The sequence below is a fragment of the Acidisphaera sp. S103 genome, from assembly GCF_009765975.1.
GTDB lineage: Bacteria > Pseudomonadota > Alphaproteobacteria > Acetobacterales > Acetobacteraceae > Rhodopila.
This window is the reverse complement of sequence record NZ_LMUJ01000101.1, coordinates 62,685-146,587: the sequence shown is the minus strand read 5'-3', so window position 1 is coordinate 146,587 and position 83,903 is coordinate 62,685. Positions and strand designations below refer to the sequence as shown.

The 83,903-nt window shown below is 64.2% G+C and carries 86 protein-coding genes and 1 tRNA gene; 35 read left to right on the top strand and 52 right to left on the bottom strand.

Annotated elements, in window-relative coordinates; genetic code table 11:
* Positions 1–210 precede the first annotated feature (210 nt).
* The 3 genes from GSQ89_RS33220 to GSQ89_RS33210 all read left to right on the top strand — a co-directional run bounded on the left by GSQ89_RS33220 (position 211) and on the right by GSQ89_RS33210 (position 2,860).
* The gene (locus GSQ89_RS33220) at positions 211–1,554 is read left to right on the top strand and encodes an AarF/ABC1/UbiB kinase family protein (RefSeq protein WP_174254963.1); all 1,344 of its coding nucleotides are present in this window, start codon (positions 211–213) and stop codon (positions 1,552–1,554) included.
* A 47-nt stretch (positions 1,555–1,601) separates the two neighbouring features.
* Positions 1,602–2,156: a GNAT family N-acetyltransferase gene (locus GSQ89_RS33215; protein WP_158932390.1), complete on the top strand. Its 555-nt coding sequence runs from the start codon at positions 1,602–1,604 to the stop codon at positions 2,154–2,156.
* A gap of 224 nt (positions 2,157–2,380) precedes the next feature.
* Positions 2,381–2,860: a pyridoxamine 5'-phosphate oxidase family protein gene (locus tag GSQ89_RS33210; protein WP_158932389.1), complete on the top strand. Its 480-nt coding sequence runs from the start codon at positions 2,381–2,383 to the stop codon at positions 2,858–2,860.
* Between the two features lie 380 nt (positions 2,861–3,240).
* On the opposite strand, the gene GSQ89_RS33205 is transcribed toward GSQ89_RS33210, so the two are convergent.
* Together GSQ89_RS33205 and GSQ89_RS33200 are read right to left on the bottom strand one after the other, a co-directional pair.
* Positions 3,241–3,510 (bottom strand): DUF2442 domain-containing protein, encoded by a 270-nt coding sequence (locus GSQ89_RS33205; protein ID WP_158932388.1) that lies wholly within the window; start codon positions 3,508–3,510, stop codon positions 3,241–3,243.
* Positions 3,507–4,283, bottom strand: a complete 777-nt coding sequence (locus GSQ89_RS33200) for a glucose 1-dehydrogenase (RefSeq protein ID WP_158932387.1) — start codon at positions 4,281–4,283, stop codon at positions 3,507–3,509. Before GSQ89_RS33200 ends, GSQ89_RS33205 begins: the two co-directional genes overlap by 4 nt.
* A 305-nt stretch (positions 4,284–4,588) precedes the next feature.
* On the opposite strand from GSQ89_RS33200, the gene GSQ89_RS33195 reads away from it, so the two are divergent.
* A complete protein-coding gene (locus GSQ89_RS33195) occupies positions 4,589–5,242 on the top strand; it encodes a glutathione S-transferase family protein (protein ID WP_158932386.1) in 654 nt (217 codons plus the stop codon).
* A 3-nt stretch (positions 5,243–5,245) separates the two neighbouring features.
* Here GSQ89_RS33195 and ftsY read toward each other — a convergent pair whose 3' ends face one another.
* The 4 genes from ftsY to ctrA all read right to left on the bottom strand — a co-directional run bounded on the left by ftsY (position 5,246) and on the right by ctrA (position 9,280).
* Positions 5,246–6,181 (bottom strand): signal recognition particle-docking protein FtsY, encoded by a 936-nt coding sequence (gene ftsY, locus GSQ89_RS33190; protein ID WP_158932385.1) that lies wholly within the window; start codon positions 6,179–6,181, stop codon positions 5,246–5,248.
* The gene (mtaB, locus tag GSQ89_RS33185) at positions 6,181–7,410 is read right to left on the bottom strand and encodes a tRNA (N(6)-L-threonylcarbamoyladenosine(37)-C(2))-methylthiotransferase MtaB (RefSeq protein WP_158932384.1); all 1,230 of its coding nucleotides are present in this window, start codon (positions 7,408–7,410) and stop codon (positions 6,181–6,183) included. Before mtaB ends, ftsY begins: the two co-directional genes overlap by 1 nt.
* Complete coding sequence (gene dapF, locus GSQ89_RS33180) at positions 7,407–8,204, bottom strand: diaminopimelate epimerase (RefSeq protein ID WP_158932512.1); 798 nt, start codon at positions 8,202–8,204, stop codon at positions 7,407–7,409. Before dapF ends, mtaB begins: the two co-directional genes overlap by 4 nt.
* A gap of 338 nt (positions 8,205–8,542) precedes the next feature.
* Positions 8,543–9,280 carry a response regulator transcription factor CtrA gene (gene ctrA, locus GSQ89_RS33175; RefSeq protein ID WP_158932383.1) on the bottom strand — a complete coding sequence of 246 codons (738 nt, stop codon included), beginning with the start codon at positions 9,278–9,280 and terminating at the stop codon, positions 8,543–8,545.
* A 165-nt stretch (positions 9,281–9,445) separates the two neighbouring features.
* Between ctrA and GSQ89_RS33170 the strand changes: the two genes are divergently transcribed.
* From GSQ89_RS33170 to GSQ89_RS33155, 4 genes are all read left to right on the top strand, one after another.
* On the top strand, positions 9,446–10,801 hold the full coding sequence (locus GSQ89_RS33170; RefSeq protein ID WP_158932382.1) for a FliI/YscN family ATPase: 1,356 nt from the start codon (positions 9,446–9,448) through the stop codon (positions 10,799–10,801).
* 1 nt (position 10,802) lies between these two features.
* Complete coding sequence (locus GSQ89_RS33165) at positions 10,803–11,240, top strand: hypothetical protein (RefSeq protein ID WP_158932381.1); 438 nt, start codon at positions 10,803–10,805, stop codon at positions 11,238–11,240.
* Positions 11,241–11,430: 190 nt separating this feature from the next.
* Positions 11,431–11,829, top strand: coding sequence for a response regulator (locus tag GSQ89_RS39595; protein WP_158932380.1), 399 nt, complete (start codon positions 11,431–11,433; stop codon positions 11,827–11,829).
* A gap of 270 nt (positions 11,830–12,099) precedes the next feature.
* Positions 12,100–13,617 carry a hypothetical protein gene (locus tag GSQ89_RS33155; protein ID WP_158932379.1) on the top strand — a complete coding sequence of 506 codons (1,518 nt, stop codon included), beginning with the start codon at positions 12,100–12,102 and terminating at the stop codon, positions 13,615–13,617.
* On the opposite strand, the gene GSQ89_RS33150 is transcribed toward GSQ89_RS33155, so the two are convergent.
* Both GSQ89_RS33150 and GSQ89_RS33145 read right to left on the bottom strand, forming a co-directional pair.
* Positions 13,614–14,156, bottom strand: coding sequence for a carboxymuconolactone decarboxylase family protein (locus GSQ89_RS33150; RefSeq protein WP_158932378.1), 543 nt, complete (start codon positions 14,154–14,156; stop codon positions 13,614–13,616). The genes GSQ89_RS33155 and GSQ89_RS33150 overlap by 4 nt on opposite strands.
* Before the next feature lie 63 nt (positions 14,157–14,219).
* On the bottom strand, positions 14,220–14,774 hold the full coding sequence (locus GSQ89_RS33145) for a peroxiredoxin (RefSeq protein ID WP_158932377.1): 555 nt from the start codon (positions 14,772–14,774) through the stop codon (positions 14,220–14,222).
* A gap of 90 nt (positions 14,775–14,864) precedes the next feature.
* Between GSQ89_RS33145 and GSQ89_RS33140 the strand changes: the two genes are divergently transcribed.
* Positions 14,865–15,779 carry a hydrogen peroxide-inducible genes activator gene (locus GSQ89_RS33140; RefSeq protein ID WP_158932511.1) on the top strand — a complete coding sequence of 305 codons (915 nt, stop codon included), beginning with the start codon at positions 14,865–14,867 and terminating at the stop codon, positions 15,777–15,779.
* A 6-nt stretch (positions 15,780–15,785) separates the two neighbouring features.
* Here GSQ89_RS33140 and GSQ89_RS33135 read toward each other — a convergent pair.
* Positions 15,786–15,859: transfer RNA gene (locus tag GSQ89_RS33135), tRNA-Gly, on the bottom strand.
* 165 nt (positions 15,860–16,024) lie between these two features.
* Here GSQ89_RS33135 and GSQ89_RS33130 point away from each other — a divergent pair.
* The 3 genes from GSQ89_RS33130 (at position 16,025) to GSQ89_RS33120 (ending at position 20,754) form a co-directional block, all read left to right on the top strand.
* A complete protein-coding gene (locus GSQ89_RS33130; RefSeq protein ID WP_158932376.1) occupies positions 16,025–18,883 on the top strand; it encodes a winged helix-turn-helix domain-containing protein in 2,859 nt (952 codons plus the stop codon).
* Between the two features lie 94 nt (positions 18,884–18,977).
* Positions 18,978–19,298: a cupin domain-containing protein gene (locus GSQ89_RS33125; RefSeq protein WP_158932375.1), complete on the top strand. Its 321-nt coding sequence runs from the start codon at positions 18,978–18,980 to the stop codon at positions 19,296–19,298.
* A 331-nt stretch (positions 19,299–19,629) separates the two neighbouring features.
* Positions 19,630–20,754, top strand: a complete 1,125-nt coding sequence (locus GSQ89_RS33120; RefSeq protein ID WP_158932374.1) for a hypothetical protein — start codon at positions 19,630–19,632, stop codon at positions 20,752–20,754.
* A 382-nt stretch (positions 20,755–21,136) separates the two neighbouring features.
* Here the strand turns inward: GSQ89_RS33120 and GSQ89_RS33115 are convergent, their stop codons facing one another.
* From GSQ89_RS33115 to GSQ89_RS33095, 5 genes are all read right to left on the bottom strand, one after another.
* The gene (locus GSQ89_RS33115) at positions 21,137–21,946 is read right to left on the bottom strand and encodes a hypothetical protein (protein WP_158932373.1); all 810 of its coding nucleotides are present in this window, start codon (positions 21,944–21,946) and stop codon (positions 21,137–21,139) included.
* Positions 21,947–21,962: 16 nt separating this feature from the next.
* Positions 21,963–23,558, bottom strand: a complete 1,596-nt coding sequence (locus tag GSQ89_RS39920; RefSeq protein WP_158932372.1) for a GMC family oxidoreductase — start codon at positions 23,556–23,558, stop codon at positions 21,963–21,965.
* Positions 23,559–23,578: 20 nt separating this feature from the next.
* Positions 23,579–25,396, bottom strand: a complete 1,818-nt coding sequence (locus tag GSQ89_RS33105) for a TRAP transporter large permease subunit (protein WP_158932371.1) — start codon at positions 25,394–25,396, stop codon at positions 23,579–23,581.
* A gap of 16 nt (positions 25,397–25,412) precedes the next feature.
* Entirely contained in the window at positions 25,413–26,426 is a 1,014-nt protein-coding gene (locus tag GSQ89_RS33100) for a TRAP transporter substrate-binding protein (RefSeq protein WP_158932370.1), read from the bottom strand.
* 224 nt (positions 26,427–26,650) lie between these two features.
* Complete coding sequence (locus GSQ89_RS33095; RefSeq protein ID WP_158932369.1) at positions 26,651–26,875, bottom strand: DDE-type integrase/transposase/recombinase; 225 nt, start codon at positions 26,873–26,875, stop codon at positions 26,651–26,653.
* Positions 26,876–26,936: 61 nt separating this feature from the next.
* On the opposite strand from GSQ89_RS33095, the gene GSQ89_RS33090 reads away from it, so the two are divergent.
* On the top strand, positions 26,937–29,828 hold the full coding sequence (locus tag GSQ89_RS33090) for a winged helix-turn-helix domain-containing protein (protein WP_158932368.1): 2,892 nt from the start codon (positions 26,937–26,939) through the stop codon (positions 29,826–29,828).
* A 241-nt stretch (positions 29,829–30,069) separates the two neighbouring features.
* Here GSQ89_RS33090 and GSQ89_RS33085 read toward each other — a convergent pair whose 3' ends face one another.
* Positions 30,070–30,909 carry a LysR substrate-binding domain-containing protein gene (locus GSQ89_RS33085; protein ID WP_158932367.1) on the bottom strand — a complete coding sequence of 280 codons (840 nt, stop codon included), beginning with the start codon at positions 30,907–30,909 and terminating at the stop codon, positions 30,070–30,072.
* 90 nt (positions 30,910–30,999) lie between these two features.
* Between GSQ89_RS33085 and GSQ89_RS33080 the strand changes: the two genes are divergently transcribed.
* Positions 31,000–31,494, top strand: a complete 495-nt coding sequence (locus tag GSQ89_RS33080; RefSeq protein WP_158932366.1) for a DinB family protein — start codon at positions 31,000–31,002, stop codon at positions 31,492–31,494.
* Between the two features lie 10 nt (positions 31,495–31,504).
* Here the strand turns inward: GSQ89_RS33080 and GSQ89_RS33075 are convergent, their stop codons facing one another.
* The 5 genes from GSQ89_RS33075 to GSQ89_RS33055 form a co-directional block, all read right to left on the bottom strand.
* Positions 31,505–32,002, bottom strand: a complete 498-nt coding sequence (locus GSQ89_RS33075; protein WP_158932365.1) for a hypothetical protein — start codon at positions 32,000–32,002, stop codon at positions 31,505–31,507.
* 205 nt (positions 32,003–32,207) lie between these two features.
* Positions 32,208–32,660 (bottom strand): DUF1801 domain-containing protein, encoded by a 453-nt coding sequence (locus GSQ89_RS33070; protein WP_216856532.1) that lies wholly within the window; start codon positions 32,658–32,660, stop codon positions 32,208–32,210.
* Between the two features lie 295 nt (positions 32,661–32,955).
* Positions 32,956–33,930 (bottom strand): N-acetyl-gamma-glutamyl-phosphate reductase, encoded by a 975-nt coding sequence (gene argC, locus GSQ89_RS33065; RefSeq protein ID WP_158932364.1) that lies wholly within the window; start codon positions 33,928–33,930, stop codon positions 32,956–32,958.
* A 302-nt stretch (positions 33,931–34,232) separates the two neighbouring features.
* Positions 34,233–34,649, bottom strand: coding sequence for a type II toxin-antitoxin system VapC family toxin (locus GSQ89_RS33060; RefSeq protein ID WP_158932363.1), 417 nt, complete (start codon positions 34,647–34,649; stop codon positions 34,233–34,235).
* Positions 34,649–34,903 carry a type II toxin-antitoxin system Phd/YefM family antitoxin gene (locus tag GSQ89_RS33055; RefSeq protein WP_158932509.1) on the bottom strand — a complete coding sequence of 85 codons (255 nt, stop codon included), beginning with the start codon at positions 34,901–34,903 and terminating at the stop codon, positions 34,649–34,651. The genes GSQ89_RS33060 and GSQ89_RS33055 overlap by 1 nt, the downstream gene beginning before the upstream one ends.
* A 177-nt stretch (positions 34,904–35,080) precedes the next feature.
* On the opposite strand from GSQ89_RS33055, the gene GSQ89_RS33050 reads away from it, so the two are divergent.
* Positions 35,081–36,670, top strand: coding sequence for an ABC transporter substrate-binding protein (locus GSQ89_RS33050; RefSeq protein ID WP_158932362.1), 1,590 nt, complete (start codon positions 35,081–35,083; stop codon positions 36,668–36,670).
* A 105-nt stretch (positions 36,671–36,775) separates the two neighbouring features.
* Positions 36,776–37,159 (top strand): VOC family protein, encoded by a 384-nt coding sequence (locus GSQ89_RS33045; protein WP_158932361.1) that lies wholly within the window; start codon positions 36,776–36,778, stop codon positions 37,157–37,159.
* A 44-nt stretch (positions 37,160–37,203) separates the two neighbouring features.
* On the opposite strand, the gene GSQ89_RS33040 is transcribed toward GSQ89_RS33045, so the two are convergent.
* Entirely contained in the window at positions 37,204–38,196 is a 993-nt protein-coding gene (locus GSQ89_RS33040; protein ID WP_158932360.1) for a carbon-nitrogen hydrolase family protein, read from the bottom strand.
* A gap of 218 nt (positions 38,197–38,414) precedes the next feature.
* Here GSQ89_RS33040 and GSQ89_RS33035 point away from each other — a divergent pair, with 218 nt between their 5' ends.
* Positions 38,415–39,548, top strand: a complete 1,134-nt coding sequence (locus GSQ89_RS33035; RefSeq protein ID WP_254073478.1) for an OmpA family protein — start codon at positions 38,415–38,417, stop codon at positions 39,546–39,548.
* 51 nt (positions 39,549–39,599) lie between these two features.
* Here the strand turns inward: GSQ89_RS33035 and greB are convergent, their stop codons facing one another.
* A complete protein-coding gene (gene greB, locus GSQ89_RS33030) occupies positions 39,600–40,127 on the bottom strand; it encodes a transcription elongation factor GreB (RefSeq protein WP_158932359.1) in 528 nt (175 codons plus the stop codon).
* Between the two features lie 74 nt (positions 40,128–40,201).
* Between greB and mazG the strand changes: the two genes are divergently transcribed.
* Positions 40,202–41,005, top strand: coding sequence for a nucleoside triphosphate pyrophosphohydrolase (mazG, locus tag GSQ89_RS33025; protein WP_158932358.1), 804 nt, complete (start codon positions 40,202–40,204; stop codon positions 41,003–41,005).
* On the opposite strand, the gene alkB is transcribed toward mazG, so the two are convergent.
* From alkB to GSQ89_RS33000, 5 genes are all read right to left on the bottom strand, one after another.
* A complete protein-coding gene (alkB, locus tag GSQ89_RS33020) occupies positions 41,002–41,649 on the bottom strand; it encodes a DNA oxidative demethylase AlkB (RefSeq protein WP_158932357.1) in 648 nt (215 codons plus the stop codon). The two genes, mazG and alkB, sit on opposite strands and share 4 nt — an antisense overlap.
* Before the next feature lie 75 nt (positions 41,650–41,724).
* Positions 41,725–42,618, bottom strand: a complete 894-nt coding sequence (locus GSQ89_RS33015) for an alpha/beta hydrolase (protein ID WP_158932356.1) — start codon at positions 42,616–42,618, stop codon at positions 41,725–41,727.
* 121 nt (positions 42,619–42,739) lie between these two features.
* Entirely contained in the window at positions 42,740–43,537 is a 798-nt protein-coding gene (locus GSQ89_RS33010) for a DUF2066 domain-containing protein (protein ID WP_158932355.1), read from the bottom strand.
* A gap of 77 nt (positions 43,538–43,614) precedes the next feature.
* Positions 43,615–44,382, bottom strand: coding sequence for a siderophore-interacting protein (locus GSQ89_RS33005; RefSeq protein WP_158932354.1), 768 nt, complete (start codon positions 44,380–44,382; stop codon positions 43,615–43,617).
* Entirely contained in the window at positions 44,382–44,855 is a 474-nt protein-coding gene (locus tag GSQ89_RS33000; RefSeq protein ID WP_254073477.1) for a PadR family transcriptional regulator, read from the bottom strand. The genes GSQ89_RS33005 and GSQ89_RS33000 overlap by 1 nt, the downstream gene beginning before the upstream one ends.
* A 257-nt stretch (positions 44,856–45,112) precedes the next feature.
* Between GSQ89_RS33000 and GSQ89_RS32995 the strand changes: the two genes are divergently transcribed.
* Complete coding sequence (locus GSQ89_RS32995) at positions 45,113–46,000, top strand: NAD(P)-dependent oxidoreductase (protein ID WP_158932353.1); 888 nt, start codon at positions 45,113–45,115, stop codon at positions 45,998–46,000.
* Between the two features lie 144 nt (positions 46,001–46,144).
* Positions 46,145–46,507: a response regulator gene (locus GSQ89_RS32990; RefSeq protein ID WP_158932352.1), complete on the top strand. Its 363-nt coding sequence runs from the start codon at positions 46,145–46,147 to the stop codon at positions 46,505–46,507.
* A gap of 6 nt (positions 46,508–46,513) precedes the next feature.
* On the opposite strand, the gene GSQ89_RS32985 is transcribed toward GSQ89_RS32990, so the two are convergent.
* Positions 46,514–47,485, bottom strand: a complete 972-nt coding sequence (locus tag GSQ89_RS32985; protein ID WP_158932351.1) for a hypothetical protein — start codon at positions 47,483–47,485, stop codon at positions 46,514–46,516.
* Positions 47,486–47,570: 85 nt separating this feature from the next.
* Positions 47,571–48,356 carry a peptidoglycan editing factor PgeF gene (pgeF, locus tag GSQ89_RS32980; RefSeq protein ID WP_158932350.1) on the bottom strand — a complete coding sequence of 262 codons (786 nt, stop codon included), beginning with the start codon at positions 48,354–48,356 and terminating at the stop codon, positions 47,571–47,573.
* Between the two features lie 107 nt (positions 48,357–48,463).
* On the opposite strand from pgeF, the gene GSQ89_RS32975 reads away from it, so the two are divergent.
* Positions 48,464–49,348, top strand: a complete 885-nt coding sequence (locus tag GSQ89_RS32975; RefSeq protein WP_158932349.1) for a 2-dehydro-3-deoxygalactonokinase — start codon at positions 48,464–48,466, stop codon at positions 49,346–49,348.
* Positions 49,339–49,947: a 2-dehydro-3-deoxy-6-phosphogalactonate aldolase gene (locus tag GSQ89_RS32970; protein ID WP_158932348.1), complete on the top strand. Its 609-nt coding sequence runs from the start codon at positions 49,339–49,341 to the stop codon at positions 49,945–49,947. Before GSQ89_RS32975 ends, GSQ89_RS32970 begins: the two co-directional genes overlap by 10 nt.
* Before the next feature lie 121 nt (positions 49,948–50,068).
* Here GSQ89_RS32970 and GSQ89_RS32965 read toward each other — a convergent pair whose 3' ends face one another.
* A complete protein-coding gene (locus GSQ89_RS32965; RefSeq protein ID WP_256367368.1) occupies positions 50,069–50,404 on the bottom strand; it encodes a GFA family protein in 336 nt (111 codons plus the stop codon).
* A gap of 344 nt (positions 50,405–50,748) precedes the next feature.
* On the opposite strand from GSQ89_RS32965, the gene GSQ89_RS32960 reads away from it, so the two are divergent.
* Positions 50,749–51,207, top strand: a complete 459-nt coding sequence (locus GSQ89_RS32960) for a GNAT family N-acetyltransferase (RefSeq protein ID WP_158932347.1) — start codon at positions 50,749–50,751, stop codon at positions 51,205–51,207.
* A 258-nt stretch (positions 51,208–51,465) separates the two neighbouring features.
* Here the strand turns inward: GSQ89_RS32960 and GSQ89_RS32955 are convergent, their stop codons facing one another.
* From GSQ89_RS32955 to GSQ89_RS32915, 9 genes are all read right to left on the bottom strand, one after another.
* Positions 51,466–52,809, bottom strand: coding sequence for an adenylosuccinate lyase family protein (locus tag GSQ89_RS32955; protein ID WP_158932346.1), 1,344 nt, complete (start codon positions 52,807–52,809; stop codon positions 51,466–51,468).
* 64 nt (positions 52,810–52,873) lie between these two features.
* The gene (locus tag GSQ89_RS32950) at positions 52,874–53,605 is read right to left on the bottom strand and encodes a thioredoxin family protein (protein WP_158932345.1); all 732 of its coding nucleotides are present in this window, start codon (positions 53,603–53,605) and stop codon (positions 52,874–52,876) included.
* Between the two features lie 18 nt (positions 53,606–53,623).
* Positions 53,624–54,082 (bottom strand): SRPBCC domain-containing protein, encoded by a 459-nt coding sequence (locus tag GSQ89_RS32945; protein ID WP_158932344.1) that lies wholly within the window; start codon positions 54,080–54,082, stop codon positions 53,624–53,626.
* On the bottom strand, positions 54,069–54,416 hold the full coding sequence (locus GSQ89_RS32940; RefSeq protein WP_158932343.1) for a helix-turn-helix transcriptional regulator: 348 nt from the start codon (positions 54,414–54,416) through the stop codon (positions 54,069–54,071). Before GSQ89_RS32940 ends, GSQ89_RS32945 begins: the two co-directional genes overlap by 14 nt.
* A gap of 414 nt (positions 54,417–54,830) precedes the next feature.
* Complete coding sequence (locus tag GSQ89_RS32935) at positions 54,831–55,457, bottom strand: septation protein IspZ (protein ID WP_158932342.1); 627 nt, start codon at positions 55,455–55,457, stop codon at positions 54,831–54,833.
* A 58-nt stretch (positions 55,458–55,515) separates the two neighbouring features.
* The gene (locus tag GSQ89_RS32930; RefSeq protein WP_158932341.1) at positions 55,516–56,652 is read right to left on the bottom strand and encodes a TMEM43 family protein; all 1,137 of its coding nucleotides are present in this window, start codon (positions 56,650–56,652) and stop codon (positions 55,516–55,518) included.
* Positions 56,653–56,828: 176 nt separating this feature from the next.
* A complete protein-coding gene (locus GSQ89_RS32925; protein WP_158932340.1) occupies positions 56,829–57,701 on the bottom strand; it encodes an ABC transporter permease in 873 nt (290 codons plus the stop codon).
* A 268-nt stretch (positions 57,702–57,969) separates the two neighbouring features.
* A complete protein-coding gene (locus tag GSQ89_RS32920; RefSeq protein ID WP_158932339.1) occupies positions 57,970–58,911 on the bottom strand; it encodes an ABC transporter permease in 942 nt (313 codons plus the stop codon).
* On the bottom strand, positions 58,908–60,416 hold the full coding sequence (locus tag GSQ89_RS32915) for an ABC transporter substrate-binding protein (RefSeq protein ID WP_158932338.1): 1,509 nt from the start codon (positions 60,414–60,416) through the stop codon (positions 58,908–58,910). Before GSQ89_RS32915 ends, GSQ89_RS32920 begins: the two co-directional genes overlap by 4 nt.
* A 160-nt stretch (positions 60,417–60,576) precedes the next feature.
* Here GSQ89_RS32915 and GSQ89_RS32910 point away from each other — a divergent pair, with 160 nt between their 5' ends.
* Genes GSQ89_RS32910 through GSQ89_RS32900 form a run of 3 tightly spaced genes read left to right on the top strand, consistent with a single transcriptional unit; the run spans position 60,577 to position 63,430 of the window.
* A complete protein-coding gene (locus tag GSQ89_RS32910) occupies positions 60,577–61,602 on the top strand; it encodes a TRAP transporter substrate-binding protein (RefSeq protein WP_216856531.1) in 1,026 nt (341 codons plus the stop codon).
* A 5-nt stretch (positions 61,603–61,607) separates the two neighbouring features.
* Positions 61,608–62,123 (top strand): TRAP transporter small permease, encoded by a 516-nt coding sequence (locus GSQ89_RS32905; RefSeq protein ID WP_216856530.1) that lies wholly within the window; start codon positions 61,608–61,610, stop codon positions 62,121–62,123.
* 2 nt (positions 62,124–62,125) lie between these two features.
* Positions 62,126–63,430, top strand: a complete 1,305-nt coding sequence (locus GSQ89_RS32900; RefSeq protein WP_158932337.1) for a TRAP transporter large permease — start codon at positions 62,126–62,128, stop codon at positions 63,428–63,430.
* 32 nt (positions 63,431–63,462) lie between these two features.
* Here the strand turns inward: GSQ89_RS32900 and GSQ89_RS32895 are convergent, their stop codons facing one another.
* From GSQ89_RS32895 to GSQ89_RS32870, 6 genes are all read right to left on the bottom strand, one after another.
* Complete coding sequence (locus GSQ89_RS32895) at positions 63,463–64,191, bottom strand: DUF4410 domain-containing protein (RefSeq protein ID WP_158932336.1); 729 nt, start codon at positions 64,189–64,191, stop codon at positions 63,463–63,465.
* A 24-nt stretch (positions 64,192–64,215) separates the two neighbouring features.
* A complete protein-coding gene (locus GSQ89_RS40390; protein ID WP_371734324.1) occupies positions 64,216–64,557 on the bottom strand; it encodes a hypothetical protein in 342 nt (113 codons plus the stop codon).
* 183 nt (positions 64,558–64,740) lie between these two features.
* Positions 64,741–67,191, bottom strand: coding sequence for a hypothetical protein (locus GSQ89_RS32885; RefSeq protein WP_158932334.1), 2,451 nt, complete (start codon positions 67,189–67,191; stop codon positions 64,741–64,743).
* Between the two features lie 276 nt (positions 67,192–67,467).
* The gene (locus GSQ89_RS32880; RefSeq protein WP_158932333.1) at positions 67,468–68,727 is read right to left on the bottom strand and encodes a sodium:proton antiporter; all 1,260 of its coding nucleotides are present in this window, start codon (positions 68,725–68,727) and stop codon (positions 67,468–67,470) included.
* Between the two features lie 120 nt (positions 68,728–68,847).
* Positions 68,848–69,423, bottom strand: a complete 576-nt coding sequence (locus GSQ89_RS32875) for a peroxidase-related enzyme (protein WP_158932332.1) — start codon at positions 69,421–69,423, stop codon at positions 68,848–68,850.
* Positions 69,424–69,427: 4 nt separating this feature from the next.
* On the bottom strand, positions 69,428–70,522 hold the full coding sequence (locus GSQ89_RS32870; RefSeq protein WP_158932331.1) for an LLM class flavin-dependent oxidoreductase: 1,095 nt from the start codon (positions 70,520–70,522) through the stop codon (positions 69,428–69,430).
* Between the two features lie 114 nt (positions 70,523–70,636).
* Between GSQ89_RS32870 and GSQ89_RS32865 the strand changes: the two genes are divergently transcribed.
* Both GSQ89_RS32865 and GSQ89_RS32860 read left to right on the top strand, forming a co-directional pair.
* A complete protein-coding gene (locus GSQ89_RS32865; protein ID WP_158932330.1) occupies positions 70,637–70,978 on the top strand; it encodes a Lin0512 family protein in 342 nt (113 codons plus the stop codon).
* Between the two features lie 48 nt (positions 70,979–71,026).
* On the top strand, positions 71,027–71,371 hold the full coding sequence (locus tag GSQ89_RS32860; RefSeq protein ID WP_158932329.1) for a Lin0512 family protein: 345 nt from the start codon (positions 71,027–71,029) through the stop codon (positions 71,369–71,371).
* Positions 71,372–71,374: 3 nt separating this feature from the next.
* Here GSQ89_RS32860 and GSQ89_RS32855 read toward each other — a convergent pair whose 3' ends face one another.
* From GSQ89_RS32855 to GSQ89_RS32845, 3 genes are all read right to left on the bottom strand, one after another.
* Positions 71,375–71,770 (bottom strand): hypothetical protein, encoded by a 396-nt coding sequence (locus tag GSQ89_RS32855; protein ID WP_158932328.1) that lies wholly within the window; start codon positions 71,768–71,770, stop codon positions 71,375–71,377.
* A gap of 289 nt (positions 71,771–72,059) precedes the next feature.
* Positions 72,060–72,848, bottom strand: coding sequence for an enoyl-CoA hydratase/isomerase family protein (locus GSQ89_RS32850; RefSeq protein WP_158932327.1), 789 nt, complete (start codon positions 72,846–72,848; stop codon positions 72,060–72,062).
* 66 nt (positions 72,849–72,914) lie between these two features.
* Positions 72,915–73,682 (bottom strand): hypothetical protein, encoded by a 768-nt coding sequence (locus GSQ89_RS32845; RefSeq protein WP_158932326.1) that lies wholly within the window; start codon positions 73,680–73,682, stop codon positions 72,915–72,917.
* Between the two features lie 137 nt (positions 73,683–73,819).
* On the opposite strand from GSQ89_RS32845, the gene GSQ89_RS32840 reads away from it, so the two are divergent.
* The 3 genes from GSQ89_RS32840 to GSQ89_RS32830 are packed head-to-tail and all read left to right on the top strand — an operon-like array spanning position 73,820 to position 77,438.
* The gene (locus tag GSQ89_RS32840) at positions 73,820–75,865 is read left to right on the top strand and encodes an acetate--CoA ligase family protein (RefSeq protein ID WP_158932325.1); all 2,046 of its coding nucleotides are present in this window, start codon (positions 73,820–73,822) and stop codon (positions 75,863–75,865) included.
* Entirely contained in the window at positions 75,862–76,965 is a 1,104-nt protein-coding gene (locus GSQ89_RS32835; RefSeq protein WP_158932324.1) for a RuBisCO large subunit C-terminal-like domain-containing protein, read from the top strand. The genes GSQ89_RS32840 and GSQ89_RS32835 overlap by 4 nt, the downstream gene beginning before the upstream one ends.
* A gap of 11 nt (positions 76,966–76,976) precedes the next feature.
* On the top strand, positions 76,977–77,438 hold the full coding sequence (locus GSQ89_RS32830) for a cupin domain-containing protein (protein WP_158932323.1): 462 nt from the start codon (positions 76,977–76,979) through the stop codon (positions 77,436–77,438).
* Positions 77,439–77,593: 155 nt separating this feature from the next.
* Here GSQ89_RS32830 and GSQ89_RS32825 read toward each other — a convergent pair whose 3' ends face one another.
* Positions 77,594–78,163 (bottom strand): XRE family transcriptional regulator, encoded by a 570-nt coding sequence (locus tag GSQ89_RS32825; protein WP_158932322.1) that lies wholly within the window; start codon positions 78,161–78,163, stop codon positions 77,594–77,596.
* Positions 78,164–78,214: 51 nt separating this feature from the next.
* Between GSQ89_RS32825 and GSQ89_RS32820 the strand changes: the two genes are divergently transcribed.
* Positions 78,215–78,772, top strand: a complete 558-nt coding sequence (locus GSQ89_RS32820) for a hypothetical protein (RefSeq protein ID WP_158932321.1) — start codon at positions 78,215–78,217, stop codon at positions 78,770–78,772.
* Here GSQ89_RS32820 and GSQ89_RS32815 read toward each other — a convergent pair.
* The 3 genes from GSQ89_RS32815 to eno all read right to left on the bottom strand — a co-directional run bounded on the left by GSQ89_RS32815 (position 78,769) and on the right by eno (position 80,501).
* Entirely contained in the window at positions 78,769–78,945 is a 177-nt protein-coding gene (locus GSQ89_RS32815) for a hypothetical protein (protein WP_158932320.1), read from the bottom strand. The two genes, GSQ89_RS32820 and GSQ89_RS32815, sit on opposite strands and share 4 nt — an antisense overlap.
* 20 nt (positions 78,946–78,965) lie before the next feature.
* The gene (locus tag GSQ89_RS32810) at positions 78,966–79,148 is read right to left on the bottom strand and encodes a CsbD family protein (RefSeq protein ID WP_158932319.1); all 183 of its coding nucleotides are present in this window, start codon (positions 79,146–79,148) and stop codon (positions 78,966–78,968) included.
* A gap of 81 nt (positions 79,149–79,229) precedes the next feature.
* Positions 79,230–80,501, bottom strand: coding sequence for a phosphopyruvate hydratase (gene eno / locus GSQ89_RS32805; RefSeq protein WP_158932318.1), 1,272 nt, complete (start codon positions 80,499–80,501; stop codon positions 79,230–79,232).
* Between the two features lie 305 nt (positions 80,502–80,806).
* Between eno and GSQ89_RS32800 the strand changes: the two genes are divergently transcribed.
* From GSQ89_RS32800 to GSQ89_RS32790, 3 genes are all read left to right on the top strand, one after another.
* The gene (locus tag GSQ89_RS32800) at positions 80,807–81,547 is read left to right on the top strand and encodes a hypothetical protein (RefSeq protein ID WP_158932317.1); all 741 of its coding nucleotides are present in this window, start codon (positions 80,807–80,809) and stop codon (positions 81,545–81,547) included.
* A gap of 71 nt (positions 81,548–81,618) precedes the next feature.
* The gene (locus GSQ89_RS32795) at positions 81,619–82,701 is read left to right on the top strand and encodes an amidohydrolase (protein ID WP_158932316.1); all 1,083 of its coding nucleotides are present in this window, start codon (positions 81,619–81,621) and stop codon (positions 82,699–82,701) included.
* A gap of 331 nt (positions 82,702–83,032) precedes the next feature.
* Positions 83,033–83,536, top strand: a complete 504-nt coding sequence (locus GSQ89_RS32790) for a DUF2199 domain-containing protein (protein ID WP_158932315.1) — start codon at positions 83,033–83,035, stop codon at positions 83,534–83,536.
* Positions 83,537–83,903 lie beyond the last annotated feature (367 nt).

The following is an 83,903-nucleotide window of genomic DNA, read 5'->3' as shown; positions in this document are numbered from 1 at the left end:
CCCCCCGCCATGACGGGGTTGGGCAACCATCCCAACCTCAGGTACTTAATCCATCCGCAATGCCTTAGCACTGACATCGCGCAACCGAATCAGCGGGTTGCAATCGGGTCCGGGTGGCAAATATGAAGAGTGATGCAAACCCGGACGAGAGCAACCCAATGATACCGCCTGCCTGGTCGTGCCTTGTGCGACGCCTGTGTGGGCAACCCGATGTCCGGTAGCAACCTGTTCGGCGAAATCCGCCGGTTCGCGCGCACCTCCGGCGCCGTCGGCGGCATCGCTGCCCGCGTCGCCGGTGCGCGCGTGTTCGGCATCAAGACCGACAAGGCCGCGCATGCGGAGGACCTGAAGCTCATCCTCGGCGGCCTGAAAGGGCCGCTGATGAAAGTGGCGCAGTTCCTGTCCACCGTACCCGACGCGCTGCCGGCGGAATACGCCGCGGAGTTGGCGCAGCTTCAGGCGAACGCGCCCGCCATGGGCTGGAACTTCGTTCGCCGCCGCATGGGCAGCGAGCTCGGGCCGGATTGGCGGTCGAAGTTCACGTCGTTCAATCAGGAGGCGTCGGCCGCCGCCAGCCTGGGGCAGGTGCACCGAGCCACGCTGCCGGACGGAACGGATGTGGCGTGCAAGCTGCAATATCCGGATATGCCCAGCACGGTGGAAGCCGATCTGCGGCAGTTGAAGCTGGCGATGGCGGTCTATCACCGCATGGACAGCGCCATCCAGCACGACGAGATCTACAAGGAACTGCGCGAGCGCCTGCGCGAGGAACTGGACTACCTGCGTGAAGCCGCCCAGATGCGGCTCTACGGGCTGATGCTGCGCGACCAGCCCGGCGTCCACATTCCGGTCCCGCGGCCCGCGTTCAGCACCCACCGCCTGCTCACAATGACTTGGCTGGACGGCCGCCCGCTGATGCAGCGCCTCGCCGAGGATCCGCCGCAGGAGGAGCGTAACCGGATCGCCGAGGCGCTGTTCAGGGCCTGGTATGTGCCGTTCTACCGGTTCGGCGTGATCCACGGCGACCCGCATCTGGGAAACTACCAGGTGCGGCCCGACGGGTCGGTCAACCTGCTGGATTTCGGCGCCATCCGGGTGTTCGACGCCAGCTTCGTCTCCGGCGTCATCGCGCTGTTCGAGGCGGTGCGCGACAACGACGACGACAAGGCCCACCACGCCTACGAAACCTGGGGCTTCACCGACCTCTCCCGCGACAAAATGGACGTCCTGAACATGTGGGCTCGGTTTTTGTACGAGCCGCTGACCCAGGATCGCGTGCGCCGTATTCAGGAGACGGATGATCCCACCTTCGGCCGCGACGTCGCCGAACGGGTGCATGCCGGGCTGAAGCGCACCGGCGGGGTGAAACCGCCCCGCGAGTTCGTGCTGATGGACCGTTCCGCCATCGGCCTCGGCGGCGTCTTCCTGCGGCTGAAAGCCGAACTGAACTGGAGCCGGCTGTTCCAGGAACTGATCGCCGACTTCAACGAAGCCGCCCTTGCGGAACGGCAAGCGGCGGCACTGGCCGAGGCTGGGGTTCCGGCGGCGGGGTAGGGGCGGTTTGCTCGTCCGATTCATCAGGCGTGTTGTAGGATTGCGCCATGACCGTTCTGGACACGCCCCGGCTGACCCTTCGTCCCTGGACGGAGGAAGACGCGCCGGCGATGCATGTGATTTTCTCCGATCTGGAGGCGATGCGGTTCTGGAACGCGCCACCTTCGCGTAGCTCCGACGATCTGGTGCCCGGAATTCGTCGTTCGGTCTCCGCACCGCCGGAGTTCCACGCCGCCTGGGCGGTGATCTTGAAAGAAACCGGCCAGGCCATGGGCTTCCTGAACTACCACCATCGGGAAGTTCTTAATGAGCGTCTGGAGATCGGCTATATTCTCGCCCGATCGTTCTGGGGGCGTGGTCTGGCGACCGAGGCAGTATCGGCGGTGCTCGATCATTGCTTCGAGGACCTGCGGGTCAACCGGGTCGAGGCCTTGATCGATCCCGACAACCACGCGTCCGTGCGACTCGCCGAGGGCATCGGATTTAGACTGGAAAGTGGGCCGATGCGCGAACGCCTGAAAATGCCGGATGGGCGGTTCGCCGACATCCTGATGTATGGTTTGCTCGCGGCGGACTGGAAGCGGCGGGCGGCCTCGCCGTAGCATTGATCGATCGAACCGACCCGCAGCAAATGAAGAGATTCCGGGAAGTGAGGCACATCACGGTGAGCTCGGTTGCGATGTAGGGAGACAGACCAATGACCGAACGGCGCCCCTTCTACCATGACGGCATGCGCGCCTTGCAGGATCGATTCGACGGCCGCCGCGTCGCCGACGGCCTGGCCGCGCATCGGCGACGCTATGATTTCTGGCCCGACGATCGCGTCATGATCGAGACCACGCCGTTCTTCTTCATCGCCACGTCTTACGGTGACTATACCGATTGCAGCATGCGCTCCGGCATGCCTGGCTTCGTCAAGATCGTTGCTCCTGGAACGATAGAATTCCCTGAGTACGACGGCAACTCCATGTACCGCACACTCGGCAATATCAAATGCAACCCAAGCGTCGGGCTGTTGTTCGTGAAATTCGACGGCAAGACGACGCGCATTCGCATCAACGGCCACGCCACCATCCTGGACGATGCCGAAGCCTTGGCGCGGCACCACGCCGCCAAACTGGTCGTGCGCGTCGAGTGCGAGATGTTTTCCAACTGCCCTCGTTCAGTGCATGATCTGGAAGGCGGCCGCCTGTCCGCCTATCTGCCGCATCCCGGCTACGAACCACCCGCGCCGGACTGGAAAAGCCGTGATTATATCAAGAATATCCTACCGGCCAATGACCCGTATCGCCGCCAAGGAAACTGATCGTAATTTTCATTGAGACTGACACGGTATTTGAGTCGACACCTTATCGGGATCATACATCCGTTCAAAACGGGTGGGTTCCCAAAAAAGGAAGGCGTTAACACAGATTTTCGGATAAAGCACACAGATTTCACGGAAAGTGATGGCACCGTCGTGATTCTGATATCAACGCACGTGCCGCATAAAGCCTCGCCGGGGGCACTCCGCCGACCAGTTTGCCTCAGTGTAATCTGTGCACTTAATCCGCTAAATCTGTGTTAAATTCTTGCTTTCTTGAATATGGGCGCATCCGCGAATCACGCGCCCGTCCATTTCTTCCGAATGCGACTTGGCTTAACTGGCTTAAAAAACACCACGCCCAGTCAGCATTCCCAAGACCGTCATCGAGCGTTCGGCAATCCATTCGGAAACGCTACTTGCCGCAGGAAATCCGCCGAATAATCAACCTCCTCCGGCCACGTCAGCCCGGCCCCGGCCGCCAGCAAAACCATCGTCGCAACGAAGTAATCGCCGTCCCGCAGCGGAGTGAACCATCCGCCACGGTCGATGATCGGCAGGAAATCGACTACCCCGGCCACACCGTCCGACCACGTGATCGAGACGGTATGATCCGGACGGGCAACAGCCCCAACAATCTCGAACAGCGTCACTGCGTGAACCGCGTAATCCGCCCCGCGGTCATGCCACCGTCGATGACAAGCTCCGACCCGGTCACGTGGCTCGACATATCGGACGCCAGGAACAGGATGCCGTCGGCGATCTCCGACGCTTCGCCGGCCTTGCCCAGCGGCACCGTCGTTTCGGCCACGGCGTACGGATCGATCGGCCGGTTCTGCCCCACCGGCAGCTTGGTCCAGATCGGCGTCGCGATGATCCCGGGATGCACCGAGTTCACCCGGATCCCGTCGCCCGCCTGCGCGCATTCCAGCGCCATCGACTTCGCGAACAGCCGCACCGCCCCCTTGGTCGCGCTGTAGCCGGCCAGCCCAGCCGACCCGCGCAGCCCGGCGACGGATGACAGCATCACGATCGATCCGCCATTGCCGGCGCGTCGCATCGCCGGAATGCAATACTTCACCGAAAGGAACACACCGTCGACGTTGATCGTCATCTGCCGCCGCCAGTCCTTCAGCGACATGTCTATGGCGTTGCCCATGATGCCGATGCCCGCGTTGGCGACCATGATATCCAGCCGCCCGAACCGCTCCGCCGCGGCGATCACCGCCGGCCAGCCGTCTTCCTCGGCCACGTCGAGATGCAGGTAAACACCACCAAGTTCATCGGCCAACGCGGCGCCGGCGGCATCGTCGATGTCGGCCAGCACCAGCTTGGCGCCCTCGCGCGCCAGCGTGCGTGCCGTCGCCGCGCCGATGCCGGACGCCGCACCCGTGATGATCCCGACTTTCCCATCGAGCAGTGCCATGGTTTCCCCCGTTTGTGGCTCGCCAGAGATCATCCCGTGTCAGCGGACGGATTCCAAGCCTACGTCGACAAGGACCCTCGTGTTAGGGCTCGCCGGGGAATAAGCGAATTGTCCGGCGAACGCCGCCGGCCTCTCATCGTCATGGCGGGCGAAGGCCCGTCATCCAAGCCTTGCTGTGTAGGTCTCGGAAAAGGCGTGGATAGCAGGCCTACGCCTGCCATGACGGGACTGGGCGACAGTGCCAACATCGAAGCATTTGGTTATGCACGAAGCCTTAGGCTTTGCATCAAGCCGAGGAGGCAGCGATGAGCGATGGGTTCACGCTACACGGAAGCCCACATTCCCTACCGACTTACCGGGTGGCGCTGATGCTACGCCTGTGTCGCGAGGGCTTCATCTTTCGCTACGTGAGCTTTCAGCGCGGTATGCACCTGACGCCTGAATTCCGAGCGCTGTCCCGCTGGGGCCAGGTGCCGGTGATGGAACATAAAGGCAGGGTCTTCGTGCAGTCGGCGGCCATCCTGGAATACCTCGCGCATACGCTCGGTCGCTTCGGCGCGGGCGATGACGAAGCGCGTCAGCACATCCGGGAGTGGCTGTTTTGGGATGCCGACCGGCTGATGCCGCCGCTTTATGCGTGGTACAGCGTCGAACTGGGCCGTCGCAAACTGTTGCCGCTGTCGTTCGATCCGGTCCTGGTGGCGGAGTTTGACCGCAAGGGCAGGTCTGCCTTGGATCGCATGGACCAGCACCTGTCCGGTTGTCGCTTTCTCGTTGGCGACGCGACGACGATCGCCGACATCTGCTGCTACAGCGACATCGCTTTCGCGCGCCTTGGCGGGAAGGACATTACGCCTTGGCGGAACGTCGTTGCCTGGGCACGACGCATTGAGGCATTGCCCGGCTTTGCGGAACCGTTCGACCTTCTGGCGATGCAAGATGCCGAGATCGCGCCCTAGCCGCTACGTCGCCGCCATCTCCGCCCCGACCAGCCCGCGGGCGAAATCCCCCGCGTCGAACGGCCGCATGTCGCCGGCTTTCTCGCCCACACCCACGGCATGAACCGGCAGGCCGAACGCCTCGGCCAGTGCCACCACGATGCCGCCGCGGGCGCTGCCGTCCAGCTTGGTGACTACCAGTCCGGTGACCGCCACCATTTCCTTAAACACCTTCACCTGCTGTACCGCGTTCTGCCCCGTCGTCGCGTCCAGCACCAGCAGCACCGAGTGTGGGGCGGTCACGTCCTGCTTGCGCAGCACCCGGATGATCTTCCCCAGTTCGTCCATCAGCGCGGCCTTGTTGTGCAGCCGCCCGGCGGTATCGATCAGCAGCACATCGGCACCATCGGCCGTCGCCTTGGTCAGCGCATCGAACGCCAGCCCCGCCGAGTCAGCATTCTTTCCGCCCGCCACCACCGGCGTTCCCGTCCGCTCGCCCCAGATCTGCAACTGCTCCACCGCAGCTGCTCTGAAAGTATCCCCGGCAGCCATTACCGCCCGCTTGCCCTGTTCCCGGTAGAGCTGCGCCATCTTGCCGATCGTCGTCGTCTTACCGACGCCGTTGACGCCGACCACCAGCACCACATGCGGCTTGCGCGCCGGATCGAGTTCCAACGGCTGGGCGACGGGCGCCAGGATGGCGGCGATTTCCTCGGCCAGAGCCTGCTTGATCTCCTCGTCGGTCACTTCCTTGCCGAAACGGCTGCGCCGGAACGCCGCGATGACCTTGCGCGCCGCTTCCGTCCCCAGATCGGCCGAGATCAGCAGTTCCTCCAGTTCCTCCAGCGCCTCGTCGTCCAGGCGGCGTTTCTTGAACACCGCGGTAATGCCGCCGGACAGCTTCTGTGTGCTGCGCGTCAGGCCTTCCTTCAGCCGCGAGAAAAATCCACCGAGTGCCATCAGGCGGCCTCCGCCAGCAATGAATCGTCCGTGGCGCCGGTCACCGTCGCGCGCACCAGCCGCCCGGCGGCCAATGGTTCGGCGAGCCGCACCGGCGCAAAATGTTCACTATGGCCGGATTGATCGGCCTCGGTCAGCAGCGACACCATGCGGCCGACCTGACCGGCGAAGAAACGGCGGGCCTCTATCAGACCCGCTTCCCGCAGTGCGGCGGCACGTTCCTTGCGGACCGGCTTGGGCACCGAGGGCATGCGGGCCGCCGGTGTGCCGGGACGTTCGCTGTACGGGAATACGTGCAGGTAGGGCAGGGCGGCTTCCCGCACGAAGCGCAACGTCTCGTCGAACAGCGCGTCGGTTTCCGTGGGGAACCCGGCGATCAGGTCGGCGCCAAGCGCGATCCCCGGCCGCAGATCGCGCGCACGATGGACCACTGACATCGCCCCGGTTCGGGAGTGCCGACGGCGCATGCGCTTCAGGATCAGGTCGCTGCCGGCCTGCAGCGACAGATGCAGGTGCGGCATCAACCGAGGCTCCTCGGCGATCAACCGCCACAGATCGTCGTCGATCGCCGCGGGATCGATCGACGACAGCCGCAACCGGGGCAGCTCCGGCACCGCCAGCAGCACCCGCCGGATCATCTGGCCCAGCGACGGCGCCCCAGGCAGGTCCGGCCCGTAGGAGGCAATGTCGACCCCGGTCAGCACCACCTCCTGATACCCGCCGGCGACCAGGGTGCGTACCTGGTCGGCGATCACCCCGATCGGCACCGAACGGTTGGGGCCGCGCCCGAACGGGATGATGCAGAACGTGCAGCGGTGATCGCATCCCTGCTGCACCTGCACGAAGGCACGAGCGCGGCTGGCGAACTCGGTGACCAGGTGCGCAGCGGTTTCGCGGGCCGCCATGATGTCGGAGACGGCGGAACCGGCGTCGGGCAGCCAGCTTTCCGGCTTCAGCTTGTCGTCGTTGCCCAGGACGCGGTGCACGTTCGGCAATCCGGCCCAGGCGGACGGGTCGATCTGCACCGCGCAGCCGGTAACGACGATCCGCGCATCCGGGCGCTCCCTGGCGGCACGGCGGATCGCCTGGCGGGCCTGGCGTTCGGCCTCGGCCGTCACAGCGCAGGTGTTGACGATGATCGTGTCGGTCTGGGCCGCCGACAGGTCGCGCATGACCTCGCTTTCGTAGGCGTTCAGGCGGCAGCCGAAGGTGAGGATATCGACAGTCATGCGACCTGGCCGTGGAATGCGGTGGCGACGGGGCCGGTCATCAGGACGTGGCCGTCATCGCGCCAGGTAATTTCGAGTTCGCCGCCATCGACGATGACGCGCGCCGTCCGGCGAGTCAGTCCGCGCCGGTGCGCGTTCACCAGGGTGGCGCAGGCGCCGGACCCGCACGCCAGCGTCAGGCCGGCACCGCGTTCCCAGACCCTCAGCCGAATGGTGTCCGGATCGATCACCTGGGCGAAGCCGATGTTGGCGCGCTGGGGAAACAGCGGATCGTGCTCCAGCTTCGGACCCCTGACGGTGATCGGTTCGGCGTCCAGATCGGCGACGAAGAATGTCGCATGCGGGTTGCCCATGCTGACGGCGGCCGGTTCGCCGGGCAGATCCAACCGCAGCGTGTCCATCGGGCGAATTAGCGGAATATCGGTCCAGTCAAGCCCGGCCGGTCCCATGTCCACTTGGATCAGGCCGTCGGCGCGACGCAGGGCGGGCAGGTCGCCGGAGATGGTGCGGATGACGACGCCGGTGTGTCCGGTTTCCCGCATCAGGATATCGGCGACGCAGCGCGTGGCGTTGCCGCAGGCGCCGGCTTCGGACCCGTCAGGGTTGTAGATGCGCATGAACGCATCGGCGGCTTCGGCAGGCTCGATGACGATCAACTGATCGCAGCCAATCCCGGTATGCCGGTTAGCGAGCACAGCCGCTCGGGATGGCGTCATGCCGAGCGCGTGCGAGCGATCGTCGAGGATGACGAAGTCGTTGCCGCAGCCATGCATCTTCACAAACGGGGTAACCATGGCGCGCATATAGAGCATGATCGCCCCGAACGAAACGTCCACGGCGGACGGATCGTTCGATCGGACCCGGCGCAGTGCCAAACGGCGTCCTCGATCAGTGACGGACGCCCGGGGTCTGCGGGTCCGTTAATCAATAAGTGCTTCGATATGGGCGGTGTGCCCAATCCCGTCATGGCGGGCGCAGGCCTGCCATCCATGCCTTTTCCGAGGCCCGGGCAGCAAGGCGTGGATGGCAGGCCTTTGCCTGCGATGACGATGCGGGTTGGCGGCGCTCGCCAGACGGTTCGTTCTTTCGCCGCGAGGCCTCATCCCGTCCGGTCAGGCTGCATCCCGTTCGGTCAGGCCGCGGGCGACAGACGCGGAACGCGCATCGGCTCGAACACCGCCGGGAAGGCGTCCTGCGTCGCCGCCTCACGGATCATGTAGCCGCGGCCCCAGATCGTGCCGATAATTCCGTCGGCGCCGGCCCGGGCGAGTTTTTTTCTGAGCTTACATACAAAAACGTCAATGATTTTAACCTCTGGTTCATCCATCCCGCCGTAAAGATGGTTCAGGAACGCTTCCTTGGTCAGGACCATCCCTTTGCGCAGAACCAGCAGCTCCAGGATCGAATATTCCTTGCCCGTAAGGTGCACATCGCGGCCGTCCACCGTGACTTCGCGGCTGTCCAGGTTCAGTTCCAACCGGCCCAGGCGGACGGTGGGCTGGCTGAATCCCTTGCTGCGGCGGACGATCGCCTGCATCCGGGCGAGCAGTTCCGCCTTGTCGTATGGCTTGGTGATGAAATCGTCGGCGCCCAGGCTCAGCGCCTTCACACGAGCCTGCGGCATGGTCAGGCCGGACAGGATCAATACCGGCGTGTCGTTGCGCGCCACCCGCATGCGTCGCACGACCTCGAACCCCTCGATGTCGGGCAACGCCAGGTCGAGGAGGACGATGTCGTATTCGTAGTGCCGCAGCAGCTCAAGAGCGTCCTCCCCGCTGTCGGTCTGATCCACGACCGCGCCGGCGGCTTTCAGCATGAGCGTTATACCGCGTGCAGCGATCAAGTCTTCTTCAACCAGAAGGACGCGCATCCGGCTCTCCTTAACAAAACATGAATGAACGTATACCACCATAGCGTGTTTTTGGCTAACAGATTTTCAACATATTAGTGTATTTCTTACGAATAAGGGCTATCCGGGCACGTTTGAATGCGAATGTATGAAGAACATATATGTTATTTGGACACATAACTCTCAATGAGAGGATGTAATCTCACGAATCGCGTAGAGGCCTGCAAAGCGCGCCTTCGCCGCACCCAACTCGCCCAGATCAGCGGCACCGTGACCAACCTCCTCGGCCTTGTCGTCGAGGTCGAAGGGCTGACCGGCCTGGCCGCGATTGGCGATCGCCTGGCGCTGCGGACCCGCGACGAACGCCTGATCCCAGCCGAGGTGATCGGCTTTCGCGACGCCGCCTTGCAGGCAATGGCCTTTGGCGCGCTGGACGGTCTGGCGCATGGCGCGAAGGCGCTGTTGTACGACCGGTCGCATACCATGCTCGACGTCGCATCGTCCTGGCTGGGCCGGGTGATCGACCCGCTGGGCAATCCGCTCGACCGGGCAGGGATCTTGTTGGGCGGCTCTTCGCCCCGGCCGACCCGCATCGCACCACCGGATGCCACGGCGCGCGCCCGCCTTGGCCCGCGCATCGATCTGGGTGTCCGAGCGCTCAATTGTTTCGCCACGTGCCGGCAAGGCCAGCGCCTGGGGCTGTTCGCCGGCTCCGGCGTCGGCAAATCCACGCTGCTGTCGATGCTGACCCGCGGCACACAATGCGATGTGGCGGTCCTCGCCCTGGTCGGTGAACGGGGCCGGGAGGTCCGCGACTTCATCGAGAACGATCTCGGGCCGGACGGGATGGCGCGATCCGTGGTGGTGGTCGCGACCTCCGACGCGCCGCCGCTGATGCGCCGCCAGTGCGCCTACACCGCGATGACCGTCGCCGAACATTTTCGGGATCAGGGCCTGTCGGTCCTTCTTCTCATGGACAGCGTGACCCGTTTTTGCCTGGCATTGCGGGAAATTGGCTTGTCGCTGGGCGAACCGCCGGCGACGCGCGGCTACCCCCCAAGTGTGTTCGCCGAATTGCCGCGATTGCTGGAACGGGCCGGTCCGGGACCGATCCTGGCTGACGACAGCGCCGGGCAGATCACCGGTCTGTTCTCCGTCCTGGTGGAGGGTGACGACCACAACGAACCCGTGGCGGACGCGATCCGCGGCATTCTGGACGGCCAGGTCGTCATGGATCGCAAGATCGCCGAAGCGGGCCGCTATCCGGCGATCGACATCCTGCGCTCGCTGTCCCGCGTCGCAGCATCCTGCCTCGACGACGCCCAGGCCGCCACAATCTGCCGCGCCCGGGCGATATTATCGCTGTATGGCGACATGGTGGACATGGTCCGGCTGGGCGCCTACCGGCCCGGGACCGACCCGGCGGTGGACGAAGCCCTGCGCCTTACCCCGGCGATCGAGGATTTCCTGCGCCAGGCCCCCGGCGATCGGACCGGTTTCGATGAATCGTTTCAACGCCTGAACCAGGCACTGGGGGGTTAGCGTGGTACGCGACCCGTTGAAGATCCTGTTGTCGGTGCGGCGGCGATCGGTCGAGCAGGCGCGGTATGCACTGGGCGCGTGTCTGGCCGCGGAAGCCGCGATAGCCGACAGAATCAGGTCGCTCGATGGCGCGGCGGCACGCGACCGTCAGACCGGCAGGGCATGGCAGGACTCCCACCAATTCATGGAGATGACGGCGATCCACCTGGCAACCCTGCAGGCGGAACGCCGAAGCATCCTCGCGGACCTCGCGGTCGCCGAGGACCGTTCAGGGCAGGCACGTGGCGTTGTCGCGGCCGAACGCGCCGCGGCGGAGGCCGTGGATCAACTGATGCAGGAGCGGCAAGCCGCCGTCCAGGCCGAGGCGAACCGCCGGGAGCAGCATGTGCTGGACGATATCGCCCGGTTCGTGGCGCGGCGGCGGCGCAGGTCCTTCTGACCGCGTTCGGCTGCCGGGTTGGGGGCGGAACGATCTGGGGCTGATTCGAGCTGCCGGACGCCAGCGATTTCTGCATAGGAGACGGTCGCGTATGGAGTGGGTGGCATTGGCACATCACGCGAAATTGCCACGGTACGGGCCGCATTCCACTGACCGCGGCCTTACATTGCGGTCTATGAATGTGTTGTACATGCCCAGAGAATCGAACCACACTCAACAGAGCAACGCGCCTACCGTTCTCGTCGTCGAAGACGAGACGATGGTGCGGATGCCGATCGCCGAATACTTGCGCGACTGCGGATATAATGTCGTGGAGGCAGGCGATGCGAGTGAGGCAATCGCGGCCATGGCTGCCGAGACGCCGGTGAGCCTGGTGTTCACCGATATCCGAATGCCCGGAAAAATGGATGGGTTCGGGCTGGCGGAATGGTTTCGATCGCACTACCCGGATGTGCCGGTGCTGCTGACGTCGGGTTATCACGGCGGCCGCAGTTCGCCCGGCATCTCCATTCCCGGTACCCGGTTCATTGAGAAGCCATACTCGCAAAATCAGGTCGCCCGGCGGATCGCGGCGTTGCTCGATAGTTGATCGTTCCGGCTTGGGTGAACACAATTGCCCGTGAAACGGTCAATCGTCAAAAAACGCGAGTACGCGTAGAAAAAGCGTGATCCGGCGGTCACGTTGCCATGATTAAACCACTTGGCTCGGCTCTAACGATGTGGCAACAAAGCGTGCGATAGCCGCACGTTTCCCGACCGACCGCCTGCAGATCGAGCCTCGATGACCCCAGTTTCCAGCCGGGCAGTACGCCCGGTCGCCGCGCCCCACAGGCCGATGGTATCCGCTGTCAGCTTGCTTGTGCTTGCGTCCGTTATGGGTGTCGTCCTGTTCATCGCCTTGCGCTCACCCCTGAAGGACGACGTCGCCTGGCTGCTGTATGTCGCGCGGCGCTGGATGGCCGGACGTACGCTCTATATCGACGTGGTCGAGGTCAACCCGCCGCTGATCGTCTGGATATCGGCCATCCCGCTGGAAATCGCACGATGGCTGAAGGTCGATACGCAGTTCGTCGCGATGCCGGTTTTTATCGCCGGAGTGCTTGGCTGTGCCTGGTGGACGGCGCGCCTGCTGCGTGCGCGAGGCGGCATTTTCGCCGAATCGCTGCCCGTTTTCGCGGCGATCGGGTCCGTCCTGCTGATCCTGCCGGCAGCCGACCTGGGGCAGCGGGAGCATCTTCTGGTTGCCGCCTTCCTGCCGTATCTGGCGCTGTTCGTCCGGTCCCTCGACGGCCGGGACTCCTTTAACGGCACGTGGAAGCCGGTCGTCGCCGCCCTTGTCGCCGGCATGCTCGCGGGATTGGGCTGTGCCTTGAAGCCGCAGTACTGCGTGGTCTTCGCGGTATTGGAATGCCTGGCCCTGACGCGTGGCCTGCGGCCGTGGCGGATCATGCCGCTGGTCGCGGCGGCGACGCTGGTGGGTTATGCCGCCTTGGTTGCGATCGTATGCCCGGCGTATCTACGCCGAGCAATACCGATGGCTCTGGCGCTGTACGGGGCGACCGATGTGCCGTTCCTGACGTTGGTGGCCGACAGCGCCATGCTGCTGGGCGGACTGGCGGTGGCGACCGGTCTGCTGTGGCTGCGCCGCCGCACCCTGAGCGACTACACCCTGATGCTGACGCTGGTCGTTTTCGCCGCGACCAGCACCGTGGTCTACTTCGCGGCCGGTAAGGACTGGTACTATCACCGCCTGCCGGCGGCCGTGACGACCGTGCTCGCGCTGCTGCTATGGACCGCGACCGAGTTGGTGCAGCGCCGCTGGCGGATCCGCTGGCCGCTGGTCGTCGCGGGCCTTACGGTCATGGTGTTCTGCGTATCGTCCGTGCAGCGGCTGGAACCGGACGCCGTCGAGGCCCTGGATCCCAGGCTGACCGCGGTGGATCACCTGGAGCACATCATCCGAGCCAACCATGCTCGGACGTATATCGCGTTTTCCGAATGGATCGCGCTGGGGTTTCCGGTGGTGAACGAGACGGGCGTCAAATGGGCGTCGCGTTTCGATTCCATGTGGGCGCTGAAGGGCGAGGTCTGGCGTGCCACATCCGATCCCGCGGTGGCCAGGGAATGGCCGATCGCCCGCTGGGTCGCGCATGACTTCATCGCCGGCTGTCCCGACATCGCCGTGGTCGATACAAGAGAAACGACGCATTATATTAGTGTGCTGAGTGCCGCCGACCCGGCGTTCGCCCGGGCGTGGTCGCGTTACCGGCCGATCAGTGCGTTCGACGGCCTGGTGGTGTATCGGCGGGGCAAGGCGGGTTGCCTGGATGTCTGGGTCGCGGCCGAGGCGAAGCAGCCGGCGACCCAGACCCGTTAGGCCGCCATCGGCAGGGCGACGTCACGTTCGGCGTCCAGGGTTGCGGCGGTCGCATGCACCACCGCGGCGATCCGGACCGCGGTCTGAACCTGCTCCGCTGTCAGGCCGTGCTGGCGAACCGCATGTTCATGGCTTTCCATGCACATGCCGCAGCCGTTGATGGCTGAGACGGCCAGCGACCATAGCTCGAACGTCGCTTTGTCCACGCCCGGCTTGGCCATGACGTTCATCCGCAGCTTCGCCGGCATGGTCTGGTAATCGCCGCCCACCAGGTGGGTGAAGCGGTAGTAGATGTTGTTCATTGCCATGATCGCTGCTGCCGCCTTGGCCGCGGCCAGGGCCTCGGGTGACAGACGGGGGGCGAATTCCGCGATGATGGCCTCGGTCACCAGCGGATTGCGGGCGGCGATGGCGGACGCGATGAACGTTCCGGCCCGTTGTTCGTCCGACAAGGTCGGATCGGTCGCCAATGAACCCAGGTTGAGGCGGATATCCTTCGCGTAGTCGGGCAGGGCGGTCTTTAGGGCTTCCAACGACATTGAACGTTTCTCCGGATAGCGAGCCATGGTCCGGGTGTCGCCGGACCATGGCTCGTGTTTGGGTCAGGCGGCCGGACGCAGGACCTGTTCGCCCTTGTTCCAGTTGCACGGGCACAGTTCGTCGGTCTGCAAGGCGTCTAGCACCCGCAGCACCTCGGCCGGGTTGCGGCCCACCGACAGGTCGTTCACCGCTGCGTAGCGGATGATGCTCTCCGGATCGACCAGGAAGGTGGCGCGCAGGGCGACGCCCTCGGCCTTGTCCAGCACGCCGGTCGCGGTTGCCAGTTCGCGCTTGACGTCGGCCAGCATCGGGATGGACAGGGTCCGCAGATCGTCGTGGTGCAGGCGCCAGTTCAGGTGCACGAACTCACTGTCGATGGAGACGCCGTAGACGACGGTGTCGCGGTCGGCGAAGTCGTTGGCCAGCTTGCCGAACGCCACGATTTCCGTGGGGCAGACAAAAGTGAAATCCTTCGGCCAGAAGAATACGAGTTTCCACTTCCCGGCATCGGTGTCCGATCCGATATCCGTGAACGCGGTATCCAGTTTCAGGCCCGCCGGGCCGCCTTTGACCGCCTTCAGGGAAAACGCGGGGAATGTGTCGCCAACAGTCAGCATCAGGTCTCTCCAAATGGTGCAGCGCACAATTAGCGCGCTCGGCGCTTTCGTGCCAATGAATGAACTTGGATAGTTTGATTGAATGAACCGATGACGCTGCTCCCCAGCCCGCAACAGCTCCGCTATCTGGTGACCTTGGCCGAGAGCCGCCATTTCGGCCGAGCGGCGCAGGCTTGCGCGGTGACGCAGTCGACGCTGTCGGCCGGATTGCTGGCGTTGGAGCGGCAATTGGACTGCCACATCCTGGATCGCGCCGCCGGCCGGCACGTCGTCTTCACGCCGCTGGGCCTGGAACTGGTGGAGCGCGCCCGGACCGCCCTGACCGCGCTGGAAGCCGTCACCGAGGCGGCAATGGCCGCTCGGGAGCCGATGGCCGGGCCGCTGCGCCTGGGTGTCATCCCGACCATCGGCCCGTTCCTGCTGCCGACGCTGATGCCGGCGTTGCGTTCGGCGTTTCCTCGGTTGCGGCTGTATCTGCGGGAGGACACCACGGCGAACCTGGTGGACCGGCTGACCGCCAACCGGCTGGATCTGCTGTTGCTGGCCACGCCGTGCGATTGCGGCGGCGCGGATACGGTGCCGGTGGCGCGCGATGGGTTCCTGATCGCGCTGCCGCCCAATCATCGGTTAGCCGGAGAGGAACAGATCCCCGTCGCCGCCCTGGCGACCGAACGGCTGCTGCTGCTGGAGGACGGGCACTGCCTGCGCGACCAGGCGCTGGCGGTGTGCGGCCTGCTGGCGGGCGATCACGATGGTTTTGCCGCGACGAGCTTGCATACGCTGGTGCAGATGGTGGCCAGCGGGCTGGGGATCACGCTGCTGCCGAAACTGGCGGTGGCGGCCGGGATCACCGATGGAACCGGCCTGGTGCTGCGGCCACTGGCCGGGGCAGGGGCGTGGCGGACGCTGGGCCTCGCCTGGCGCCCCAATGCGCCGCGCGCTGCGGATTACCGAGCGCTGGGGTCGCATCTGGTGGAGATCTGCCGGGGGGCGCTGGACGGGTAGGGGGTCTGGAGCGGGTGAAGGGAATCGAACCCTCGTGTGCAGCTTGGGAAGCTGCCGTTCTACCATTGAACTACACCCGCGCCGGGGGCGTCCTTTTAGACGGTTCGCTTCGGCGATGCAATTCGGTGTTGCTTCGCGTTTGGTAGCCGAGGCTTGCTTTCCACGGTCCCGTCGGTACGCTGCCGAGAGTATGTTGTAATCGAATCGCTAGAAGATGTGGCCGAAGCCACATGACGGACCCTGTAATGCCTGATGAACACATCCGGCTGGTTCATGCCTCCGGTGAGTGTGAGATCGACCTTGCGCGCCGCGAACTCCGCATCTTTGGCGCTACCGTCCCTGTGGGCGGCCGCGCTTTCGAGGTCATCGAGGTGCTCGCCCACTCGGCCGGCGAGATCGTCAGCAAAAACGAATTGATGGACCGCATCTGGCCGGGCGCGATCGTCACCGACAACACGCTGCATGTTCATGCCATGGCGGTCCGCAAGGCGCTTGGTCCCTACCGGAACCTTTTGAAGACCGAATCGGGCCGGGGCTTTCGCCTGCTGGGTGACTGGACCGTCAGCCGGCACGATGCGGCGAGGCCTCCGGCCGGTCTGCAAAGGATACGGACCGACGGCGAATCGCCGTCGACCAATTTTCCTGTACCGATGACAGGCCTTGTCGGCCGAAGCGCGGCGGCGGCGCGGTTGCGGGACCTCGTGTCCGCCTACCGCCTGGTGACCCTGGCCGGACCCGGCGGCATCGGCAAAACCAGCCTGGCCTTGAAAGTCGCGCGCGGTGTCGTCGGGGAATTCGCCGGCGGCGGCTGGCTGGCCGAACTGGCGTCGCTGTCCGATCCTGCCCTGGTGCCGGCCGCGGTCGCGGGCGCGCTGCGGCTGCCGGCCGGGCCTACCGACGTCACGCCCGAGACGATCGCGCGTGCCGTCGGTGACAAGACGCTGCTGCTGGTGCTCGACAATTGCGAACATCTCATCGAGGCGGTCGCCATTCTGGCCGAAACGCTTCTGGCGCGCTGCCCGCATGTGACGATCCTGGCGACAAGCCGCGAAACCCTGCGCATCCAGGGCGAGTATGTCTATCACGTGCCGCCGCTGGACGTTCCCGCTGCCGGGCAGGACGAAGCGGACCACATTCTGAAGCACAGCGCCGTCGAGCTTTTCATCACCCGGACCAATGCATTGGGCGGCGGCTTCTCGCCGGGCGCGGGCGAACTGCGGAACATCGGCGCGATCTGCCGCCACCTCGACGGCATTCCGCTGGCCATCGAATTCGCCGCCGCGCGCGCCTCGACGTCCGGGATACTGCCGGTCCTGGCGAACCTGCATGAGCGTTTCGTGCTGTTGACGAGCGGACGCCGGACGGCGCTGCCGCGCCACCGCACGCTGCGGGCGGTGCTCGACTGGAGCTATGAACTGCTGCCCGCAGCGGAACAGAGCCTGCTGCGCCACCTGGCCATTTTCTCCGGCGGCTTCACCGTCGAGGCGGCCGCCGCGGTGCTGAACGATGGCGCCGGCGACCCCGCCTTCGTCATCGAGGCGATTGGCAACCTCGTCAGCAAGTCCCTGGTCACGCTGGACCGTGACGCGGCCTTGCGCTGGCATTTGCTGGAGACGACGCGCGTCTATGGGCTGGAGAAGCTTGAAGGCGGCGGCGAAACCGAGCAGGCGGCGCGGCGGCAGGCGGAATTCTGCCTGGCGCTGTTCGCCCCGTTTGGAACCGCGGCGCAGCTTCCGGCCGCGCTCGCCGATCTGCCGCGCTATCGGGTCGAAGTCGACAACCTGCGAGCCGCGCTGAACTGGGCATTTTCCCCCGGTGGGAATGCCGCGTTGGGTGTGCGCCTTGCCGCGACGGCGGCGGACTTCTGGGTCGCAGCGTCCCTGGTACCGGAAGGGTGCGAGCGGGCCGGCAAGGCGCTGGCGCAGATCGGAGACGCCGCCGGCACGCGGTACGAAATGGCCCTGCGGTGCAATTTGGGAACATCGCTGCTGTACACCCGGGGAATGGATGACGACGCCCGTTCGGCGCTGAGGCGGGCCCTGACGCTTGCGTTGGAACTCGGAGATTCCGAGTATCAGCAACGTGCGATGCATCATCTCTGGGTGTTTTCGCTCCGCACATCGGCACTGGATGATGCCCTGACCTTGGCGCGCCAGTTCAAGGACGTCGCCGGCTACGGCGATGCGCAATCGCAGGCGCTGGTCGATTTTCGGCTTGGCGTGACACAGATCTATCAGGCCGAACACGCCGAGGCGATCGCGTGCCTGCAGCGGACGATCGATCAGTATCCAATCGAGAGCCGCAATCGGAACATGTTTCGCTTCACCCGCGATCTGCCGGTGGTTGCCGCCGGTCAGATTGCGGTTAGCCTGTTGTCGCAAGGTTTTCTGGACCGCGCGTTGCGGTCAGCCATGCGGGTGGTCGCGCAGGCGCACGCCTTGGGTTTTCCGGCTGTCGTCGGCGTGTCCCCGGCCTGGGCCGGCGCTTACGTTTTCCTGAGTGTTGGCGCGTTGGAGGTCGCAGACCGTTACGGCGAAGAACTCATGAACGATGCGTCCATCCATGATCTGCGCCCTTCCTATGCCACCGGGTATTGCGTGCGTGGCAGTGTGGCGGTGAGGCGTGGCGACCCGGCAGCCGGGATGGATATGCTGAGCCGCGGCCTGACTGAGATGCGGGAGTCGCGCTATCAACTGTATTATCCGTTTTTCCTGACGGAGCTTGCCATGGCTTTGGGCGCGCTTGGCCACATCGATGAGGGCCTCGCCGAGGTTACCCTTGCGCTGGGCTTTGCCGCGGACACGGGCAACCGGTGGTTCGTGCCGGAAACGCTGCGGGTCGAAGCCGAACTGCTGGCGCTGCGCGATCCGGGTGATCCGGTGGTGGAGGATTGCCTGCAACGCGGGATTGGGGTCGCTCGGGCGCAGGGCGCCTTGTTCTGGGAGCTGCGGTTGGCTGTGAGCCTTGCGCGCTTGCGGGTGACCCAGGACCGCGGCGGGGAGGCGAGACAGGTTCTGGCGCCGGTTTATGACCGGTTCACCGAGGGGTTCGGGGCGCCCGATTTGCGGGCTGCGAAGGCGTTGCTGGACGGGCTGCCGGGGTGAGGCGGGCGTTCCAGAAGAACATCGCCGGTATCGTTGCTGTTGTGGGGGACGGGGCTGGGTCAGTTCATAGAGTGCCGATCAGGGAGGACAAACCGTGGATCATACGCCGCCGCCAGTGTCGCTTGCCGCTGCCCTGACGCTGCCGCGGACGCCGGGCCGGTCCATCGAGGTGTTCCGTGACGGTGACCTGAAGTTCCGGTTCGCTGCTCGGCCGACCGACGGGCCGCAAGTTCCGCATCTGCGCGACGAGATTTATTTCGTTGCCGCTGGGACGGCTCGGTATCGGGTGGAGGATCGGGTGACCGAGGTGGGGCCGGGGGACCTTCTGTTCTGTGCCGCGCATGTGCCGCATGGGTTCGAGGGTAATTCGGCCGACTTTGCGGTTTGGGTGGTGTTTTATGGGCCGGAGAAATAGCGGCCCAGACTCTCTTCATGAGTGTCACCGTCGTTAGTACCGTCGCACGGAGCGTTCGACAGGTTACTGGCGATCACCATCCTAGCGGCCCAAGTCTGTCGCCGGTGAGTTCGGATCTCGTCGGATGGACGGCCTTGGATGGAAAACGGACATGGGGGGTCGTACTGTAGTCCGCTTCGCTCTTTCGTCGTCCGGGTGAAGCAAGCCACTACCCTAGAGCGGAACCGTAACCATAGGAGGATGGCATTGAACTGAAAGCCAAGACCGTTTTGGAGCTAACATTGCGCTGCTGTGTTACTGTGCCGCGTTTTCTGTTTCTGAAAGGCCGCCGATGGAACCCAAGACGTTTGTCGTCCAATTAAACGAGCATCTCTCTCATCTCTACAGCTTCGCAAGGCAAATCAACGAGCTCGACTTCGCAGCCTCGCTGAGCGGTGAGTTTCGGGGAATGCAGGACGCCGGTTGGTCCACGACAATCACCGCTAATGAAGTCTTCGACGAGCTTTCAATCCTATCTCAGAAGACCCAACCAATCTCCAAGGCGGAATTTCGGGTCATGCTAATGCTCTATTGCCAGCTTTCCGAGGCGGGCGGGTTCTATGAAAGTCTGAAGAACATCATGGGCGTTGTGACGTTGAAGCCCTATCTGCTTTGGCCCTTCAAGGACCTCGTGCGCGTCAAGAAGACGTCCGCTCGGATTACCGGGCCAAATGCAAACGCAACGTTCCGTGACCTCGCCTCATCCGCCAAATCGATCGGGTTGTCCCGCCTATCCTTCCTGCTGGAAGATGCCTTCCGGGACGACATTCGGAACGGCGTCTCTCACGCCGATTACGTGCTCTGGGGTGACGAGCTTCGTCTGCGCAACCGTAATGGAGGCCACCCAGACAAGCTTTCCATTGAAGAAATCAACGAGGCGCTGACTCGAGGAATGGGGTTCTTCGAGATACTGCGGGACTACAACGCTGCTTCGATGCGCTCCTTCGATCCCGCGAAGGAGATCGTAGGGCGTCTGAGTGCGAATTTTCCGATGTCATGGACAGTACACTGCGACCCCCAGAAGCAAATGTTTCGAATCAGTGGTTCTTCCCCCGGCCCCGTTACGAGCCCGACCTATGACCGTCAGGTCAGCATCAACAATCGGCTGGGCGGTAAGATGCTTGCTACCTACTCAACAGGATCGTCCGATGCGACACAAGAGATACTTGACCACATTGGCAGGGAAGGGTTCGAGCCGAACACTGTGGTGATGGACTCGCGTCAATTGGCTGATCTTGTGGACGACATCGAGAAACTTGGAATCTGGGATGACCGCCAGCCCGGTGCTAGCCAGGGACACGTTCTCCTTGCCAGCCCTTGGGGCTTTCGCTGGCTCAACACTCCGTCCGAGTTCAACACGATCTTGGAAAAGCCTATTTTCGAGTTTGACATGGGGACTACGGATGCAGTTGCATAGCGCCATCGGGGTAAGAATTGTACCAGTTGTTCCAATATCGCTCGGTCTTCGCGGCTCGCAATAAATCAACTTTCCGCATCAGCCTCGCAAAGCACAAAGGCTGCTGTCGGCAAGGTGCCGCTACTTCACGCCCATCGCGGGCACTTAGCCGGCACCTTGGCTCAGCCCGAAGGCGTGGCTCGACGGCGTTCATTTTATGCACAAGACCACGCCGCTCTGGTTGCACGTCCACAATCAGCGTCTTCGATTTGCCACGCTCGCTCCAAAGCTGTCGCTCTGCTTTCGGCCCGCTCCTGGCATTCGGCAGTCTGGTGGGAATGTCCGAGAAGGGTCGAATGCAGCCAGCCCCTCAACCCGTCAGTCAAATACTCTGCGCAGGGTACTAACGTACGAAACCCGCTCCGGCCAAAGAGCCCAACCCACGGGACTGCACGAACAGAAAAAGCCCAAAGACAACTGCACAACCAACAATCCACGCCCATGAGCGAGGGACGGGGGCAACATCGCCCACCCCATCGCGGCTTCCCCTGCGCGCGGCGACGAGCAAACCGAGCGGCACAATTCCTAAGGTCTGAAACCCCTCGATGGCACTTCTGACCGGTTCGACTTGCCACATCAGGCCCGCGACCACTGCGGAGACCACGCCGGCCACGTACGACAATCGGATAGCATGCCACCCCGGCGCACGCTGCCACCGAAGCACCGCGACAACCCACCGCATCGCCGCCGCATACGCAACGACACCAATCGTTCCCATCACAGGGCGCCAGACCCACGACCATCCCATCCGATGCGCGACAAAAAAGAAATCGTCCCGGTTGAACAGCGGCTGCGTAATCAACTGCCCCGCGAACCAGAACAGGCTGAAGCCACCGAACATCAGAATGACCAGCCGCAGCACCGACCCCGGCGCCCGGACCGACAGGAACGTCAACGCCGCCACGCCACCGATAAGACTGCCAACCGGCCCTCCCGCATCGGTGATCGACATCGCCCCCGCGCATCGGAACCAGATGGACGTCAGCAGCGTGATGCGGCCTCCGTCGATGACGCAACCCAGGCCGTGACCCAACGTCTCATGACAGATCGCGGCCAGGATTGCGGCGAGGACGCCCGCCGCGATGACGGTCGCGGGGTCCGCACTCGCAGCGCGTCCCGCGATGGTCCGGCCAGCCTCCGAGGGCGAGGTCACGACGATGGCCGCCGCCTCAGCCTGCCCCTTGCAGCACCAGCTCCGCGGCCTTCTCCCCGATCATGATCGACGGCGCGTTCGTGTTCCCCGACGTCAGGGTCGGCATGATGGACGCATCCGCCACGCGCAGCCCCTCCACCCCATGCACGCGCAGCCTGGGATCGACCACCGCCATCGCATCCACGCCCATCTTGCACGTGCCCACAGGATGATAGGTCGTCTCCGCCGCGCGTTTCACCCAGTCGATGATTTCATCGTCGGTCTTCAAATCCGTCCCCGGCGCGATCTCCGTCACCCGCAAATCCGCCAGCGCCGGCGCCCGCATCACCGATTGGGCGATCCGGATCGCCCGCACCGTCAGCTCCGCATCGATCGGCGACGACAGGAAGTTGAAGTTGATCGCCGGCTGCCGCCGCGGATCGGCCGAGACCACATGGATGTGCCCCTTGCTCTCCGGCCGCATCGGGTGCGCGTAGCAGGTCATGCCTGACTGACGGGACAGCTTCGGACCCTTCGGCCCCGGTTCCGTCAGCATCGGCACCCAGCCCAGCAGCAGATCCGGCGCCTCCAGCCCCTCGCGAGACCGCACGAACGCCCGCATCGGCGCCGCCACCATGCCCAGCAGCCCGCGCCCCGACGCCGCATACCGCAATGCCTGCCCCACCAGCCCAAACGCTCGGTCGTTGAATGTGTAACCTTTTGCTCCGATCGCCCAGCGCGTTCGTGGCGCGAAATGGTCGCGCAGGTTTTCGCCGACGCCGGGCAGGGTGTGCCGCACCTCGATCCCCAGCGCCTGCAACCGTTCCGGCTGGCCAATGCCCGAAAGCTCCAGCAACTGCGGCGAGTTGATCGATCCGGCACTGATGACGACCTCACGCGCCGCCCCGGCCTGCCGCACATCGCCGCCGACGGCGTAACGGACGCCGACGCAGCGCTTGCCGTCCAGCACCAGACCCTGGGTCAGCGCATCCGTAACGATATGCAGATTCGGACGCTTGCGGATCGGGTCCAGGAAGCAATGCGCCGTGCTCATCCGCCGGCGGGACGCGATCGTTGCCTGGCTCATGGCGATGCCATCCTGCGAGGCGCCGTTGTAGTCTGGATTGTGCCGGATCCCGACCTGCTCCGCCGCCTTGATCAGCGCGACATACAGCGGATCGAGCGGCTGCGGATCGGTGACCCGCAGGGGACCGTCTCGGCCACGGAATTTGTCGTCGCCGCCGCCTTCGTAGCGTTCCATACGCTTGAATAATGGCAGGACGTCGTCGTAGCTCCAGCCCTGGTTGCCCATCTGCGCCCAGGTGTCGAAATCCTGCGCCTGGCCGCGCACGAACGCCATGCCGTTGATCGAACTCGACCCGCCCAGCAGCTTTCCCCGCGGCACCGGCAGCGCTCGGCCGTTGGTGTTGGCCTCCGGCTCCGCCGCATACAGCCAGTTGGCGGCGGGGTTGTTGATCAGCTTGGCGAAGCCGATGGGGATGCGGGACCACGGGTGGCTCGCCGAACCGGCTTCCAGAAGCAGCACCTTGTTACGCGGGTCGGCCGACAGCCGGTTGGCGACCACCGCCCCGGCGGACCCGGCGCCGACAACGATATAGTCGTAGGTTTCCATCCCGCTCCAACCCCCAGCCGCTACTGCAAGAATCCTGTCGAGATCCAGGGTATGGCGGCAACGACGATCAGTGCAACGACCAGCACCCCCATATACGGCCAGATCCGGCCGAATGCCTCGTCGCTGGACACCTTGCCGATCAGGCAGGTCTGGTAGAATCCGACGCCGAAGGGCGGCGAAAACAGCCCGATGCCCATCGCGAATATCGCTACGATCGCGTATTGCACGAGGTGAATCCCAAGCTGGTCGGCGATGGGGAACAGCAGGGGCCCGAACAGCACCATCGCCGGCAGCCCTTCCAGCACGCTGCCCAACACGATGAACAGCACGATCGAGACCGCCATGAACCCGTATTTGCCGCCCGGCAGCCCGGTCATCATGTCAGCCAAAGTCTGCGCGAAGCCGGCCTGGGTCAGCGCCCAGGCCATCGCACTCGCCAGACCGATGATCAGCAGGATGGCGCCCGACAATGTCGCGGTTTCCACCAGGATCGGCACCAGCCGGCGCCAGTCGAAGCAGCGATACACCACGATCCCGACGCCGATGGAGTAGACGACGCCGACCGTCGCCACCTCGGTCGCCGTGGTGATGCCGGCCAGCACGGCATAGCGGATGACGAACGGCAGGATCAGCGCCGGAACCGACACCACGAACAGTCGCAGCACCTGCCGCGCCCCGGCCCGATCGCCGCTCGGTCGTTCATCCCGAGTCCGGAAGAACACCAGCACTGCCAGGCCCAGCGCCGCGAACGCCGCCGGCAGCAATCCTCCATCGAACAGCGCCGAGGTCGAAACGCCAGTCACCGCGCCAACGATGATCAGCACCAGGCTGGGCGGAATCGTCTCCGACATCGCCGCCGAGGCCGCCAACTGCGCCACCAGTTCACCCGGCGCCGATCCGCGGCGGCGCATCTCCGGCAGCAGCACCGGCGCCACCGCCGCCTGATCGGCGGCCTTGGACCCGGAAATCCCGGAGATCAGGTACATCGCCCCGATCAGCACATAGGACAGCCCGCCGCGGCGGTGCCCGACCAGCGCGGCCAGGAAATCGACCATGGCGCGGGCGACCCCAGTCATTTCCAGCAGCAGGCCGAGCACGACGAACATCGGGACGGCGAGTAGCTCGATGGACGACATGCCCTGGTCCATCTGGCCGATGACGACTGCCAGGGGAATGGTGGTGGTGAAATAGATGTAGGCGAAGGTGGCGATGCCGAAGCTGAACGCGATCGGCACGCCGATCAGGATGCAGACGCCGACGATGCCGATGAAGAAGATCAGCAGATCGGCGTTGCCCAGCGCGTCGAACGCCGGCTCCAGCGCGTAGAGGGCAAGGCCGACCGCGACCGTCACCCCGACCACTGCCGCCAGTTCCTGCCACGTCGTGTCGTCGAACAGCCGGCGGATCGCCACGTAGAACATCAGGATCAGGGCGAAGAGCTGCCCGGCGATCTCCCACGATCCGGGGATCTGCATCACCGGCGTCAGGATCGCCTGCTGCTGTTCGGCGTAGGAAATGCCGGGAAGCACCAGCCCGGCGGTCACCAGCGCGACGATCAGCGCCGAGAACCGCGTGGCGAGGCGCTGCGTGCGCTCACCGACGCGGCCAATCACCACCGTCATGCACATGTGCTCGCCGCGGCGCAGGGCGATCACCGCACCGAGGCTGACCAGCCACAGGAACAGGATGGCGGCGAGTTCCTCGACCCAGACCAGCGGGTTGTCCAGCAGATAGCGCCACAGGACGCCGACGAACAGAATCACCACCTCGATGACCACAAGCAGAGCCGCCAGGCCCTGCGTCAGCAGGTCGATCAGCCGGTCCAGCTTGCGGAGCATCGTGTGTGGCCTTGGATCAGGCGGCCAGGCCGGTGGCTTTCTGCAGCGCCGCCCACAGTTCCGGCGTGAACTTGGCCTTCCAGGTCTTGTAAAATCCGGCTTTCGCCAGCGCGTCCTGGAACAGCGACTTATCAGGCGTGGCGAAGGTCATGCCCTGTTCCTTCAGCTTCGCTTCCAGCGAGCCGTCCAGCTTCTGGTTGTCGATGCGCTGCTGCAGGGCGGCGGCGTCAAAATTGTCCTCGATGATCTTGCGGTAGTTCGCCGGGATGGTGTTCCAGAAGGTGGCGTTGACCAGCACCCAGTAGCCGACCCACATGTGCCCGGTCATCGAGCAGTATTTCTGCACCTGGTAGAACTTTTCCGTCTCGATATTCCCGAGCGGGTTTTCCTGGCCGTCGACGACGTGGGTTTGCAGGGCGGTGTAGAGTTCCGAGACGTTCATCGTGGTCGGCGCGGCGCCGAGGCTCTGGAACAGCGACAGCGAGATCGGGCTGGGCGGGACGCGGATCTTGAACCCGTGCAGGTCCTCGGGGGTGTTGATCTGCTTGGTACTGGTGGTGATCTGGCGGAAACCCTCGTCCCAGATGCGGTGCATCGCCACCAGGCCGGTCTTGGCGATGTCGGTTCGGACGATGTCGCCCACAGGACCGTCCAGCGTGCTCCAGGCCATGTCGGGGGTCTTGAAGGCGAAACCGATGTTGTCGATCGCCGCGCTGGGCACCAGGGTCGCCAGGATGTTGTCGCCGATCGCCATCATCTGGATCGCGCCGGAGCGCAGGTTGGACAGCATGTGGGTGTCGTTGCCCAACTGGTTGTTGGGGAAGATCTGGACGTCGACGGCGCCGTCGGTCTGATCCTTGATCTTTTTCGCTGCTGCGGTGGCGTTGATGGTGGTCGGATGGTCGGTGGGCAGATCGACTCCGAGGCGGATGACGGTGGTACGAGCGGCCCGAACGGGGCGGGTCGCCAGGACACTGGTAGCGGCAGCCGCGCCGGTCAGGAACTGTTTGCGGGTTATCAGCGCGGGCATTGGATCAATCCTCCTGGTGGTCACGGCCTGTGTCGGTCGTGTCGGAGGGACGACAATCACGCCGCGCGATGCGCGTCAACCGGGAGTGTCAGCCTTTCAGCGAATGCTTTTGCTCAGGACAAGGAAGTCGAGCACCGTGACGATCTTTACGCCTCGATGGGAGTGTCCGGAAGTCTGTGTAAATAGCTCCGTGGCTTTGTCACAGGTATCATCGTATCGCTGGGTCAGCTAGCTGAGCGCAGACCGTCAGTGACGAGGCGCTTCGGTCTGTATTGCAGTCCTTGAAGCAGTCGCTTGAAGAACCGCTTGGCGGCCCCGCCATCGCGTTTCTCCTGCACCAGGATATCCAGACTGAACCATCGTACCACCGAAATGGTGGTTACATGGAATTTCTGCTGCCGAACCCTGGCAAACCGCCGGCTTTCCCGGCCCTGGCTGATGTGCTGCAATCGTCATGTCGTCGGCTGACTGCCGAACAAGTTGGAAGCAACCCCATAGCGGGCGGCAGATATGCCTGACGAGAACATTTGGTTGGCTCACGCCTCGGGCGATTGCGAGATAGACCTTGCCCGCCGCGAACTCCGAGTCCTTGGTTCCCCTGTGCCGGTCGGCGGCCGCGCCTTCGAGATTATCGAGCTTCTCGCTCGATCGGCTGGTGAACTGGTTACCAAAAGCGAGCTGATGGATCGCATCTGGCCCGGTGCGGTCGTCACGGAAAACACGCTGCATGTTCATGCGGCGGCGGTTCGTAAGGCGCTGGGGCCGAACCGGCGCTTGCTGAAGACCGAGTCAGGCCGCGGCTATCGCTTGCTCGGCGATTGGACGGTCCGGCGTCATGATGCGACTGCGCCTCCGGTCGGCTTGCAACGGATGCGGGTCGACCGTGAATCCCCGGTGACCCATTTTCCTGCGGCCGTCACACGCCTCATTGGTCGAACGAGGGCAATAGCCCGATTGCGCGACCTCATGTCCGCCTATCGGGTCGTGACCCTGACCGGACCCGGTGGCATCGGCAAAACCGGACTTGCCATGCAAGCCGCTCGCGGTGTTGTCGGGGAGTTCCCCGACGGCGCCTGGTTGGTCGAGCTGGCGTCACTGTCGGACCCGGCAGTCTTGCCATCCATGGCGGCCAATGCACTCAGGCTTCCTGTGGGTCTGGAACGGATGTCAGCGGAGTTTGTCGCGCGCGGCATCGGTGCACAGAAGCTTCTCTTAGTCCTTGATAATTGCGAGCATGTCATTGCCGCGGCGGCTGAGTTCGCCGAAACCCTCCTCCGAAAGTGCCCAAACGTCACTCTATTGACAACGAGCCGCGAAATTTTTCGGATCGACGGCGAGCATGTGTATCAAGTACCGCCGCTCGACGTGCCGACCCGAGAGCGGCACGAGCCGCACTACATTCTTGAACACAGCGCAGTCGAGCTTTTCATCGCGCGAGTAAAAGCCCTGGACTCGAATTTCTCGCCGCATGCCGAAAATCTCCCGATGATCGGCGCGATCTGCCGGCATCTCGACGGCATACCACTTGCCATTGAATTCGCCGCAGCGCGTGCGGCCACACTTGGAGTGAGACAAGTGGCTCTCAGCCTGGGTGACCGCTTCGCGCTGTTGACCAGCGGGCGTCGCACTGCGATGCCCAGGCAACAAACGCTGCGCGCGACACTTGATTGGAGTCATGAGCTGCTGCCCGAGCCGGAACGGTCGCTGTTTCACCGGCTCGCTATCTTCTCGGCCGGGTTTACTTTTGATGCAGTCGTTGCGGTCATGAACGATAGCGATCTCGGTCCATCCGGGGTCATGAATTGCGTCGCAAATCTCGTCATCAAATCGTTGGTCACGCTGGACAACAACGGAGCTACGTTCCGCTGGTATCTGCTGGAGACGGTTCGAGCCTACGCGCTCGAGAAGCTTGCATTGCACGACCAGGTCAACGTGGTTGCCCGGCGGCACGCGGCCTTCTATCGCGATCTGTTCGCGCCACACCAATCCGATTTGAACATGCGCTTGTCGAACGCGGACCTGATCAGCCGCATGCGTGAAATCGACAATGTTCGCGCGGCGCTCGACTGGTCTTTCTCTCCCGTCGGGGACACAGATATTGGCCGCGACCTCACTGCTGCTTATGCGCCGGTCTGGCTGCATCGCGGGCTGAACAGCGAGTGTCGTGAGCGCTGCGAACACGCACTGCTCGGTCTGAAGCCGGATACGCGGCAAAACATGTGGCGGCGGATGTTGTTGCAAGTTGCGCTCGGAACTGTGTTGTACATCACCGAGGGAATGTCGGAGCGGACCCAAACCATGGCGGCCGAAGCCCTTGAGTTCGCTGAAATCCTGGATGATCTTGATACGCAGGTCTGGGCCTTGGTGACTTTGGCAGCGTTGACTGACACAGGCCGGAACTACGGTACGGCGAGGACAGCCGTGGAACAGCTCCGGCAAACTGCCGATCGCATCGGCGACCCGGCGACGGTCGCAGCTGCCGATCGGCGTATGGGTTATCTGCAGTTTCTTCGTGGCAGGCTTCACGAAGCTCAGCGGTCTTTTGAACGCTCTCTTCGGTTTCGCTTCGCCGTCGACGATCAACATCCAACGTTCTGGTCCTTCCCGGCCCATCACCCTTCGATGTCCCGGATACTGCTGGCTGAGATGCTGTTGCTGCGGGGTTTCGCGGAACGGGCGTCCAACGAAGCCCAGGCAAGCCTCGATGAGTTAAACGCCGCGGATCCCCACCTATCCCTTCATCGGGTCTTTACTTTCGGTATATGCCGGATCGCGATCATGACAGGCGATCTGGTCACCGCTGATCGGGAGATCGCACGATTGACCAATCTCTCGACAAGGCTGAACGCCCCATTTTTGCAGGCTATGGGGCGCTTCCTGGAAGGCCAGGTGATGGTCGAGCGCGGCGCGTTCTCGGAAGCCTTGAGCACACTGCGCGGCGAGTTCGACGTGGATGGTCAGACCCGGCAGTACTTCTACGATCAGGAGGCCAAGGGCACGCTCGCGCAAGCATTCGCCGGAGTCGGACGATTCGGCGAGGCACTCAATGCCGTGGATGACGCGATCACCAACGCCAGTCAGCGGGACGCCCAGGTATGGTATCTGCCCGAACTTCTTCGCATCAAGGGTGAGGTATTGCTACTGCAAGCCGCGGATCGGTCGGGCTTCACAGCCGAAGATTGCTTCAACCAAGCGGGTGAGATAGCCCGCGACCAGGGCGCTTTATTCTGGGAACTGCGGATCGCGCTTAGCCTTGCGCGGTTTCGGGTCACGCAAAGGCGAGAAGACGAAGCCAGAGTAATTCTGCTGCCGGTCTACGAACGGTTCACCGAAGGCTTTGCCACGGCTGACCTGCGGGCTGCCCGGACCATGCTCGATGCGCTCTCGAGAGGCGCTGGATAACAGGCATCCCTGACGTGATGACGGCCCGTGAGCTCGACACCGGCGTGGCTCGTCGGTCACAGTGAACGCGCGTCATCCTGGCAGTTTGTCCAGAAGCGCTTTCGCAGCACACAGATCGGATGCCTCGAAGCCCTCGGCCAAAAGGCACAGCTTCGCAGTCACTGGGCCATTTTGGACAAATCGTGGTGGAAAGGTGGAAAACCAAGCTGTCGAAATGCGAGCGTTTGCTTGTACGCGATCCCTACCGCCCGGCCTCCCCAACCAGCCAGTCGCGGAATTGCCGCACCGAACGATTGCGCAAACGATCGGGCAGGGCGACGAACCAGTGGCCCTCGGCGGCGTAGACCGCTGGGTCCGGCGCGATCTCCGCCAGCATCCCGGCGGCCAGCATGTCGGCCACCAGGTTGCGATCCACGACAGCCGAACCCATGCCCGCCACCGCCGCCTGCACCGCCAGTGCTCGGGTTTCGAACGTCAGGGCCGGCATCGCGTCCGGCCAGCCCAGCGCGGCGGCGACCAGCGGCCAGTCATCCGGGCGCGTGCCGGCGGCGAGGCGGGGCAGGGACCTCGGGTCCGATTGCAGCAGCCGGGGATTGGTTACGACAACCGGCCGGTCCCGGAACAGCAGCGTCGCGTCCAGGTTTGGCCAGCCACCGCGGCCCCAGCGGATGGCGCACTCATACGGTTCGGCGGCCAGGTCCACCGGGCGCATGCCGGTGCTGAGCAGCAGGCGCGTGTCCGGATGCAGCGACTGAAACCCACCCAGTCGCGGCACCAGCCATAGGGTGAGGAAACTCGACAGCGCAGAAACCCGGACGTCACCTGCCTGATGGCGAGCCTCGGTGACCGCCACGTCGATCGCGTCGAACGCGGCGGCCAGCCGCTGGCCCAGTTTGCCGCCGACCTCGGTCAGTTGACCTTTACCGGCGAACAGACTGATCGCAAGGGATTGTTCGAGTTCCCGCAGCAGGTGCGACACCGCCGAGGGCGTCACATTCAGCACCCGAGCCGCTGCCGCCAAACTGCCGGTGCGCGATGTTTCGGCGAAGGCCTTCAAAGCGCGTAGGGAGGGCAGGGGCATGAGATATCCTCATGATGCAAGGCCACCTTCTCACTACCTCTGATCAGCAATTTGCGCCAGGATCGTCGCGTTATCAGGCAGGAGGCCGTGATGTTGAAATCCCATTTCGACCAACTGGCGGCGTATAACCACTGGGCGAACCGCCGGGTCTACGATGACGCCGCAACTTTGCCGGATGCGGTGCGCAAGCAAGGCGCCGGGCTGTTCTTCGGCAGCCTGCACGGGACGCTGAACCATATGCTGGTGGCGGATTACATCTGGATGCGGCGGTTTACCGGCGAAGGGCCGCAACCGGAGCGGTTGAACCAGATCCTCTACGATGATTTTGCCGAACTACGTGCGGCGCGCGAGCAGGAGGACGACCGGATTTTCGCCTTCGTCACCGGATTGGAGACGTATGATCGGGAGATCGTCTATCAGAACTCGACCGGGAAGACGTTTCGGCAGGCGGTCGGGCCGGCGCTGACGCATTTCTTCAACCATCAGGCCCATCACCGGGGCCAGGTGCATGCCGGCCTGACGATCGCCGGTATCCGGGAACCAACGTCGCTGGATTTACTGATTTTACAGCGCAGTGTGGGATGATCTTCTGACGTTATGGCAGTCCGGTGGCTGGCGTTTTCCAGGCTTTCCAGCCGGGAAACATCAGCACCACCGGCGACCAGAACAGCCTGAACGATCGATTGAAACGGATATCCATGCGGACCGGCGTGCCATCGCTGTCATAGCAGATCAGAGCGCCGCGGCCGTCGTCGGTGGCGTCGGCCATGACTTGTTCAATCTCAACGTACTGGCGTGTTCGCTTGCCGACCCACATCAGCTTCCATTGGCCAGCCCGGGTATAGGCATCGCCGCCGGAGTTGTAATGGAACTGCCGGTCCTTGCCGTCCTTGATCGACACATCGCCGACGCCGGCGGCGAAACCTCGGCTGGAGCCGCCGGACATCTTGCCGGCGACGCCAATCTGGATCCACGGTGACGGCTTGCGCGGCAGCGAGTCCAACAGCAGTCGGGCGTCATCGGGATCGAACGTGGTTTCGTCGCCGTAGATCAGGCGATCGACCGTCGCGGCGATGATAAACCGGTCGGGCATGGGGCGATCGGACATATGCCGGGGGTGCCACGGACCCGGGACCGGCCGCAAGGGCCATCTCTCATTTAACATAATATTCATTATGCGGTCTTTGATTGTAAGCGGCTCGAGGCCGGCGGCCGACGCCAGATCTGCCACGAGACCATCTACCAGTTCGTCCATGGCGACCGAAACAAGTAGCTGTGCCGGGCCACGCAAGTGCCTCCTAGGCGACGCTGGACGCGCCCTGGGTCATGTGGGTCGCGATCATCTCTTCCAATATGTCGAGGTTTAAGTCCTTGAGGCGACTGAACCTGACGCAATAGGCGGTGACCTTCGCCTTGCCGATTTTCCCGCCATAGGTTTCGGGCAGGTATTTCTTGTCCTCGATCCCCATGAGGTAGAGGGAAATTCCGGTTGCGTTTGAGCTTAGGCCGACCCGGTAGAATTCCCGGGTTCCGCCGCCCGCGTATTTCAGCGTCTGCGTCCCGTATCCGATGTTCTCGTTGGTGACGATTTTGTTGTCGCTGTCCCTGCCATCCAGGAACCACAGCTTGCAGTTCGGCGACGCGGCGAGGATGAGCCGTTGTATGGCTTCGATATCGTCCCGCTTTGGCGGGTCCTGAGCGTCGATATATCGGTCGATTTGCGCCTGCACGTTCACGTCGAAGATCCTCATGCCCGTCTCGTCGGAACGACGACAGAGCTTATCGGCATCCGACATCGCTCTACAAATTGTTCGAGGTTTAGGCGCGTCTTCCACCCCTAGCCGAACCTCCCGACGTCCGCTCTGCGCGACCGATCTACGTGCCTCGCTCGCCTGCCTGCACGCTTCGGAAAACCCGCGGCTGTTGAGGTGAGCACCACGGAGCGGTGGTCGGGCTCTGCGCGACAGCAGGGCTCCGCGCCCGTCCGCCGCTCCGCCCTACCCGTCGCACTTCGCCTGGAACCCACAGCGCCCGAGACAAAAGCCCTCATGGCCAGACAGGCACGCCGTCCAGCCCCGCGGTTTCCGACAGGCCGCAGATCAGGTTCGCATTCTGCACCGCCTGCCCGGCCGCTCCCTTGCCGAGATTGTCGACCACGCCCATCGCGATCACCAGGTTGCGCTCCGGATCGGCCGCATAGCTGACGAACGCGAGGTTCGAGCCGGTCGCCCATTTGGTCTGTGGCGGCTGGTCGGTCACGCGGACAAACGCCCGTCCGGCATAGAAGCGCCGAGCCGCGTCCAGGCATTGGCCCGTGGTGGCGCGGCCGCGGCAATAGATGGTGGCGAGTATACCGCGGGTCATCGGCACCAGATGTGGCGTGAACACCAGCCCGGCCGCGCTGCCGCCGCTCAGAAGATCTATCGTCTTGGCCATCTCGGGCATGTGGACGTGCTTGAGCGGACTGTAGGGCACCAGGTTCTCGTTGCTCTCGGCGTAGCCGAACGTGCCGCCCCCGCCCCGGCCGGCGCCAGAGATGCCGGTCTTGGCGTCGATAACGATGTTGCCGGGCTCGATCAGCTTGTTGACCAGCAACGGCGCCAGCGCGGTCAGCGTCGCCGCGGGGAAGCAGCCGGGGTTGGCAACGCGGGTCTGACCCTCGATCCGGGCCGGCCAGACGTCGGCCAGGCCGTACGCCCAACCCTCGACGTAACGGTGGTCGCCGCCGATGTCGACGATCTTCACGTCCTTGGAGACGCGCGCCAGCGCCTCGGCTGAGGCGCCCGTGGGCAGCGACGCGAACAGCACGTCGAGCTTCGGCAGGGTCGCAGGGTCCCACTTCTCGATCACCAGTTCCGCCAGCCTGGCCGGCACGCCGGGGAAGCGGTCCATCAAACGGCTGCCGGCGCTGCCCTCGCCCGCGGCGTAGATCAGCTCGAAAGACGGGTGGCTCGCGATCAGGCGCATCGCCTCGCCGCCGCCAAAACCGCTGATCCCTACAATGCCGACGCGAATAGTCATGGTGGTGTCCTACTGTTGGCGTGAACGACGAAAAACCCCCGCAACTTGTGTTGCGGGGGCTGAAGCATACTGTCGAAGAAGGCGGAGCTTAGGTCGGGCGCTTGACCCATGGCTCTCGCCGAACTTCGCCGAACACGACAAAGCCGCCGCGATCTTCACGGCGTCGGCGTCGGTCAGCGGTGCTGGGAGCGAAGTTCATTGGGCTTCAGCGTTGGACAAAGAGCTGTACCTGTCAAGAAGGGGGGAATCCCTCCGACAACGACATTCCACTGACAGGCAGAACATCGCCGCATCCTTGCCCTTCAACCCCAGGGGTCGACCAGCTTCACGCCCATCGACGCGAAGTCGGTCAGATTGCGTGTCGCCACGGTCATGCCATGCGCGAGCGCGGTGGCCGCGATGAAAGCGTCATTGATCGGCCGCGGGTCAGGCACGTGCAACTTGGCGGCGCACCTGGCAATGGCGGCATCCACCGGCAGAATACGGCCGTCGAACGCGGGCAGAACGCGGGTCTCCAGCCACTCCCTGAAGACCGCCCCTTGCGGCGGGTCGCGCCGTTCGGCCAGCAAGACCCCGATTTCAAGCTCATGGATGGTAACGGCGGAGACAAACAGGTCCGCTGTGTCGAGGCTCTCGGACCACTTGGCCACGTTTGGATCGGCTCTACCGAAGCGGACTTTCCGCAGTTCGGAAACGACGTTGGTATCGAGAAGAAGCATCAGAACAGATCGACCGCCCCTGCCCGTTCGGTCCGTGGCGGGATTTCCATTTCAATATCCGAAAGACCGGGCATGGCGAGCAGATTGGCGATGTTTCCGCGGCCGCCGGTGAGTCTCCGGTATTCCTCGATGCTCAGCAGGACGTGGGCGGGTCTGCCCCGATCGGTAATGAACACCGGCCCCTCCGAGGCAGCTTTCTTGGCTCGGCTGGTGTCCTGGTTGAATTCCCGGCTGGAAAGCGTGGTGATTATCAGATCACACTCCTATGGATATGTAGAAACGTTACTACAATTACGATCTGCCGTCAAGGCATCCAACAGTATGGCACGTGACAGAGAATTTAGAATCCCTGCCCTTCTCGGCCGCCATTTTCGTTTCGTGGCAGCGAATAATCGGATTAACTCGCCGCACACGCTAACGGAGACAATCGCATGCGCAGACGGACATTCCTCGCCGCGGCCACGGCCCAATTGGCGATGCCGGCCATTGCCGGAGCCGCCAGCGCGAGCGTGCTGAAGTTCATTCCGCAATCCGATCTCGCGGTGATCGATCCGATCTGGACCACGGCCTATGTCACCCGCAACCACGGCTTCATGGTGTGGGACACACTGTACGGCCAATCCGGGCCGGAATCGGGCTTCAAGGCCGAACCGCAGATGGTCGACGGCCATGTTGTCAGCGCTGACGGCAAGACCTGGACGCTGACCCTGCGCGACGGCCTGCTGTTCCACACTGGCGAGAAAGTCCTGGCCAAGGATTGCATCGCCAGCATCCAGCGCTGGTCGGCGCGTGACGCCTTCGGCCAGGCGCTGATGCAGCGGACCGATGCCGTGACCGCGCAAGACGACAACACCATCGTATTCCGCCTCAAACGCCCCTTCCCTTTGCTGCCCCAGGCGCTGGGTCACGCGGCGGCGAACATGTGCGCCATCATGCCGGAGCGTGTGGCGCAAACCGATCCGTTCAAGCAGATCACCGAGGTCGTCGGCAGCGGCCCGTATCAATTCCTGGCGAAGGAGCGGGTGCCCGGTTCGATGGCGGCCTATGCCAAATTCGACAAATACCAGCCTCGCCCGAGTGGTGAGCCGGATTGGACCGCCGGGCCGAAAGTCGTCCACTTCGACCGGGTCGAGTGGCACACCGTCCCCGATGCCGCCACCGCCGCCAACGCCTTGCAATCCGGCGAGATGGATTGGTGGGAATATCCCACCAGCGACCTGATGCCGATGCTGAAACAGCACAAGGATTGCATCGTCGCCATCAAGGACCCGACCGGCGAGTGCATGCTACTGCGGCCCAACCATTTGTTCCCGCCGTTCGACAATCCGGCGATCCGGCGTGCCCTGTTGGGGGCGATCAACCAGAAGGATTTCATGACGGCGATGATGGGCACCGACCCGTCGCTGTGGAAGACGCCGTGCGGGTTCTTCCCGCCGGGCACCCCGCTCGCCAGCAGTACGGCGGGTTCGCCGCTGCCGTCCGGCGATCCGGACTATGCCAAGGTCAAGGCGGCGCTGGCCGCGGCGGGCTACAAGAACGAGAAAGTCTCGCTGATGGCCTCCACCGACTTCCCGACGCTGAATGCGTTGGATGAGGTCGCGGCCGACATGCTGAAACGAGCGGGCATCAACCTGGACTACCAGGCGACCGACTGGGGATCGGTGGTGCAGCGGCGCTCCCTGCAGAAATCGCCGGCCGAGGGTGGCTGGAATATGTTCATCACCGGCTTCTCGGGGCTGGATTTCTCGACGCCGGCGGCCGATCTGCCGTTGCGCGGCAACGGCAAGGGCGCGTGGTTCGGCTGGCCGACTGACCCGAAGATGGAGGATCTGCGGAATGCCTGGTTCGAGGCCCCGGACCTCGACGCGCAGAAGAAGATCGCTGTGGAGATGCAGGCGCACGCGTTCGAAACCGTGCCGTACTACCCGCTGGGCTTCGCCTATCAGCCGACGGCATTTCGCAAGGACATCACCAACATGCAGGATGGCTTCGTGATGTTCTGGAACGTCCGGCGGGCGTGATTCCGGAAGCAACGGAACCGAAAGATCGCCAGAGAAGGCCGGCCTTTGCCATGGGCCGGCCTTCTGCCAATCTGCGATAGTAGAGATGCAGTTTGGAGCAACCAGATGCGAATACGGGCCATTGACCACTTCGTTTTAGTGGTCCTCGACATCGAAGCGACGATCAAGTTCTATACCCGTGTGCTCGGTCTTGAAGCGCGCGAAATAGCACCGGGGCGTTGGGCGCTGTTTTTCGGAAACCAGAAGATCAACCTTCAACAGTTACATGCAAGCGTTGATCCGCAGACACGCCACCCAAGTCGCGGAGCAGGCGATTTCTGTCTCCTGACTGACATCCCGATGGCCGATGTCGTCAGTCACCTGGAGCAGCAAGATGTAAAAATCATAAACGGGCCTGTGCAAAGAGCAGGCGCTACAGGCCCGATCTTATCGGTCTATTTCTATGATCCTGACGAGAATTTGGTCGAAGTCAGCAATCTCATCGTCTGACGCATTGGGGGCGAGCCCGGTGAACCGCACTTTCGGTTCCGCTGCTACCGGTCCCCTTCCGGTGTCTTCGTAAAGGCACTTGCCTCGTCCTGAAACGACGCCACGCCCTGTCGCCTGCGGTCCACCACCAGGCGGGTCACGTCAGGGCGGGCGTAATGCCCAGCCTGGTCGAAATTCTGCCGCTCACGCCGGACTTCGCGGTGATCAATTGTCGCGACGAGCAACTCCTCTCGTCCGGTCACCGGTGCGATTACCCAGGAACCGTCAGGCCCGGCGATACAGGACCCTCCGTCGGTCAGCATGTCCGGACATCGGTCCAACATGGAAGCGGCCGGGCTGCCGGCCGGCACGTCCGCACGCCGCATCAGGCCGGACACGGCCAGCACGTAGCTTCGCCCCTCCTTGGCCAGAAAGCGTGTCGTGTCTTCGGTGTTGCGGCGGTTCCCTGGCCACAGGGCCACGTGCAGGTCCTCGCCTTGCGCATATAATGCAGCGCGAGACAGGGGCATCCAATTCTCATAGCAGTTCAGGCCCCCCACGGTGAACGGACCCACCTGATGCACTCGCAAGCCATGCCCATCGCCGGGTGCCCAGCTCAATCGCTCCTCGTAGGTCGGCATCAGCTTGCGGTGGACCGAGGCAATCACACCATCGGCGCCGATATGCACGCGCGAGCAATACACGCTGTGCCCACCCCGGTCGGCAGGGCGTTCGATAATGCCCAGCATGACGGCAATACCGAGCCTGGCCGCGGCGGCGCAAACTGGGTCCAGATGCCTGGCCTCGATTTGTACGGCTTGGTCGAGGTAGTGGGCGTGGATGTCCTTCTGTAGGTCGGAGTCAAAGCGTGCGCCGTCTGTGTGCTCGATCCAGAATGGGTAGCCGGGGACCAGCGCCTCTCCGAAGACGACAAAGCCACAGCCCGAGGCGGCCGCCCGATCGATCCAGTCGATGACTTTTGCGAGCGTGGCGTTTCGGTCCAACCACACCGGGGCAATTTGGGCCAGCCCCACCGTCAACTTGTCCCCGACCGCCATAGATGTCTGTCCTCTCCGTCTTTCGATCGTGCCTTGACTACGGGGGCGCGGGGCCATCGGTCAAATTAATCATTCCGCCGTCGGTCAGTCCTTAGCCTGTTGGATGTGGCCGTCGTCGGGCCGCGTTGCATTCCGTTACCAAAATCATGCCGGCATGAGATTGAACTGTCAGCCATTGCATGACATGAGATAAAAATCGTGTCTATTGGAGAAACATAATGCTTCGGACATTCGCGCTGACCAGCGCGTTGTTGCTGCCGGTGGCCGCGCTGGCTCAACCGATTCAAGGCCTTTATCTCAGTGGCGATGTCGGAGCGAATTTCGCCCAACCGCTGCAAACCTCCCACACCAATGTGAAGATTACCACCGATCCCGGTCCCGTCGGCATCGCCGCTGTTGGTTGGGGGTTTGGTAACGGATTCCGCGCCGAAATCGAGGGCAGCGTCCGCTCCAACAGCATCAGTGGGATATCGACCCTGCGCATCGACGGACGGATGATGCCGGTCGGCAATACGGGGGGCGACGCACGAACCTACGCCGCCATGGCCAATATCGCGTATGATATCCCTTTCCATCCCTTTGGGCTGCCCCTGACGCCCTATGTCGGCGCTGGTGTCGGTTACGCCTGGCTGGATCTGGGTAATGCGACAGGCAATGAACCGGCGATCTTTCATCTGCCGAATCACAACACTTTCGAGACCCCGGCAACTCTCAGTTATGGTTCGGCAGGCGCCTTCGCCTACCAGGCGATGATCGGGACCTCGATTCCGATCCGCATTCTGCCCGGGCTGAGCGCAACGGTGGAATATCGATTCTTTGGCACCACGCGTGCCAACGTCCCAGAATATCTGACCGGGTCCAACGGTAACACTGTCAATGGCGCCACACCGAGCGGGCATTCCTCAGCGGGCTTTGAGACATTGGATCACGCCGTCCTGATCGGTCTTCGCTACAGCTTCGGCGCCCCGCCCGCCCCGGTCCCGGCCATCGGCGCCGCCGTCCCCGCCCCGGCGGTCGCACAAGCCCGTTCGTTCCTGGTGTTCTTCGACTGGGACAAGGCAACCCTGACCGACCGAGCGCGGCAGATCGTCGCCGAAGCTGCCTCCACCTCGACCAAAGTGCAGCACACACGGATCGAGGTGAACGGCTACACCGATACCTCCGGCACCCGGCAATACAACCAGGGCCTGTCGCTCCGCCGAGGCCAGGCCGTCGCCGCCGAATTGGTGAAGGATGGCGTGCCGCGGGCCGCGATCAGCATCCAGGGCTTTGGCGAGACGCATCCGTTGGTGCCGACCGGCGCCGGCGTCCGGGAACCTCAGAACCGCCGGGTTGAGATCATCATCCGCTAAACACGGATAACGAAATGGGTGGTGTCGGATGTCCATCCCAACAGGAACGGTCTATCCGATCCCATCCAACCGCTCCGGATAGCGGATACCCACGACCTCCAACACCTCCGGCCCGCGCGGCGTGCGCACGGTGACCTCGTCGCCGCACTTCGCCCGCAGCAGCGCCAGTGCGACCGGGGAGCCGATGCTGATGGTCCCTGCCCCCATATCGGCCTCATCGACGCCGACGATGGTCACGGTGACCTCCTCGTCACGCTTGTTTGCATAAGTCACGGTCGCGCCGAAGAACACCCGGTCGCGTTGGGCCTGCTCGGCCGGGTCCACGACCTCGGCATGCGACAGCCGGTTCATCAGGAAGCGCAGGCGCCGGTCGATCTCCCGCAGCCGGCGCTTGCCTTCCTTGTAGTCGGCGTTTTCGCTGCGGTCGCCGTTGCCCGCCGCCCAGGCGACGATCTCCACCACCCGGTGCCGCTCGCTGCGCTGGTCCGCCAGTTCGGCCCGCAGCCGGTCGTGACCGGCCGGAGTCATGTAGAACTTCCCCCCGGGCAGCCGGGGCGGTCCGTCATCGTCTTCGTCCATCCCGCGTCGATATCAGCTTGCGCGGCGGGTGCAAACGGCTTGCGTGCGGCCGGCGCGTCCCCTATCCGCGTGCCATGCCCGATCCAGCCGCCTCGGCCGAAGCCGAACTCCGCCGCCTGCTCGACATCATGGCCGCGCTGCGCGACCCGGACACCGGCTGCCCCTGGGACAAGACCCAGACCTTCGACACCATCGCGCCCTACACGATCGAGGAAGCCTACGAGGTCGCCGATGCCATCGCCCAGCGCGATTTTTCGGCGCTGCCTGATGAGCTTGGCGACCTGCTGTTCCAGGTCGTCTACCACGCGCGCATGGCCGAGGAAGCTGGCCAGTTCGCCTTCGCCGATATCGCGAAATGCATCAGTGACAAGATGATACGCCGTCATCCTCATGTGTTTGGTGATGCCGCGTCCCGCGACGCCGCCGCCCAGACCGCAGCCTGGGAGGCCCAAAAATCCGCCGAACGCGCGGCCCGCAAGCAGTCCGGGGCACTGGCCGGGGTCCCTGTCGGCCTCCCTGCCCTGACCCGAGCCCTGAAGCTGACGAACCGAGCCGCTCGGGTTGGCTTCGATTGGCCGGATGCCGAGCAGGTTCTGGCCAAGCTGGATGAGGAAATTCAGGAGCTTCGGGCCGAACTCTCAGGCGCCGATCCAGCGCGGCTGACGGATGAGGTGGGCGATCTGCTGTTCGTGCTGGCCAATTTGGCGCGCAAGCTGAACCTGGATCCGGAAACCTGCCTGCGCCACGCGAATGAGAAATTTTCCCGTAGATTCAATGCAATGGAAAGCGAATTTGAGGTGCAAGCGAAGAGCCTGACCGAACTGTCGCTGACGGAGATGGAAGCCGGCTGGCAGAAGGTGAAGCGCGGCGAACGTTAGCCTGCTCGGCGGAATGTCAGGTTGATCCGCGACCGCCCGGTCAGCGGATGCGACCCGTCGGCCAGCGCTTCCACCCCATGGAATGCCAGCCGCGACGGCCCGCCCCACACCACCACGTCGCCGTGTTCGAGGCGGATGCGACGCGGCCTGTCGGTCCGGCGCAGCCCGCCAAACAGGAACACCGCCGGCAAACCCAATGAGACGGAGACGATTGGACTGTCCAGGTCTCGTTCATCCCGGTCCTGGTGCAGCGTCAGCCGGGCACCCGGTTCGTAGAGATTGATGAGGCAGGCATCCGGCTGGAAGCCAGGATAACCGGCGTCGGCGGCCGCCTGACCGGCCAGGTCACGAAACACCGTGGGCATTGCCGGCCAGCGTGCCCCGCTATCCGGGTCGGTGCCTTGATACCGATAGCCGGTGTGACTGCTGACCCAGCCGAACGGTCCGCAATTGGTCATTGCGACGGACATCCGTCGGCCGCCGGGGGTGATCAGGTGGCGAAACGGCGCGGCGGCGCGTATCTGGTCGACGGCGGCGACCAGAGCGTCCGCCATCGGCCGAGCCGCCGCGCGCAACACCATGGCTCCGTCACCGATCGGTTCCGAACCAGGAACGGCCGGCAGTTCGGCAAGCAAGTCACGCATTCATCCACCTGATGGCATACACCACGAAGCAGGGAGGATAACATATCTCTCGGCACATACCAAGAACATCGATGACTATCCTTCTTGCCTCACGTAATGGTTCAAGAATGGCAAGACGATGTCCCAGTATCGGGCCGGGTTATACCGCTCCAGGTCGACATGCCCCGCCCCTTCCACCGCCCAGAATTGCTTCGGCTCGCCCGCCCGATCAAACAAGGCCTTCGCTTCCTTCAGGGGTGTGTAGGCATCGGCTGTACCGGAGGCGATCAGCAGCGGAGCCCGCGCCGTGCCGATCGCGTCGATGGGCCGCAATTCGTTCGGGGCCACCCCTAGGATAGGCGGCAGCAGCCATTCGAACACCGGCGTCAGCACGGGTGTGAACAAGGGCCCCAGGACGCCGCCCAAATTTGCCCGCAAGCGGTTGGACAGCGCGGCATCTATGTCGGGATAGACCGACTCCAGCACGATGGCATCGGCCGGCAGCGGCTCCGCGCCAAGCAATGCGGCGGCGCCGCCAAGCGAAACACCAATAACCCCGACACGACCGCCAGGCTGACGGTTCCGGACGAAGCGGATCGCGGCGGCTGCATCCATGCTTTCGCGTTTGCCATAGGTGATGCGTCGTCCGGGACTCTCGCCATGCGCCTGAAGGTCGAACAGCAGGACGGAAAAACCCCGCGCGTGCAGCACCTGGGCACGGGCGGCCATTTGCAGTCGATTGGCCCGCACACCGTGGATCAGCACGACCGCGCCACCGCCGGGCTCCGTGTTCGGAAACCACCATCCCCGGAGTTCGGAACCGGATCCGGACGATATCTTCACCGCCTCCGCACCCAGCCAGCCGGATGGAGGCGGTCCGATCGTGGCGCGTGCGGGCGAGGATAGCCGCAGGCCCACGACAAGCACCGCTGCGCACAGGCCAAATCCAAGAGCGGCACTCAGTAGGGCCAAGCCAATAAGCAACCGCATCGGTCTACCCATCAATCGTCGACATGCGCATCCGCCTGCCTCATCATCTAGTATCCCGGCGCCTTGATCCACGTCTTCCGATGTCCAAACGCCCCGCTGACATACGCCCGTGTCACGCAGGTCAGGGCGTGCCGGCGCCATGCGCCAGCATGACGGCGCCGCGCACCATGTCGGCAAATGCCTTGTCGAAGTCGACCCCGCTGAGTTGCCACGTGTGCTCGACGCCATCCTGCCGCACATGCCAGACGCCGACCCAGCCCATCGCCTTGACGTCCAGTGAGAGCGACCCGGTGATCCGCAGATGCGCGGGGTCCAGCGCGCCCAGCGGCGCCGGGACGCCGATCAGGCCCACACCCCAGGCGTCGAGGTCGTCATCGGTCGGGAAATGCACCCCCATCCCGTATTCGGCGGCCACGCGGACGATGGTCTGGCGCATCTCCACGCCGCGCGGCGTTTCGGCCGACAGCAGGAACGGCGACCAGTCGCGGCGCACGATGATCACCGGCACCAGCAGCGGCCGGGGACCACGCCACGGCGCGACACCCAGTCCGGCCAGCGCGGCGTCGATCTTGGCGGGGTCGAAATGGACCGTCAGTTCATAGGATCGGTCGTACGTTCCTTGATCATCATGATGCAGGAACCACGCCCGGGGATCGACATAACCGAACGTATCGACAAATGTATTGGCATTCTCCGCAAGCTGAGCCACCGCCTTGTCGTCGCGCAGCCGCGGCACGCCGGAAACCTTGACCAGCACCTCGGTCAGGCATTCGGCAAAACCCAGTGGCCGCTGCCGCATGTCGGTGCCGGTGACCACGGCGGTGGCCTGGTAGAGCGCAGGATCATCCTGCGCGCTTGCCGTGGCGGCGAACAGCAAGACGCCGGCGATCAGAATGAAAATCGGCAGGCGAAGGGTCATGCGCATCTCGATGTCGCGGCCGGCCCATTATTGTCGCCCACCGGGCGGCGGTGGCACAAGCCTGCGTCCCGGCGCCGTCAATCGTCGAGACTGACATGCGCATCCGCCTGTCCCATCATCCAATATCCCGACGCCTTCATCCACGCCTTGGGGTGCCCAAGCGTTTCCCCCACGTAGGTCCGCAGCACCCGAGCGACGCGTGCCTCCGCGGCGATCCAGACGTAGCCATCGCCTTGGGGCAACGGTCCGCACGCCGCCACCGCGGCTTGCAGCAACGCGGCATCGTCTCCTGACCGCGAAACCCACATCGCGTCCCAATCCGCCCGCGTTGCGAAATCCTGACGCTCGGCATCGCCGCCAACCACGACGATCGTCTTCACCGGCACACCGGCACGGCGCGACTCAACCCACCGTCCGATCGCCGGCAGCGCCGTCTCGTCGCCAATCAGAAGGTACCAGTCGAAATCATCCGCCACGAGGATCGAACCGCGCGGACCGCCGATCTCGATCCGGTCGCCCAGCCGAACCGCCAAGGCCCACGCGGTGGCCGGTCCGGCCTCATGCAGCGCGAAATCGATCGTCAGCAGGCCGCGGTCGGCATCGAAGGCACGCGGCGTGTAGTCCCGCCGGCAAGGTTCGTCCCCCAGCGGATTGGGAACGAACAGTTTTACGTGGTCGTCGGGTGCGAGGCTTTCGAAGTCGTGCAGGTCGGGCGATGCGAACCGGATCCGCAGCATGTTCGGCGTGATCCGTTCGGTTGCTGTTACGCTGACCAGGCGCCGGCGGGTCTCTCGGCGGATCCGCAGGATGTGGTGGCGCGGAGCGGTTGCGACGTGCTGGCTCATCAGGTGCGCTCCACCGCCAGGGCTGCCGCATCCAACGCGGCGGCGATTGCTTCGGCCGCCGTTCGGTCGATCGGCCCACGTCGATGGCGCAGACGCAACGCCAGCTTCAGGTTTTCCATGCCGCGCAGGATCGGGGCCGGCACACCGTCCGGCGCCCCACCCACCGATCCGACCCGTGCCAGCAGATCGTCGACAGCAGCGCGATTGGCGGCCAGGAATGCCTCGCCTTCTGGCGTGATGCGATAGCGCTTGCGGCCGGCTTCCTCGGTCTCGGCGGCGGTGTATCCCATGTCCTCCAGCCAGGAGAGCGTCGGATAGATCACGCCTGGGCTGGGGCTATAGCTGCCGCCCATCCGTTCCTCGATGGCTTTCATCAGCTCGTAGCCGTAGCGCGGCTGCTCCGCGATCATCGCCAGGACCAGCAGCCGAAGCTCGCCATAGTCGAACAGCCGGCTGCCACGGCGGCCGCCCATGTGATGGCCATGATACCGATGGTGATGCCCCCCGTGACGGCGATCCGCCAGGTCATCGGGAAGAGCGAAACGACGGTCTGAACCGTCTCTGTATTCGTGTCTCATGTAGCCGATATAGATCACGATATATCGAAATACAAGATATATCTAAAACCTATCTGATGGAGCGTTGGTCCCTGCCTCCTGACAGGCCCGTCAAGTTCCGCCATGCTGTTCACGGCGCCGGGTGATCCGGTAAAACCAGGGGAAACCAAGACATGAAAGTTGGCTTCATCGGCGTGGGCAACATGGGTGGCCCGATGTGCCGCAACATCATCCGCAATACCAACCACGAGGTCATCGTCTTCGACCTCAGCGCCGACGCGGTGAAAGCCTGCACCGACCTCGGCGCCTCCGCCGCCCCCTCGGTCGCCGACCTGGCGTCGCGTTGCGACGTAGTGATCACCTCCCTGCCCATCCCGCGCGTCGTGGAGGAAGTCACCCTCGGCGCCGGCGGCATCGCCGAGAACGCCAAGGCCGGTTCGGTGTTCATCGACTTGTCCACCAATTCCCCCGCCACCGCCAAGCGGGTCGCCGCCGGCATGCAGGCCAAGGGCATCGCCATGCTGGAAGCCCCGGTCTCCGGCGGCACCGCGCGCGCCACCGATGGCACCATCGTCATCATGGTCGGCGGCGACGACAAGGTGGTCGAACAGAACCTGCCGCTGCTGAAATCCTTCAGCGGCGAGGTCGTCCATGTCGGCGAGATCGGCTACGGCTCCACCGCCAAGCTGATCAACAACATGCTGGCGTTCTGCAACGCCGCCGCCGCCGCCGAGGCGCTGATGATCGGCAAGCGGTCGGGCATCGACCTGAAGAAGCTGGACGCGGTGATCCGCAACGCCAGCGGTATGTCCAGCGGTTACGCCGGCATGTCGACCAAGGCGCTGGCCGGTAACTTCCAGCCCACCTTCGCCCTCGATCTCGCCCACAAAGACCTGCGTCTGGCCCTGGAAATGGCGGACGAACTCGGCGTGCCGGGGATGATCGCACCACAGGTGATGAACCTGATGCGGATGGCGCGCGGCATGGGCCTGGGGTCTTCCGATTCGGCGTCGGTGATCCGGGTGTACGAAAAAGCCCTGGGCGAGGAGGTGCGCGCCTGACCAGAATGCCATACCCCGCCGGCCGCGATCGGCCGGCGGGACAAACGACCCCATTCCACCCGTCCGATCTTTCACGACAGGCATCATTCCCATCGCTGCGAATCTCGTTCAACTTCCGCACAGACCTTTAACCGGAGCGGCGCTATGACCGAAACCCATCAAATCCTGGTTGTCGAAGACGACCCGTTGGTGTCGGAAATCATCGCCGCGGCGCTGGGCGATACCTACCCCACCACCGTCGTCGAGACCGCCGAGGCAGCGATCGCTCGGCTTCAGGGCGGTGACATCCGGCTTATGCTGCTGGACTGCACCCTGCCCGGCGGCATCGGCGCCGACCTGATCCCCGAAGCCGACCGGCTGGGTTCGGCGGTCGTCCTGATGTCCGGCGATCCGGCGCGCGCGGCGCGGCTGTCCGATCAGCCTCGGCCATTTCTGCTTAAACCGTTCTCGCTTGGCAGCCTGATGGCGCTGGTCGAGACCGTGCTGGCGTCACCGCCCTCGTCCTGATACCGCCTATTTGCCGGCCTGCTTGCCGTCGCCTGGTTTGGCTTCGCTCTGCCGGGTGTCCGCCGGCACGGCCGCGGCCGGCTTGGTTGCGTTCGGTCTTGCCGCATTGGGATCGTGCCCGGATTGACGCAGGACGACGTCGTTCACGCCGTTGGATGCCTCCGAGGCGACCACGACCGCGACATCGCCCCAGTAGTGATCCAGGGTTCCGGCCGGAATATTGTTCAACTGCACCACGCGGCCGCGTTCGTCGCCCGACGCGGTTTTCACGATCCACTGGATCTCCACCCGCTGCTGATCCTTGGGGATCGGCACCATCTTGACCTGCCCCTGGACGACGAAATCCGCCCCGGTGGGTGAGGTCAACACCACAGGCCCCAACACCGCGAGCCTGGCCCGCATCTGCCGGGTCAGGGCATCATCGCCATCGCCGGGCGCGCCGGTGACGTCGGCGACCAGCACCTTGGCCGGCCGGTTGTACAGGCTGTGGGGATCGGCCTTGTCATGCGCGATCCGGATGCTGGTCAGCACCGCCCCGATCCGCGGCCCGGCCTCGGCGGCGACCTGTTGCATCAATGCCGGATCGGCGTTGGCCCATTCCTGCAGGGGCACTTTCTCGCCCTCCGCGCTGCCCTGTTCCTTGCCTTTCGGATCCTCCACGCTGAACACCGGCGTGATCGAGTCGCCCTGTTGCTGGGCTTTGGTGATCACCCGCCAATCGGTCTTCTCCGGCGTCCGCACGATCGCCGGCACTTCGGTCGCCACCAGCGCGGCGGCGACCTGTTTCGCCAGCTCCTGATTGGCGGCGTCCGGCAGCAGCGTGTCGGTGCCGGGCGGGACTGCCAGCACCGGCGTCAGCGGCTGCGCCAATCGGCGAGCGGTGGCTCCGGGATTACCGAGGAAGGGCTCCGGCAGGTCGCCGCACGCGGCCAGGGACAGACACAGCAGCAGGGCCAAACGGCCAAAACGAGCAATCATGCGGCGGTTTCAAGCAGATGCGGCCGAGCGCCGAAAGAGGGTATCGTTTTACGCGGCACCAACCGGCCCTGCGTCCCCGGTGCGGTCACGCCGGCCGGATGACCGAAATCTGATGCCCGATCGGTTGCAGCGTGGCGCCTGTCTGGCCGCGTGCCTGGGCGAGTGTCCGGCGTCGATGGCTGAAAAAGCGCGCCTCGTCGGCCAGGGTGTCGAAGCCGGTCACAATGACGTGGCCGACCCCGGCGTCGGTCAAACGGGCGGCGCAGTAGCCTGGCAGGTCGAACTGCCAGTGGCCATCCCGTTGGCCCGGCGCGAAAAACGCCGAGTCTCCCGCCGAACGGGCCAGCACGGTATCGCGCAGATCGGCCCCGACCTCATACGATGCCTGCCCGATGCACGGGCCCACGGCGGCTGTGATGTCGGCGGCGGATGCGCCCAGGGCGATCATCGCGGCGACCGTTGCGTCCAGCACGCCAGCCACCGCGCCGCGCCAGCCGGCATGTGCGGCGCCGACGATGCGTCCGCCGGCATCGGCGAACAGCACTGGTGCGCAGTCGGCGGTGACGATCCCCAGCGCCAGACCGGGCCGGTCGGTGACCATGGCGTCGGCTTTCTCGCCCTGGCCCGCGGCCCACGGCGTGGTCGCGGTGACGACATGGGTCCCATGCACCTGGGTCAATCCCAGCAGGCCAGCGGGCTCGATTCCCAGGGATCGGGCCACAAGGCCGCGATTTTCCATCACGGCGGCGGGATCGTCCCGACTGGACAGGCTGCAGTTAAGGCTGCTGAACGGGCCGTTGGACACCCCGCCGCGACGCGTGAAAAATCCGTGCGGCGCCGGCAGCGCGTCCGCGGTCAGGGCTTCCGCCATCGAGAGCGACTCCGGAAAAAGATTGGCGTCCCGGTGTGCGCAATGTGCCTGATTGGGTCAACCGGTGTTACGCTGTCACCCGAGACAAGGCCGGGAGGGGTAACGCGATGATCGGCATCGATTGGGGCACCACCAGTTTCCGAGCATTTCGAGTCGGGCGGGACGGGACGATCCGTGACAGGCGGGCCGCCCCGAAGGGCATCCTGAATGTGCCGGACGGGCGGTTCGGCGATACGCTGCGGGAGGAAATCGGCCCTTGGCTCGCCGCTGGGGAAGACCGGGTGATCCTGTCCGGCATGATCGGCAGCCGCCAGGGATGGATAGAGGCGCCTTACCTGCCCTGCCCCGCCGGCCCCGCCGAACTGGCCGGCGCGCTGGTGGATATCGGCTTCGACTGGGCGCGGGTGAAACTGGTTCCCGGCCTGTCCGGCACCGACGAAGCCGGTGTCGCCGAGGTGATGCGCGGTGAGGAAACCCAGGTCCTGGGCGTTGCCCCGTTGCTGCGCGACGGTGGCATCGCCTGCCTGCCGGGCACACACTCCAAATGGGTGCGGGTCGTCGATGGGCGCATCGTCGGCTTCACCACGCACATGACCGGCGAAACCTTTGGCGCCTTGCGCGGCCACACCATCCTCGGGCGGATGATGCGCGACGGTCCCGCCGACGGCCCTTCCTTCGACGCCGGCGTCACTCGGTCGGCCGATCCGGGTGGGCTGCTGCATCATCTGTTTGGCGTGCGGGCCCTGGCGCTGGCCGATCGGCTGGCGGAGGCCGACTCTCCGGCCTATCTGTCCGGCATCCTGATCGGGCATGAGGTGCGGGCCGCCTTGGCACAGGCGGCCGGCGCGGTGGTTCAGGTGATTGGCGCGCCGGAGCTGACGGCACTGTATGCCAGGACCATCGCGGCTTGCGGCGGCTACGCCGAACGCCATGACGGCGAAGCCGCGGCGCGTGGCCTCGCTTTGGTGGCGGAGCACGCGCAATGGACCTGACCGGATTCCTGGCTCGCTGTCCGCTGGTGGCGATCCTGCGCGGTATCCGGTCGGACGAAGCCATTCCGGTGACCGCGGCGTTGGAGGCGGCTGGCTTCGCCATCGTCGAGGTGCCGCTGAATTCCCCCGATCCCCTGGTCAGCATTGCCGCCCTGGCGCGCGAATTCGGCAACCGGATGCTGATCGGCGCTGGCACCGTGATGACCGAGGCGCAGGTCGCCGACATCGCCGCCGCCGGCGGCCGGTTGATTGTGACCCCGCACGCCGATCCCGCCGTGGTGCGGGCGGCGAAGCGGTTGGGGTTGCTGGCGGTGCCGGGCTTCTTCACCCCGGCCGAGGCGTTTGCCATGCTGGCAGCTGGCGCCGATGCGCTGAAGCTGTTCCCCGCCGAGGGCGCCAGTCCGGCGATGCTGCGGGCGATGCGGGCGGTGCTACCCACCGGAACGATGGTGCTGCCGGTAGGTGGAATCGACGCATCCAACATGGGCGCGTGGCGTGCGGCCGGTGCCGCCGGGTTCGGCATCGGTTCGGCGATCTACAAACCCGGCGATACCCCGGCGGCGGTCAGCGCCAAGGCGGCGGTGCTGCTCGCGGCGTGACGGCGATCGCGGCCCTACGTATCGGATTTGGCAACGGTAGTGCAGGACGTTCGATCCGGATTACCCGGCTGATTTCCATGGCCTCCCGACATTCGCCATGCAAATCGTGCTACGTGGCACGTTATGTTTGTCCCTCAAGCGCTTTGACGCCGCCAGGGAGAGGAACCCAGCCCTGCGCACTCTTCATCCATACGAAGTAACCTGGCCGCAACCAACTTGTGTCATCAAGCGTGCCGGGCTTGAGCACGAGCACGTCCTGTATGTATTTCGGAATTTGGTAGATACGAACGCCGCGGTCAGGACAGAACACGCCGGTATTTTCGTTGCCGCTGTCCGCGATACGCGTGAATCGTTTCGTCGGGCCGGTTACCGTCAGGCTGTCCTTCTTCACCAGCAAGGACATGCCGAACGCGCTGCCGGATTGACGCTGGCATTCCTTGCAGTGACAGGCGACCAGGCGTATTGGTTCCGCTCACAATACGTAATGCACAGAGCCGCATTGGCATCCGCCAGTATAAGGTGCGGGCATGTTTGTTGCTCCCCTATCGGTTGGCAGTCGATTGCTCGGGGCTATCTTGCGTGAAGACACCTTTTATACCAACTGCCATTGAGGCCGACTCTCGATTCGTCATGGCCTAGCGGTGTTTCGGGCCGTCTGATCCCGCACCTTACGGTGGCAGATGGTCCGGACGGCCGCCAGGCCATGACGAGGCTGATGTGTCGACGTCAACAGCTGTTTGTATTACACCGCCCCGATCCGGTGCGAACATCGTGCCGCACCTTCATCGAAGATCGCCGACCATGCCCGTCGCCCGTCTCGCCCGAACCTCTGATCTGCCGTCACTTCTCTCGCTCTTTGACGTGTCGGAAGTGAGCGCCGTTGCGCAGCCGCGTGAGCGTGCCGAGAGCATCTGGCGGGAAACCCTGGCACAGCAGGGTGTCAGCGTCTTCGTGTCCGATGACCGAGGTCGCATTGCCGCAACCTGCATGCTCGTCACCGCGCCGAATTTGCTTCGCGGCGGTAGACGCCACGGCTTCCTGGAAAATGTCGTTACTCGCCCGGACTCAAGAGGACAGGGTCACGGCAAAGCCGTGGTTCAAGCCGCGCTGGAACATGCGTGGGCGGCTGAGTGCCATCACGTCTTGATGCAAAGTGGCCGAGCAGATTCCCGCGTGCATGCGTTTTACGAACGGCTGGGTTTCAGGCCCGGGCTACGGCTTGCCTATGTAGCCACACGGCCGACGACGCCCATCGGATGACTGCTCGCGCCGCTGACGCCCGCCGTATATTCGTCCCGGTCGAGTACCGTCAGCACCCTATAGGTGGGATCGCTGCTCGCCGCGGTGACCGCACGGATCGGTCAACACGATCAGCCAGCAAACAGGTGCGCCCTGGCTAGAAGCGCACATGTCAGCCTATTGCCGAAACACTTCGCCGCCGGGTCGATCCCGGCCGCGAGCAGGCAAACCACAACAGCCAATCACTAACAAAAGATAACGATTGTGAACAAAACGGGTCTAACCGGCGGCCGCGACTACTCGGTCGATGAACCCCTGCGTACTGCCCAGATAGTTGCCGGGGTCGATCAGCCGCTCGATCGCCGCCCGATCCAGCCGTTCAGCCACCACCGGATCGCGGCCCAGCGCATCGGCCAGCGGAATGTTCTGCGTCAGCGCGATGTCGCAGGCGTGCTTGACCACGTGATGCGCCTCACCACGGCCGATGACCGGCGCCAGGCCCATCATCACCGCCTCCGACACGATCAGCCCATGGGTGATATCCAGGTTCGCACGCATACGAGCAGCGTCCACAACCATGCCCTCGGCGATGGATTTCGTGTGCAGCAACGCGCCGTGGGTCAACACGAAGGCCTGCGGCAATGCCAGCGCCTCTGCCTGCCACGGCCCGGTCGCCCGCTCATGATCCTGCGCCATGGCGCCCAGCATTACCGGCACCAGCCCCTGCACCATGCGCGCCGCGGCCAGGATGTATTCGGAGGCGATCGGGTTACGCTTTTGCGGCATGGTGGAGGACGCACCGCGTCCGGCGACGTAGGGTTCGGCGACTTCGCCCACCTCGGTCTGTGCCAGCAGGATGATGTCGGTGGCGATTTTTGCCAGTGTCCCGGACACCAGGCCGAGGAAACCGACGACCTCCGCCACCGCGTCGCGGCAGACATGCCAGGGGGCGAGCGGCGCACCCAGGCCCAGTTCCGCCGCCAATGCTTCCATGACCGGCAGCCCCTGGTCGCCCAGTGACGCCAGCGTGCCCGCCGCGCCGGCGAATTCCACCATTTGGACGCGGGATCGGATCTGCTTCAGACGCTCCAGATGGGCGAGGAACGGCATCGCCCAAACGGCGCATTTCAGTCCGAAGGTGACGGGAAGCGCCTGCTGCAGATGCGTCCGGCCGGCCATCACGGTGGTGCGGTGCCTGTCCGCCTGCGCCGCCAGCGCTTTCAGGATATGCGACAGTTCGGCCTCGACCAGGTCCAGCCCTTCCCGCACCTGCAGGACCGTGGCGGTGTCCATGATGTCCTGCGTGGTGGCGCCCCAATGCGTCCACGCGCCGGCGTCCCCCGCGGCCTTCGACAGCCCGGCGACCAGCCCGACCACGGGATAGCCGACATTGCGGGCGCTGGCGGCGAGGTCCTCGGTCCGCAGGTTCTCGACTTTCGCCGCCGCGACGATGGTGGCCGCTGCCTCGGCGGGGATGATGCCCAGCCTGCCCTGGACGCGGGCGAGCGCGGCCTCGACATCCAGCATGCGTTGGAAATAGGCGGTTTCGTCGAACACCGAGCGCATGGCATCGCTGCCGTAAAGCGTGCCGAGGATCGGGCTGTCGGCGGGATTGACGGGCATGGCGGGCTCTCCGGCTGATGAGGCGGCGGTTTAGCCAGACCCCATCACCGGATGCAACCGGCCGCTAGTGGCAGCAATCCCCGCTACCGCTGTCATAGCGATCGTGGTGGCGAACCCATTCGGTCAGGTTGCCCCGCGGTCCCGTCTCGTCGCGCCCCTTCGGCACCATGTCCAGGAAGCCATAAGTACCCAGCAGGATCTCGTTGCCCCGAGCGAATGACGAGTAGGTGTGGAACACCCGGCCGCCCGCATCCTTGTAGAACACGCTGATCCCGGGCAGCTCATCGCACTGGAAGTCCTGCATTTCATAGTTGTAGTAAACCCGGCCGGCGGCGGCTTCCTCCGGCGTGAACGACACGTGGAAGTCATGGTTGAAATCGCTGCCATACGACGACACCCATTTGAAGCGCCAGCCCATTCGTTGCTTGAACGCCTGGATTTCGCCCAGAGGCGCGCGCGACACGCAGACCAGGGTCACGTCGCGCTGGCCAAGATGCAGGTTCGCACCATCGATGTGATCGGCGAGGAACGAACAGCCGACGCAGCCCTCACCCCATCCCGGCGCAAACATGAAGTGCCGGACAATCAGTTGGCTATGCTCGCCAAACAGGTCCGACAACGTCTCGCGCCCGTTCGGTCCGTCGAATTCGTAGCGTTCCGTCACCTCCACCCAAGGCAGCGTTCGGCGTTCGGCGCTGAGTTCGTCACGCAGCCGGGTCAGTTGCTTCTCCCGCACCAGATGCCGCTTGCGGGCTTCTGTCCACTCTTCACGCGAAACGATCGGATTGGTCGGCATGGCGGATCCTCCTTGATGTCAGGTTTCAGCCAGATAGGCGGCGAAACGGTCGAAGCAGCCCGACCAGCCGCCGCGGTTGCCGTCACGCGAGGCCGTTGACTCGAAGGGCGCCTGGCGCAGCGTCAGTTTCGTCTCATTCCCCAGGTCCTCGAACTGAACCGTCACCAGGGTTTCGCGGCCTGGCGGGCCGTCCGGGTCGTCCCAGGCCCATGTGAACACCAGACGCTCGGGCGGCACGATGGCCTGGTAGACCCCGCGTTTGATGTGAGTGGTGCCGTCCGATGCACGCATGCGGAGGTGGTATGCCCCGCCGGGACGGACATCCATTTCACACGATACGATCGCAAACCCCGCCGGTCCCCACCAAACCCCGGCCCGCTGGGGATTTGTCCACGCCTCGAACACCAGCGGCCGGGGTGCCTTGAAAACCCTGGTCAGGATCAAGGTTTGATCGTCGGCAAGGTCAGTTGGATCCACTGTCCTCTCCCTCGGATTGCAGTTGAACCAAATAACCGTCCAACCGATCGAAACTCTGCTCCCAGTAACGGCGATAGGGTTCCAGCCAATCCGCCACGTCCTTCATCCTGGCGGCATCCAGGCGGCATGGACGCATTTGCGCGGATCGGCCACGCGTGATCAAGCCGGCCTGCTCCAGGACTTTCAGGTGCTTCGAAATTGCCGGCAGACTCATCGCGAACGGCTGTGCCAATGCGGTCACCGAGACCTCGCCGCCAGCCAAGCGAGCCAGAATGGCCCGCCTTGTCGGGTCGGCCAGGGCCGCGAAGGTGGTCCTGAGGGCGTCCGGTGGCATCGGATGGGTCAATCGATCTGTTATTTAACCTATTAGTTAAATAGTAGGCGACGGCCCGCCGGTCAAGATGTTTGAGCAGGAATCCACGATCGGATGATGAGGGAACCCGGTCGCCTATCGACAGCTCGATCCCAGTGCCGCGGTAAGAATGGTTTCAACGGCATGGGCAGGGTGCGACCCGCGTGTGCGTTCGCTCCTCCTTCATTTTCATGCACGGAGACAGACGGAGGGCCGCGAAGCGCCACGGAGATGTGCCAAGTCACGACATCGGCCTTTGACCGAACGGGTGATTGGACCGGCGATTGAGTTACTCTGACATGATGCCCGTAGCGCTTCGTCAGATAACACAACGATCTTCTTCGTGGCCACACGCCAGGCAGCGCTACAACGACCACGTTCCACGCCCGAACCGCCCTAAACCACGGTCCCCGCAACCGGCCGAGCGGGCGGCAGCCAGCGCCTGCGCCGCAGCGTCAGGAACAGCCACCGCCCCCGCAGCACGCTGAATGCCATCAACAGCAGCATGCTGACCGTGCCAACGACCGACCGCACGGCCATCGCCTGGGTCATTGGCATCATCTGCCCGAGGACCAGGTACAATCCCGCCTTGGCGAAGAAATACACCGCCCACATCAAGGTAAAAAGCTGATAGAACCGAATGATATCGGGCCGCTTGGGAAACGGCGCCCCGTGCTGCTGCTCGACGACCTCCAGCGCGAGCGGCCGAGACCCACGCGCACCCGCCACCAGCATCCCGCCAATGACGATGTTGGTGATTACAGCCTCATATTTCAGCATGAACGGCGTTGCGGACACCAGGTCGATCGCACCGAACCCCACGGTCAACCCGCTGATCAGGATATACAGGCGGGAGAATTCCAGGCCGCGCCACCAGCGCCACAGGCTGTCGATGATGATGAGGACCACCGAACCGGCGATCGCTGCTTTCAGGCTCACCGTCAGGTCCAGCCCCCAGAACACGATCAGGGGGCCGAATCCCGCGATCACCCATCGGATCACACCGATCAGGCGGTGCAGCATCGTTCCCTCTCCAAATTGTCGCGGTGGCGGCCTTAAAGCACGAACGCCGTGCGCGATGCTACACCCGAACCACCTGCCGCCGCGGCAAAACCTGGCGCAGTAGCAGCCATGCGACCACCGAGGCCACCAGCAGCCCACCGCCGATCAACGGCCGATGCGCGATCCAGGCGACCGAGATCGTCAGCAGGGTGATCGGCACCGCCAGCGTGATCGCCACCAGGAAGGCGCCGGCACCCACCAGCGATTCCAGGAACGGCAGGACCGCGAACAGCATCGTCAGCGGCCGGGTCATGCAGATGAACCCGATCAGCATCGCGACGAACCCGACACCACGCAGGATCCATGTCAGGCGGCCCGCCGATTTCAATTCGTCATGGAACAGCCCCGACGCGGTCACGGCCCCCGGTTCGGCCAGCGCAATCGTATAACCGTTGCTGTCGCGATACCCCGTCAACACACCGCCGGCATTGGCGGCGACCACCGAGATGGTCTGCGCCGGCACCGCGGCGAAGCTGACCCGGAGATCGCCGATCGCCGGCTGATTGGGATCCGGACCACGATAATATCCGTCCCCCGAACCCTGATAACCCGATGGCGGGGGCGCCTGCGCGTGCAGCGGCGTGAACGCGGCCACCTTGTTCAGCAGCGACGGATCGACCCGGTAGGCGCCCAGCTTGACCCCGGTCCCGTCGAATGTCGCCGATCGCGGGTCCATCGGCGGGTTTTCATGGCCGCCGCGCACCTTGAAGTTGGCCGAAACGATCGGCTGGTCCGACCAGACATGCTTATAGGTATAGGTCGTGACCGTGGTCTTCGAGCCACCCACGGATTGCTGCGACTCCGAATGGGACTCCTGTTGCCACTGATACATCTCCACCGACCGGGACAGGCGCAAAACCCCGTCGCCGGTAACACCGAACAGCGGATCGCGCGCCGATGTCCCGGGCTGCATCATCCCCGACACATGCACCAGCTTGCCGTTGGCCTGCGGATCGACCGGTTCGGGGCTGATCTCGACGATCGCCGACGCGCCCCGGTCCAGCGCTCGTATCGCGCTCACCGCCCTGCCCTCGTTCCAGTACAACAGCACGATGCTGGCGGGTACAAGGATAAATCCGATCAACGCGGCGATCAGACTGCCGCCGAGACGTTGCAGCCAGCCTTCGGTGGTAACCTCGGTGAATTGGTCCGACATGACGTTGCCCAGTATTGGCGATCTAATCCGCTGTCCGGCGTACATTTGTACCGCGTGACAGTGGCAGGAGACGCTTTTTCTTTTCTGCCGCGCTCCGCCGGAATCACAGCCGGGTCGGCCGGTTACATCACGCTACGCCGAGTTATTATTCGCCCGCAAGAAGAATAACGGACAGCTTACCGCCCCCTCGGATCCAGCGCGTCCCGCAGCCCGTCGCCCACCAGGTTGAACGACAGCACGCACAGGAAGATCGCGATCCCCGGAAACACCGCCAGCCACGGCGCCTGAGTCAGAAATCGCTGCGCCGAGTTCAGCATCGACCCCCAGGACGGATCCGGCGGCTGCTGTCCCAGGCCCAGGAACGACAGCGACGCCTCGGCGATGATCGCCGCGGCCAGCGACAGGCTGGCCTGCACCAGCACCGGCGGCACGATGTTCGGCGCCACGTGCCGCACCGCCACCCGCAGCCCGCGGGCGCCCAGCGACCACGCCGCCTGCACATAGTCGGCGCTGCCCACCTCCAGCGTCGCGGCCCTGGCCACCCGCATGAACCGGGGCGCCGTCGACACCCCGATGGCGATCATCGCGTTGGCCAGGTCGGGCCCGAGGAATGCAGTCAGCGCGATCGCCAGGATCAGGAACGGGCAGGCCAGCATCGCATCCACCACCCGCGACAGCACCGCGTCGATCCAGCCGCCGGCGAACCCCGCCAGCAGTCCAGCCGGCACGCCGATCCCGGCGGCGATCAGCACCGACACCACGCCCGCCAGCAGGCTGGCCCTGGCACCGAACAGCACGCGGGACAGCACGTCCCGGCCGTTTTCATCGGTACCCATCCAATGCGCGGCCGACGGTGCCTTGCGGATCGCGCTCCATGACGTCGCGATCGGATCGAACGGCGCGATCAGCGGTGCGAGGATGGCGGCCGCGGCGAACAGCACGATCACCACCAGCCCGGCCACCGCGGCGGGGCGGCACAGGAAGCGGCCGACCGCGACCCGGCCCGGTGTGCGCCCCTTCGGCACCGCCAGGGTGGCCTGCACCGTCATGATAATACTTTACTTGAAAGTTCCGTGAATTGTTCTTTGAAAGGTTCGGGTAATACTACTTTGAAGGAAGAAATATGATTCAACAACAACCGGCGGCGTTGGTGACCTCTCGATCGTCCCCGTCCGTCATGCCGAGGGAGGTCGGCATCTATGCCTTTTACTCGTAAAAACAAAGGCGTGGATGGCGTACCTTCGCACGCCATGACGGTTGCACGGCAGTGCCAAGAGGTCAACGACAAGGCCGCCTGGTCCAACTCGCATGCGCTCATCAGGCACGCCTCAGCCGCGGATTGATCAGCACATACAGAATGTCGGCCAGCAGGTTCAGCAGGATGAACAGGAACGCCGTCACCAGCACCACCCCCTGCACCACCGGATAATCCCGGTTGAACACCGCATCCACCACCATCTTGCCGAAGCCCGGTATGGAGAACACCTGCTCCGTCAGCACCGCCCCCGACAGCAGCGTCCCCAGTTCCAGCGCCCCCAGCGTCACCACCGGGATCAGCGCGTTGCGCAGCGCATGCCGCAGGATGACGCGCGATTTCGACAGCCCCTTGGCCCGAGCGGTGCGGACATAATCCTGATCCAGAACGGATAGCATAGCACTACGGGTATGCCGCATCAGGATCGCCGCGATGGCATTCCCCAGCACGAACGCCGGCATGATCGTGGTCGCCAGCGACCGCCAGACATCCTGGGTCAACGGCACATAGCCCGACGGCGGCAACCACCCCAGATCGACCGACACCAGCAGGATCAGCATGATCCCCAGCCAGAAATTCGGCAGCGACAGTCCCGCCAGCCCGATCGCGTTGGCGATATAATCCCACGGCCCGTTGCGCTTGACCGCCGCCAACACGCCCGCCGGCACCCCGATCAGCACCGCGATGATGAACGCCATGACCGCCAACTGAGCGGTCACCGGCAGCTTCTCCTCGATCAATGTGGCGACCGGTTCGCGTGTGTGCCACGAATAGCCCAGATTGCCCTGCACTACGTTGCCGACCCAGTGCAGGTATTGCACGGGCAATGACCGATCCAGCCACAACTCCGACCGGATCTGCGCCAGCACGCGTGGATCGCCCCTGTCCTCCCCAGCCAGCACCAACGCGGGGTCGCCCGGCATCAACTGCTGCAGGCCGAACACCAGCACGCTGACCAGGATCAGCGTCGGAATAATCTGCGCGAGGCGCCGGCCCAGCCTCATTTCGACTCCGACAGCCCTTGCAGCCGGATCATGCCGTCGGGAACCGACCGGAACCCCGAGATCTTCGTGGACAACGCAACGATGTTGACGGGGTGGAACAGATAGATGATCGGCAGGTCCTTGCGCTCCTGCTCCAGCATCGTCGTGTATTGCGCGCGCCGAGCGGCCGTGTCCGTCAGCGTGCGGGCGGTATCCAAAGCCTTGTCGACGATCGGGTTGGAATAACGCCCGTCATTCTGCCCCGCGCCGGTATGCAAAAACACATACAAATCCCCATCCGCGTCCGCTCGGCCCGACCAGCCGATCAGATAGGACTGGAAATCACCCCGGGTGGCGGCGGCCAGCGAGGACGCGAACTCGATCAGGTTGATCTTCAGGTCGAAGCCGGCGTCGCGCACCATCGACTGGATCACCTCCGCTTCCTGCGAATTTTCCGACGTGTTCGGCACGTTCATCGTCACCTGGATCGGCGTCGGCACGCCCGACTGCTTGACCAGCGCGATGGCCTTGGCCAGGTCGCGCGGCGGCGCCTCGAAGCCAGGCGCATAAAATGGCGAGGATGGTGGAACCGCCTGGACGGTCGGCGGGTACAGGCCGTTGAACACCACCTGACTCAGGGCCTGGCGGTCGATGGCGGCCTCGAACGCCTGCCGCAACAGCGCGCTTTGGCCGATCGGCGCTTTGGACTGATCGCCGTTCCCCAGGTTGAAGGTGATACCGTCGTACCACATCGACGGGCCGGTCACGATGCGCAGCTTCGGGTCTTTCTTCAGTTCGGCGACATCCGTCGGCAGCACACGCTCCGCCAGGTCGATGCTGCCGGCCCGCAGATTGGCATCCTGCACCGCGCTGTCCGGCATCGGCTGGTAGACCACCCGGTCGAAATGGATGTCCTTCGCGTCCCAATATCCCGGGAAGCGATCGAGCACGATACGGTCCTGCGCCACCCGTTCGGTGAACTTGAACGGGCCGTTGCAGACCGGATGCAGGCCGAAATCCTTGCCCTCCTGCTGCGCCACCTTGGGGGCGACGATCATCCCGGCCCGGTCGGTCAAAATCGCCAGCAGCGGCGAGGACGGCGACTTCAGCACCAGCCGCACGGTCAGCGGATCAACCGCCTCCACATGGTCGATGGCGCCGATTTCGGCTCGGCGGAAGCTGCCCTGCATCGTCAGATGACGCTCCAGCCCGTATTTCACCGCGGCGGCGTCGAACGGTTCGCCGTCCTGGAAGGTGACGTTCGGGCGCAGATGGATGAGCAGGGTTTTCGGGTCCGTCCATTCGTAGGACAGCGCCAGTTGCGGCACGATGTGCAGGTTTTCATCGATGTCGAACAGCTTATCGCACAGCCCTGCGAAGACGATGCGCCCGACATAGGATCGCGCCAGGGTCGGGTCGAGGATGTCGGCGTCCTCCCGCAGCGCGACGTGCAGGGTCTGTGCCGGTGCCGGCACGGACGCGAGGATGGTCAGACCGCACAAGACGGTCAGTAGACGAAGGCGCATGGGTTAATCCCTGACAGTGATACCGTTCCCCTGGGCGTGATTGTGCTGTCGTGGCGGCGTCGCCGCAAGGCGGTAAACAGATCGGTAGCCAACCGACCGCCGGCCACGCTATCAGGGCCGGCACAACCGCCGGCCGGACCGGCGAACGGGAGAAACGCGTATGTCGATCCGTCGCCTGATGGCCATGTCCGCCGCCGCGCTGCTGCTGGTCGCGTCCCCTGCCCTGAGGCCCGCCCAGGCGCAGGACAAGACCGTCACCCTGAAAATGTCGTCATGGGTGCCGCCGGCGCATCCGCTCAACCCCGCTTTGGTCGCCTGGGCCGCCGACATCACGAAGGAATCCGGCGGCACCATCAAGGCCATCCTGTTTCCATCGGAACAACTCGGCAAAGCCATGGACCACTACGACATGGCGCGCGACGGCATCGCCGACCTGGCCTACGTCAACCCCGGCTACCAGCCCGGCCGCTTCCCCATCGTCGCCGCCGGCGAACTGCCGTTCCTGGTGGCCAACGCCAAGGGCGGATCGGCCGCCTTCGACGAATGGTACCGCCCCTACGCCGCCAAGGAGATGGCGGACACCCATTTCTGCTTCGCCTTCCTGCTGGACCCCGAGGCGTTCCACTCCCGCCACAAGATCCTGCTGCCCACCGACATCAAGGGCGACAAGGTGCGTCCGGGCGATGCTACCCAAGGCGCGTTCGTGACTTTGCTGGGCGGCACCAACGTCCAATCCTCCGCCCCCGAGGCGCGCGAGGTGCTGGAACGCGGCGTCGCCAACACCATCATCTTCCCCTGGGGCTCGCTGTCGCTGTTCGGCATCGACAAGGTGCTGAAATACGACATGGATGCGCCGATGTTCACCACCACCTTCGTCTGGGCGATGAACAAGGCGAAGTATGAGTCCCTGTCACCAGCCCAGCGCACGGTGATCGACCACCATTGCACCAGCGAATGGGCCGAGAAAGTCGCCAGCCCCTGGGCCGATTTCGAGCATGGCGGTCGCGCCAAGATCGCCGCCGAATCCGGCCACGACGTCTATACGCTGACGCCGGACCAGATCGCCGCCTGGCGCAAGGCGGCCGAACCGCTGGTCGCGCAATGGGCGTCCAAGGTGCCGAACGCCGACAAGGTGCTGTCCGACCTCAAGGCCGACCTGAAGAAACACGACGCCCTCGCCGAGTAAGCACCATGCCGCCGGTCAGCCTGATGGATCGCTTCATCGACACCATCGAGTGGCTCGCCGCGGCCTTCGTCGGCATCGTCGCTGTCGACATTTTCGTCAGCGTGCTGCTGCGGTATTTCTTCGCCGTGTCGATCCCCGACAGCTACGATTTCGGCAAACTGCTGCTGGGGATCCTGATCTTCTGGGGGATCGCGGCGACCAGCTATCGCGGCACCCACATCACCGTCGACCTGGTGTGGTCGGCAGCCGGGCCACGCGGCAAGCGCTGGATCGATGTGTTCGCCACCCTGGTGCTGCTGTTCGTCGTGACGGTGCAGACCATCATGCTGTTCGACAAAGTCAGGCTGACGATGCAGGAGAACGTGCTGACCTACGACTTGCGCATCCCCACCTGGCCGTTCGCGCTGGTGGCGTGGCTGGGTGACGTCTCGGCCGTGCTGCTGATCGCCATTCGCACCTGGCGGCTGATCTTCCGTCCCGACAGCATCCAAGAGGCGCACACGCCGCGTGCGGTCGAATAGCGATGGATTTCTCGCCCGACACCGTCGCCATCATCGGCTTCGTGGTGCTGTTCACCCTGATGCTGCTGCGCGTGCCTGTGGGCATGGCGATGGGCCTGGTCGGAGTCACCGGCTTCGGCTACCTCGTCGGCGGCGAGCCAGCACTGAAAATGGTCGGCCAGACCAGCATGCGCATCGTCACCGACTACACCTTCGGCGTCATCCCGATGTTCCTGCTGATGGGCGCCATCGCGTCACGCACCGGCATGAGTCGCGAACTGTTCCAGGCCGCCAATCGCTTCGTCGGCCATTGGCGCGGCGGCCTGGGGATCGCCACCATCGCCGCCTGCGCCGGCTTCGCCGCCATCAGCGGGTCGTCGGTCGCCACCGCCGCCACATTTTCCACCGTCGCCTACCCCGAGATGCGACGTTTCGGCTACCCGAAGTCGTTCGCCACCGGCGTGATCGCCGCCGGCGGCACCCTGGGCGCGATGTTCCCGCCATCCATCGTGCTGGCGGTGTACGGGCTGATCACCCAACAGGATATCGGCAAGCTGTTCATCGCCGGCATCCTGCCCGGGCTGCTCGCCGTCTGCATGTATATCGGTACCATCGCCATCATCGGCCGAGTCCGTCCCGGCTGGCTGCCCGCGGCCCGTGTCGCCTCCTGGCACGACCGCTGGCAGGCGGTGAAGGACGTCTGGGCGCCGCTGCTGTTGTTCGTGTTCGTCATCGGCGGCCTCTACGGCGGCCTGTTCACCCCCACCGAGGCCGGGGGCATGGGCGCCGGCGGCGCCGCCCTGATCAGCATGGCCCGAGGCCGCCTGTCGCGCGCCGACCTGCTGGAATCACTCCTACAGGCAACACGCACGGCGGCAGCGGTGTTCACCGTGCTGATCGGCGCCATCCTGTTCGGCTACTTCCTGACCGTCACCCAGACCCCGCAAAAAGTCACCGAGTTCATCACCGGCCTCGGCCTGAGCCCGATCGGCGCCTTGGTGGTGATCATGCTGATGTACCTCGTGCTGGGCTGCCTGATGGACGCCATGGCGATGGTGATCCTGACCGTGCCGATCATCTTCCCCGCCGTGACGGCAATGGGCTTCGATCCGATCTGGTTCGGCATCATCATCGTCATGACGGTGGAACTGGGCCTGATTCACCCGCCGGTCGGGATGAATGTGTTCGTGATCAAGACCGTGGTGCAGGACGTTTCATTCAGCACGATCTTCAAGGGCGTGCTGCCGTTCGTGGTGACGGACATTTGCCGCCTGGCGATCCTGATCGCGTTTCCGGCGATCGCGCTGTGGCTGCCGGGGCGGATGTAGGCGGAAACCGTCACTCAGCCTCTCCCACAAGATCATTGCAGGGCTGATGGCGGAATCCATTGCTGGGCCACGGCAAGTTGGCCGACGCGCAAGGCGATCTCATCAGCGATTCCGCCGGCTTCGGCAGTGTCACTCGTGCGCCGGGTTTCCATCCCGGCATGGGCCGCTCCGGTCAGCGCCGCCGACGTGCCGATCCGTTGCGCGGCCGCCCCGGCGCCCATCGTTTCGGCCGCGCCCGGCATGTGACCGCTGTCGGCCTTCCCCTCAAACGCGCTGACAAAGCGCGGCGGGGCCATCGCGGTCAGACGATAGACCTGAGCATCGGCGCTGACCGTGCTTTTTCCGGCCCCGAGGCCGATCAGGATCCGGCGGGTCCGGTTACCCTGATCGATGCCAACGATCTGGCCTTGCACCAGCAGGTCGTTACCGCCCATCGGCTCCGTCGGAGCGATTTCCGCCGGCAGGCCGTATTTCCGTAAGCGGTCGACGAGCTGTTCGGCGAGGGCTGCCTGAGCGGCCTGCGCGGCTTGCAGCTCCTGCGCTTCCAGCGGCTGATCATCGGCTGCACGCGTGATACGAGCGCCGATCCCCTGGTCGAGGCGGACCTGCTCGGGGGTGATGGAGAAATAAGCGACGTAAATATGGTCAGGCCGGGGCATCATCGGCCCGAGATACGATTCCGTGGTCTGCACACGGGCGTGGTTGCAAGCGGCCAGTCCAAGGGCGCAAGCGAAGCTAAGGAACCGGGCGGCATGTTTCATTGTCTTGCGCTCCGCCCCGATGCCTCACCGCGCCCCGCCCGCCTGAGCCATGACGGCTCGGCAGGATGGCGACAGGCGTGCCTGATTCGCTTCCAGGCATCTGACAGCATCGCCGCCACCAAACGGAACACCGCGGCAGAAGGCACGGAAGTCAGGACCGCAGGACCGGCGCATCATGGCCAGCTTTTCGCGGGGTGCCATCGCTGGCGCGGCCTGCGGGGGCGGAGCGGACTGGGCGGCCGGGGACGACGATGAGGCGGCGCCCCCACCGCCGGTCGCGTTGCTCACGGCGGTCTGGCAGGATGATGACAACTGGCTCAAATGGCTTTGCAGGCACTGCAGCGACGCGCTGCCGCCGGTGGGCACGCTCGAACAATAAGATTGGTAATCCGATCGGCACGATTGACGGATCGCGTTCGCCTGCGCCTGGGTGGGCTGTTGCGCGGCGGCTATAGCTGGAAGCAGCAGCGCGGCAAGGCCGACCAGGATGCCTGCCGCCCTCCGGAGCCGTTGTAATGTCATGTTGATTTCCCCCGATGATGATTTCGTTTAGCGCCTGAACCGGCCGCCGCCACCGCCGCCGAAGCGTCCGCCGCCGTAACCGCCTCCGCCATAACCACCGCCGCGGAAGCTACCAAACTGGCCGTTCCCGGCGGTTCTTGCCCGCCGATCCTGCTCCAGTTGCTGATAGGACGAATTTTCCATGCTCGGGCGCGACGACCGTTGCGTCTGTGCGGTGCGCTGGTTGGATGTCTGGCCTGTGTAAGCGTTCCGGTTTGCCGAAGGACTGGTGGACTGGGATCCACCCAGGTTGTTGTTTCTGTTGTTGGTATTTGTTGACTGGGACCCACCGAGGTTGTTGTTTCTGTTGCTGGTATTCGTGGACTGAGATCCACCGGGATTATTGTTTCTATTGTTGTTGTTATTCGTCGGCGGGTTGACCTGCTGCCAACCGCCATTGTCCCATTTCGACCAGCCGTCCGAGGTGTGCTTGTAGGCATTGCCGTCGTGGCCGGCGTAGACATCGCCGTTCTGGGTCTTGACCGCGCCGCCGCTGTTGCCGTTGGCACCCCGGTATCCGGCGCCCTCGGCCCCGGTGGACGATTGGAAGCCGCCCGCCGATCCCCGGCTGTTGCTGCCGCTGGCGGTGTTGACCGTCTGGTTGGGTCCGCTGAAGGTGCTGGAGCCATACCGTTCGTACGGGTTGACGTTCTGGTTGGTGCTGCCGCTCACGCCGGTGCGTGGATTGTAGTAGCTGGCATTGGCGGACCCATAACCGTTCGACCAGGACGCACTGCCATGGGCATAGCCACCCGTCGACGGGTTGTAATAGGAGAACGCGCCGGCACCCCCGTTCGGCCCATAGATCGCACCGCCGGCCCCATAGGCGCCATTGTTCGGGTTGTAGTAGGTGCCGCCTTTGGCGACGCCACCATAGGGTCCGTAGACCGCGCCGCCCTGCACCCATGCGCCGTTGGCGGTGTTATAGGCGACGGGGCCGACATATGAGTACGGATAGGGATAATAGACTGGCACAGGTCCAGGAATGACCACGGGCGGATAGTAGTAACCCGTCCCGTAGACCAGGACCCCAGCGGTGACGAAACCCATCATGTAGCCGGCGGTATAGCCGTAGGTAACGGTTGTCGGCGAAGCCCCGTACACCTTCACATAGGTGACGTTGTACATCGGGCTGGTTGGCGGGATCGCGTAAATCTCCTTCGGGACGCTGGACGCGAGCACCCACGGGCCGTTCGGCGACGGCCCCTCAAACCACGCCCCTTGATGACAGACGTAGTAACGCCCGTTGAGTCCGATCACCTGGAACGATGTGTTCACGGCATAGGTCATCGGCGTGCCGGGGATCGGCTTGAACTGTGGCGGCCCGGCGTAAACGACCGTCAGCTTCGCCGCATCTTTCTTCAGCGTCGCCTGGCGTGGCACCTGGGCCTGCAGCAAAGCCTGCTGCGCCTGCGTGGTCCCAGGCACGGACGCGAGCACCGCGGCCTGGGGATCGTTAGGCGGGATCAGTGCGAAATCCGGCGGCAGATCGTTCGTGGCGAAGGTCCACGGCCCGTCGAAACCGTGGGATGCGAACCAGCGACCCGAAACCAGCACGAAATACCGGCCGCTCGTTGGCTCGAAGAACACGGTGCTGGTGGTATTCTTCACGGCCTGCAGCCCCGTTCCCTTGACCGGAACGAACTGCGGTGGCCCATTGGTGACGATGATGTCGGCCGGCTTGGTGCTGACGAAAACGACGGGCGCCTGGCCCGGCTTGGCCGGTTTCGGCGGGATTTCCTTGCGCACCCCGGCGAAATTGGCATCGGCCGGCAGCGAGGCAAAGACGGGCGGCAATTTCGCGACCGGCTGATACGGGCCGCTGGCGGCCGGCGCCGCCATCCACAAACCGTTGTTCAGCAAATACCAGTCCTTGCCGTCGGTGAAGACATCCCAATTGGTATTGACCACAGACGACAGTCCCGTCGTGCCGATCGGCGCCAGCACCGGCTCACCATCGAACACCACCAGCGACGCGGGTTTCGCGCTGTAGAATATGGCCGGCGGATCGTTGTTGATGGCGACATTCTGCGGCTGCCCAGAGTCCTTCAGACTCAGCAGCACCGACTGCAGGGCAACGGGTTGCGGATGAACGTCCGGCAACGCCGCCTTGATCTGCTGTTCGACCTGAGCCGCCCGCGCCGTATCAAGCGCGGGGAAATGCGATGCCTTAAGCTGCGGGTCAGACAGGATGACGTTCCCGGTTGCCGCATCGGTCTGGGTCGCGAAGTCGATCTCCGTCGTTCCCAGGATCGGTGTTGTTTGGCCTGGCGGCGTGATCGCGATGGCTTCGCGTGTGCTGAGGATCCCATGGTCGGGCCAGTCGATGGCCTGCGGCTGGTAGACAACCACCTGGTTGCCATTGATCGTCAGCGTATGCGGCCAGGGGGGCGATGGCGGCGCTGTCTGGCCGTGGACCGGCGAGTCGATCCCGAGCAAGCCCACTCCCAATAGACATGCAAGCAGAACGACAGACGATGGCCCACGCCGCATGATGCCCCCCCAAGTACGCCGCAGTCGCGGAGCCTCGCTTATTAAGGTCGACTTGGCCGTGAAGCACCGCGGTCGCGCTCGTCACGGCAGTATAGCCGTTTCCGGGCGGACCTTTCAACTTCCCGGCGTTGCAAAACAGGTAACCCATGACCGTGCGAAGGTTGGCCCGTCAACATAACCTTTCGGCTATGGCGCGCGCCTGAAGCGGCGGAGCGCCGTGCTTCAGGCACCACGGTGTTGGTCGCCGTAAAGCCACCGGATAACCCGGCCCATGCTCAACCCCTGTATCACCATCGAAAATACCACGACCGCATAACACACGAGCAAGAGCCGCCCGCGATACGCGCTTGCCGGCACAGTCAGCGCGAGGGCGATCGACACACCGCCGCGCAGCCCCGCCCAGGTCAGCATCGCCATGCCCCGCCGCTGCTGCTGCCCGGTCCCGCGCAGCACAAACATCGGCACGACCACGCCCACAAACCGCGAAACCAAAGACAGCGGCAGGGCGCCGATGACAGGAACGAAAAACGCACGGGCGAATTCGATGGCGAACAATTCGAAACCGATCAGCACAAACAGCATCGCGTTCAGCAGTTCATCGATGACATGCCAGAACCCGGTGATCTCGCCGATCATCGAGGCGCCCTCGTCATCGCGCGGGTACTGCATGCGCAAAACCAGCCCGCAGGCGACCACGGCCGTAGGGCCTGACACCCCGATCAGATCGGCCAAACGATACGTCCCCGTGACCAGGGCCAGCGAGATCATCAGCCGAAGGCCGGGATCATCCGTCCAGCGTATCACGCGGACTGCGAGAAACCCGGTCACGCAGCCAAACGCACCGCCACCGATGCCCGCGATGGCCAGGGCGATGGTGACCCGTCCGTGCCCGATCAGCCCATGCTCGCCTTGCGCAAGCCGGAGCATGATCTGGAACAAGACAACACCGGCACCATCGTTGAACAGGCTTTCCCCTGAAATCGCGGTCTTCAACGCTGTTGGCAGTGGCGCTCTGCGCAGCAGCGCGTCGACCACGACGGCGTCCGTCGGTGCCAGTACCGCACCCAACACCATGCACCAACCCAAAGGTACCGGCGATCCGGCGACGCGGAACAGCACCCATATCCCGCCGCCGAACACCACCGTCGCGATGATCACGCTGGCGGTCGCCAGGACCAGCACCGTCCATTTCTGCCGGCGCAGTTCCGTCAGATCGACATGCAGGCTGGCCGCGAACAGCAGCAGACCCAGCACGATCTCCAGCAGAACCTGCGGCAGCGCGGCCTGGCCGAGCATCCCCCGCACCCAGCCGGAGAGGTCAGGCGTTACGAAGGGATCAATGACCGCGATCGTGGCGGAGATACCGAGCGAGCCCAGCAGCAGCGCGATCGCCCGTGGCAGATGGACGAAGCGCTGGTTGACCGTCGCGACAAATGCCGCGAGGAACAGCAGTATAGCGATCAGGTTGGCGGAGGAGCCCATGTGCGGGCAACGATATCAGCACGGATAATTCCGTCGAGTCGTTCAACCGGATACCGCTGGCCACGACGATGCGATGCCATCCCCGTCGCTGCCAGCACGCCGCTCCGGCGTTTTCGACCGTCACCCCCGCGTTTGCCGGTGATACTCCTTGTTCGGCATCATATCCGTCGCCGAAGCCATCCGGTTCGACAGGTTGAAGAACGCCACCGTCTCCGACAGGTCGAAGATGTCTTCCTCGCTCAACCCCTGCTGCGACAGCCCGTCCCGATCGGCGTCGTCCACCAGGTGCGGCGTCGCCGTCAGCTTCCAGGCGAAATCCAGCATCGCCGTCTGCCGCGGATCCAGACGCGCCATCCGGTAGTTCAGCGCCATCATCTCCCCCAGTTCGGGGTCGCCGGACAGTGCCCGCACCGCCGCGCCATGCGCCACCAGACAGTAGTAGCACCGGTTGGCCGAGGACACGACGACCGCCACCATCTCCCGCTCCAGCTTCGACAGGCCGGATGGCGACAGCATCACCTCATTGTACAGAGCCATGAAGTTGCGCAGCCGTTGCGGCCGCAGGCTGTAGGTGCTGAACACATTCGGCACAAAGCCGAGTTTTTCCACGCATTTCGTCCAGATGGCCCGCAGGTCATCGTCGAGTCCGGCCGTATCGGGAACCCCAAGCGCCGAGATATGATCGGGTTGCGGCATGATTCTACTCCGCCGCCCGCGCCGCTTCGGTCTTTTTCCAGGAATGCAACACCGGCAATACCTCCTTCGCGTAAAGCTTCAGCCCGTCCTCGGCCAGGTCATAGGGTGTACCACCGAACCGGAACGACGTCGCCAGTTCGAATTCGCCGACGACCGCCCGCCGTTCCTCGAACATGCGCAAGATGTGGTCCGGCGTGCCCCACACCGCAGCTTTCAGGAAGGCCGAAACGATCCCGTCCATGCCGATCTCTTTCGCCAGCGCGATTTTCTGCGCGTAAGCGTCGTAGCCTTTCACAGTACTGAAATGCTCCCCCAACAATTCGTAATGATAAAAATTGCTCTCGACGAATTTTCCCATGTATTGACGTGCCTTGTCCTCGGCGCCGTCCATCGTGGGCGTACAGATACAGAAATCCGCCAGCAGCGGCGGCAGTTCCGGCCCGCCATGCAATTGACGCGTCAGCTCGCGGTGCTTCTGGATCGCCGGCATGCGCATCGGCCACGGCCGGTCGGCGAACATCACCATACGCGCATTCAATTTCGCAGCCGAGACGACGGAATCGTCCGACGATGCCACTGCGTAGATACGTCCGTCAATCGGTTTGTAGGGCCGTGGCCGCAGTTCGGTGCGCGGCTGCTTGTAGAACTTCCCATCGCCTTCAATGAATCCGGTGCGCAGCGCGCCCACGATCATCGCCGCCGCCTCATCGAAACGCTCGCGTGATTCGTCCATGGTGCCGCGGAAGGCATGGAATTCGCGCCGAGCCAGGCCTCGCCCCATGCCCAGGCGAAGCCGGCCTTTGCTGAGCAGGTCGACCATGATCGCCCGTTCCGCCACCCGCAGCGGATCGTTCCACGGCAGGATGACCGCCGCGGTGCCCAGGTCGATATTCGGGCACACCGCCGCCAGATACGCCATCAGTTGCAGATTGTCGGGGCAGAACGAGTAATCGTTGAAGTGGTGCTCCACCGACCACAACGCATCGAACCCGGCGTCCGCCGCGACCCGGGCCAGCCGGATTTCCTCGTCCCAGACCTGTTCGTCCGACACGCCGCTCCAACCATAGCTGGCGAAGACCATCTGCAAGCCGACGTCCATTGCGTCCTCCTGGTTCGTTCCTCCCGCATCGTTTCACGGACCCGGCCAACCCGCAAATTTGGCGTGGCCCGCACCTGTCGCTAAGCTGCCCACGCAGACAGAGGGAATATGGGCATGGCGCTGAAACGCATGGTGCTGGAAATCGGCATGGGCACCGACATCAGGGACGCCGACCCGACCAAGGCCGCGGTGCGCGCCCTGCGCGACGCCCTTTGGCACAACTCCCTCGGCGTCGCCAACGCGCTTGGTCTCGATACGGATTCGATGCAGGTGGAGGTCACCATCGGTGTCCCTCACCCCGAGAAAGTGAACAAACAGGACGTGTTGGCCATCCTGCCGCACGGCACCGGGACCGTCACCGTGGTGGATGGCGGCCTGGAGATCCCGAACGACGAAGGCACCAATTCCACCCTGGTCGCCAGCGCCGCCGCGGTGGTCTGGCTCGACGTGGCCTAAATACCGGCCTTCGGCCTCAGGCGATCACGCTTTAAGGGAACCCCACACATGGCACGCAAGCGCGTTATTCTCGAACTCGGCACCGGCAACGACCTGCATGGCGGAGACTACACCAAAGCCGCCCTGCGCGCAGTGCAGGACGCCCTCCACCATTCCTCGCTGTCGATGATCCGTTCTTTGGGCATCGATTCGAAAACCCAAATGTTCGTCGAGGTCACGATCGGCGTTCAACAGCCCGACAAGGTGGATACCGAGGCAGTGAAAGCCACCCTGCCGCATGGTATCGTTACAGTTCGTGCGACCAAGGGCGGGCTGGACGTGATTGACCGGGAACGAGGCGACAACGCGGTGATCGCCAATGCCGCCGTCGCCGTGCGGCTGGAGCTGCCGTAACGATTACAGGCCGAACGGCAGCCGCCCTTCCTGGTAGCCGTTCTCATCGAAATGTTGCTGGCCCGATTCCAGCATACCCTTGCGCACGTATTCGGCAACGCCGGTATTTTGCGACAGGTAATAGCGTTCATCGACATGGATCGGGAACGGCATGCGGCCTTCGAAATAACCGTCGTTCACGAAATGAAGCCGAGCGGATTGGACCAGGCCCTTGTCGATCGCATCCGCGATGTCCGGATAATGCTCCAGATACCACGGTTCGTCCACTTCGACACCGATGATCACCTGCCTGATCATCTGCACCATGTTCTCGTAAGTGCAACTTACCATCAGTTCGCCCTTGACGTTCGAAATGGTGAGAAGGGATTTGAGCACCTCGAACGGCGGCAGATACTTCATCAGGGCCTCCATGATTACGCGCATTTATCGGCATTGGAGCGCCATCAGGCAACAAGGTTTTCGCTGTTTTTTGTTAATTTCATTTGCATGCCGGCGCGACAACGATGCACTTCGCCCCGACGCCGCCCATCGATGCGGCCAATGGTTCGGATTGCGCCGAATTATTGATAAAAGTCGCTCCAGTGGTCCGATCCCAATGCCTGGTTCCCAAGCATTGGGTGACTCGACCCACCAAATCAATGCTGATGGCTATAATCCGACGGTTCTTTCCGTCGGCCTATATGCAGATCTAGCGCCCCCGCCAGACCGGTTTCCGCTTCTCGACATAAGCACGGATGCCTTCGACCCGGTCCTCACTGCTGTAGGGACTGATGCCTTCGTTCAGCCGCAGCGCGGCGGGCACCGGCAGGCCGTTGGACCTGATCGCGGTTTCCTTCATCCGCCGCAACGACACCGGTGCGTTTTCGCAGATCGCCTCGGCCATGCGCAGCGCCTCCGCCAGCGCCTCGCCGCGCGGGACGATGCGGTTTACCAGGCCCCAGCGCCTGGCATCCTCGGCGTTGATGTATTCGCCCAGATAGAGCATCTCGTAAGCGATTCCGGACGGAATCATGCGCGGCAGCATGACGTTGGCGAAATGCGCGCCCTTGCCGCGCTTGGCTTCCGGCAAGCCGAACAGCGCATGCTCCGCCGCGACCCGCATATCGCAGGCCAGTGCCAATTCCAGCCCGCCGGCGACGGCCGATCCGTTCAATGCGGCAATGGTCGGCTTGATGGTTTCATAAACAACTTCGAACACATAGCGCTGCACCCGGGACAGTAGCGGTTGAAACGGCTTTCCCGCCGCATCCTCCTGCGCCCGAGCCTTCAGGTCGGCGCCGGCGCAGAACGCTCGGTCACCGACGGATGTCAGGACGATTGCCCTGATGTCCGGGTCGGCGCCGGATTCGACAAACGCCTCGATCAGCGCCTCCGACAATTCAGGGGACAGCGCGTTCATCCGCTCCGGCCGGTTGATCGTCAGGATCCGGATGTGGCCGCGCATCTCCGACAGCAGGATATCGCTGGGTTCGGTCATGGGTTTCCTCCTTGCGTGATGAGCACAAGGTAAGGCGGCAATCCGGATTAAGCCAATCGCCCGGTCCTACGCCGTCAACTGCAACCGGGATGGGGCCTGCTGTGCGGACGGGGCCGCCGCGAGCGAACCGGAGCCAGGGGGAAAGTAAACGATGGTCAATTGCACCGAATCCGCACCGCCGCCGCCCATTTGCAACACAAGGGTCCGGATCGTCTTCGCGGTATCGGGATCGTGGGCGTTCGACCCGAACAGCACCGACCGCTGGCTGCCAGGCGGCGAACTGTCCGCCCGCATCTGGTCCAGCAGCGCCTCGGCACCGTCCATATAGGGATTGTCCATCGCCGGGTCCGCCGCCCGCATTTGTTCAGCTCGCTCGTTCGCCGCGAACGCCTGCTTCAACAGGCCTTGCAGCGAATACGTCTGCCCATCGCTCGACGTTACGGTATCGGGATACAGCGTTCCGCCGCTTTGCATATAGGCCTGCAACTGCCCCGGGGTCATCGCGGTCGCCAGCGTGTCGCCCGGCACGTTGATCGCGAGGTAATAGGCACCCTGCCCCTGCGACAGGGTCTTGCCGATCATCGACATGACGTCCTGCACCGCCGCGGCTTCGCCGGCACCGTGGGAAGCGACACCCCCCGCCGCGGTGACGCTGCCGACGATCGCGCCGTAGGAGGCGATATCGATCGGCACGGTGTTCATGCTGATCGCATCCACGATGGCGGTTTCCTGGCTTTCCCGGGTCTGTGCCGCCTTGTCGGCGGCAGTCTTCCCCGAACCAACCCCGGACAGCAATGCGCCCAGACCGGCTGACGATGAAATCGCATTCGACATGGTGGCCTCCCGGACGCAGCGTATCCCGTAAACATGACCGAACGGTTAACCGGGCCCGTCCGTCGCCGAACGCATGGACAGGATGGCGCCCGATGGACAGTATGCGCGCCGTTTATCGAGACAGGAGACACCACCGGATGCCCACCCAGATCGCCACGCAGGAGGCGCTGCACGCCCTGTTTCATCCCCGCGCGGTGGCCGTGATCGGGGCGTCCGACGACACCACGAAGCATGGCTACATCGTGCTGACCAACGTGCGCGACACCGGGTTCCAGGGCGGTATCTACGGCATCAGCCGGCGCCTGAAGGACGTCGACGGAATCCCCTGTTTCCCCGATCTGACCGCTCTGCCGGAACCTGTGGACACCGCGTTCCTGGCCATCCCGGCCGAGGCCGCCGTGCAGGCTGTGCGGGAATGCGCGCGTGCCGGCATGAAAGCGGTGATCGTGGGCTCCGCCGGTTATGCCGAAAGCCTTGATGCCGGCGGCGAGGAACGCCAGCACGAACTGCAGCGCATTGCCCAGGAGGAAGGCATCCGCATCGTCGGGCCGAACTGCAACGGTATCTACAACGCGCATCTACCACTGTCGGTGGGATTCAACACGTCGCACGCCAAGCGGCAGACGCCGGGCGGCATCGCCATCTTCTCCCACAGCGGCGCGCTGTTCGATGCGATGGCGGGGCGGCTGGCGATGCTGGGCGCCGGGCTGTCGCTGTTCGCCTCGGCCGGCAACGAAGCCGACATGTCGGTGCTGGACTACATGGAATACGGCATCAGCCACGCACCGACCCGCGTCATCGCCATGCTGATCGACAGCCTCGACGACGGCCCACGGTTCCGTCGCCTGGCCTTGGCCGCGCACGCCGCCGGCAAGCACGTGGTGGCCCTGAAGATCGGCGGGTCGGAGGCAGGGGCCGCCGCTGCCGTGGCGCATTCATCCCGCATGGCCGGCGATGACGCGTCCTACCACGCCCTGTTCAAGGTCAGCGGCGTGGCAACAGTAAAGACCCTGGAAGGTCTGATGACTGCCGCCGCGTTACTGGACAAGTACGGTAGTCGTCCGGGCAAGCTGGGGTCGCTGTCCACCTCCGGCGCCGGCGCCTCCCTGATCGCCGACCGTTGCGAGGCGCTCGGTGTTCCGCTGGCGACGCTGACCCCGGAGACCCACGCCGCGATCGATTCCCAAAAGATGTTTTCCCGGATCGGCAACCCGCTCGACATGGGCATCTTCGGCGGCATGCGGCGTTCAGCCGACGTGCCCCGTCTGCTGATGGCCGACGCAGGCGTGTCGGTCGGGCTGGCGTTGGTGCATTCGATGAATCCCTGGCAGGGAGATCCGTACCGAGCGGCGATGGGCGCGGCACGAGAAAAGTCGGGCAAGCCGCTGCTGGTCGTCACCCCCGGCGGGATGCCTGCTGCCGAACGCGAAACCTACCGTCAGCGTGGCATCGACGTGTTCACCGACACCGATATCCTGTTGGAGGGCATCGGTGCCTTGATGACGGCCCCGCCCCAGCCGATCCCCTCCGCCGCGTTGCCCGTCGCCACCACCCTGCCCGCTCGGCAGCTTACCGAACCGGAGAGCCTGCGCCTGCTGGTGTCGTTCGGGGTGCCCGCCGTGCAGACCGTCGAATGCGAGTCCGCATCCGCGGCGGTCGCCGCCGCCACACGCATCGGCTTCCCAGTGGTGCTGAAAGGCGTCGCCGACGGTGTCGCTCATAAAAGCGATCTCGGGCTGGTGCATGTCGGCCTGAGCGATGCCGACGCGGTGGCCAGGACCTACGCCGCCATCGACTGCCCCAAGGTCATCATCCAGGCCATGGTCAGTGGCAGCCTGGAGGCCATCGCCGGGGTAACCCGAGCGGACGGGGTCGGGCTGGTGCTGATCGCCGGCCTGGGCGGCATCTTCGCCGAGGCGCTGCACGATGTCTCGACCTTCCCGCTACCCGTCGATCGCGGGTTTGTTGAAGCCGAACTGGCCAAGGGAACGTTGGGCCGGATCCTGACCAGCCCGCGCTGGAAACATCCTGGCTGTTTCAGCGCGTTCGTCGACGTGCTGATGTCGTTGCAGAATGCCGCGCTGTCGCTGGGCGACAGGCTGCAGGCGATCGACATCAATCCGGTCATCCTGGGCAGCTCTGGCGCCATCGCCGTCGATGCGCTCGTGGTGCCCACGTCATGACCGGGCGCTTCACCGTCACCTATCACGTCCGCAGCACCGCCGCCGATATCGATGCCCGGGCGCAGGGTATCGCGGTGGAGCAAAGCGTCGAGATGCCCCTGGCTGCGATCGATGATCCAGCCGTGCTGTCCGACATCGTCGGTGCCGTCGAGGGCATCGACGACCTTGGTGGGAGTATGTTCTCGGTCCGCATCGGCCTGGCCACGGCGACTGTCGGCCAGGATGCGGGGCAGTTGCTGAACATGGTGTTCGGCAACACCTCGCTGCACGACGACGTGGTGTTGAAGGACATCGCGGTCCCCGAGACCCTCGTCCAGATGTTCGGGGGCCCTCGGCACGGCATCGCCGAACTGCGGTTCCGGCTGAAACTGCACGGCCGGGCCTTGACCGGTTCGGCGCTGAAGCCGCAAGGCCTGCCGACCGAGGGCCTGGCCACGCTCGCCGAACATCTGGCGCGCGGTGGGCTGGACTTCATCAAGGACGACCACGGTCTGGCAGACCAGCATTACTCTCGGTTCGCCGAACGCGTCGCCGCCTGTGCCGAGGGCGTGGCCCGCGGCGTCCGCTCCACCGGCCATCCGACACGCTATGTGCCCAGCCTGACCGGCAACCTGGACCAACTCCGAACACAGGCGGCACTCGCCCGCGATGTCGGCGTGGATTGCGTCATGCTGGCCCCCATGATCTGCGGCTTCCCCGCGATGCAGGCGCTGGTGCGCGAATTCCCCGACATGGCGTTCTTCGCCCACCCCAGCCTGGGCGGCGCCGCTCGGATTGCCCCCGAACTGCTGATTGGCGGCCTGTTCCGGCTGATGGGCGCGGACGCGGTGATTTTCCCCAGCTTCGGCGGCCGCTTCGGCTATTCCCACGACACTTGCCGGCAGTTGGCGGACAATGCCCGCCGCACCGACGACGGCATGAAAGCCGCGCTGCCCGTGCCTGCCGGCGGCATGACCTTGGAACGGACAAGGGAAATTCTTGATTTCTACGGTGCCGACACGATGTTGCTGATCGGCGGCAACCTGCTGATGGCGCGCGACCAGATCACGCGGGAAACCGAACGCTTCACCCGTGCCGTCGCCGATCACACGTTTGCCTAGGACCACCGCCCATGGACACCGAACAGCAACCCAATTTCCGTCCCACCACCGCGGATTTCCGCTGGGAAGCCGTCGCGCACCAACCCTACAAACAGGATGGCAGCGCTCCGTTTAAGGACATCTCCCGTCAGGTGCTGTTCCATGAGGACAACCTGGCCTGCGAACTCCGCTATTTCGAGATGGACGCCGGCGGCTATTCGACGCTGGAGCGGCACGAACACGCCCACGCGGTGATGATCCTGCGCGGCCACGGCGACTGCCTGGTGGGCGACGAGGTCCGTTCGGTGAAACAGTTCGACCTGGTGACCATCCCGTCCTGGACCTGGCACCAATTCCGCGCCACCGACGCCGAGCCGCTGGGGTTTTTATGCATGGTCAACGTGGTGCGGGACCGGCCGCAACTGCCGGATGAGGCGGAACTCGCCCGCCTGAAATCGACCCCCGCGATCGCCCGATTCCTGGGGGCGGGCTAACGACCGAGGCTTCAATACCGGCCTTGTCATTGATTCGTGGTAACGCTGTGCATCCGTCATGGTGAGCGCAGGCTCACCATCCAAGCCTTTGTTTTAGCAAAAAACGCGTGGACGCCGATCTTCATCGGCGTGACGGGCGGATGGCTGCCAACGAGTCAACCCCGCTCGACGATCAGGTAGATCAGCGCCTCGGCCGACGGGTCGGGGTTCTCGACCCCATGCGGGGCATCGGTGCGGCAACTGCAACTATCGCCAGCGGACAGTTCGGCCGTTTCCTCGCCCACGGTAATGCGAACAGTGCCGGCCGCTACGTGCATATGCTCGACCGTCCCGGCGGCGTGGGCGGCGGACGGACCCAGGACGGTGGCCGGCGGAATCTGATAGCGCACGAAATCGATGCGGCTGTCGGGGGAGGCCGGCCCCAGGCTTTGCCAGCGGGCAGGCTCTTCACCGCCGGCGGCCTCGTCGCGGCGCAAGACGCGGATGCGCGGCGCCGAATCCGAGCCGCCGTCGACCAGGGCCGCCGCGTTGACCCCCAGCGCCTGGGCCAGCCGTACCACGGTGACCACGGTCGGCGACTTCACGCCGCGCTCGATGTCCGAAATCATCGACGACGAGATGCCGCTGCGCGCGGCCAGCGCCCGTAAACTGAAGCCGGCGGCCTCTCGCCGCTGCTTGACGGCGCGGCCGGTACGGAGGCTGATTTCGTCCTCTAAAGTTGACAATATGCACTCCATAGCGTACACGCAGGCTATCTCAAGCAAGGAGTGGGGGCAATGGACAAGACCGAATTCGAAACGGCACTGCGTTCCGAGGGCTATCGGGTCGTGAACAGCGCCGTGAAGCCGAACCTGGTGGCGCCGAACCACTGCCATGACTTCGACGCCAAGGCATTGGTGCTGGGCGGCGATATCACCATCACTTGCGACAACACGCCGGTCACCTATCGTACAGGCCAATGCTTCGAGGTGCCCGCGGGCCGCATGCACGCCGAACATGTCGGGCCGGAAGGCGTCGCGCTGCTATCGGGCCGCCGCCGCACCGGGCCGCTGACCGTCGAGGCGTTCGAAAGCGACCTCCGCCGCGAGGGTTTCGACGTGATCCATGGTGGACAGAAGCCCTGCTTCGCGGAAGAACTCCACGCCCATGATTTCGACGTGCGGATCATGGTGCTGGGTGGTGAGATCAGCGTCGCGCGAGACGGAAACTGTGTAACGTTCAAAGCCGGCGACAACTGCGAAATACCCGAGGGATGTCAGCACACCACGCAGGTGGGACCGGAAGGCGTCGCCTACGTTGTCGGCAAGGCGAGCCGCCGGGTATCCGTCAACTAGCTGCGCAAGCCGAACCGGGGGCGCCGCAGCGCCCCCGAGGCAGCCAACTCATACCGGTAGCCGCTGATGTTGATCTTCCGGCATCGCCGGGCAACCGTCATGGTGGGCGAAGGCCCGCCATCCATGTCTTTGTTTTCGCACGTAAAGGCATGGATGCCGATCTGCATCGGCATGACGGGCGATTGCTGCCGCTCTAGCGGTTAGTCCAATCCTTCGCCGCATCCTTCGCGCCGCCAACGGCGTTCTGCACCTTGCCGGCCGCCTTCTCGGCGGCACCCTCCGCCTGAGTCTTCTTGTCGCCCATCATCTTGCCGGCGGCTTCTTTGACGCCGCCCTTGATCTGATGTCCGACGCCTTCGACCCGATCCTTATCCATAATCTCGCTCCTGATTGTCAGGCGGCCAAACCGGGCCGCCCATCCTGAACGAGTGAACCCCGCAAGGGTTCCCAGCCGGCCCTATCGCCGCAGGATTGTCGATCCCGCATACCGGGCGGCATCACCCAACTGTTCCTCGATGCGGATCAACTGATTGTATTTCGCGGTCCGGTCGCTGCGTGCCAGGCTGCCGGTCTTGATCTGCCCGCAGTTCGTCGCCACCGCCAGGTCGGCAATGGTGGAATCCTCGGTTTCGCCCGACCGGTGGCTCATCACCGCTTTCCAGCCGGCACGATGCGCGATCTCCACCGTTTCCAGCGTCTCCGACAAGGTGCCGATCTGATTGACCTTGATCAGGATCGCGTTCGCCGATCCCAGTTCGATGCCGCGGCGCAGGCGTTCGGGATTGGTGACGAACAGATCGTCGCCGACCAGATTGACCTTGGCGCCGATGGTCTCCGTAAGAAGCTTCCAGGTTTCCCAGTCGTCTTCGGCGCAGCCATCCTCGATCGATACGATCGGATAGCGGCTGACCAGATCGGCGTAGTAGCGGACAATCTCCTCAGAACCGAGCTGCTTGCCCTCCAGATGATACCGCCCATCCTTGAAGAACTCGGTCGAGGCCGGATCAAGCGCGAAGGTGATATCCTCGCCAACCCGATAGCCAGCCTTTTCAACGGCTTTGGCGATGAATCTCAATGCCTCGTCGGCCGATTTCAGGTTCGGCGCGAAACCGCCCTCATCCCCGACATTGGTGTTGTGGCCGGCATCGTGCAGCCCCTTCTTCAGCATCTGGAACACTTCCGACCCCATCCGCACGGCGTCCGCCAGCGTCGGCGCCGAGATCGGCTGGATCATGAATTCCTGAATATCAATGGGGTTGTCGGCATGCTTGCCGCCGTTGATGATATTCATCATCGGCACCGGCAATGTGCGAGCATACGCCCCGCCGACATAGCGGTACAGCGGCTGCCCCTGGTCGGACGCCGCCGCCTTGGCAACCGCCAGCGACACGCCCAAGATCGCGTTCGCCCCCAGCCGCCCCTTGTTCGGCGTCCCGTCCAGATCGATCATGATATTGTCGATCACCACCTGTTCAGTGGCCTCGATCCCGCCAACCGCTTCCAGGATTTCGCCCTCGACGTTGGCGACCGCGTTCAGCACGCCCTTGCCGCCATAGCGGGACTTGTCGCCGTCCCGCAGCTCCACCGCCTCATGCGCCCCGGTCGAGGCACCCGACGGCACCGCCGCGCGCCCCATGGCGCCGGATTCGAGGACGACATCGACCTCGATCGTCGGGTTGCCGCGGCTGTCGAGGATTTCGCGGGCGGTGATATCGGCGATGGCGGCCATGTTCGCGTCTCCGGTCTTTCAATCCGTGGCTGCGTATCACCTTGGCGCCGAGGTTGCCAGTATGGGCGGCGCCAAGACCCGGCTTCGGGCGGCGAGGACCGCGCGGCGAGATATGCCGATCACCCCCATTTGAGAACGGAATCGTTTCCGTCCAGGATACACCGCTCTAGTGGTCCGATCCCGACGCCTGGTCCCCGGGCGTTGGGCGAATCGGCTCGCCAAATCAATGCTGGTGGATATCATGCGACCGCTCTTGCCGTCGGATGATATCCACCAGGTTCACGATGACCGCCTTGGAGTGTCACATGAAGCATCTTCCCTATTACAAGACGTTGGGCGTTGCCGCGCTCGCGGCCATGCTGGCGCCCACGGCGGCCATGGCGCAGATACAGACCTATTACCGCGCCGGAACGTGGGAGGCCTTCAGCGGCCGGAACGACAAGGGCGGTGCGGTGTGCGGCGTCGACAACACCAACCCGACGGACAACCGCCGCATGTCGATTCGCTTCGATATCGGCGGTTCGGAGACGGTGTTGTCCGCGAGCAAGCCCGACTGGACGATCCCGGACGGCACCCGCATCACGGTGGTGATGCAGATCGGCCTGAACACACCCTGGACCCGGTCGGCCACCGGATACGGCAACAACATCGACTGGGCGTTGGACCCGGCTTCGACGCAGACGTTCGAGCAGCAGTTTCGCGGTGCGTCCTCGATGACGCTGACCTTTCCGGATGGCAACGAGCCGCCCTGGACGGTACCCCTGATCGGGTCCTCGGCGATCAGCGCCACCTTCAGCCGCTGCATCACCGACCTGACCCGTCAGGTGCAGGCCGCGCAGGCAGCCGGCGCCACCAAACCGGCGGCCCCACAGCAAACCCAGGCAGCGACGCAGCCGTTCAGCGCGCCCGCCAGCGGCGCACAACCGTCGACCGATACCACGGCCCCGGCGGCCCAGCCGTCCGGCAGTCAAACGACGGGTAATCAACCGGCCGGCACCCAGCCAACCGGGGGAACCCAAACCGGCGGAACGCAACCGGCTCACTAAGGCGCGGCTTGAGCGCTGGCCAATGTCGTGCGGTAATCCCCCATCGGACGAACAAGATGGGGGAAACACGGATGAGCGCGACACAGACTAAAACGGCATTTGGCCGGATTTCCCCGCCCCGCGACGCCTGGTTGGCCAAGGCGCCGCCGGAGCCGATCATCGATCCCGGCCTGCCGATCATCGATACCCATCACCATCTGTGGCACCGCGCCGGCGGCGCCACCGGCGAGTCGTGGGAAGTCCCGGCCTTCCGCTACCTGCTGCCCGAGTTCCTCGCCGACTGCGCCACCGGCCACAATATTGTCGGCAGCGTGTTCCTGCAGTGCCACTCGATGTATCGCGCCACCGGTCCGGTGCCGATGCGTCCGGTGGGCGAAACCGAGTTCGTCGCCGGCATCGCCGCCATGAGCGACAGCGGCGGCTACGGCAAGACCCGCGTTGCCGCTGGCATCGTCGGCTATGCCGACCTGACCGCGGGCGACTGGGTAACCCCGGTGCTGGAGGCGCATATCCGCGCCGGCGGTGGCCGGTTCCGCGGCGTGCGGCACTCGGCGGGGTATGACGCCGATCCGGTGATCGGCAACAGCGCGCCCGATATCCAACCCGGCCTGTATCTGCGCCCCGATTTCCGAGCGGGAATGGCGCGGTTGTCGGCGCTGGGATTGTCGCTGGACGCGTGGGGCTTCCATCCGCAGATCCCCGACATCACCGACCTGGCCCGAGCGTTTCCCGGCAGCAACATCATCGTCGGCCATTGCGGTGGCCCGCTCGGTTACGGCCGATATACGGGCAAGAAGGATGAGGTGTTCGCCGATTGGAAGAAATCGGTCACCGAGTTGGCCAAATGCCCGAACGTGACGATGAAGTTGGGGGGCATGATGATGCGTCTCGCCGCTTACGATTATATGGGCCTGGACGCCCCGCCGTCGTCGGAGCAACTCGCCGCGCATTGGCGGCCTTATGTCGAGACGTGCGTGGAGCTGTTCGGTGCGGATCGTTGCATCGCCGAGAGCAATTTCCCGGTGGAGAAGATGGGCATCGGCTTCGCGGCGTTGTTCAATGCTTTGAAACGAATGGCCTCGGGCTGTTCCGCTGATGAGAAGGCAACGATCTTCGCCGGGACGGCGAGGCGGGTGTACCGGCTGGATTGCTAAAGCGAGACGTGACTGCGCCGCGCGGCCAGCGTATCGCTGGACCGCGTTCGACAGCTGATAGTCTGCCAAAACGCAAGCGTGTGCATCGTGCGATCAAGCAACGGTGCGTGCGGTGGAATGCAAAATAATCAAGCGGATCGCGGAGTTTGCGAAGGCCGCGCGGTGTGTCACCGAGGTAAGACAAGCCGCTATGGAGTTCTACGCTGGTGTCTCGCGACAAGTGCAGACGCGGAAGGGAGCAGCCGCCTATCAACCGTATTGCTAAGTTCATGCTATGAACTTGCGGATTGACGTTCAGCCGAGCATTACAACTGGACTTCCGGAGAGAGCTTTGAGTAATCATTTCATATGTAGCATTTGTGGCAGCGAGCATATGGGCCTTTCCACAGATTATGCAAACAAGCTGCCCGATGACGCATGGAGGATCCCTGAGGCAGAACGAACAATACGGGCCAAGTTTTCCTCTGACCTCTGTCGGCGTGATAAGCGCCACTTTATCCGCGGGGTACTGCATGTGCCACTTTCCGACGCAGAAGGCGATTTCCGCTGGGGGGTGTGGACCGAAGTGCGCTGGCCTACATTTGAGCGCTATCTAAAACTGTACAACGAAGACGGATCCGCGGAACCGCCTCATGCTGGAACCTTGGCGAACGCTCTTCCAAATTGCAACGACACGCTCGGGGCACCAGTTCTGATCCAGTTCCGAGACCAGCGCAGCCGTCCGTCGATCAACTTCATGCCAGACGATGCTTCCCGTCTCGCGCTTGAGCAACGTAATGGCATTAATAATGCTCGGTATCACGAGATCCCGCATGAGATTTCCAGCCGTCGCTGACCTGCCAGTCCATGCGGCCTTCGGCCGACGCTTACAGTAAATAGGCCTTCATCTTCGTTGCAATTCTTACCTCGCCTCAAGCAGACAAACGGCGGCCCTTGGAGAGCCAAAGCACTAAGCCGGTCGCTCAGCATATCCGGGACACCAAAGATATAAAATCGAAACGGGAAATCAGACCGTTCCGGCCGCAATACCAACTTGAACTGATCAAAACCAACGCGCGCCCACGAAGCACCCTCGTTTCTCTGCGTCCTCAACGGTCTCGGCGACCTCTGTGTCAAAAGCGGTGCCGAACGCGCCACGAACCGCGATCGTCCCCCGAAAAGAAAAGCCCCGGGCCACACGAACAACACCCAACTTAGAGTCT

Coding starts and splice junctions, on each gene's coding strand:
- GSQ89_RS32935 (WP_158932342.1), bottom strand. CDS start 55,457: ATGCTGCACCGCCTGATCGGTGTGATCCGATGGGTGATCGCGGGATTC.
- GSQ89_RS33210 (WP_158932389.1), top strand. CDS start 2,381: ATGATCGAGACCACGCCGTTCTTCTTCATCGCCACGTCTTACGGTGAC.
- GSQ89_RS32820 (WP_158932321.1), top strand. CDS start 78,215: ATGGACAAGACCGAATTCGAAACGGCACTGCGTTCCGAGGGCTATCGG.
- GSQ89_RS32915 (WP_158932338.1), bottom strand. CDS start 60,416: ATGCGCCTTCGTCTACTGACCGTCTTGTGCGGTCTGACCATCCTCGCG.
- pgeF (WP_158932350.1), bottom strand. CDS start 48,356: ATGGCGGAAGCCCTGACCGCGGACGCGCTGCCGGCGCCGCACGGATTT.
- GSQ89_RS33000 (WP_254073477.1), bottom strand. CDS start 44,855: ATGGGCGGCCGCCGTGGCAGCCGGCTGTTCGACTATGGCGAGCTTCGG.
- GSQ89_RS33140 (WP_158932511.1), top strand. CDS start 14,865: ATGACGCTGCTCCCCAGCCCGCAACAGCTCCGCTATCTGGTGACCTTG.
- GSQ89_RS33060 (WP_158932363.1), bottom strand. CDS start 34,649: ATGCTTCTTCTCGATACCAACGTCGTTTCCGAACTGCGGAAAGTCCGC.
- GSQ89_RS32930 (WP_158932341.1), bottom strand. CDS start 56,652: ATGTCGGACCAATTCACCGAGGTTACCACCGAAGGCTGGCTGCAACGT.
- GSQ89_RS32835 (WP_158932324.1), top strand. CDS start 75,862: ATGACCGGGCGCTTCACCGTCACCTATCACGTCCGCAGCACCGCCGCC.
- GSQ89_RS32995 (WP_158932353.1), top strand. CDS start 45,113: ATGAAAGTTGGCTTCATCGGCGTGGGCAACATGGGTGGCCCGATGTGC.
- GSQ89_RS33045 (WP_158932361.1), top strand. CDS start 36,776: ATGCGAATACGGGCCATTGACCACTTCGTTTTAGTGGTCCTCGACATC.
- GSQ89_RS32900 (WP_158932337.1), top strand. CDS start 62,126: ATGGATTTCTCGCCCGACACCGTCGCCATCATCGGCTTCGTGGTGCTG.
- GSQ89_RS32860 (WP_158932329.1), top strand. CDS start 71,027: ATGGCACGCAAGCGCGTTATTCTCGAACTCGGCACCGGCAACGACCTG.
- GSQ89_RS32875 (WP_158932332.1), bottom strand. CDS start 69,423: ATGCCGCAACCCGATCATATCTCGGCGCTTGGGGTTCCCGATACGGCC.
- GSQ89_RS32840 (WP_158932325.1), top strand. CDS start 73,820: ATGCCCACCCAGATCGCCACGCAGGAGGCGCTGCACGCCCTGTTTCAT.
- GSQ89_RS33070 (WP_216856532.1), bottom strand. CDS start 32,660: ATGAGGATCTTCGACGTGAACGTGCAGGCGCAAATCGACCGATATATC.
- GSQ89_RS32895 (WP_158932336.1), bottom strand. CDS start 64,191: ATGAAACATGCCGCCCGGTTCCTTAGCTTCGCTTGCGCCCTTGGACTG.
- GSQ89_RS33015 (WP_158932356.1), bottom strand. CDS start 42,618: ATGCGGTTGCTTATTGGCTTGGCCCTACTGAGTGCCGCTCTTGGATTT.
- GSQ89_RS32855 (WP_158932328.1), bottom strand. CDS start 71,770: ATGAAGTATCTGCCGCCGTTCGAGGTGCTCAAATCCCTTCTCACCATT.
- GSQ89_RS39595 (WP_158932380.1), top strand. CDS start 11,431: ATGCCCAGAGAATCGAACCACACTCAACAGAGCAACGCGCCTACCGTT.
- GSQ89_RS33200 (WP_158932387.1), bottom strand. CDS start 4,283: ATGGCACTGCTCGATGGGAAAGTCGGGATCATCACGGGTGCGGCGTCC.
- GSQ89_RS32955 (WP_158932346.1), bottom strand. CDS start 52,809: ATGCCCGTCAATCCCGCCGACAGCCCGATCCTCGGCACGCTTTACGGC.
- GSQ89_RS33040 (WP_158932360.1), bottom strand. CDS start 38,196: ATGGCGGTCGGGGACAAGTTGACGGTGGGGCTGGCCCAAATTGCCCCG.
- GSQ89_RS33170 (WP_158932382.1), top strand. CDS start 9,446: ATGAGAGGATGTAATCTCACGAATCGCGTAGAGGCCTGCAAAGCGCGC.
- GSQ89_RS32925 (WP_158932340.1), bottom strand. CDS start 57,701: ATGACGGTGCAGGCCACCCTGGCGGTGCCGAAGGGGCGCACACCGGGC.
- GSQ89_RS32910 (WP_216856531.1), top strand. CDS start 60,577: ATGTCGATCCGTCGCCTGATGGCCATGTCCGCCGCCGCGCTGCTGCTG.
- GSQ89_RS32985 (WP_158932351.1), bottom strand. CDS start 47,485: ATGATTGCTCGTTTTGGCCGTTTGGCCCTGCTGCTGTGTCTGTCCCTG.
- alkB (WP_158932357.1), bottom strand. CDS start 41,649: ATGCGTGACTTGCTTGCCGAACTGCCGGCCGTTCCTGGTTCGGAACCG.
- GSQ89_RS32920 (WP_158932339.1), bottom strand. CDS start 58,911: ATGAGGCTGGGCCGGCGCCTCGCGCAGATTATTCCGACGCTGATCCTG.
- GSQ89_RS32795 (WP_158932316.1), top strand. CDS start 81,619: ATGAGCGCGACACAGACTAAAACGGCATTTGGCCGGATTTCCCCGCCC.
- GSQ89_RS33080 (WP_158932366.1), top strand. CDS start 31,000: ATGTTGAAATCCCATTTCGACCAACTGGCGGCGTATAACCACTGGGCG.
- GSQ89_RS33005 (WP_158932354.1), bottom strand. CDS start 44,382: ATGAGCCAGCACGTCGCAACCGCTCCGCGCCACCACATCCTGCGGATC.
- GSQ89_RS32870 (WP_158932331.1), bottom strand. CDS start 70,522: ATGGACGTCGGCTTGCAGATGGTCTTCGCCAGCTATGGTTGGAGCGGC.
- mtaB (WP_158932384.1), bottom strand. CDS start 7,410: ATGACTGTCGATATCCTCACCTTCGGCTGCCGCCTGAACGCCTACGAA.
- GSQ89_RS33075 (WP_158932365.1), bottom strand. CDS start 32,002: ATGCCCGACCGGTTTATCATCGCCGCGACGGTCGATCGCCTGATCTAC.
- dapF (WP_158932512.1), bottom strand. CDS start 8,204: ATGGTTACCCCGTTTGTGAAGATGCATGGCTGCGGCAACGACTTCGTC.
- greB (WP_158932359.1), bottom strand. CDS start 40,127: ATGGACGAAGACGATGACGGACCGCCCCGGCTGCCCGGGGGGAAGTTC.
- GSQ89_RS32850 (WP_158932327.1), bottom strand. CDS start 72,848: ATGACCGAACCCAGCGATATCCTGCTGTCGGAGATGCGCGGCCACATC.
- GSQ89_RS33215 (WP_158932390.1), top strand. CDS start 1,602: ATGACCGTTCTGGACACGCCCCGGCTGACCCTTCGTCCCTGGACGGAG.
- GSQ89_RS32865 (WP_158932330.1), top strand. CDS start 70,637: ATGGCGCTGAAACGCATGGTGCTGGAAATCGGCATGGGCACCGACATC.
- GSQ89_RS33120 (WP_158932374.1), top strand. CDS start 19,630: ATGGAACCCAAGACGTTTGTCGTCCAATTAAACGAGCATCTCTCTCAT.
- GSQ89_RS32880 (WP_158932333.1), bottom strand. CDS start 68,727: ATGGGCTCCTCCGCCAACCTGATCGCTATACTGCTGTTCCTCGCGGCA.
- GSQ89_RS32960 (WP_158932347.1), top strand. CDS start 50,749: ATGCCCGTCGCCCGTCTCGCCCGAACCTCTGATCTGCCGTCACTTCTC.
- ftsY (WP_158932385.1), bottom strand. CDS start 6,181: ATGGCACTCGGTGGATTTTTCTCGCGGCTGAAGGAAGGCCTGACGCGC.
- GSQ89_RS39920 (WP_158932372.1), bottom strand. CDS start 23,558: ATGGAAACCTACGACTATATCGTTGTCGGCGCCGGGTCCGCCGGGGCG.
- eno (WP_158932318.1), bottom strand. CDS start 80,501: ATGGCCGCCATCGCCGATATCACCGCCCGCGAAATCCTCGACAGCCGC.
- GSQ89_RS32940 (WP_158932343.1), bottom strand. CDS start 54,416: ATGCCACCGGACGCCCTCAGGACCACCTTCGCGGCCCTGGCCGACCCG.
- GSQ89_RS33150 (WP_158932378.1), bottom strand. CDS start 14,156: ATGTCGTTGGAAGCCCTAAAGACCGCCCTGCCCGACTACGCGAAGGAT.
- GSQ89_RS33105 (WP_158932371.1), bottom strand. CDS start 25,396: ATGCTCCGCAAGCTGGACCGGCTGATCGACCTGCTGACGCAGGGCCTG.
- GSQ89_RS33090 (WP_158932368.1), top strand. CDS start 26,937: ATGCCTGACGAGAACATTTGGTTGGCTCACGCCTCGGGCGATTGCGAG.
- GSQ89_RS32845 (WP_158932326.1), bottom strand. CDS start 73,682: ATGTCGAATGCGATTTCATCGTCAGCCGGTCTGGGCGCATTGCTGTCC.
- GSQ89_RS32950 (WP_158932345.1), bottom strand. CDS start 53,605: ATGCCGACCAATCCGATCGTTTCGCGTGAAGAGTGGACAGAAGCCCGC.
- GSQ89_RS33195 (WP_158932386.1), top strand. CDS start 4,589: ATGAGCGATGGGTTCACGCTACACGGAAGCCCACATTCCCTACCGACT.
- ctrA (WP_158932383.1), bottom strand. CDS start 9,280: ATGCGCGTCCTTCTGGTTGAAGAAGACTTGATCGCTGCACGCGGTATA.
- GSQ89_RS32970 (WP_158932348.1), top strand. CDS start 49,339: ATGGACCTGACCGGATTCCTGGCTCGCTGTCCGCTGGTGGCGATCCTG.
- GSQ89_RS33010 (WP_158932355.1), bottom strand. CDS start 43,537: ATGACCCTTCGCCTGCCGATTTTCATTCTGATCGCCGGCGTCTTGCTG.
- GSQ89_RS32800 (WP_158932317.1), top strand. CDS start 80,807: ATGAAGCATCTTCCCTATTACAAGACGTTGGGCGTTGCCGCGCTCGCG.
- GSQ89_RS33085 (WP_158932367.1), bottom strand. CDS start 30,909: ATGCCCCTGCCCTCCCTACGCGCTTTGAAGGCCTTCGCCGAAACATCG.
- GSQ89_RS33050 (WP_158932362.1), top strand. CDS start 35,081: ATGCGCAGACGGACATTCCTCGCCGCGGCCACGGCCCAATTGGCGATG.
- GSQ89_RS32905 (WP_216856530.1), top strand. CDS start 61,608: ATGCCGCCGGTCAGCCTGATGGATCGCTTCATCGACACCATCGAGTGG.
- GSQ89_RS33145 (WP_158932377.1), bottom strand. CDS start 14,774: ATGCTGACTGTTGGCGACACATTCCCCGCGTTTTCCCTGAAGGCGGTC.
- GSQ89_RS32815 (WP_158932320.1), bottom strand. CDS start 78,945: ATGCCGATGCAGATCGGCATCCATGCCTTTACGTGCGAAAACAAAGAC.
- GSQ89_RS33130 (WP_158932376.1), top strand. CDS start 16,025: ATGCCTGATGAACACATCCGGCTGGTTCATGCCTCCGGTGAGTGTGAG.
- GSQ89_RS33100 (WP_158932370.1), bottom strand. CDS start 26,426: ATGCCCGCGCTGATAACCCGCAAACAGTTCCTGACCGGCGCGGCTGCC.
- mazG (WP_158932358.1), top strand. CDS start 40,202: ATGCCCGATCCAGCCGCCTCGGCCGAAGCCGAACTCCGCCGCCTGCTC.
- GSQ89_RS33220 (WP_174254963.1), top strand. CDS start 211: ATGTCCGGTAGCAACCTGTTCGGCGAAATCCGCCGGTTCGCGCGCACC.
- GSQ89_RS33035 (WP_254073478.1), top strand. CDS start 38,415: ATGCTTCGGACATTCGCGCTGACCAGCGCGTTGTTGCTGCCGGTGGCC.
- argC (WP_158932364.1), bottom strand. CDS start 33,930: ATGACTATTCGCGTCGGCATTGTAGGGATCAGCGGTTTTGGCGGCGGC.
- GSQ89_RS32990 (WP_158932352.1), top strand. CDS start 46,145: ATGACCGAAACCCATCAAATCCTGGTTGTCGAAGACGACCCGTTGGTG.
- GSQ89_RS32975 (WP_158932349.1), top strand. CDS start 48,464: ATGATCGGCATCGATTGGGGCACCACCAGTTTCCGAGCATTTCGAGTC.
- GSQ89_RS32830 (WP_158932323.1), top strand. CDS start 76,977: ATGGACACCGAACAGCAACCCAATTTCCGTCCCACCACCGCGGATTTC.
- GSQ89_RS32810 (WP_158932319.1), bottom strand. CDS start 79,148: ATGGATAAGGATCGGGTCGAAGGCGTCGGACATCAGATCAAGGGCGGC.